The organism is Acinetobacter sp. BHS4 (assembly GCF_018454425.1).
In the GTDB taxonomy this organism is placed as follows: domain Bacteria; phylum Pseudomonadota; class Gammaproteobacteria; order Pseudomonadales; family Moraxellaceae; genus Acinetobacter; species Acinetobacter pittii.
This window is the reverse complement of the sequence record NZ_CP075323.1, coordinates 173,014-288,356: the sequence shown is the minus strand read 5'-3', so window position 1 is coordinate 288,356 and position 115,343 is coordinate 173,014. Positions and strand designations below refer to the sequence as shown.

General features: G+C 38.4%; 106 protein-coding genes, 2 tRNA genes and 1 pseudogene (2 of these 109 only partly in view). 49 read left to right on the top strand and 60 right to left on the bottom strand.

The features are described from left to right. Both KIP84_RS01345 and KIP84_RS01340 read right to left on the bottom strand, forming a co-directional pair. Nucleotides 1-536, bottom strand: the 5' end (the start) of a protein-coding gene (locus KIP84_RS01345) for an ABC transporter ATP-binding protein (protein ID WP_213689190.1). Its footprint begins 1,156 nt before the window's first position; 536 of the gene's 1,692 nt are visible here — the first part of the coding sequence; it begins with the start codon at nt 534-536; its stop codon lies off the left edge, out of view. A gap of 206 nt (nt 537-742) precedes the next feature. Then, complete coding sequence (locus KIP84_RS01340) at nt 743-1,294, bottom strand: XRE family transcriptional regulator (protein ID WP_213689189.1); 552 nt, start codon at nt 1,292-1,294, stop codon at nt 743-745. A 97-nt stretch (nt 1,295-1,391) separates the two neighbouring features. Between KIP84_RS01340 and KIP84_RS01335 the strand changes: the two genes are divergently transcribed. Further along, entirely contained in the window at nt 1,392-2,294 is a 903-nt protein-coding gene (locus tag KIP84_RS01335) for a DMT family transporter (RefSeq protein WP_213689188.1), read from the top strand. Between the two features lie 36 nt (nt 2,295-2,330). Here KIP84_RS01335 and KIP84_RS01330 read toward each other — a convergent pair whose 3' ends face one another. Genes KIP84_RS01330 through KIP84_RS01315 form a run of 4 tightly spaced genes read right to left on the bottom strand, consistent with a single transcriptional unit; the run spans nt 2,331 to nt 4,661 of the window. Then, nucleotides 2,331-2,636: an antibiotic biosynthesis monooxygenase gene (locus KIP84_RS01330; RefSeq protein ID WP_174756457.1), complete on the bottom strand. Its 306-nt coding sequence runs from the start codon at nt 2,634-2,636 to the stop codon at nt 2,331-2,333. A 3-nt stretch (nt 2,637-2,639) separates the two neighbouring features. Then, complete coding sequence (locus KIP84_RS01325; protein ID WP_005300857.1) at nt 2,640-3,032, bottom strand: membrane protein; 393 nt, start codon at nt 3,030-3,032, stop codon at nt 2,640-2,642. 36 nt (nt 3,033-3,068) lie between these two features. Then, nucleotides 3,069-3,698, bottom strand: a complete 630-nt coding sequence (locus KIP84_RS01320; RefSeq protein WP_069141278.1) for a DUF1294 domain-containing protein — start codon at nt 3,696-3,698, stop codon at nt 3,069-3,071. Nucleotides 3,699-3,710: 12 nt separating this feature from the next. After that, nucleotides 3,711-4,661, bottom strand: coding sequence for a homoserine kinase (locus KIP84_RS01315; protein ID WP_086264765.1), 951 nt, complete (start codon nt 4,659-4,661; stop codon nt 3,711-3,713). A 112-nt stretch (nt 4,662-4,773) separates the two neighbouring features. Between KIP84_RS01315 and hisF the strand changes: the two genes are divergently transcribed. Then, complete coding sequence (hisF, locus tag KIP84_RS01310) at nt 4,774-5,532, top strand: imidazole glycerol phosphate synthase subunit HisF (RefSeq protein WP_000880078.1); 759 nt, start codon at nt 4,774-4,776, stop codon at nt 5,530-5,532. Between the two features lie 41 nt (nt 5,533-5,573). Here the strand turns inward: hisF and KIP84_RS01305 are convergent, their stop codons facing one another. Next, nucleotides 5,574-6,212, bottom strand: a complete 639-nt coding sequence (locus KIP84_RS01305; RefSeq protein ID WP_078224948.1) for a hypothetical protein — start codon at nt 6,210-6,212, stop codon at nt 5,574-5,576. 110 nt (nt 6,213-6,322) lie between these two features. On the opposite strand from KIP84_RS01305, the gene KIP84_RS01300 reads away from it, so the two are divergent. The 3 genes and pseudogenes from KIP84_RS01300 (at nt 6,323) to KIP84_RS01290 (ending at nt 8,353) form a co-directional block, all read left to right on the top strand. Then, nucleotides 6,323-7,327 carry an AraC family transcriptional regulator gene (locus KIP84_RS01300; RefSeq protein WP_213689187.1) on the top strand — a complete coding sequence of 335 codons (1,005 nt, stop codon included), beginning with the start codon at nt 6,323-6,325 and terminating at the stop codon, nt 7,325-7,327. A 132-nt stretch (nt 7,328-7,459) separates the two neighbouring features. Beyond that, entirely contained in the window at nt 7,460-8,149 is a 690-nt protein-coding gene (aqpZ, locus tag KIP84_RS01295) for an aquaporin Z (RefSeq protein WP_032053308.1), read from the top strand. Nucleotides 8,150-8,190: 41 nt separating this feature from the next. Continuing rightward, a pseudogene (locus KIP84_RS01290) lies at nt 8,191-8,353 on the top strand (hypothetical protein). Between the two features lie 10 nt (nt 8,354-8,363). Here KIP84_RS01290 and KIP84_RS01285 read toward each other — a convergent pair. From KIP84_RS01285 to KIP84_RS01275, 3 genes are all read right to left on the bottom strand, one after another. Next, nucleotides 8,364-8,606, bottom strand: a complete 243-nt coding sequence (locus KIP84_RS01285; RefSeq protein WP_000476055.1) for a hypothetical protein — start codon at nt 8,604-8,606, stop codon at nt 8,364-8,366. Between the two features lie 45 nt (nt 8,607-8,651). Then, nucleotides 8,652-9,251 carry a LysE family translocator gene (locus tag KIP84_RS01280; RefSeq protein WP_031949549.1) on the bottom strand — a complete coding sequence of 200 codons (600 nt, stop codon included), beginning with the start codon at nt 9,249-9,251 and terminating at the stop codon, nt 8,652-8,654. 98 nt (nt 9,252-9,349) lie between these two features. Continuing rightward, nucleotides 9,350-10,429, bottom strand: a complete 1,080-nt coding sequence (locus tag KIP84_RS01275; protein WP_033848976.1) for a DNA/RNA non-specific endonuclease — start codon at nt 10,427-10,429, stop codon at nt 9,350-9,352. Nucleotides 10,430-10,684: 255 nt separating this feature from the next. Between KIP84_RS01275 and KIP84_RS01270 the strand changes: the two genes are divergently transcribed. Further along, the gene (locus tag KIP84_RS01270) at nt 10,685-11,128 is read left to right on the top strand and encodes a hypothetical protein (protein WP_213689186.1); all 444 of its coding nucleotides are present in this window, start codon (nt 10,685-10,687) and stop codon (nt 11,126-11,128) included. A 55-nt stretch (nt 11,129-11,183) separates the two neighbouring features. On the opposite strand, the gene KIP84_RS01265 is transcribed toward KIP84_RS01270, so the two are convergent. Then, nucleotides 11,184-13,061 carry a potassium transporter Kup gene (locus KIP84_RS01265; RefSeq protein ID WP_199977076.1) on the bottom strand — a complete coding sequence of 626 codons (1,878 nt, stop codon included), beginning with the start codon at nt 13,059-13,061 and terminating at the stop codon, nt 11,184-11,186. A gap of 118 nt (nt 13,062-13,179) precedes the next feature. Between KIP84_RS01265 and KIP84_RS01260 the strand changes: the two genes are divergently transcribed. The 4 genes from KIP84_RS01260 to KIP84_RS01245 all read left to right on the top strand — a co-directional run bounded on the left by KIP84_RS01260 (nt 13,180) and on the right by KIP84_RS01245 (nt 16,174). Further along, nucleotides 13,180-13,269: transfer RNA gene (locus tag KIP84_RS01260), tRNA-Ser, on the top strand. Nucleotides 13,270-13,405: 136 nt separating this feature from the next. Continuing rightward, complete coding sequence (locus KIP84_RS01255; RefSeq protein ID WP_213689185.1) at nt 13,406-14,218, top strand: AraC family transcriptional regulator; 813 nt, start codon at nt 13,406-13,408, stop codon at nt 14,216-14,218. A 90-nt stretch (nt 14,219-14,308) separates the two neighbouring features. Continuing rightward, the gene (gene elbB / locus KIP84_RS01250) at nt 14,309-14,971 is read left to right on the top strand and encodes an isoprenoid biosynthesis glyoxalase ElbB (RefSeq protein WP_199113448.1); all 663 of its coding nucleotides are present in this window, start codon (nt 14,309-14,311) and stop codon (nt 14,969-14,971) included. A gap of 435 nt (nt 14,972-15,406) precedes the next feature. Further along, on the top strand, nt 15,407-16,174 hold the full coding sequence (locus KIP84_RS01245) for a hypothetical protein (protein WP_199113446.1): 768 nt from the start codon (nt 15,407-15,409) through the stop codon (nt 16,172-16,174). Between the two features lie 155 nt (nt 16,175-16,329). Here KIP84_RS01245 and KIP84_RS01240 read toward each other — a convergent pair whose 3' ends face one another. The 3 genes from KIP84_RS01240 to KIP84_RS01230 all read right to left on the bottom strand — a co-directional run bounded on the left by KIP84_RS01240 (nt 16,330) and on the right by KIP84_RS01230 (nt 18,284). Then, complete coding sequence (locus KIP84_RS01240; protein WP_199113444.1) at nt 16,330-16,671, bottom strand: DHCW motif cupin fold protein; 342 nt, start codon at nt 16,669-16,671, stop codon at nt 16,330-16,332. Between the two features lie 133 nt (nt 16,672-16,804). Continuing rightward, entirely contained in the window at nt 16,805-17,584 is a 780-nt protein-coding gene (locus KIP84_RS01235) for a hypothetical protein (RefSeq protein ID WP_199113442.1), read from the bottom strand. A gap of 142 nt (nt 17,585-17,726) precedes the next feature. Further along, nucleotides 17,727-18,284, bottom strand: coding sequence for an NAD(P)H-dependent oxidoreductase (locus tag KIP84_RS01230; protein WP_199113441.1), 558 nt, complete (start codon nt 18,282-18,284; stop codon nt 17,727-17,729). 116 nt (nt 18,285-18,400) lie between these two features. On the opposite strand from KIP84_RS01230, the gene KIP84_RS01225 reads away from it, so the two are divergent. Both KIP84_RS01225 and KIP84_RS01220 read left to right on the top strand, forming a co-directional pair. Then, nucleotides 18,401-18,736, top strand: coding sequence for a helix-turn-helix domain-containing protein (locus tag KIP84_RS01225; RefSeq protein WP_213689184.1), 336 nt, complete (start codon nt 18,401-18,403; stop codon nt 18,734-18,736). Nucleotides 18,737-18,763: 27 nt separating this feature from the next. Beyond that, entirely contained in the window at nt 18,764-18,982 is a 219-nt protein-coding gene (locus KIP84_RS01220; RefSeq protein ID WP_213689183.1) for a DUF6500 family protein, read from the top strand. 81 nt (nt 18,983-19,063) lie between these two features. On the opposite strand, the gene KIP84_RS01215 is transcribed toward KIP84_RS01220, so the two are convergent. Further along, a complete protein-coding gene (locus KIP84_RS01215; RefSeq protein WP_125267746.1) occupies nt 19,064-20,548 on the bottom strand; it encodes an AAA family ATPase in 1,485 nt (494 codons plus the stop codon). Between the two features lie 521 nt (nt 20,549-21,069). Beyond that, on the bottom strand, nt 21,070-21,621 hold the full coding sequence (locus KIP84_RS01210; RefSeq protein ID WP_213689182.1) for a TetR/AcrR family transcriptional regulator: 552 nt from the start codon (nt 21,619-21,621) through the stop codon (nt 21,070-21,072). 761 nt (nt 21,622-22,382) lie between these two features. Between KIP84_RS01210 and KIP84_RS01205 the strand changes: the two genes are divergently transcribed. Further along, nucleotides 22,383-23,285 (top strand): response regulator transcription factor, encoded by a 903-nt coding sequence (locus KIP84_RS01205; RefSeq protein ID WP_000447716.1) that lies wholly within the window; start codon nt 22,383-22,385, stop codon nt 23,283-23,285. A gap of 111 nt (nt 23,286-23,396) precedes the next feature. Further along, complete coding sequence (locus KIP84_RS01200; RefSeq protein ID WP_213689181.1) at nt 23,397-24,398, top strand: aldo/keto reductase; 1,002 nt, start codon at nt 23,397-23,399, stop codon at nt 24,396-24,398. A 46-nt stretch (nt 24,399-24,444) separates the two neighbouring features. Here the strand turns inward: KIP84_RS01200 and KIP84_RS01195 are convergent, their stop codons facing one another. Beyond that, nucleotides 24,445-24,837 (bottom strand): hypothetical protein, encoded by a 393-nt coding sequence (locus KIP84_RS01195; protein ID WP_057068914.1) that lies wholly within the window; start codon nt 24,835-24,837, stop codon nt 24,445-24,447. Between the two features lie 19 nt (nt 24,838-24,856). Continuing rightward, nucleotides 24,857-25,600 carry a hypothetical protein gene (locus KIP84_RS01190; protein WP_213689180.1) on the bottom strand — a complete coding sequence of 248 codons (744 nt, stop codon included), beginning with the start codon at nt 25,598-25,600 and terminating at the stop codon, nt 24,857-24,859. 227 nt (nt 25,601-25,827) lie between these two features. Between KIP84_RS01190 and KIP84_RS01185 the strand changes: the two genes are divergently transcribed. After that, nucleotides 25,828-26,715: a DMT family transporter gene (locus KIP84_RS01185; protein ID WP_213689179.1), complete on the top strand. Its 888-nt coding sequence runs from the start codon at nt 25,828-25,830 to the stop codon at nt 26,713-26,715. Here KIP84_RS01185 and KIP84_RS01180 read toward each other — a convergent pair. Continuing rightward, entirely contained in the window at nt 26,712-27,632 is a 921-nt protein-coding gene (locus tag KIP84_RS01180; protein WP_213689178.1) for a LysR family transcriptional regulator, read from the bottom strand. The genes KIP84_RS01185 and KIP84_RS01180 overlap by 4 nt on opposite strands. A 137-nt stretch (nt 27,633-27,769) precedes the next feature. Between KIP84_RS01180 and KIP84_RS01175 the strand changes: the two genes are divergently transcribed. Continuing rightward, nucleotides 27,770-29,014 carry an MFS transporter gene (locus KIP84_RS01175; RefSeq protein ID WP_213689177.1) on the top strand — a complete coding sequence of 415 codons (1,245 nt, stop codon included), beginning with the start codon at nt 27,770-27,772 and terminating at the stop codon, nt 29,012-29,014. A gap of 124 nt (nt 29,015-29,138) precedes the next feature. After that, nucleotides 29,139-29,214, top strand: a tRNA-Thr gene (locus KIP84_RS01170). A 492-nt stretch (nt 29,215-29,706) separates the two neighbouring features. Here the strand turns inward: KIP84_RS01170 and KIP84_RS01165 are convergent. Beyond that, nucleotides 29,707-36,573 (bottom strand): Ig-like domain-containing protein, encoded by a 6,867-nt coding sequence (locus KIP84_RS01165; RefSeq protein WP_213689176.1) that lies wholly within the window; start codon nt 36,571-36,573, stop codon nt 29,707-29,709. Between the two features lie 788 nt (nt 36,574-37,361). Between KIP84_RS01165 and KIP84_RS01160 the strand changes: the two genes are divergently transcribed. Then, entirely contained in the window at nt 37,362-37,520 is a 159-nt protein-coding gene (locus KIP84_RS01160; protein WP_005134555.1) for a hypothetical protein, read from the top strand. Between the two features lie 16 nt (nt 37,521-37,536). Continuing rightward, entirely contained in the window at nt 37,537-37,764 is a 228-nt protein-coding gene (locus KIP84_RS01155; protein WP_017402813.1) for a helix-turn-helix transcriptional regulator, read from the top strand. Nucleotides 37,765-37,794: 30 nt separating this feature from the next. On the opposite strand, the gene KIP84_RS01150 is transcribed toward KIP84_RS01155, so the two are convergent. Beyond that, nucleotides 37,795-38,049: a helix-turn-helix transcriptional regulator gene (locus KIP84_RS01150; protein WP_017402814.1), complete on the bottom strand. Its 255-nt coding sequence runs from the start codon at nt 38,047-38,049 to the stop codon at nt 37,795-37,797. A gap of 118 nt (nt 38,050-38,167) precedes the next feature. On the opposite strand from KIP84_RS01150, the gene KIP84_RS01145 reads away from it, so the two are divergent. The 6 genes from KIP84_RS01145 to KIP84_RS01120 all read left to right on the top strand — a co-directional run bounded on the left by KIP84_RS01145 (nt 38,168) and on the right by KIP84_RS01120 (nt 40,877). Next, nucleotides 38,168-38,707 (top strand): hypothetical protein, encoded by a 540-nt coding sequence (locus KIP84_RS01145; protein ID WP_104080813.1) that lies wholly within the window; start codon nt 38,168-38,170, stop codon nt 38,705-38,707. 62 nt (nt 38,708-38,769) lie between these two features. Beyond that, complete coding sequence (locus KIP84_RS01140; protein WP_020753523.1) at nt 38,770-39,096, top strand: hypothetical protein; 327 nt, start codon at nt 38,770-38,772, stop codon at nt 39,094-39,096. Nucleotides 39,097-39,152: 56 nt separating this feature from the next. Beyond that, nucleotides 39,153-39,602 (top strand): hypothetical protein, encoded by a 450-nt coding sequence (locus KIP84_RS01135; RefSeq protein WP_020753524.1) that lies wholly within the window; start codon nt 39,153-39,155, stop codon nt 39,600-39,602. 77 nt (nt 39,603-39,679) lie between these two features. Further along, nucleotides 39,680-40,210: a hypothetical protein gene (locus tag KIP84_RS01130; protein WP_020753525.1), complete on the top strand. Its 531-nt coding sequence runs from the start codon at nt 39,680-39,682 to the stop codon at nt 40,208-40,210. Beyond that, nucleotides 40,197-40,538 carry a hypothetical protein gene (locus KIP84_RS01125; protein WP_020753526.1) on the top strand — a complete coding sequence of 114 codons (342 nt, stop codon included), beginning with the start codon at nt 40,197-40,199 and terminating at the stop codon, nt 40,536-40,538. Before KIP84_RS01130 ends, KIP84_RS01125 begins: the two co-directional genes overlap by 14 nt. Nucleotides 40,539-40,598: 60 nt before the next feature. Beyond that, nucleotides 40,599-40,877, top strand: coding sequence for a type I restriction endonuclease subunit M (locus tag KIP84_RS01120; RefSeq protein ID WP_213689175.1), 279 nt, complete (start codon nt 40,599-40,601; stop codon nt 40,875-40,877). A gap of 123 nt (nt 40,878-41,000) precedes the next feature. Here the strand turns inward: KIP84_RS01120 and KIP84_RS01115 are convergent, their stop codons facing one another. Next, nucleotides 41,001-41,447 carry a hypothetical protein gene (locus tag KIP84_RS01115; protein ID WP_213689174.1) on the bottom strand — a complete coding sequence of 149 codons (447 nt, stop codon included), beginning with the start codon at nt 41,445-41,447 and terminating at the stop codon, nt 41,001-41,003. Nucleotides 41,448-41,736: 289 nt separating this feature from the next. Here KIP84_RS01115 and KIP84_RS01110 point away from each other — a divergent pair, with 289 nt between their 5' ends. From KIP84_RS01110 to KIP84_RS01100, 3 genes are all read left to right on the top strand, one after another. After that, nucleotides 41,737-42,423, top strand: a complete 687-nt coding sequence (locus KIP84_RS01110) for a hypothetical protein (RefSeq protein WP_213689173.1) — start codon at nt 41,737-41,739, stop codon at nt 42,421-42,423. A gap of 213 nt (nt 42,424-42,636) precedes the next feature. Then, nucleotides 42,637-43,833, top strand: a complete 1,197-nt coding sequence (locus KIP84_RS01105) for a site-specific integrase (protein WP_213689172.1) — start codon at nt 42,637-42,639, stop codon at nt 43,831-43,833. Nucleotides 43,834-43,903: 70 nt separating this feature from the next. Then, nucleotides 43,904-46,024 (top strand): DEAD/DEAH box helicase, encoded by a 2,121-nt coding sequence (locus KIP84_RS01100; protein ID WP_213689171.1) that lies wholly within the window; start codon nt 43,904-43,906, stop codon nt 46,022-46,024. Between the two features lie 87 nt (nt 46,025-46,111). On the opposite strand, the gene KIP84_RS01095 is transcribed toward KIP84_RS01100, so the two are convergent. Then, nucleotides 46,112-47,206 carry a DUF2235 domain-containing protein gene (locus tag KIP84_RS01095; protein WP_213689170.1) on the bottom strand — a complete coding sequence of 365 codons (1,095 nt, stop codon included), beginning with the start codon at nt 47,204-47,206 and terminating at the stop codon, nt 46,112-46,114. Between the two features lie 292 nt (nt 47,207-47,498). Next, nucleotides 47,499-47,900: a hypothetical protein gene (locus tag KIP84_RS01090; RefSeq protein WP_150967275.1), complete on the bottom strand. Its 402-nt coding sequence runs from the start codon at nt 47,898-47,900 to the stop codon at nt 47,499-47,501. 178 nt (nt 47,901-48,078) lie between these two features. Between KIP84_RS01090 and KIP84_RS01085 the strand changes: the two genes are divergently transcribed. Together KIP84_RS01085 and KIP84_RS01080 are read left to right on the top strand one after the other, a co-directional pair. Next, a complete protein-coding gene (locus tag KIP84_RS01085) occupies nt 48,079-48,570 on the top strand; it encodes a YfbU family protein (protein WP_150967273.1) in 492 nt (163 codons plus the stop codon). Between the two features lie 285 nt (nt 48,571-48,855). Continuing rightward, entirely contained in the window at nt 48,856-50,145 is a 1,290-nt protein-coding gene (locus tag KIP84_RS01080) for an SEFIR domain-containing protein (RefSeq protein WP_213689169.1), read from the top strand. Nucleotides 50,146-50,422: 277 nt separating this feature from the next. Here KIP84_RS01080 and KIP84_RS01075 read toward each other — a convergent pair whose 3' ends face one another. The 6 genes from KIP84_RS01075 to KIP84_RS01050 all read right to left on the bottom strand — a co-directional run bounded on the left by KIP84_RS01075 (nt 50,423) and on the right by KIP84_RS01050 (nt 57,745). Beyond that, nucleotides 50,423-51,166 carry a hypothetical protein gene (locus KIP84_RS01075; RefSeq protein WP_150967269.1) on the bottom strand — a complete coding sequence of 248 codons (744 nt, stop codon included), beginning with the start codon at nt 51,164-51,166 and terminating at the stop codon, nt 50,423-50,425. Beyond that, nucleotides 51,159-52,397: an AAA family ATPase gene (locus tag KIP84_RS01070; RefSeq protein WP_213689168.1), complete on the bottom strand. Its 1,239-nt coding sequence runs from the start codon at nt 52,395-52,397 to the stop codon at nt 51,159-51,161. The genes KIP84_RS01075 and KIP84_RS01070 overlap by 8 nt, the downstream gene beginning before the upstream one ends. 1,473 nt (nt 52,398-53,870) lie before the next feature. Further along, the gene (locus KIP84_RS01065) at nt 53,871-54,293 is read right to left on the bottom strand and encodes a GFA family protein (RefSeq protein WP_005066916.1); all 423 of its coding nucleotides are present in this window, start codon (nt 54,291-54,293) and stop codon (nt 53,871-53,873) included. An 8-nt stretch (nt 54,294-54,301) separates the two neighbouring features. Continuing rightward, nucleotides 54,302-55,129: a class I SAM-dependent methyltransferase gene (locus tag KIP84_RS01060; protein ID WP_032057187.1), complete on the bottom strand. Its 828-nt coding sequence runs from the start codon at nt 55,127-55,129 to the stop codon at nt 54,302-54,304. Between the two features lie 4 nt (nt 55,130-55,133). Further along, entirely contained in the window at nt 55,134-56,432 is a 1,299-nt protein-coding gene (locus KIP84_RS01055) for an FAD-dependent oxidoreductase (protein WP_044423929.1), read from the bottom strand. A 440-nt stretch (nt 56,433-56,872) separates the two neighbouring features. Then, a complete protein-coding gene (locus tag KIP84_RS01050) occupies nt 56,873-57,745 on the bottom strand; it encodes a pirin family protein (protein WP_213689167.1) in 873 nt (290 codons plus the stop codon). A 277-nt stretch (nt 57,746-58,022) separates the two neighbouring features. Between KIP84_RS01050 and ycaC the strand changes: the two genes are divergently transcribed. Next, on the top strand, nt 58,023-58,649 hold the full coding sequence (gene ycaC / locus KIP84_RS01045; protein ID WP_002052204.1) for an isochorismate family cysteine hydrolase YcaC: 627 nt from the start codon (nt 58,023-58,025) through the stop codon (nt 58,647-58,649). A 6-nt stretch (nt 58,650-58,655) separates the two neighbouring features. Further along, the gene (locus KIP84_RS01040; RefSeq protein WP_213689166.1) at nt 58,656-59,645 is read left to right on the top strand and encodes a LysR substrate-binding domain-containing protein; all 990 of its coding nucleotides are present in this window, start codon (nt 58,656-58,658) and stop codon (nt 59,643-59,645) included. 102 nt (nt 59,646-59,747) lie between these two features. On the opposite strand, the gene KIP84_RS01035 is transcribed toward KIP84_RS01040, so the two are convergent. After that, nucleotides 59,748-61,196 (bottom strand): NAD-dependent succinate-semialdehyde dehydrogenase, encoded by a 1,449-nt coding sequence (locus tag KIP84_RS01035; protein WP_069030029.1) that lies wholly within the window; start codon nt 61,194-61,196, stop codon nt 59,748-59,750. Next, the gene (gabT, locus tag KIP84_RS01030; protein WP_004705036.1) at nt 61,193-62,485 is read right to left on the bottom strand and encodes a 4-aminobutyrate--2-oxoglutarate transaminase; all 1,293 of its coding nucleotides are present in this window, start codon (nt 62,483-62,485) and stop codon (nt 61,193-61,195) included. Before gabT ends, KIP84_RS01035 begins: the two co-directional genes overlap by 4 nt. A 156-nt stretch (nt 62,486-62,641) precedes the next feature. Between gabT and KIP84_RS01025 the strand changes: the two genes are divergently transcribed. After that, nucleotides 62,642-64,141 carry a PLP-dependent aminotransferase family protein gene (locus tag KIP84_RS01025; protein ID WP_199964055.1) on the top strand — a complete coding sequence of 500 codons (1,500 nt, stop codon included), beginning with the start codon at nt 62,642-62,644 and terminating at the stop codon, nt 64,139-64,141. A gap of 65 nt (nt 64,142-64,206) precedes the next feature. Here KIP84_RS01025 and KIP84_RS01020 read toward each other — a convergent pair whose 3' ends face one another. Then, complete coding sequence (locus KIP84_RS01020) at nt 64,207-65,649, bottom strand: amino acid permease (protein WP_213689165.1); 1,443 nt, start codon at nt 65,647-65,649, stop codon at nt 64,207-64,209. Between the two features lie 305 nt (nt 65,650-65,954). Beyond that, complete coding sequence (locus KIP84_RS01015; protein ID WP_002117406.1) at nt 65,955-66,503, bottom strand: XRE family transcriptional regulator; 549 nt, start codon at nt 66,501-66,503, stop codon at nt 65,955-65,957. Nucleotides 66,504-66,571: 68 nt separating this feature from the next. Between KIP84_RS01015 and KIP84_RS01010 the strand changes: the two genes are divergently transcribed. Both KIP84_RS01010 and KIP84_RS01005 read left to right on the top strand, forming a co-directional pair. Further along, a complete protein-coding gene (locus tag KIP84_RS01010; protein ID WP_063097714.1) occupies nt 66,572-67,267 on the top strand; it encodes an AzlC family ABC transporter permease in 696 nt (231 codons plus the stop codon). After that, nucleotides 67,264-67,587 carry an AzlD domain-containing protein gene (locus KIP84_RS01005; RefSeq protein ID WP_213689164.1) on the top strand — a complete coding sequence of 108 codons (324 nt, stop codon included), beginning with the start codon at nt 67,264-67,266 and terminating at the stop codon, nt 67,585-67,587. The genes KIP84_RS01010 and KIP84_RS01005 overlap by 4 nt, the downstream gene beginning before the upstream one ends. A 40-nt stretch (nt 67,588-67,627) precedes the next feature. Here KIP84_RS01005 and ssb read toward each other — a convergent pair whose 3' ends face one another. The 3 genes from ssb to KIP84_RS00990 all read right to left on the bottom strand — a co-directional run bounded on the left by ssb (nt 67,628) and on the right by KIP84_RS00990 (nt 70,860). Then, complete coding sequence (ssb, locus tag KIP84_RS01000; RefSeq protein WP_005066890.1) at nt 67,628-68,215, bottom strand: single-stranded DNA-binding protein; 588 nt, start codon at nt 68,213-68,215, stop codon at nt 67,628-67,630. 51 nt (nt 68,216-68,266) lie between these two features. Then, nucleotides 68,267-69,631, bottom strand: a complete 1,365-nt coding sequence (locus KIP84_RS00995; RefSeq protein WP_005078603.1) for an MFS transporter — start codon at nt 69,629-69,631, stop codon at nt 68,267-68,269. Between the two features lie 146 nt (nt 69,632-69,777). Beyond that, on the bottom strand, nt 69,778-70,860 hold the full coding sequence (locus tag KIP84_RS00990; RefSeq protein WP_108009816.1) for a DUF475 domain-containing protein: 1,083 nt from the start codon (nt 70,858-70,860) through the stop codon (nt 69,778-69,780). A gap of 263 nt (nt 70,861-71,123) precedes the next feature. On the opposite strand from KIP84_RS00990, the gene tenA reads away from it, so the two are divergent. The 3 genes from tenA (at nt 71,124) to KIP84_RS00975 (ending at nt 73,145) form a co-directional block, all read left to right on the top strand. Next, nucleotides 71,124-71,798 carry a thiaminase II gene (gene tenA / locus KIP84_RS00985; RefSeq protein ID WP_046811776.1) on the top strand — a complete coding sequence of 225 codons (675 nt, stop codon included), beginning with the start codon at nt 71,124-71,126 and terminating at the stop codon, nt 71,796-71,798. A gap of 65 nt (nt 71,799-71,863) precedes the next feature. After that, nucleotides 71,864-72,235: a MerR family transcriptional regulator gene (locus KIP84_RS00980; RefSeq protein WP_005300704.1), complete on the top strand. Its 372-nt coding sequence runs from the start codon at nt 71,864-71,866 to the stop codon at nt 72,233-72,235. A 103-nt stretch (nt 72,236-72,338) separates the two neighbouring features. Then, nucleotides 72,339-73,145 carry an SDR family oxidoreductase gene (locus KIP84_RS00975; RefSeq protein WP_213689163.1) on the top strand — a complete coding sequence of 269 codons (807 nt, stop codon included), beginning with the start codon at nt 72,339-72,341 and terminating at the stop codon, nt 73,143-73,145. Between the two features lie 42 nt (nt 73,146-73,187). Here the strand turns inward: KIP84_RS00975 and KIP84_RS00970 are convergent, their stop codons facing one another. From KIP84_RS00970 to KIP84_RS00955, 4 genes are all read right to left on the bottom strand, one after another. Further along, the gene (locus KIP84_RS00970) at nt 73,188-73,529 is read right to left on the bottom strand and encodes a GlpM family protein (RefSeq protein WP_213689162.1); all 342 of its coding nucleotides are present in this window, start codon (nt 73,527-73,529) and stop codon (nt 73,188-73,190) included. A 52-nt stretch (nt 73,530-73,581) separates the two neighbouring features. After that, the gene (locus KIP84_RS00965) at nt 73,582-73,935 is read right to left on the bottom strand and encodes a DUF1304 domain-containing protein (RefSeq protein ID WP_213689161.1); all 354 of its coding nucleotides are present in this window, start codon (nt 73,933-73,935) and stop codon (nt 73,582-73,584) included. Between the two features lie 65 nt (nt 73,936-74,000). Beyond that, nucleotides 74,001-74,978 carry a zinc-binding dehydrogenase gene (locus KIP84_RS00960; RefSeq protein WP_213689160.1) on the bottom strand — a complete coding sequence of 326 codons (978 nt, stop codon included), beginning with the start codon at nt 74,976-74,978 and terminating at the stop codon, nt 74,001-74,003. Between the two features lie 3 nt (nt 74,979-74,981). Next, on the bottom strand, nt 74,982-75,584 hold the full coding sequence (locus KIP84_RS00955; protein WP_005804456.1) for a TetR/AcrR family transcriptional regulator: 603 nt from the start codon (nt 75,582-75,584) through the stop codon (nt 74,982-74,984). Between the two features lie 296 nt (nt 75,585-75,880). On the opposite strand from KIP84_RS00955, the gene uvrA reads away from it, so the two are divergent. After that, complete coding sequence (gene uvrA, locus KIP84_RS00950; protein ID WP_213689159.1) at nt 75,881-78,715, top strand: excinuclease ABC subunit UvrA; 2,835 nt, start codon at nt 75,881-75,883, stop codon at nt 78,713-78,715. Between the two features lie 31 nt (nt 78,716-78,746). Here the strand turns inward: uvrA and KIP84_RS00945 are convergent, their stop codons facing one another. Continuing rightward, entirely contained in the window at nt 78,747-80,456 is a 1,710-nt protein-coding gene (locus KIP84_RS00945) for a GGDEF domain-containing protein (protein ID WP_213689158.1), read from the bottom strand. A gap of 1,002 nt (nt 80,457-81,458) precedes the next feature. Between KIP84_RS00945 and omp33-36 the strand changes: the two genes are divergently transcribed. Beyond that, nucleotides 81,459-82,364 carry a porin Omp33-36 gene (gene omp33-36, locus KIP84_RS00940; protein ID WP_213689157.1) on the top strand — a complete coding sequence of 302 codons (906 nt, stop codon included), beginning with the start codon at nt 81,459-81,461 and terminating at the stop codon, nt 82,362-82,364. A 60-nt stretch (nt 82,365-82,424) separates the two neighbouring features. Here omp33-36 and betT read toward each other — a convergent pair whose 3' ends face one another. From betT to KIP84_RS00920, 4 genes are all read right to left on the bottom strand, one after another. Further along, nucleotides 82,425-84,392: a choline BCCT transporter BetT gene (betT, locus tag KIP84_RS00935; RefSeq protein WP_213689156.1), complete on the bottom strand. Its 1,968-nt coding sequence runs from the start codon at nt 84,390-84,392 to the stop codon at nt 82,425-82,427. Between the two features lie 166 nt (nt 84,393-84,558). Next, nucleotides 84,559-85,251, bottom strand: a complete 693-nt coding sequence (locus tag KIP84_RS00930; RefSeq protein ID WP_213689155.1) for an ion channel — start codon at nt 85,249-85,251, stop codon at nt 84,559-84,561. A gap of 172 nt (nt 85,252-85,423) precedes the next feature. Continuing rightward, nucleotides 85,424-87,139 carry a cation acetate symporter gene (locus tag KIP84_RS00925; RefSeq protein WP_005078627.1) on the bottom strand — a complete coding sequence of 572 codons (1,716 nt, stop codon included), beginning with the start codon at nt 87,137-87,139 and terminating at the stop codon, nt 85,424-85,426. Nucleotide 87,140: 1 nt separating this feature from the next. Then, nucleotides 87,141-87,473 carry a DUF485 domain-containing protein gene (locus tag KIP84_RS00920; RefSeq protein WP_000372818.1) on the bottom strand — a complete coding sequence of 111 codons (333 nt, stop codon included), beginning with the start codon at nt 87,471-87,473 and terminating at the stop codon, nt 87,141-87,143. A 181-nt stretch (nt 87,474-87,654) separates the two neighbouring features. On the opposite strand from KIP84_RS00920, the gene KIP84_RS00915 reads away from it, so the two are divergent. Then, nucleotides 87,655-91,152, top strand: coding sequence for a PAS domain-containing hybrid sensor histidine kinase/response regulator (locus KIP84_RS00915; RefSeq protein ID WP_213689154.1), 3,498 nt, complete (start codon nt 87,655-87,657; stop codon nt 91,150-91,152). Nucleotides 91,153-91,541: 389 nt separating this feature from the next. Beyond that, the gene (locus KIP84_RS00910; RefSeq protein WP_032006609.1) at nt 91,542-92,309 is read left to right on the top strand and encodes a hypothetical protein; all 768 of its coding nucleotides are present in this window, start codon (nt 91,542-91,544) and stop codon (nt 92,307-92,309) included. A 43-nt stretch (nt 92,310-92,352) separates the two neighbouring features. Here KIP84_RS00910 and KIP84_RS00905 read toward each other — a convergent pair whose 3' ends face one another. Next, nucleotides 92,353-93,003 (bottom strand): response regulator transcription factor, encoded by a 651-nt coding sequence (locus tag KIP84_RS00905; protein ID WP_002122041.1) that lies wholly within the window; start codon nt 93,001-93,003, stop codon nt 92,353-92,355. 376 nt (nt 93,004-93,379) lie between these two features. Here KIP84_RS00905 and msuE point away from each other — a divergent pair, with 376 nt between their 5' ends. Together msuE and sfnG are read left to right on the top strand one after the other, a co-directional pair. Next, nucleotides 93,380-94,117 carry an FMN reductase gene (gene msuE, locus KIP84_RS00900; RefSeq protein WP_005066848.1) on the top strand — a complete coding sequence of 246 codons (738 nt, stop codon included), beginning with the start codon at nt 93,380-93,382 and terminating at the stop codon, nt 94,115-94,117. Between the two features lie 44 nt (nt 94,118-94,161). Next, nucleotides 94,162-95,274 (top strand): dimethylsulfone monooxygenase SfnG, encoded by a 1,113-nt coding sequence (sfnG, locus tag KIP84_RS00895; protein WP_213689153.1) that lies wholly within the window; start codon nt 94,162-94,164, stop codon nt 95,272-95,274. 94 nt (nt 95,275-95,368) lie between these two features. Here sfnG and KIP84_RS00890 read toward each other — a convergent pair whose 3' ends face one another. Next, the gene (locus tag KIP84_RS00890; RefSeq protein ID WP_014207916.1) at nt 95,369-95,782 is read right to left on the bottom strand and encodes a winged helix-turn-helix transcriptional regulator; all 414 of its coding nucleotides are present in this window, start codon (nt 95,780-95,782) and stop codon (nt 95,369-95,371) included. Between the two features lie 105 nt (nt 95,783-95,887). Here KIP84_RS00890 and KIP84_RS00885 point away from each other — a divergent pair, with 105 nt between their 5' ends. After that, nucleotides 95,888-96,430 carry a cysteine hydrolase family protein gene (locus KIP84_RS00885; protein ID WP_119685235.1) on the top strand — a complete coding sequence of 181 codons (543 nt, stop codon included), beginning with the start codon at nt 95,888-95,890 and terminating at the stop codon, nt 96,428-96,430. 41 nt (nt 96,431-96,471) lie between these two features. Here the strand turns inward: KIP84_RS00885 and acs are convergent, their stop codons facing one another. Beyond that, nucleotides 96,472-98,421 carry an acetate--CoA ligase gene (acs, locus tag KIP84_RS00880; RefSeq protein ID WP_002121838.1) on the bottom strand — a complete coding sequence of 650 codons (1,950 nt, stop codon included), beginning with the start codon at nt 98,419-98,421 and terminating at the stop codon, nt 96,472-96,474. A gap of 294 nt (nt 98,422-98,715) precedes the next feature. Between acs and KIP84_RS00875 the strand changes: the two genes are divergently transcribed. Together KIP84_RS00875 and KIP84_RS00870 are read left to right on the top strand one after the other, a co-directional pair. Further along, nucleotides 98,716-99,291, top strand: coding sequence for a DUF805 domain-containing protein (locus KIP84_RS00875; RefSeq protein WP_213689152.1), 576 nt, complete (start codon nt 98,716-98,718; stop codon nt 99,289-99,291). 113 nt (nt 99,292-99,404) lie between these two features. Further along, nucleotides 99,405-100,385, top strand: a complete 981-nt coding sequence (locus tag KIP84_RS00870) for a mechanosensitive ion channel family protein (RefSeq protein ID WP_002121934.1) — start codon at nt 99,405-99,407, stop codon at nt 100,383-100,385. On the opposite strand, the gene KIP84_RS00865 is transcribed toward KIP84_RS00870, so the two are convergent. The 5 genes from KIP84_RS00865 to prfB all read right to left on the bottom strand — a co-directional run bounded on the left by KIP84_RS00865 (nt 100,365) and on the right by prfB (nt 105,224). After that, the gene (locus tag KIP84_RS00865) at nt 100,365-101,072 is read right to left on the bottom strand and encodes a 16S rRNA (uracil(1498)-N(3))-methyltransferase (protein WP_213689151.1); all 708 of its coding nucleotides are present in this window, start codon (nt 101,070-101,072) and stop codon (nt 100,365-100,367) included. The genes KIP84_RS00870 and KIP84_RS00865 overlap by 21 nt on opposite strands. Next, the gene (locus KIP84_RS00860; protein WP_213689150.1) at nt 101,069-102,361 is read right to left on the bottom strand and encodes a 3-deoxy-D-manno-octulosonic acid transferase; all 1,293 of its coding nucleotides are present in this window, start codon (nt 102,359-102,361) and stop codon (nt 101,069-101,071) included. The genes KIP84_RS00865 and KIP84_RS00860 overlap by 4 nt, the downstream gene beginning before the upstream one ends. A 156-nt stretch (nt 102,362-102,517) precedes the next feature. Beyond that, nucleotides 102,518-103,576, bottom strand: coding sequence for an alkene reductase (locus KIP84_RS00855; protein ID WP_213689149.1), 1,059 nt, complete (start codon nt 103,574-103,576; stop codon nt 102,518-102,520). A gap of 28 nt (nt 103,577-103,604) precedes the next feature. Further along, nucleotides 103,605-103,907 carry a helix-turn-helix transcriptional regulator gene (locus KIP84_RS00850; protein ID WP_002121891.1) on the bottom strand — a complete coding sequence of 101 codons (303 nt, stop codon included), beginning with the start codon at nt 103,905-103,907 and terminating at the stop codon, nt 103,605-103,607. 221 nt (nt 103,908-104,128) lie between these two features. After that, nucleotides 104,129-105,224 (bottom strand): peptide chain release factor 2 gene (gene prfB / locus KIP84_RS00845; RefSeq protein WP_099475557.1). Its coding sequence is split into 2 segments (ribosomal slippage): nt 104,129-105,151 and nt 105,153-105,224, totalling 1,095 coding nucleotides; the frame shifts between segments, so codons are not numbered across the junction. A 392-nt stretch (nt 105,225-105,616) separates the two neighbouring features. On the opposite strand from prfB, the gene KIP84_RS00840 reads away from it, so the two are divergent. Beyond that, on the top strand, nt 105,617-106,384 hold the full coding sequence (locus KIP84_RS00840; RefSeq protein WP_002121889.1) for a putative porin: 768 nt from the start codon (nt 105,617-105,619) through the stop codon (nt 106,382-106,384). 46 nt (nt 106,385-106,430) lie between these two features. Here the strand turns inward: KIP84_RS00840 and recJ are convergent, their stop codons facing one another. From recJ to KIP84_RS00815, 5 genes are all read right to left on the bottom strand, one after another. Then, nucleotides 106,431-108,131: a single-stranded-DNA-specific exonuclease RecJ gene (recJ, locus tag KIP84_RS00835; protein WP_213689148.1), complete on the bottom strand. Its 1,701-nt coding sequence runs from the start codon at nt 108,129-108,131 to the stop codon at nt 106,431-106,433. Next, nucleotides 108,132-108,788: a pyridoxamine 5'-phosphate oxidase gene (gene pdxH, locus KIP84_RS00830; protein WP_213689147.1), complete on the bottom strand. Its 657-nt coding sequence runs from the start codon at nt 108,786-108,788 to the stop codon at nt 108,132-108,134. Between the two features lie 10 nt (nt 108,789-108,798). Beyond that, entirely contained in the window at nt 108,799-110,136 is a 1,338-nt protein-coding gene (glmM, locus tag KIP84_RS00825; protein ID WP_032004989.1) for a phosphoglucosamine mutase, read from the bottom strand. Between the two features lie 149 nt (nt 110,137-110,285). Beyond that, entirely contained in the window at nt 110,286-111,752 is a 1,467-nt protein-coding gene (gene guaB / locus KIP84_RS00820) for an IMP dehydrogenase (protein WP_002121951.1), read from the bottom strand. Between the two features lie 195 nt (nt 111,753-111,947). Further along, on the bottom strand, nt 111,948-112,745 hold the full coding sequence (locus tag KIP84_RS00815; RefSeq protein WP_213689146.1) for an MBL fold metallo-hydrolase: 798 nt from the start codon (nt 112,743-112,745) through the stop codon (nt 111,948-111,950). Nucleotides 112,746-112,973: 228 nt separating this feature from the next. Between KIP84_RS00815 and KIP84_RS00810 the strand changes: the two genes are divergently transcribed. After that, nucleotides 112,974-115,112 (top strand): TonB-dependent siderophore receptor, encoded by a 2,139-nt coding sequence (locus KIP84_RS00810; RefSeq protein ID WP_213689145.1) that lies wholly within the window; start codon nt 112,974-112,976, stop codon nt 115,110-115,112. 61 nt (nt 115,113-115,173) lie between these two features. On the opposite strand, the gene KIP84_RS00805 is transcribed toward KIP84_RS00810, so the two are convergent. After that, nucleotides 115,174-115,343, bottom strand: partial view of a TMEM165/GDT1 family protein gene (locus KIP84_RS00805; RefSeq protein WP_005804434.1) — the end only. It continues 406 nt past the right edge of the window; only the last 170 of its 576 coding nucleotides appear in the window; its start codon lies off the right edge, out of view; it ends in the stop codon at nt 115,174-115,176.

The window sequence follows — 115,343 nt, the reverse complement described above, 5'->3', positions numbered from 1 at the left end:
ACTAGGCTAATGGTCGTAAATAGAACTGCAAAAATCATCGCCAATTGAAAAATAATTGGCCCCAAATGAAGAAGTAACGTTAAATTAATCTCACCAAAAGCAGAACTTCCTCTTGCGAGATCACTGATTACTGTTCCAGATTCAATTTGATCTTGTTCATCTTTTTTAAGATTTAAATAATTTTTTAGTCCCGCAAAGATTAATGCACTTTTGAAATCAACCATCAAATAAGCACTAAAAATATTTTTCGTCCAATTACATAACTCATTCGCTAACCATGCTGCCGCATATGCGAGTACGATTAGATATAAGAAATTAAATGGAAGTCGAATATCTAGTGAAAAGTTATATGCCTGTGCAGAGTAATCAATAATAATTTTTAATAGGTATGGCAATAATGTCGTAAAGAATGCTGTAAACATCACTAATAAAAACATGAGAAACATACTACCTTTCTGTTTCTTATAATTTTCTTTAGAAACCTGCCATAAAAATTTATAGTTTTGAATATCTTGTGAACTTAATAAGAACTTCATTTCTGTATCTTTTTTCTATTAAAACGAGTTAAAAATAATTTCATTACACACGAAATATCATAACTTGCCTTATTTATTCTTATTCGTATTTTTTGTTTAAATTGAATTCATAGGTTTTTAAGATAGGTCATATACCTCATATATGCCTTCAATAAACTGCATAAATTTTAAAAACATATATTTTATTAAAAAGCTTAAATTCCAAATCAATACACCACATTACGAGTAAATTTAAGCACTTGGTTACCACTATTGATATAGGTATAAGTAACAGAACTTTCAAAAATAAAAGATGAACCAGCAGATATTATTTTTTTACTGTCTGTAAATTGTATGGTCAATTCACCTTCTAGTACGTAAATAATTTCCTGCCATCCATCTGCATCTGCTTCCGCAACGTAAGACTCCCCTACAGCCAAGGACCATATCCAAAGTTCAACTTGGGAACGGGATGGAACTGAAGCGAGTAAGGTTGCTTTACTTTCTTCATCTTCACCCTGCCAAGCGAGTGCGTTTACTACAGCATGTTCTTTATGCTCAGGTGCACTCACAATCGTTTTAAAATCGACACCCAGCACTGCTGCAATCGAATCGAGTTTGGCCAAACTAATATTGACCTGCCCTGTTTCCAAAGCAGCAATGGTACGTCTACTGACTCCGGCCTGATCTGCCAAATCTTGCTGGCTCAAATCTCGCTCATCTCTTAATAAACGAATATTTGTGCCTACGTGCTGTAAAACGGTACTCGACTGGCTCATAGAATGGATCAATAAGAAAATTTGAGCAATATATTGCACAAAACAAAAGAATAGCGCAATATGTGCAGTATATTGCACAATTAATATTAATTTGAGTATGTCGCCAATTTCTCTGAGTTCAAGCAAAGCCCCACAGTTAGCACTCATTTTGATTACGATCATTTGGGGTGGAACATTTCTTACTGTGCAGTATGCACTGAATTTTTCATCGCCTATGTTTTTTGTAGGTTGCCGTTTTGCTGTCGCGGCTCTTACTTTGCTTGTTATTTCATTAAAAAGTATGAAAGGTGTTACGTTAAAAGACTTAGGTGCGGGTTGTGCGATTGGACTTGTAATTGCGGCAGGCTATGGCACCCAGACCATTGGCTTACAAACCATTCCAAGTAGTGAATCCGCTTTTTTAACAGCGCTTTATGTACCACTTGTTCCTATTTTAATGTGGCTCATCTTTAGAAAAACTCCACACATCATGACTTGGATAGGAGCAGCTCTGGCTTTTGCTGGTCTTGTTTTATTGACGGGTAATGGCTTTAAGCAAATTTCCTTAAGTTTTGGGCAGCTTTTAACAGTACTCGGCGCCTTTGCGATTGCTTTAGAAATTATTTTTATTAGCTACTTTGCCGGAAAGGTAAATTTACGCCGCGTCACCATTATTCAACTTGGTGTGGCGTCTCTACTTTCTTTCGCCATCATGCCTATGGTAGGTGAACATACGATTCCTGCATTTTCATGGCCGCTAGTACTCATTGCTGTTGCATTAGGTTTAGCGAGTGCACTTATTCAATTTGTTATGAACTGGGCTCAACGTGTGGTTGATCCTTCACGTGCTGCAATTATCTATGCAGGCGAACCCGTTTGGGCAGGCATTATTGGCAGAATTGCAGGGGAGCGTTTACCATTGATTGCCCTTTTTGGGGGTGCGTTAGTGGTCTTAGGTGTTTTAATCAGTGAGTTAAAAATTAAACTACCAATTAAAAAAAATAAAAGTATTCAAGAATAAAAAAAGAGAGCTTAATGCTCTCTTTTTTACTATCTATTATTTTTTCTTCAATAACGTATACGGTTGGTAGTACTCAACCGTCGGCATTGGGTCATAAAATGGATGGAGCAAAGTCTTCCATTCCTGATAAGCCTCAGACTTTCTAAACCCTTCTGTATGGTTTTCAATTTCATCCCAGAAAATCATTAAAATATAATGATGGGGATCTTTTGCATGCTTAATCAATTGGACAGCATTAAAGCCTTCCATTGGATAAACAATATGTTTAGCCTGCTCGAATGCTTTAAGAAATGCTTCACTTTGCCCAGACTTTATACTCAGATGCACATGTTCAATAATCATGATTTATTGATACATCGGACGGTTATCATTTAACGCAATCAATCCACGAATTGCACGATATACAATCCAAATCCATGCAGCACCAATTACACCCACACAGAATACGGTCGATGAAATGGCAACGCCTGCAAATAGGTCAGTATTTTCGCCCGTAAAGAACAAGAAAATAAACGGCAAAAAGGCAATAATATTCCAAGCGAGATACCACCAGAATGTTCTGATTTGCCATGTAAAGTGGCTCGCAAAAATCGAGCCTTGTACATCAGAACGTTTTACGTAGTTAATAATTAAAGCAATAACCGCAAGTAAGCCGCCTGTAAAAATGGCAACAATATAAAGTACATATAAAATAAGTGTTAAAGTACGATTTGGATCTTGGTCGATAGAACTATTCATTTTTATACCTCTCAAGTTTAATAAAACGATTTACTTTTATGAGCCACGCAATACATTTAAGGGAGAAATTAGCCACAAAATCAAAAGTAAATGAAAGAATATGGTACAAAAATAAATCTTACGAAAGGGTTGTTTTTGTGTTTTATGTCTCAGTTTTTGTTGTGCCCACCATGCAGCTGGCCAACCTCCTAGAAAGCTAACAATGTGCAATGTTTGTTCAGGTACACGGCGATTACCTAATTGTGCGGCTTCTTTGTCTTGTGAATAAAGCCAATAACTCAACACATTCATCATTAAGACGAACAATAAAGTATAAGCTGGCAGAACATGAATAAAACTCATAATGCCCATTAAAACGAAATAAAACACAATCCCCATTTGCATTACAGACAACGGGCTGGCTTGAAATGAAGATTCTGCTTTTGCAGTTTTTGAAGCTTTCCGAGTTTGAGATGCCTTTAAATAAGTGACCTGCTGAGCACGAAAACGGCCTCTTTCGTCGAGAATCACCCGATATTCCAGTGCACAGCCAATAATTGGCCGAGGTCCGGGGCGTGCAAAATCTTTGATATGCAAAAAGACTCGCTCTTTTTCAGCATCATCTGGCTGAATAAAGCCATATCCTTTTTCGTCGAACCATTCGACTAAACGCCCCTGATCTCGCATCTTCATTCCCTTTTATGCTTTTACATGGCTTAAACGATCTTGCATCATTGCTCGCATTTCTTGCGGGTCTTTTTGCAAAATGTCATCACCGGTACGTCCTTCTTCTTTATTTTTTTGAGCAACTTGCAAACGCATTGACCAAAAACGGCATGCTGCCATTGCCAAGAATACATCTAAACATGCTAGCTCATCTGTTGTAAGCGCACGAACTTTTTGGTATGCCGCTAAGTAAGCTGCGACTTTGTCTGAGTTTAAGTGTGCTGCTGGATATTCGGTACAAAAATCATTGATAGTAATCGCAATATCAAATAGCAGTTCATCTTGATTTAACTCATAAAAATCTAGGATACCTTGTAATTGCTCACCTTCAAACAAGGTATTGTCACGGAACAAATCAGAGTGAATAAAACCTGTTGGTCGATTTGAATACTGCGCTGTTTTCGCATTAAAAGCTTGATAGACCTGCTCAAGTAAAGTTTGATCATCTTGAGTCATGCTTGGTTTCAGCTGTTCTGCAACGCCTGTCCAATATTGATGATCACGGCGATATTCACGTTCAAGTGGAAAATCTTGTAAAGCCACATGCAGTTTCGCCTGTGCATCTGCAATCGCTGCAACTTGCGCTACTGTGGTTTGCATGGGATGGTGACCCATTAAACGTGGTGCAATCTGTGCAGGCTTGTCTGCAATCACATGAACCGCTTGTCCGCTATGTTTTAACGGCACTGCAACAGGTACATCATGAGTCCCTAATTGTTCAAGTACAGGAATAAGTTCGCCCGCCCCTTGTGCATCTAACTCTTCAAACACGGTGAGTACATATTGTTTGCGGTTTACATCAACCAGAAAATAATTGGTGTTTTGAATACCTCCCTGAATTGGGTTCAGCTCCAACACCTCTAATCCATAAGGTGCAGCAAAGGTGCGAACTTCATCTAAACTCAACGGGGTATAAACCGACATGGAAAACCTGCAAAAAACATCTGTGAAGTTTGATAGAATACCTCTTCCCTCCATGAAGGTGTAGCGCCTGTGTAGGAACTTTCACCAACGGCGATTATTTTTGGAAAAAGCTATGCTTGCTAAACGTATTATTCCTTGCCTAGACGTTGATAACGGACGCGTAGTTAAAGGCGTTCAATTCCTCGATATTCGTGATGCTGGCGACCCTGTTGAAGTGGCACGTCGCTATAACGAACAAGGTGCAGACGAAATTACTTTCTTAGACATTACCGCTACACATCATGGACGCGATACCACTTACCGTACTGTTGAGCGTATGGCTGAGACTGTATTTGTGCCATTAACTGTCGGTGGTGGTGTACGTAAGGTTGAAGATATTCGTGCGTTATTAAATGCAGGTGCAGATAAAGTGAGTATTAACTCAGCTGCTGTATTTAATCCGGAGTTTGTTCAAGAAGCTTCACAGCACTTTGGCGCGCAATGTATTGTAGTTGCAATTGATGCCAAAAAAACTGGCGACAACAAATGGGAAATCTTTACTCACGGTGGTCGTAAACCAACGGGTATTGATGCCATTGAATGGGCTGTAAAAATGGCTGACTACGGTGCGGGTGAGTTACTAATTACCAGTATGGACGCCGACGGTACTAAAGCGGGTTATGACATTGCGTTAATGCGTGCCATTAATGACCGCGTTACCATTCCAACGATCGCTTCAGGTGGTGTGGGCAACTTACAACACCTTGCAGATGGAATTTTACAAGGTGGTGCCGATGCAGTATTGGCGGCAAGTATTTTCCACTTTGGTCAATATACGATTCCAGAAGCTAAACAATATTTAGCTGAACAAGGCATCGAAATGCGTTTGTAAGCTTATTTATATTTAAAGGGGCAATATGCCCCTTTATTTTTTTATGCAGCGCCATCTACCGCATTTATGTCACTAACCAGTTGAGGCTTTTCTTTTTTCTCGACCCATTTTGCAGGAAAAATTTTTTCTATAGCTTGAGACAGTGGTCTAGCAAGCGCAGTAGGTAACCGTATACCCAAAGGGTTTTGTTCTTTTAAATCTGCTGATGACACCACACGTGTTCCCATCACATAGTCAAACCAAGGTTTGGTCACACACCAATTGGCGTCTTGATTAGAGTTCATATGGTGGTCGTAATGCCATGGAATTTTACGCTTTGCCCAGTCAGGCTCTAAATGTGCACGGCGATGAATATAATAATAATTTCCAGCACTATACCAAGCTGCGAGTGCCATACCTTTTGAAAAAGGGTAAAAAATTGCACTTGAAACGGTTGCCACTACAGCAAGCGAAATTAACTCATTTTTAGTTCGCCAGTTACCAACGCCTTCCACATAGCAATCATCATGAAATTGTTGTTTGCGAACTTCACGATGGTGTGCCCAATGAGATTCCATGCTTTTTGGTACTGGGCTATAACGTGGTTTTCCAGCACGGTGTACACCATGTAAAATATATTTGTGCGCTACCCATTCAAATGCATTCGCAACTGCAATTCCTGCAATAAAGCCTTTTAACATCACCTAACTCCTTTTTTCTTTTTATTCAGCATATAAAATTCGTTATGCTAGGTATTGACCAGAATTTATGGTTTCATTGACAAATCACGACAAGAAAGAGGTGGTTAGGGATGCCACAACTAAAAAATTATACAGGCTCAGTGTATGGAGGACTGGGGCATCTTTTAAAAGCTTATTGCGAAGCCAATGAATTAGCTATTCCAGAACAATTAGAACAAATTCAAAATCTGGAACGATTTGACTATGTGGTTTGGCGTGACCTATTAGAAGTGATTTATAAACTAGACCCGAAGCCGGGTTTAGGGCTCGAAATTGCCAAATATGTACAACCCAAACACTTAGGGATTATTGCTTATCTCGCGCTCTCTTGCGATAACTTAGGTGAAGCCTTAATTCGCTATCATGATTTTCACCGTCTGATTTATGACGGCAGCCCTTTAGTGGTTGAGCTACAGGGGCGGTATGGTTCTATTCGCTGGGAAGCGACCGAGCTACACCCTACCCAGCTTACCGATGAAATCGCGATTGCGTTGGTGATTCAGTTCTTGCGTCTTTTTATGTCTCATGAAGATGTACAGTTACATGAAGTGCATTTTTTAAATGCTGCTCCTAAAAATATCAGAGTCTATGAACAATACTTTCAATGTCCCGTTCGTTTTAGCCAGCCCCGTACAGAGTTACTCATTCCAATTACAGAAATTCATAAGCCACTTAGCAGCGCTGACCACACGTTACAGCAACTATTGGTTCAGCAAGCACAAGCGCTGTTAGAGCAATTACCAAATTCAACCCAACTTGATCAGCGTTTACAGCATTCAATTTTGACTGGGCTGCAAAAGAATCAATATCAAATTGAACATATTGCTGCTCAATTAGGCCTATCAGTTCGACAACTCCAACGACACTTACAACAACAAGACACCACCTTTCAGGAACGCGTTCAGCAAGTGCGCTTTATGCTCGCAACCGAGTATTTAAAAGATCCGCATTTAAGCTTACAAGAGATCGCACTTTTACTTTGTTATTCAGAACAAAGTGCGTTTCAAAGAGCATTTAAACATTGGACCAATCAAACACCCCAGCAATGGAGGGATCAATTTTTAGACAAAGAATAACCAACCAAAACTTACAAATCTTTTCTTGATTAAAACAACACTGAAAACAAAAATTTCATATAGTCACATGCTTAATTTTTTGTGACATATTTCACACTAATTAAAAAATACATCAATAGATGAGTAATCACAATGAATAAATATTTTGCTGAATTTCTAGGTACGTTTTGGCTAGTCTTTGGTGGTTGTGGTAGCGCAGTATTAGCCGCAGCTTTCCCTGAACTTGGTATTGGCTTTGCAGGTGTAGCCCTTGCCTTTGGTTTAACCGTACTCACAGGTGCTTATGCTCTAGGGCATATCTCAGGTGGACATTTTAATCCCGCGGTAAGTGTTGGCCTTTGGGTCGGTGGCCGCTTTGATGTTAAAGATTTAATTCCCTATATCATTGCTCAAGTGGTCGGTGCAACTGCTGCTGCATTTGTTCTCTATATTATTGCTCAAGGCCAAGCAGGCTTTAGTGGTGTTGGTGGTTTTGCTTCAAATGGTTTTGGAGATTTATCACCAAACAAGTTTGGCTTAAGTTCAGCTTTCATTATTGAAGTAGTACTTACAGCTTTCTTCTTAATCATTATTTTAGGTGCAACCGATCGCCGCGCGCCTGCTGGCTTCGCTCCTATTGCGATTGGTTTAGGCTTAACACTCATTCACTTAATCAGTATTCCGGTGACGAACACTTCGGTAAACCCTGCACGTAGTACAGGTGTTGCGTTCTTTGCTGAAACGGCTGCGTTAAGTCAATTGTGGTTGTTCTGGGTGGCACCGATTTTAGGGGCTGTGATTGGTGCGATTATTTATAAGGTAGTTGCTGGGGATAAGGATTAACTCTTCTTAGACTCAATTTACTATCGCGGAGGGTGACATGGATGTCACCTGTTGAGCAGGGGTACATGGATGTACCCTCTGATCAACAAAGCCTTTTGTTTACTTTTGGGCTTTCAAAAGTAAGATGTCTATACACACTCAATAAAATTTAACGTGGTATTAAAGACTGTATTGCAACATGACCATGCTAAACATCACGCATAGCATGCATAAATTATAAAAACGGATTATTAATTTCTTGTTCAGCTGGACGTTCAATTTTCTCAGGTAATTCTTCTTTTTCCAAAGCTGCAACTACATCGTTTAAAAAGCTCTGTAAAGCCTTTGCCTGTTCTAACCCGACTTTGTCTTTGGTAATTTGCAAATTGCCATAAATACTGACGCAATCGACATCATTTTCTAATGTTAAATCTTCAATTGATGAAGACTCTGTACCCTTTTCAAATGGCTTAAACATATGTGTTGTCTCGTTGTTATATATTCACAGTGTAATACGATCAATTTAAAAAAAATCGATCAAAATTAAAAGTGCCGATAAAATTAAGAAAGCGCCCATTAAGATATTAAAATATTTCAAACGGTTGCCCTGATTGAGCACCACTGAAAATTTATCACCACATAGTCCCCAAAAGAACAAACACGCGTAGCACGTGAAAAAATAAATAACGATAAAGATCGGCAACGACTCTGGGTTTTCAATGCTAGTAAACATGGTAATGCCTGACACACAAGCCAACCACGCTTTAGGATTGAGCCACTGTAACAAGAAACCATCTTTAAAATTAGGAATAATAATTTGCTCTACAGGAGCACTTGAAATGGAAATATTGGCGGCAGCAAGAATAATTTTTATGCCTATATAACAAACAAAGAGCGTTCCGCAAACTGCGAGAACTTTTAGCACAACAGGAAACTGAGTTAATAAACTCTGAAGACCAAATGCCATAAAAATTAAAAGTAAGGTAAAACCAATCGTGGCCCCTGAAATATAGGGAATCGATCTTTTTAAACCATGATTTAAACTGGTCGATAAAATAACAGTATTGACTGGGCCTGGGGTAATAGACATTGCAAATGAAAAAAGAAACATCGAGGCAAACATTGTTATTGTCCTTATTAAAATAGAATCCATAGACAGATCTGTCTATGGATTCTATTTTAAACAATTACGATGTTGCAATAACAATCAAAAAAAGCTGCTTATTTCATTATTTGCAAGAAGTAGTTCACCAATGCTTCAACCAGTTGCTTCACAATAGCTTGGCGTGTTTCTTCGTCAATCGTTGGAACTTTTGCTTCCATCGGTTCTGTAGAGCCACTTTTTTGCTTTTTAAACTGGTCTTGTAACGCTTGAATTTGTTCGGCATTTAAGTCTTGTTCACACTGACTTTCACCATCCCAGTGTAAATAGTCTAACTTTTGATTTGCCTTAACTTGACTCGCTGTTAAAGGTAGGCGATAGACATTACGCTTTTGTTGCTCGGTTAATTGCGGGAATAGGTTAACGCCTAAGCGCTCCTCAAGGTAGCAAACACTCACGACTTTTACTTGTAGAGAGTTATTGTTAGGTGCGTAATAAGCCCCGATCGCGCCAGTTTTTGGCATATAGACCGCTTTATAAACTGCGGTTGGTACAATCACGCCCTGCCCAATCGTCTTAAGACGTTTACCTTCAAAAACAGGGCCTGTCACCACATAAACATCTTGTTTTTGTTTAGTGGCAATAGCACGGGTCGCTTCTTCGAGCTTACGCCAGACTTCTTGGTTATTTTTAGGTGCTTGCGGCACCATATTGCTGAGCGAGAAACTATCAGATTGGGATTCTTTATTTGACATATCACCATTAGGTGCCATATGCCCACGGTCATAGCCTGAACCGCGATAGTCACTTAACAGTGCCCGATGCTTTTGAGGAACACGCGTTTCTTCATGGAAGTTATCTTCACGTTTAATTTTGACACTTAAACGTTCTGCATCTAAATGCTCGGCCGACCATAATGGTGTTTTAGAAATGCCTGAATAGAGGACATTAAAACCGTTAAAGCACAGTGGATAACTGTCTTTTTTTAAGCTTTCTTTATTTAAAGCAGGCGGAACTTCTCGATAAAACTGGTTAAGACAAGTCGAATTAGTACTTAAAGGCGAAAACCACTGCGAAATCTTTTCACTACCGAAAGCAATTGCAAAGCTTCCGGCTGCAATACAAGCAAGAATAATCTTGCCAAAATGCTCACTTAGAGAGAATGAATTTTTACCTTTACTGCGTTTTTTACTTGCCATGTTTCTATCAATACTACTGTCCAGACGCAGCTTAACAATCCTGCTTTTTTAAGTATATCTCTTATCTTTCATATGGTTAAAACATGGTCATCTTTTTTGTAACTCTATTTGCCCTTACGTAACAATCTGTTGGAATTATGAGAGGCTTTGGCTATTGAATTACGTCAATTGCGTATCTTTCGTTGAAATGCACTTATGGCTTATGACATGGTTAGCTCCACAAATTTGGATAAAAATATAATCGGAGTCCACTTAATGATCCATTCAAAGATTATTGGTATTGGCGTAATCACAGGATTGTGTAGTATGGCAGCATTAGCTGAGCCAGCAGTCCAGCCAGGAGATACTTTAGAAAGTTTGTCTAAAGTGAAAGTTACTACCACTGTAAATGGCCAACCTGGTTCTATTAGCGATTTAGTCAATAGCGGACAAGTACAGCAAGTTTCTGCTGCACCAACAAATGCAGCGCCTACAGGTGCTCCTATTCCGGCAGATGTTCCACCGGCACCTCCAGCAGGTGGTGAAATGGCGCCACCAGCAGCACCAACTGATGCAGTACCACCTGCACCAAATCAAGCGCCTCCAGCGCCACAAGATCCAAACACACCACCGCCTCCGGCAGCTCCAACTCAGTCGGCAGATCCGATGGCAAAAGATGGTGCTTTACCAGCAGATGCACCAATGCAACAAGCTCAATAATCAGAGCCATAAAAAAAACCAAGACATCTGTCTTGGTTTTTTATTACATCAATTTTTATATTTCGATTTGACTACCTAACTCAACCACGCGGTTGGTTGGAATTTGGTAGAAGTCACTCACCGGACTGGTATTACGCTGCATAGAGATAAAGAGTTTTTCTCTCCATGGAGACATACCATCGCCCACCGAATGCACAATACGATCACGGGAAATGAAGAAGCTGATGTGCATCAAGTCATACTCAAGACCGAGCTGTTCATAGGCTTGCATCAATGCTTTTGGTACATTCATTTCATCTTTAAAACCGTAGAAGATTTTAATACGGAAGAAATGTTCAGCTAATGTTTCTGTCGTAATACGCTCTTCAGGTTCAACATAAGGCACATCTTCAATCACTACAGTGACCAAGATATTACGCTGATGTAGCACCTTGTTATGCTTGATGTTATGCAGCATGGCATGTGGCACAACGTTTGGCGTACCCGTCATAAATACTGCATCACCCGGCACCCAGTGCACGCTATTACCAATACTTTTCACAAACAAATCGAGCGACAATGTATCGTGTTCAAGTTTGGCAAAAGTAAGCTCACGACCACGTTTCCATGTCATTAAAATGGTCACGGCAATCGCACCAATGAGTAGTGGCACCCAACCGCCCGACAAGATTTTAAGTGAAGTTGCACCGACCAATACCGACTCTAAAATAAAGAACGGAATAATCAGGATCAGCACTTTTGGCAGGCTCCACTTCCAAGCGGAATAGATAAACACCGCAACCAAAATCGTGTCACACAGCATGGTTAAGGTCACAGCTAAACCATATGCACTTGCAAGGTTAGAACTGCTTTTGAAAATTAAGATTAGGATAATAATTGCGATTAAAAGTAACCAGTTTAAGAAAGGAATATAAATCTGACCTTCTTCAGACTCAGACGTATGTTTAATACTTAAACGTGGTAAATAACCCAATTGAATCGCTTGGCGCGCAAGAGAAAAGACCCCAGAAATTACAGCTTGAGAAGCAATTACCGTTGCCATGGTCGCCATAATAATCATTGGGTAAAGTGCCCATTGCGGCACCAATAAATAGAACGGGTTTTCAATTGCCGCTGGATCTCTGAGCAATAATGCGCCCTGTCCTGCGTAGTTTAAAACCAAGCATGGCAACACCACAAAGAACCATGCCATACGGATTGGTACTGGTCCGAAGTGGCCCATATCCGCATAAAGTGCTTCACCACCAGTTACCGTTAACACCACAGCGCCCATAATGAAAAAGGTCATTACTGGATGATGATAGATAAACTGAATGGCCCAGTGTGGACTGAACATACCTAACACCACAGGGGTCTGAATAACACTGTGAAGGCCTAATAATCCTAAAGATAAAAACCACACCATGGTGATCGGGCCAAAAAACTTACCGACAAAGGCCGTACCGTGTTTTTGCACCAAAAACAAAGAAATGATAATGGTAATCGCAATCGGCATGATGAACGGGTCAAACACATCGGTGGCAATAGACAAGCCTTCAACGGCTGACAATACCGAAATGGCTGGGGTAATAATACCGTCACCAAAAAACAGCGATGCACCGATAAAACCAATGGCAATCATGTAGATTTTTTTGTTGTCGGCAATTTTGGCTTTACGTAAGTTCAATGCGAGTAAGGCCATGATCCCGCCTTCGCCGTTGTTGTCTGCACGCATGACAATCGCGACATACTTGATGCTGATGATCAGCATTAAGCACCAAAAAATAATAGATAAAATTCCTAATACGTTTTCAGGCTGAATTCCCAACCCATGCGCTGCATGGAAGGACTCTTTCAAGGCATAGAGCGGACTTGTTCCGATGTCTCCAAAGACCACTCCAAGAGCTGCCAAAGCCGTGGCAGGCAAGGTCGCTTTTTTGGCCGTATTTTGCATTGTGTAATTAAACCAATATGATTTTTAGCGCAATCTTATCACCTCTATTATTTTTTTTCTGTAATGCTCGTCTTAAATCTTGGCAGGACTCGTTTTTTTAGTTACTATCGCACGCCTTGGTGAGGTGTCCGAGTGGCTGAAGGAGCACGCCTGGAAAGTGTGTATACGTTTGCGCGTATCGAGGGTTCGAATCCCTCTCTCACCGCCAGAATTCAAATTTAAAGAAGCTTAAACTTAATCGGTTTAGGCTTTTTTATTGGCTCAAACATTAAAAATAGCCAAAAAAATATTGATAATTTTTATATCCATCACAACGCCTAAATTTTATTAAGCACTTAAATTCAATGAAGAATCTTATTTCTTTAGCTAAAAAAAGCCTGCTCGAGCATAGCAACTTAAACCTGTCTTTTGCGGTCTATTCAGCTTACCAAGAGCAAAAAATCACAAACGTTCCGAATTCTAAACCCTTACTCATAATTGTATTAAGTGGATACAAAGAACTTGGAAAAACTGAAAATATTAAGTGTGATGCTGGTTCTTTTATTTTTTTAGCCAACAGCTCCAGCATTGATATGCGTAATATTCCTGATCAAGAAGAATATTTCGCTCTTCTTATCGAGTTTGATTTTGAAGATTTTAACGATCTTCCTCAAAGCTCGGGTACTTCTCAGAACTATGTTCAAGGCCAGCTTAATTCTCTTTTAGAAAGTGCCCTACATCAGTTTATAGACTTCTCTTTAGTTGCCCCTCCTTCTGCATTTAAATTTAGAAAAAGAGAACTTCTAGAACTTATTTATTATTCGGGCTATACCGACATCTCTAAACTCAACATGAATACAAGCTTGAGCGAAAAAGTTCAGGCTTTTATTTCTGATCATTTATCTACAGAACTCACCGCTGAATTTATCGCTGCTCAACTTTTTATGAGCTCATCAACGCTAAGAAGAAAACTGAAAAGTGAAGGAAACAGCATTCAAGACATTCGAAATAGAGTAAGGCTGGGACACGGATTACACTTACTTCAAACCACCAATGACAGCATTGGAAATATTGCTTTTGAATGTGGCTATCAATCTCAATCCCGATTTACTGAACAATTTAAAGACTTGTTTGGGATTACCCCACGTGAGCTACGCAAAACCAAAATGCTCACTTAGGGCGAATATATGGCAAATCTGCGTATAAAAAACTTTTAGAAGAAAACTTAAGATCTTTTGCACATTTAAAAAAGGTTCTTAAGCAAGCAAATGAAAAAAGTAGCAGTAATTTTATCGGGTTGTGGTTATTTAGATGGTTCTGAAATTAGAGAATCTGTTTTAACCCTATTAGCCTTAGATACAGCCAATATTGAATATCAAATTTTTGCACCCGATGAGCCTTTGTTTCATGTCATTGACCATGTAAGCGGTGAAATAAACCTGACTGAGCGAAGAAATGTTTTACAAGAAGCGGCAAGAATTGCCCGAGGTAAAATTTCACTACTTCATAAACTCGATGCAAATGAATTTGATGGTCTTATTTTACCGGGTGGCTTTGGTGTCGCAAAAAACTTATCAACTTTTGCATTTAAAGGCGCAGAGGCACGTGTACATGGTACGGTAGCTTCAATTTTAAAAGCGTTTCATCAGAGCAAAAAACCGATTGGCGCAATTTGTATTTCGCCTGCACTCTTGGCGCTTACATTTGGAGAGTTACACCCAACTATTACTTTAGGCTCTGACATTAACATGGCTAAGGAAATTGAAAAAACGGGTTCAATTCACCATGCCTGTCCAACCTCAAGCTGTGTGGTCGATCAACAAAACTTATTTGTTACCACCCCTGCCTATATGGATGATCAAGCTAACTTAAAAGATATCTATGCAGGTATTATAAGCTTGGTGAATGCCATGACAGCTTTAGCAAATTAAAGTGTTTGATCAGGGATAGAGATTGCTATCCCTCATTTAATTATGTTCTTTAATAAATCACCTACCTACTGGGGATAGGCCTTCACAGTGGTGTAGAAAACCAACTGAAAAGAAGTCTCAGCGCTTACTATCGAATAAATTCAAGCGATCAAACTATAAATTAGTAAATACTAAGAAGCATTTTCCCCTTTCAATTCTAAGACTATTGGTCTTTGTTTTATTAATGTTATAGCCTAAAAGTTAGTAATAATATGTGAATGTTACCGTATTAAAGTTAATTATAATATGTGACTGCTGAATTACTTTTGAGATGGATTTAATACTTAATCTGTTTTGAGTATTTTACTCTATGTCAAATTGCTAAAAAGCAACACAACTATCTTGTGCTATTAAAAAATCAACAACTAATTACTACTTTATAAAAAAGGTGCCATTATGGGTTATCTGCGTAAAAAAAGTTTCATGTTCTTTCTTGATGCTGACGCTCCAGTAGCGAATAAAACGTTAAGCAAAAATGAAATTGAAGAGATTGAGTTAAAACATAACGAAAATAAGAAGCAAAGGATTGAAAATCTGATCACATCCTATGCACAAGATCTTGGACAAACAAATGAGGAACGACTTCGAAAAGTAGCGAATACTGTAAAGGAATTAGATAATAATACAAATGTGCTCCATGAATACATTCGTCGAACCTTCCGAGCTCCGAGTGAAATGCCTTGGCGCACATTCTGCCATGAAGTTCACAAAATCGCGCACTCGCAAGCCGAGTTACCAGATAACAGCTATAAACCTAGACACTCTACTGGAGATACTGTCCGTTTCAGACAAGATGGATATCTGGGTGTCAACGTTCAACCGGAAGGTACCAGTTATGATGCCGAAAAGCGCGAATATTATGATAACGGTGAAAGAAATCCTGCTTTGTGGGTAACCGTAGATGAGGGATGGGAAAAAGACGGTAACTGGGGAGGTTATCTTCAGATCAGTTGTGTCACACAGAATAATAAATACATAGACTCTAGTAACGGATGGGTATTACCGGTGTCTTCTAAGGCTGATAAGGTTACATTTTACGATATGGGTAACTACTACGAGATCTGGCAGAAAGATCGTGAGTCAGGGCGCCCACTGACAGTAGAAGGTAATATCTTACGATTCGTATCCGGAGCCACTCCAGCGAAGTGGAACATTGTTGATTAAATTTGGGACTGATTTAACCTGAATATCTGATGTAATTCAGATGCTTAATAGGACCCGGTGGCATTAACCTTACCGGGTTTTCTGAATAAATGAGTGCACTATTGCAATATATTTAAGCCTCTATCCCTCTATTTAATTGTGTTCTTTGTATAAATCTAATCAACAATAAGTAACTTCGCACCATTCAAGCTAAAAGACTGATGTGGCTCTGAATTGTCTCCGACTTGATAACTCATACCTGAAGTTAAAGTAAATGTTCGCCCGTCTTTCAACCTACTTTCTAACTCACCTTCTAGGCAAAATAATATGTGCCCTTTTTCACACCAATGGTCTGCCAAATAATTTGCTGAATACTCGACAAGCCTTACTCTTATTTTGTTCCCTTCTTCACCAAAATATTGGGTTTTCCAATAAGCTTTTCCTGTTTCACCGCTATATTCAGAAACTTCTATTTCTTCCCAGTTTGTAATTTGAAATGGAAAAGGCGCGATATTCATAGTTTTTCCAAAGATGCATTATTGTATTTTCAACTTATAGACAAAATTGGTTTTTGCAAACGATTTAAAAGTCTATTTCTTAAGGTCCACTGCCTAACTCAGAAAGAAGTCCATTAAACTTCCCTAATCAGCCTTAATCCAAATCGAACACTTCTAATGACTCTACATAAGGCAAAATAAGATATTCATGATGAGATAAATGCTGTTCTAGCTGGTTATGCGTTGTTTGATTGAATTGATAAAAGTTGCTCAACTCATTAAGCAATTGAGACGTTTTATTTGCATCAAATTTTGGTGTTTTCATAAAGAATAATAAGCTTGCCCCTAATCCCACATACTCTAAGCCATAGTTTTGATCTAAATGCTCAATCAAGCTAAAAGACTCAAAAGGATTCAAATCACAACTAAAATATCCATTGAGGCATGCTGCAAATTTTTGAGTTTCAGTTGGACTATTGACTAACTTTACTTGAATAACGGCATCTAAAATTTTGTCGGGTTCAGCATTGATCTGTAGCAGAGTTGCTTGATCTTCATCGCTATAGTTAAGTTTTTTAGGCAAGTTATTAAAGTTTATATAATTTTCTGGCTTCAATAATTGTTCAATATGATATTGAAGCTCTAAAGGTCGAGTATTTTCCCAACTTGCTGCACTGTCATCTTCAACGAATTCTGTAGTATCAAAATAAAGTCCATCCCCCATTGAAGCATGCATGGAGGTGTATTCACATTGCCCAATATCTTCTAAAAGTAATAATACTTTTTTAGGTAAATGCTTCTGCTTAATTTCTGAATATAAGTTAACGACATCGTTCCATGAGTTTATTTCACTGATTGTTGCGTAGCATATTAATTCATGAGCATCGTCAGTTATAAGGGAGTTTTCTTTTTCTTTAATATCAAGAATAGTCATAAATTTTTAAATTTAATCTATATTTAGTGGACATTTATATCATAAATAAATTGTATATTTAACTTAAAACCTTAATGTAACTTTTTAAAAAATCTTCTATATAAGAAGCCCAAACTCTCAAGTTTAGGCCTCCTTTTTAAGCTTACTCAGACAACGCTAATAACTTCTGAACATACTGAACCGCATTATCCGCTATGTCTTGGTGTGTCGGAACATCGTCATCTTCTGATGGATTTGTGTCTAAACCATAAAATGCATGAAGTGGTTGGTAGTCCGCGCCCACATATAAAGCCGTTAGCTTAAATGGAATAAAAATCTGCTCTAAAGAAAGGTTATATCCACCATACTCTGAATAAACTTTTTCTTGCACACCTGCAGACAAAGCCAACATAAACTTTTTATTTTTAAGCTTATCGCCTGTTGAACCATACCCCCAACCATAAGTCACAACTTCATCAATCCATTGTTTCAAAAGCGGTGGACAGTTAAACCAATACACTGGAAATTGAAATACTAAATTTTCGTGTTCTTCTACCAGTGCTTGCTCTTTGGCAACATCAATTACGCCATCTGGGTAGGCTTGATAAATTTGGTGAACTGTAAATTGGTCTGGGTATTTTTCTAATTCCTCTACCCATCTTTTATTTACAACAGACTGGTCTATGTGGGGATGGGTAACAATCACTAATGTCTTTTTCATTATGGAAACACGCTTATCGGAAAGTTGATAAATCGATTATAGAAGTGTGCTTTCCTAAATATAAGTACGGTAATTTATGTTATATACTATACTAAAAGATAGTGTAGATTTTAAAAATGGATGAATGCGTACCATCAAATACTTCATTAGAAGATACGGGTTTTGGCTACACCCTTTCTTTGATTAATGGCAAATATAAAATGATTATTATGTATTGGCTATATGAAAAAAATGTCATGCGTTTTAATGAGATGCAACGCTGTATTGGCAACATTTCATTTAGAACACTCAGTAATACACTTAAAGAATTGGAAAGAGATGGGCTGATTACTCGCAAGGAATATCCTCAAATTCCGCCAAAGGTTGAGTATCGACTTTCAGAAAAAGGGCAATCTTTAATTCCTTTGTTAGATATGATGTGCCAATGGGGCGAGCACAATAAGCCGTCTTAGTTTTATAGACTTGAAGTGATACTAAATATGAGAAGTGAATTAAAAGAAATTTTTATTAAGGGATGCGACGATAAAATTGAAAAGAAGGGAGACAATGTCGGTCTATCTTTTTATGCTTTTTTTAAAAATAAGAACGATAACCCTGAGTTACTGATGGAAGCAGCGCATTGGTGGATTATGGAGCATAAGCTAGATCACTTCGAAAAAGCTGTGAAGATTAAACAATTGGTTTTGAGTGAAAGCTAAAAATAGAATTATTTAAAAGGCTTAAATTTAAGTAAATTAAGCCTTTTTATTAATAATAAATTCAATTTAAATATAAAGTATTTATAAAGATTCATCTTCCCTAAAATAATGATTATCTTTTAAAACTCTAATCATTTCACCAATAGATTGGGATAAATCATCTGGTGTGTAACGATTACTTTTCATACTAGAATTTTCAGGATGATGTATATGATTTCGGATAAAAGTCATTAAAGTTACAGATGTATTTGATAGTATCTCTCCTTTTGATTCTTTAATCCAAATCTTACATTTGGGACAATTTTGGCTTTCTAACCATGCATCAAAATCTTTTTCTTTATAATTCTCTGATTTTTCTTGTAAATATCCATATAGTTCATTGTGTAAATCAACAGTAGGTAAATTGTAAGCTTTATAATTAATTTCTCCCCATGTTGGACTCCACGGGAAGAAGTAGTCCATGTTTGCCTTTGTAATAGTATTTTTATGATTTTCCTTTTTAAATATAAAAATCCCAACCTTATCAAGATATTGAGAATTTAAGAAATATGGTGAGTGAGTAGTAACGAAAACTTGTCGATATGTAGCTAGTTCCAAAAGAGCATCGAATAATTTTATTTGGCCCATAGGATGTAAACATATTTCTGGTTCATCTATAAATAAGTAGAATGGTCTAGAGGTTTGTTTTTCTGGATCAAATGCAACTTCTTCCGCATAAATCTGAAGTAACGCTAAAGCAACTGATCGCTGCATACCATTACCCTTTTCATCCATTTTGACCGGTATGCCATCATCAATAAGTATAGATGAGCCTTTAAAAAATGATTCTATTTTAGGTGTATCGAACTGGAAATTTAAAGAAGCATTACCAAATTGATTTGAAAAAATAGAATTAAGTTTATTTTCGATAACTGAAATTTTTTGTCTTAACTCTGATGACTGTGAATTAAAAACCTCATTGAATTTTTTTTCAAACTCAATAAATTCTTCTGTTTTTGCATGTTCTGATGCTATTTCTTTTAAAAGAGTTCCACATAAAGTGGATGCACCAAAAGCAGCCTCATCACTAGGGTTTGTATCAGCCCAAATAAAGTTGGTTTCAAAAAGTTTTCTTATTGTTCCATCAAGCCCCCCTGTATTAATAAATGAATTGTTATCTCTATTCCATGTTTTCAAAGTTTTTATTTCAGATGTAGATCGAGATATTTTAAAATAATCTTTTCCTTGGTCACACTGATAAATTACCTGCTTAAAGGGAACTAATTTATTAGGTTGAGCAAATGTATCAATAACTTTAACTATGGCGCCAGTAAATTCTAATTCAACAATTGCTTCCGCTGCCAAGTTTCCACATGCACTTTTATGGCGAATTACTTCTAGATCTTTTTTTGTACTATTTCTAATAAAATCAATAGCCTCTAATACAGTTGATTTTCCACTGTTATTTTCTCCAATAAAAATATTAAGACCACTACCTTTTTCACCATTTGGGGTATTAAAAGGTAGGTAATTTTTCTCATCAGAGAATCCTTTAAAATTTGTAATTTTAAGGCTATTTATATGCATGAATCCCCCATAATTTTTTTTTAAACAAGTATTTAAAAATATATATGGATAAAGTATATTCAGCAATGGAATCTCTCTAAATCTTTCCCATGAACAAGCAAGGGCTGTTAATGGGTGTTAGTTCCCACAACTAACGTAATTAGATAGGGAGTATGAGCATGACTAAAAAATTAGTCGATGTACGCGCATATAAACGCTATCGTTTAGGTGCTTGGGAGCATGTTTGTAAACACAAACGCTCTTATCCTAAACGTTAAAGTTTATATATAGAGAGATTCCTTTAATTTTTTAGAATAAGAAAATAAATATATTTTAAATTAATAAAAAAACCATGCATTTTATCAAGGCAAGTATAGTCGACACGCTATGGTCAATCGCATGTTATAATTCGCTAAGCGAATTATAACATGCGATTGACCATATTAAAAATTACATTAAAATCAAAAACTTAAATAAAAAATTTATTGATTTACCATTTCTAAAATATAAAGACCAAATCTTTTAGTTTGATTCTTCCCCCCTCAAACCCGACTTAGAAAATAATCAATCAAATATTCCCTTTCATCAGTTTGATTTGAGCTTAAAAGCTGCACCATTGCTCCATCGACCACAAACAAAAACATATGCGCATCTTCAACTGTAGCGGCAGGTTTTACGGTTAAAAGTAGTTTGTGAATTTCCTGAATAAGCCAGTTTCGATAATCAACCACCACTTTATAAGCCGACGGATAATGCTTTTCTATTTCAAAAATTGCTTTAAAAGGCAAACGATAAAGCCCGTCTGAGTCAGCATGTAAAAAGAAAATTCTCTTGAGTTTATCGAACACCATCAGTTCACGGTATGAATAGATCGTGGAAAATACCTCTTCTTTTAAAGCGTCTGTTTGAAAAGTTAAGCTCATCTGAATGAGTCTTTCTTTTGAGTGGAAGTAGTTGTAAAAGGTGGCTTTGGGAATTTGAGAGTCAGCAATAATTCGGTCTACCCCGACTTTGTGAAACCCAAATTGGTTAAATAAATCTTTTGCCGTGTGGAGCACTCGCAATGCTCTAAATGAAGCTTCTAAATTTTTCATGTATATCGCTTAAAATAATTTTTTGTTGTAAATAAAAGAGATAGAAATGCCATCGCTCTTAAATTGAGCGCTAAATACAGGCGTGCAAAAGCAGCACAAAAATGGTGTGCTCGCCTATCTCTGGTTTTATTGTTGCTATGATTTTTTAGTCGTAATGACCTATGGCTTAAGACCTAGAGTCGGTTAAATCGTTTTAAAGACCAGTTGGGTATAGAGTCAAAGATTTTGGCGAAGGTTGCCAATGAGTGAGATGAAATAGTACGCATGTGCGGACTCCTTGTGTGTAAAGGAGTTCTACCCGATCACTGTCAAATGATGGTGGTAGAACGAGAGAAGGTTGACAGACTGACACACAAGAATCAGCACGCACAAGGCGTCCCTCCCTCGCCCTACCGCTACGAAGGGGGACGAACGAGTTCGCCACCAAAAAGAGAACTTTTTGATGTCTTGTGTGTTATATCGATCTGTCAAAATCGACTGGCAATGTAGGCCAGCAGGCAAAGGATAATCCGCGTGTTTTTGAGTGTCAATGTGATATTGGCTATTCATTTATAAAGATTATTTTTATTTTTCATTGGCATAGTGCTTTAAGAATATATTTTCTTAAAGTTTAGTTTTTCTGGTCACTTCATTGTTAATTTATCATTCATTTTCAAAACGGTTTAAATGTATTGATTGATCAGGCTATAAATAAAAGCTACAGTAAATAAAGTTTGAATTTTATAACTTTAAATAAATTGATAATGCATGCAGGCAAAGACATGGAAACCATACATGATTTTTATCGCCGCTTTTCTTTAACCAGAGATAGCGATTACTCGGTTCCATCGACTTCGTTTGGACATTTTAACGTGTTCCAACGCGATGCCTGCTCATTTCTGACGCCTTATAGCCGCCGCGATTATTATAAAATTTCACTGGTTTTAGGTACAGGTGAACTTCACTATGCTAACCGCTGGATACGAGTCGACCGCCCTGCTTTACTGTTTTCAAACCCAATGGTTCCCTACGCTTGGGAAATTAATTCGCCTGAACAAGCAGGCTGGTTTTGCCTATTTACCGAAGAGTTTGTAAACCAAGAATCAAGACAAAGCTTTTTAAAAGACTCGCCACTGTTTAAAGTCGACGGCGACCCGCTATATTTTTTAAACGACCAGCAAGTTGAAGAAATTTCATTTATTTTCAAAAAGATGATGAATGAAATAAATTCAGACTACATTCATAAATACAACGTTTTAAGAAATTATTTGCATCTGATTGTGCATGAAGCCATGAAAATGCAACCGACCCAACAGTTTGAAAAACATAGTAATGCTTCGGTGCGCATTTGCCATTTGTTCTTTGAATTATTAGAGCGCCAGTTCCCAATCGACTCGCCACATTTTCAGCTTAAACTCAAAACTGCAAATGACTTTGCCTATGGCTTGTCAGTGCATGTGAACCATTTAAACCGCGCTGTAAAAGAAGCCACAGGTAAAACCACCTCTGAGCATATTAGCTCGCGTATTACGCAAGAAGCCAAAGCGCTGCTACAGCACACCAGTTGGAATATTTCTGAAATTGCGTATAGCTTAGGCTTTGAATATTCAGCGTATTTCACCAATTTCTTTAAGAAAAATACGGGCTTTTCACCTAAAAAGTTCCGTGAAGACTGCGTAGCCTAAAAACAGATTGTTTGAATTTTATAATTATTGGTTTGAATGTTATACGTCAGTTTGAGCCAAAGCATTTTATAGTTTTTCTACTCAAGTGATTTTGCAAAAAGAGTGTGAAAAATGAAATATAGAACTTTAGGACAAACAGGCGAAAAAGTATCAGCACTTGGTTTAGGTTGCATGGGAATGAGCTTTGCCTATGGTGCCTCAGATGACACACAAAGCATTGCCACTCTAGAAAAGGCATTAGACCTCGGCATTAACTTTTGGGACACTGCCGACATGTACGGCAACGGCGCAAACGAAGTTTTACTCTCAAAAGTTTTAGAAAAACATCGCGACAAAGTATTTTTGGCGACCAAATTTGGCTTCCGCTATAAAGAAGATAACCTTAACCCACAAAACTCTTTAGAGTCTTATATCGACGGCTCTCCTGAGTGGATTAAAGTTGCGGTCGAAAACAGTTTAAGACGTTTAAATACAGACGTGATTGATTTGTATTATGCGCACCGCATTGACCCGAATGTTCCAGTTGAAGACACCATTGGCGCAATGGCTGACTTAGTCCAACAAGGTAAAGTTCGCTATTTAGGACTCAGTGAAGCTTCGGCTGAGACCATTCGCAAAGCACATGCGATTCATCCGATTGCAGCGGTTCAACATGAATATTCGCTACTTACCCGTGAGTTTGAGCAAACCCATTTGCAAACCATTCGTGAGTTAGGTATTAGCCTTGTGCCGTATTCACCGCTGTCACGTGGTTTAATTACCAATACGCTTGATGTGGGCAACCTAGACGAAAACGATTTCCGTCGTCAGTTACCACGTTATCAAGGTGATAACTGGAAAAATAACCAAAGCTTGGCGCAAGCATTTAGCGAGTTTGCCCAAAGCAAAAACGCGACAGCAGCTCAACTGGCTTTGGCTTGGATTTTGGCGCAAGGTGACGACATTATTCCAATTCCGGGTACGCGTAAAATCGAACGTCTTGTGGAAAATGCGGCTGCTGTAGACCTTCATTTAACAGCAGCAGATTTGGCAGAAATTGAAGCGATTATCGCGAGATATCCAAACATGGGCGCACGCTATAACGCTCAGCAACTTGCTGCGGTGAATCACTAAAATATAGGCCATAAAAAAGTCCGACTCCGTGTCGGACTTTTTTAATTTAGTCTTTGCTATATGTGCCTTGCTGGCGTCCACCTTCCCAGATCGCATCTAAGGATTTATCCGAAATCGTTAGGCTTTCAGGGAAAATGCTTAAACCCTTTTTAAATTTAGAGTCTGGTTTTAAACCAATACAGCCCCCGTTTTTCCACCATGTGCCTTCGGCATATTGGTCTAAAGCACCCACAGCGAGCATCCATTGAAACTTGCCGTCTGGCTGGAGTAAAAGTTCTGAACCAACTTCCATCACGCCATTTAAATAATAGTGCCCACTCCACGTCTCATCGGATTTTTGGAATTTCACTTCCTTACAGGTGCTGGTTGGCTCTGCATAAATGTGAGCAGAAAAAATAACCGTCGAAAGAAGTAGTAAAGGCGCAAATATATTTTTCATTATTGTGTTCCTATCGTTTTTATTTTCCAGACTCAACTTTTAAATACGTTCCATCGGCATAAACGTTATGTCCAAAGCCACAGCCCGACTCGCCTTCGCTTTGTTTAACTTGAATATAATTTCCTAATTTCGCGTTAGATTTAAAATCGAGCTGAATGCGGCAGTCTTCATTTTTATAAACCGTTTGCTTTTTATTAGTCGGCATTTTGGTGTCGAACTCACCCATGTTTGGGCCATAGATCAAGCTTCTAAGTCCCATATATAAACCGGCATAGCTGATTGCATATTGGCCCTGTTTACGACTTACCGTGATGTGATCCCACTCCCCAAAACCGGAGTAACGGACATATTCACCTGATAGGTCATTTGATGCTTTAGGGGCAGGTAACAGTTTAAGATTAAACTGGCTAGATTTTGATTTTTCATCGAGCATAAACCACGATCTTGCCCAGAGTGGTTGACCCAATTTAGCATAGGCTAAGCCCACATTATTGTTGGCAACTTCAATATCTCGGTCGGTAAATTTAACTGTGGTTTCGTCTGCATTGGCTTTACAAAATGCTGTCCAAGAGGCTTGGTTCTGGAAATTTTCGAGCGCTTTTTTATATTGTTTTTGGTCGTAGTTTTTCTTACCTAAGCTCGCGTATTGCTTCACTTTATTACAGCTTTGTTGTAATTCTTGTTCAAAAGAAAACTCTGCATGCGTGACCGCCAAAGCCGAAAGTGTGAGAACCGCGCAACCTGAAATAATCGATTTAATCATTTTTAAAATTCTTTAATAATTAACTAATTATATAATATGAGCTGGCGCTATAAATCACAATTATTTGAAACAAAAGTCTATTAGAAGAGTTTATGTTTTTATAAAAATAGTTAAATCCATACAAAATAAATTTTTGAAAATATTGAACTTAACTGGTTACTTTAATTGAATATTCAACCAAAAAATAATGTAGACTGCATGCGTAAAAATTAGGAAAAATTATAAGAGTGAATAATTTAATTATTGGAACCCTATTTGCACTGTGTGCAGCAGCTTTAAATGCATCTATTGGTGTAATTAGTAAATTACTCATGCACAGTGGTTTAAACCCGCAAGACATTGCCTTTTTAAAAACCATTATCGCCTTTTTCTTTTTAAGTATGTTTTTATTTAAAGTGCCTGACAGCCAAAAGGTTGCATTTATTAGCAACACGCCAAGTAAACTCAGCGTTTTTGCTCAAATTGCCATATGTGCTTTTTTAGGAATTTTCTCGCTATTCTTTTTTGAGACCATTGCCTATAACCATGGTGCTGCGGCCAATGTGGTGGTGGTACTCATGGCTTCGGCTGCCATCTCTGCCCTATTTTTTGGGAGGTTCATTTTAAAAGAAAGCATCTATATTCATTCGCTTATTGGAACATTATTAGCGGTTGCTGGGATTAGTATTATTTCGTGGAAAGGTGAAAATAGCCTTTTAATGCTGATTAATGCTTCTATTGCCGGTACGGGTTATGGCTTATTTTCGGTTTTAGTGAAAAAGTTCAAATTAAACGGCGGCCTGTTTCTGACTAAATACTTACTACTGTTTGGTAGTGTTTATCTTGCAGTTCCGTTTTTAATAAACTTGCATAGCATTACTTTTAATAGTGACATCATTTTAGGTTTGATTGGTTTAGCTGTTCTACCAACCATACTCGGCTTTTTCTGTACCACTAAAGCGTTGTCTTATATGAGTGCCGCAAAGGTACAAGTGACCGAGCTTTCAGAACCTATTTTTGCAGCGCTTATGGCTTGGGTTTTCATTCATGAACAGCCGACTTTATCGTTTTTATATGGCGCGATTTTTATTATTTCAGGCATCGTTTTAATTAATAAAGCGCCAAAATCAAACTAGCCGATTTCATCTATTTCGTTGGCGTGGTGACAAGCGACTTGCACCACACTGGCAAAGTTAATCGCCATTTGTGAAGGGGCATGTTTCTTATAAGCAAGCCCTAAACCCACCGTAGGAACAGGCGCTTTCAAAGAGCGATAAGCCACACCCTGTATTTGCAATTGTTTGGTAGACTCGGGAACCAAAGACACCCCCAAATTTGCAGACACTAACGATAAAATCGACACAATTTGCGGAGCATTTTGTCCAATTTTCGGTTCAAAGCCACGCTCATGGCAGGCTTGTTTAATCGCATCAAAAAGCCCTGCACTAATGGATGGTGGCGAGACAATAAAATCAAGCTCTCGTAGTGCCGTTAAATCAATTTCTGGTGATGCATCATCGAGTTGAAAAGACTCGGAAGGCAAAGCCGCAATGAGTGGTTCTGCTAATAATTCTTGAATAATTAAACTATCTGGAATATTTCGTGGTGAACGAATAATCGCGACATCTAAGCGATCTTCAAGCAACAAATCGATGAGCAGTAAAGTGTTGGCTTCTTCAAGTTTTAAATTCACTTTCGGATATTGCTGCTGAAAATAACGAACGCATTTAGGAATTAAAGGGTTCAACATTGAAGTGCCTGTAAAACCTAGCCGTAATTGGCCCACTTCGCCATTTGCCACTTGTTTAACTAAGCTCGCCGCATCTTCTACACGCTGCTGTACAGGCTGAATGGCATTTAAAAAGGCAAGCCCTGCTTCGGTCAGCTCCACCCCATGAGGCGAACGAATAAATAAATCTGCACCTAGCTCTTCTTCTAAGTCTCGTATTTGCATGCTTAAAGGCGGCTGGCTCATGTTTAAACGTTGCGCAGCTTTGGTAAAGTTTTTTTCTTCTGCTACCGCTAAAAAGTAGCGTATATGCCTGAGTTCCATTGCTATATATAAAACATATTATGATCCATTGTTAAATATATTAGAAAAATACCTCTCAAATTGCTAATTTTAATTTATCGAATTTTCTCGATGCAGCATGCCTTTAGGCACTGCTCTTTTTCTGTCATGGTCATGATATGAACTCTTCATCTACACCCAGGACCTTAAACACTGAGGCAACGTCTGTTCTTTCCCGTGAGTGGATTCACAAAGGGACTAAAGCCTATAAACACGCAGGATTTGCTTTATTCCTGGTAGGTTTTGCTAGTTTCTCTCTGATTTATTGTGTACAGCCACTCCTGCCCGCATTTAGCCAAAGTTTCCGGATTAGCCCTGCGAGTAGCTCTTTAGCGCTGTCATTAACGACTGCCTTTTTGGCGATTTCGATTGTGCTATCAAGCGCGTTTTCACAAGCGATTGGCCGTCGTGGTGTAATCTTTACGTCCATGCTGTGTGCAGCAGTTCTTAATATTGTCTCAATGTTTACCCCAAACTGGCACAGTTTACTGATGGCACGCGCGTTAGAAGGTTTATTGCTCGGTGGTGTTCCCGCAGTGACGATGGCTTGGATTGCCGAAGAAATTGCACCTGAGCACCTAGGTAAAACTATGGGTTTATATATTGCAGGTACGGCTTTTGGTGGCATGATGGGCCGTGTCGGCATGGGTATTTTGGTTGAATATTTTTCGTGGCGCACCGCCTTAGGCTTACTTGGAGCAATCTGTTTTGTTTGCTCAATTGCCTTTTTAAAATTACTTCCCGCATCGCGTAATTTTGTGCAGAAAAAAGGGCTGAATTTAGGCTTTCACATGCAAATGTGGCGCGCTCATTTAACCAATACAAAACTATTACGTCTGTTTGCCATTGGGTTCTTGCTCACTAGTGTGTTTGTGACCTTGTTTAACTATGCCACTTTCCGTTTAAGTGGAGCGCCTTATTCACTCAGTCAGACACAAATTAGCCTTATTTTCTTGTCGTATAGCTTTGGTATGGTGTCTTCATCATTGGCAGGTAGCTTAGCCGATCGCTTTAGCAAAAAAACCATGATGATGAGCGGCTTTGCCTTAATGATTGTAGGGAGTCTCATGACCCTGCTCAGCTCTCTTTTTGGCATTATTATTGGCATCGCATTTATTACTACAGGCTTCTTTATTACCCACTCACTTACGAGTAGTTCTGTGGGTGCCGAAAGCAAACAAGCTAAAGCTCATGCCAGTTCGCTTTACTTGCTGTTTTACTATATGGGTTCAAGTATCGTCGGCTCGGCAGGTGGTTGGTTCTGGTTACACGGTGGCTGGAGTGCGATTGTCGGTTTAACCGTGTTCTTGTCTTTAATTGGAATATTTTTAGCGATTTATACATCACATGCCAAAGCGCATTAATGTAGTAAAACCTTAACTTTTTTAGGCTAAACCCAATGAGCATTTAAAAATCATATGAAAAAATTTAAATGCTCATTTTTTGGCTTGTATTTTTTTTAAGAAACTGTAAAATTCACTCCACATCGCCGGCATAGCTCAGTTGGTAGAGCAACTGACTTGTAATCAGTAGGTCCACAGTTCGAATCCGTGTGCCGGCACCATCATTAAACCTCATGAATATTTGATTTATGGGGTTTTTTGTTGCCTGTAGGTTTTGTACAGTGCTAGCCCAACGGACTATTTAACGGTCCATTTGATCGATAGTCTGTTGGTCCAAATAGATCATTGGGCCTACTCTTTTTCCTTATCCAACATGTTCCCCATATCGTTTCCAGCTCTTTGGCCTTCCATGCGAATTGCGATGTCGATATACCAACTTTCATAGTTGCTATCGCAGCACAGAGCAGAACGCATGGAAAACTTAAGACGTTAGGGGAATTCTAAAAGTTCCTTGCATTTCCTGTTTCGGGCTGGACATCTAAGGGGAGTGCCTGATGGTTGTGGGGAATTTCCAAGTATAAAAATCATTAATATTGGATATGCTATTAAAATCTATAGATAGCAGCCTCGTCACTAGAAACAAAGCTGCCTTTCCTCTAATAAAGATCCGATAAATCTAAGTCAATTTACTATTTGACTTGCGGTAAAATAAGTTAATGAATAAATACATTTGATGCGATCAAATCATTTAATGAACTATGATTATCTACAAGCAAAATCAATTCTTGAGAATTATACATAGAGTGACTTGAACCATCCCTATCAACAGAAACAATTAATCCAGACTGAGTATCTTGTACAGATACATAGCCTTGAAGATTTCCACTGTCATTTATGAGTAATTGAGATAAATCAATTTTATCTTGCTCAGCAAGATTAAAATCCGTCCACTCACTCTTAGCATTTCCGCCTAAATTATCTATATTATCAAGAACATTGAAAATCAACGTATCTGCGCCAGCATCTAAATTATAAGAGTAAGTTTGATCTGCTATAATTGTCTCAATTACATCATTACCAGTTGTACCAAGCACAGTTTTGGCAATATGTTGCTCAATTTGAGCTTTATCCCAAACAGTTTCATCATCAAATACAATAGAAGATAAATTATCCTTACCAAAACGTATTGTTGATGCTGAATCATTGAATGATATTATGATTAGTGAATCCGACTGCTTAAGTGAAATATCACTAGAAAGCACTGATTTTAAATGAAGAATATTTTCTTCATTTGTATTATCTAAAATATGAATATAACTTGATGTACCAAGTAATGTTTTATCTACAATATAAATATCATTACCTGCTTGACCCAATAAAGCCGTATACGCATTTGAATTACCACCATAAACCAACGTATCACTACCAGCCCCACCATATAGATAGTCCGAACCTGTATTAGAAATTAACGTATCATCTCCATCACCACCATACAGATAATCATCCTGTACACCACCTTGTATCGTATCATTACCATCTAGACCATAAATTATGGAATAATTAGCATCTGCCAGTAAATGATCATCTCCATCTGTACCTAATAATCTACCGATAATATTGGCTTCAATTTGTGCTTTATTCCAAACTGTTCCATCGTCAAACACAATTGAGGATAATTGTCCCTCACCAAAATGTATGGTGGCAGTTAAATCATTAAATGTAATAATTCTATCCGCACTAGCTTGTTTTAAGATAATTTCATCAGCTGAAACTGATTTCAAATAAAGTGTATTTTGTTCATTTGTATTATCTAAGATATGAATATAACTTGATGAACCAAGTAATGTTTTATCTACAATATAAGTATCATTACCTGCTTGACCTAGTAAAGCCGTATAGCCATTTGAATTACCACCATAAATCAACGTATCACTACCAGACTCACCATATAGATAGTCCGAACCTGTATTAGAAATTAACGTATCATCTCCGTTCCCGCCATATAGATAATCATTTCCAGTAGATCCTTTAATAATTTGAGTAAATGTAGGGTCTGTTGGTTTGTAAGTTCCTGATACAGTATTAATTATAGTGGTTAGTGGTTGAGAACTATTCCCAGCTTGATCTGTAGCAGTTACCCTATATTCTACATTTAACCAATCGAATTTTTCCTCAATATTTACGTGAACCCAAGCCCCATCAATTTTTTGCTCAACAGCATAACTATCACTTGGCGCATTAAAAATAATTTTATCTGTACTAGCATCGTAATTAAACAAATTAGCCAATATAGGTGCCGTAGTATCAGGTGCATTTATATTAATTGAACTTTCATTACCTTTAGCATCCGCAGCAATTACTTTTAATAATTCACCATCTTCATAAACTGTATTCAAAATTACATTGTAATACCCGGATGCATCAGCTATTGCCGAACCGATTACATCACCTGCAGTATTTTTAACAATTATTGTGGTATTTGCTTCAGTTGTACCTTGTACTGATTGCCCTTCAGCCCATCCACCTTGAATAGTTGGTTGATGCAAAATTGGTGGCGTACTATCTGGTGCAATAACCTCTTTCGCTTCAGTTTTATTATCCGATTGATCTGCTGCCGTTACGCTTAAGCTTTCACCATTTAAGTAAGCTTTATCAAGAGTAATAGAATAATTTCCTGCCTCATCTGCATTAGCTGTGCCTACAACTTTTGTTTCGTAATGGTCTACTTCTAAAATAGTTTTTGGCACTTCTTGCGTTACATTTACATTTATAACGGGGACCATTGAACTAGAATAATTTACTGTCAAAGTATAGGTTCCAGGCGGTAATACCGAACCTTTTGCTAAATCAATACTGTAATTGCCGTCTCCAACTTGGGAAATACTACCATTTAGACTTGTATTTAAACTCGCACTAGAAAGAGTTGAACTATAACTACCAGAAAGTGAATTAGTCGAAGAACTCAAATTTAAAGAAACATGTGCATTTGTGCCTGTAACTTCGAAAGAATATGTTTTCGATAAAGAATTTGACTGTACTGTCTCACTCAAAACAGATTGGGTTTCTAAAACAGTGACTTCTTTATAAATAGCAGTTATTTGTTCTACTGTCACTCTTGCACCTACTTCAGTCGTACCTGTAACCACTTTACCTGCAGCATCTATAATTGCAGTTAAACTTGATGGTGCCGTGGTGTCGGGTGCATTAACTGTTTTTGGTGCGGTAGCATTACCAGATTGATCTGATGCTGTAGCACTTAAGCTTTCGCCATTTAAGTAAGCTTTGTCTAGGGTAACTGAATATTTACCTGTGGCATCAGCAGTACCTGTACCGATTATAGTTCCTGCAGTATTTTTAATTGTTACAACAGCATTCGCTTCAGTTACACCTGTAACCACTTTACCTGATGAATCAATCGTTGCAGTTAAACCTGTTGGTGCCGTGGTGTCGGGTGCATTAACTGTTTTTGGTGCGGTAGCATTACCAGATTGATCTGATGCTGTAGCACTTAAGCTTTCTCCATTTAAATAAGCTTTATCTAGGGTAATCGAGTATTTACCTGTGGCATCTGCGGTAGCCGTACCAACTACGGTTCCTGCAGTATTTTTAATCGTTACAACAGCATTGGCTTCAGTTACACCTGTAACCACTTTACCTGATGAATCAATCGTTGTAGTTAAACTTGAAGGTGCAGTGGTGTCGGGTGCATTAACTGTTTTTGGTGCGGTAGCATTACCAGATTTGTCCGCAGCCGTTGCACTTAAAGTTTCACCATTTAGATAAGCCTTATCTAGGGTAATCGAGTATTTACCTGTAGCATCAGCTGTAGCTGTACCGATTAGGGTTCCCGCAGCATTCTTAACTGTTACAACAGCATTTGCTTCAGTCGTACCTGTAACCGCTTTACCTGATGAATCAATCGTTGCAGTTAAGCTTGAAGGTGCAGTGGTATCTGGAGCATTAACTGTTTTTGGTACTGTGATATTACCTGCTTTATCTGCCGCTGTTGCATTTAAGCTTTCGCCATTTAAGTAAGCTTTGTCTAGGGTAATTGAATATTTACCTGTGGCATCAGCAGTACCTGTACCGATTATGGTTCCTGCAGTATTCTTAACTGTTACAACAGCATTCGCTTCAGTCGTACCTGTAACCACTTTACCTGATGAATCAATCGTTGCAGTTAAGCTTGAAGGTGCCGTGGTATCCGGCGCATCAACTGTTTTTGCTATTGTGGTATTACCCGATTTGTCTGCCGCCGTTGCACTTAAAGTTTCGCCATTTAGATAAGCTTTATCTAGGGTAATTGAATATTTACCTGTGGCATCAGCTGTAGCTGTACCGACTACGGTTCCTGCAGCATTCTTAACTGTTACAACAGCATTTGCTTCAGTTACACCTGTAACCACTTTACCTGCTGTATCAATCGTTGCAATCAAACTTGAAGGTGCTGTAGTGTCTGGTGCAACAATGGTTTTTGGTGCTGTGGTATTACTCGATTTGTCCGCAGCCGTTGCACTTAAGCTTTCACCATTTAGATAAGCTTTATCTAGGGTAATCGAGTATTTACCTGTGGCATCAGCTGTAGCTGTACCGACTACGGTTCCTGCAGCATTCTTAACGGTTACAACAGCATTCGCTTCAGTTACACCTGTAACCACTTTACCTGCAGCATCTATAGTGGCAGTCAAACTTGAAGGTGCCGTAGTGTCTGGAGCATTAACTGTTTTTGGTGCTGTGATATTACCTGCTTTATCTGCAGCCGTTGCACTTAAGCTTTCGCCATTTAGATAAGCTTTATCTAGGGTAATCGAGTATTTACCTGTGGCATCAGCTGTAGCTGTACCGACTACGGTTCCTGCAGCATTCTTAACGGTTACAACAGCATTCGCTTCAGTTACACCTGTAACCACTTTACCTGCAGCATCAATCGTTGCAGTTAAGCTTGAAGGTGCTGTGGTATCTGGCGCAACAATAGTTTTTGGTGCGGTAGCATTACCTAATTTATCTGCTGCAGTAGCACTTAAGCTATCACCATTTAGATAAGCTTTATCTAGGGTAATTGCATATTTACCTGTAGCATCAGCTGTAGCTGTACCGACTACGGTTCCTGCAGCATTCTTAACGGTTACAACAGCATTCGCTTCAGTTACACCTGCAACCACTTTACCTGCAGCATCTATAGTGGCAGTCAAACTTGAAGGTGCCGTAGTGTCCGGTGCAACTATTGTTTTTGGTACGGTAGTATTACCTGATTTATCTGCCGCTGTTGCACTTAAGCTTTCACCATTTAGATAAGCTTTATCTAGGGTAATCGAGTATTTACCTGTGGCATCAGCTGTAGCTGTACCAACTACGGTTCCTGCAGTATTTTTAATCGTTACAACAGCATTGGCTTCAGTTACACCTGTAACCACTTTACCTGCAGCATCAATCGTTGCAGTTAAGCTTGAAGGTGCTGTGGTATCTGGCGCAACAATAGTTTTTGGTGCGGTAGCATTACCTAATTTATCTGCTGCAGTAGCACTTAAGCTTTCACCATTTAGATAAGCTTTATCTAGGGTAATTGCATATTTACCTGTAGCATCAGCTGTAGCTGTACCAACTACAGTTCCTGTAGCATTCTTAACGGTTACAACAGCATTCGCTTCGGTTACACCTGCAACCATTTTACCTGTTGTGTCGATAGTTGCAGTCAGACTTGAAGGTGCAGTGGTGTCCGGTGCAACTATTGTTTTTGGTACGGTAGTATTACCTGATTTATCTGCCGCTGTTGCACTTAAGCTTTCACCATTTAGATAAGCTTTATCTAGGGTAATTGAATATTTACCTGTAGCATCAGCTGTAGCTGTACCAACTACAGTTCCTGCAGCATTCTTAACGGTTACAACAGCACCCACCTCAGTCGTACCTGTAACCACTTTACCTGCAGCATCAATCGTTGCAGTTAAGCTTGAAGGTGCTGTGGTATCTGGCGCAACAATAGTTTTTGGTGCGGTAGCATTACCTAATTTATCTGCTGCAGTAGCACTTAAGCTTTCACCATTTAGATAAGCTTTATCTAGGGTAATTGCATATTTACCTGTAGCATCAGCTGTAGCTGTACCAACTACAGTTCCTGTAGCATTCTTAACGGTTACAACAGCATTCGCTTCGGTTACACCTGCAACCATTTTACCTGTTGTGTCGATAGTTGCAGTCAGACTTGAAGGTGCAGTGGTGTCCGGTGCAACTATTGTTTTTGGTGCTGTAGTATTACCCGCTTTATCTGATGCTGTAGCACTTAGGCTTTCGCCATTTAGATAAGCCTTATCTAAGGTAATTGAATATTTACCTGTAGCATCAGCTGTAGCTGTACCAACTACAGTTCCTGTAGCATTCTTAACGGTTACAACAGCATTCGCTTCAGTTATACCTGTAACCACTTTACCTGTTGTGTCGATAGTTATAGTCAGACTTGAAGGTGCAGTGGTGTCGGGTGCAACTATTGTTTTTGGTACTGTAGCATTACCCGCTTTATCTGATGCTGTTGCACTTAAGCTTTCTCCATTCAAGTAAGCTTTATCTAGGATAATCGAGTATTTACCTGTGGCATCAGCTGTAGCTGTACCGACTACGGTTCCCGCCGTATTTTTTATTGTTACTGCTGCATTAGCTTCAGTTACACCTGTAACCGCTTTACCCGCAGAATCAATAATCGCTGTTAAACCTATTGGCGCAGTTTTATCGTCAGCCAAAATTGTTTGAATCGTTGATTTATTACCAGCTAAATCTTCAGCAGAAATAGTAAGCTTTTCACCATTTAAATAAGCTTTATCTAGTATGACTGTATATTTTCCATCACTATCAGACTTTGAAGTTCCAATAATTTTTCCAGATGAATCTTTGACGGTGACAGTTGAATTAGCCTCTGTCAAACCTGTAATAGTTTTACCGTTAGAAGAAATAGCATGTGTTAAAGTAGGAGCTGTAATATCAGAAGCGATAAGTTCTTGTTTAACAGTACTATTACCAGCAGTATCTTGAGCAGAAACTTTTAGTATTTCACCATTAATATAGGCTTTATCCAAATTAATTAAATATGTCCCATCTGCTCCGGCTTTGGCAGAACCGATTACTTTTCCAGCCGAATTTTCAACTATAACAGTTGCTCCAGCTTCTGTTAAACCACTTACCGTTTTACCATCTTTAGACAATATTTTAGTTAAACTTGCTGGAGGAGTTTGATCAGAAGGTGCTGAACCATCACTACCACCACTACCTGATGCTGCTACCGCAATACCACCAAGTGCGATCGCAGCACCACCCCATAACATTGCTTGTGAATCCAATAAACTCTTTTCTTTTAAAACTTCTTCTTTTTCAACTTCCTCATCAGCTTCAGAATTATTTTCTACTTGCTGACTAGAAACTTGCTCCACTGGTTGAGTATTAGGAGTAACGCTATAGGACTCAGCTTGAATTATCTCACCACTTTTAAGAGTGATTTCAAAACCATTTCCCGTATCTCTTACACTTTTAATATTGCTTGCATCTAACGTAAATTTTTGACCATTTTTAATAAAAGTAAGTATGTTTTGCATTTTTGTAAATAATCCAAAAAAATAAACAAAAATCTACCACAAAAACATAAGAATAATTACACAATAATTAAAAATTAATTATTCTACTAACTAGTTCACACTTTTATTATAAATTTTATCTAAAAAAATCTTCAAGACTATAAGTCTAGAGGCCATTTTAAGGTTTCAACTACTTTACTTGTTCAACATTTTTAGGATGTGTCGCATAGACATCAAATTGCTTGTATAAGGCTCATATTTACCAATAAATTCATCCAGAGTTTTATTAAAAAAAAACATCTAAATTTTTAATTTAACTTTAAATATCTTCTATAAAAAAAAACCCATACCTTGGGGAAGTTATGGGCTATAAACTGATAACTATTTCTAATATTTTCAAAAAAACCTAATGCCATTCAATATATTTTAACTTATTTTCAAAATCAAGAAATATTTTCACTTAAAATAACCAAACACTATTTCCCTCTCAATATAAAATTTCTAAAAACCAATTTTATTCTTAATTATTATAGCAATGGCTATTCACCTAAATTTATTAAAAAAATGCTCTTATCCACTTTAAGTTTTCTAAACTCTATTTAAAATCATGTATAGACAGCTTACATCAAAGAACAGAAGATACTATCTACACAACCTATTTGTACTTGTCTCAATTACTGATCCTCAATCAGATATATGCTTAGAGTCAATTATATTTCTTAGTTATCTTCCATAAAAATAATAATGCCTGTATTTGTCTTGAATTTGCATAGATATTATCTACATGGTCTATTAACCAAGGAGTGACCATGAAGAAATACTTTCCTGAGCTTGATACAGTTTCCGATCTTCTTGCATCAATTCCTCATCCACAAATCCAGTCCATTGCACATGCTATTCGTATCTGCAATGACCAAGATACGCATGTTCTCACTAAACTACATGCTGTAGTTGGAGTTATGATCTAAGTACATGGAGATGAAAATGAAAGCTTTGAAAGAGTGGCTCAAACAGCAACGCGAATTCAATGATCTAACTCAACAGCAATTAGCTCATAGGCTGGGCAAACCTTTGCAATACATTGAAGATGTGGAACATGGTGATTATCGCTTGGAGGTCATTGAATTTATTTATTATTGCCAAGCCTTGAATATTGACCCTCATCAGGGTATTCGCTTAATTGATCTTGATCCTCAAGAGCAAAACAAGTAAATCTCTTCTTAATAGTTATTATGATCCATATCAATTTTTTGATGCTGGAATCGCTTGCCTAATCTGCTCTAACCCCTCCTCTGGGGTAATTCCAAGTATACGGCAATACCAAACATACTCGACAACATCTAACCGACGCTCGCCTTGTTCAACCTTTTGAACATACGAGTGTGGTTTACCCATGCGTTCAGCTAATGCTCGCATAGTGAGGTGTTGTTCTTCCCGCATTTGCTTCAACCACTTAGTTAAAGCCTGCATTTCAGGGGTATTGATACTTGCTGTCATGTACCTATTATCGATACAATATATTTTGTACCCAATATAGATACATTTAATATGTAACTAATCCTGAATTCAGAACTAAATCTTCACTTTCTAACGAGAAAATATAAGGTGCATAAAGATGGGGTTTTCAAATCTACTTAGCTCTGCACTGACTGCAGTGGCTACATTCTCTGGTAATCCAGATGTTCAACAAGTTGCTAATTCCGCTAATGAATTGGTGGTTTCTTATCAATCTCAGCAACAACAGGAAATGGCTCAACGAATCATGAGTTCACCTGACGGTATAATCCCCGTATCTGAAAAAGGTAAAACTGTATGGCGGGCTTTGAAATACAACGCTGACGGAGAAATTACTGGCTTTGCTGACTTTAATACTAAGGAAGAATATTTAGTGTTAAAGCAGCAGGAACTTCGCGCTCAACAAGCATTGGAACAGCAAAGGAAAGCTGAACAAGCTACCCAACGTCAGTATTCAGCTCAAACCAAACGTGCAGGTGATGTCTCAATTGCTGATATTGATGCGTATGGACAAATGCTTGGCACCATGCAACAGGCTTCTATGGGTGCTTTAAGAAACTGCTCTCAATATGTTGAAAGCTCGCCCCCTTGGAATGCTTGCGTACAGCGTGAGGTACAAAAGGTTGAACAGCGCCGATAATGTATCGGAATTGATATCAACTCAAAGGACTTACTTTCATTCATCTATCAGGAAGAACAATCATGAAAACCATAAAAATGGTTCAGCTACTGACTTGTGGCTTACTTAGTTTATTGATGTGCTCTGTAGCAACGGCGAAAACTGAAAAAATCACCTTGAAACAACCCATTGATTTTGGTGAAGAAGCAGTCGTATTCTATACCACTAAAGGTGAAGTCACCCTCAATCTGTATGCACTTCCCGTAAAGGTTGCAGAACAGCTTAAACCCTTTAAAAAAGGTCAATGTCTGGAAATTCAGTCAAAATATGGTTTCTTTCACGACACGGGAGATGGTCAATACATTCAAAGTATTCGACCATGCAAACGTACTCCCTCTAAAGTAAGTTAACCTACACGAATAGATGAGGGAGACTCCCTCATCTAAAATTCTTTTCTGGAATAACAATGAAAAATATATTACTTGTTTCATTACTCACTTTTGCTGGCTTTGCCCACGCGACACCGAATGTATGGCAATCAAGCTATGCTCAAGGTTTTATTGAATATTCGATTCAAGATACTAAGGGTAATACACTTTGGGTAGCCTGTAATGAAGGTGCAGGTGATGATTATGATCATTCTGCAAATCTACAAACAAAGAAAAATCGGTATGAAAATACTGACTCTAAATACCCATTATCCTTCCTATTGGACGGAAAAACTTCTGTTGCTCCTGCGGGTTCAACCAAATGGCGCAATGGAGCTAATGCTTGGTATGATTTTTCTCATGGTATTGCCAAAGCCAAGAAAATTGATGTCTTCGTGAATAATAAGAAGATAACAACTTTTACGCCTAATCCTCACAGTATTAAAGCTGTAGCGAAAGACATAGCATCATGTGATGCAATGTTTTAACCAAACCCATTATCAATTTATCAATCCCGATGATCTTTAAAGGTCATCGGGATTTTTTATTTCTAAGGAATTTCAACATGCAACAACGCGTATTCGATAAGGTTAATCAAACCCTCATCAAAACCTTTATTTGCAATAAGCTTTCGGAACGCTCTAAAGGCCAATTGCATTACCAACTTTGGCAAGACAATGATGATTTATCTCTTGGTATTGCTTTGAGCCACAATGAATCATCTGGTGGATTTAGTTCTGAACTCATCAAGGTAGATGACATCCTCAAAACGATCAAAGAATTATTGCAGTCTGGGAAACCTTTCCATGCAACTGCCTTGAAGGACTTATTCATAGGAAAATCAGTTAATAACTATAGTTTCTTGGGTGCTGCTTTAGTTGATCAACAGGTCATTCGCTTACACCCCCAAACAGCCCGTTTACTGGAAGTGATAGAGGAATATGAACTATGGCCTCTTCGCCTTGAAGAAATGGTAGGTAAAACTGATATTCAAGAGAATATAGTGACTAAGATTCCTGCCAAACGTGGTCCAAAACCTAAGAATCAATCTATCGAATCCGAAGTTGGGGAAGAAACGCATGATGAAGTGCATTAAGACCAAAGATGATTTATCACATCTAGAGAATGAAGCGATTAAGGACAGTATTTCCAATCACATTCTGACTTTAGAGCAACAGTACAATGAGCCTTATCAAGCCACCCTACATGGGTGGTTTATTATTTGTGAAGATGAATCTGATTTATCTGAACCGCTTGCCAATCTGACCTTTAGTCTGAGCGATAAGCTTCACTTAGGTGAAGTGGAATATGTCGAAAAGAAAGAGAATTGGTATGAGGTTTATGTATTGCTTAATGATAATGAAGGCATATTAATCTATGTTCCGAATGACATATTCAACAATCATTCTTTGACAGCGATCTAAAGCTATTTACAGCACCCTCTCCTACAAAACCTCTTTCTAACTTTTATCTAAGGCTATTTTATGACAAGGCATATCTTATTCGCTTTGGGAAAAGTCGTGACTACTAAAAATGCAGTAGAGTTCATGACTCAAAAATGCATTACTCCTTTCGATTTACTTCATCGACATCAACATGGCGACTGGGGTAATTTAAATGAACCTGACCTTGAAGCAAATGAACAGGCTTTGATTGAGGATCTCCGGATTCTCTCAAGCTACAATTTTGACAAGGAGAAAATTTGGGTTATCACTGAAACAGATAGGACATTAACAACGATTCTATTACCTAGTGATTACTAACAGAACCGTAGATAGACCTTAAAGCTTTAATAGCTTAAGGTCTTTTTTTTATTAAGGCACATCAATCAAACACGAATGAATTTTAAGAATAAACAGGCAAACGTTTTAGCAGTCCGAAGACCTTTATTTCTTCATTTTGCCTTGGTTGTTTTCAGATTGTCTTTTTACCGTATAAAACCCTATAAATTTATTTTTGCTTTTATAAATAACTCTTTTATATTTCTTTTTATTCGGCTTATGTTTATCTCTAAATTCCTTAAAATAAGCATTAAACGTTGAACGAGATATTCCATTAATCTTAAGTACTTTTTCATATAAATCTTTTGAAGACCTAAAACCTTCATTTTTTAATAACTCAATCATAAATTCAGCAAACTTTTTTTGTGGAATTAACCTCTGCCTCTTATTTTGTAAAGGTATACCATTCTCTTTGTTCGCTCTAAATTTCTTTATATAGTTGTAAGCAGTTTTTCTAGATAACTCAGGAAAAAATGCTCGTAATCTTTGTGCACTAGTTTCCTTTTCTTCTAGATAACGTTCAGACAAGAATTTCTCAATTTCTTTTTTCATTAGAATACACTTACATAAAATTACAAAACCATAGGTACATTTATTTCTTCACTAAAAATTGGAAGAGGACCAATTTTTGATGGTGAGTTATTAGGCTTAAACCCCCTATTATAAGCCTTTGTATTGATATTTAAAATTACAATAATTACTTATAAATTTCAATTAATTATAAACATATAAACCCAATTATAGGTAAAAAACTATATTTGTTATAGTGGCCCAACTTGAGCATTTAATGAAGAATTTATTTCTTAGCTCATGCCACTAATCCATTTAAAGGAATACTACTATGTACCGCATTCCACAAGCTAAAACCCCCCTTAAACTTTGTATAAGCGAACATACAAAAAATACTTTAGTCAAAAACTTTATAGAGGAAAATCAATCTGTATTTCAGATCACATCTTATTATTCAGAATTTGACAAAATTGACGGAAATGGAGAAGTCGACGAATACTTAAAAAAATTATCATCTGCTACAAAAGAAGGAGAAAATAAAACCTTTTCTTTTTCTACTCTTAAGGCTACGTGTAATATCTCTTATGATAAATCTTCTCTAGAAGAAACTCTATTTACTAACTTTTTATTATCACAAATTATGTCCGCTTTAGCAGATTGTCTAGTTTGTTACTTGAGAGATGAAAAATACCGTAAACTAATAACAGAATTTCAGTGGAAGGAAAAAATTTGGAGAAATATAGAAGGTGAACATTTTAACCCTATGTGTGTAAATGATTTATCTAAAAGAACTGCTAACTCAGATCCTTCTACATTGATTTTTCTTCTATGCCCTATTACAGATTCTGACCCAACGGGAGGATTCGGTTTATATTTATTAGATGAAAATGATCAATTGATATTTAAAACTATCTATAAATTTTTCGATTTACCGAATGCTCCTACCGATGCTTTCCGTTTAAATGTACCAAAGACCTTAGACAAATTTTTTGATACATCAAGATACTTTTTTAAGTAGTAATTTTACAACGCCTTAACTACCCCTCAGCGCACTTTTTCTGTAAGTAATGAATACTTGGTCTTACGATCAGGAGCTAGTGCGCTTTATTTTTGCCTAATTGAACAATCAAGATCGCTAAAAAAGCTTTAAATAAAAAAGTTAAGCCTTGGTTTTTTAAATATTTTTTAAACAAATATTATTTTTTTGGCACATCAATAGAAGGACCAAAAAATGGTAAAGTTTTTAGAGAAAAATACTCAGCTCAATCAATTTGAATCGGGTAAAGAATTCGATATTCGCAAGTATCGTCCAGACCTAAAAGTGATTGGATTACGCTTTGTGGTTACTGCACAACATGTACGTACTCTAGCTCGTTTAACCTTTCAAGGTAAGAAAGCCTCAAAAAGCTTAGGTACATTTTCTCATGCTGATTTTGATCAAAACTTAGAGAAACTGATCTCTCAAATGCAGGGATTTCATCAACGAATCGCTCAAGGCCTAGCGCCATTCGAAGATGAGGTAAAACCTGCAAATACATTACGTGAGTTTGCTTTAACGATCTATATGCCCAGTGCTGAGATGCGTAAAAAGTCTTATAAGGATGATGAGGCAAAATTACGGATGCATATTTTGCCAGCCTTTGGAGATTATTCGTTTCAGGATATCAATGCTGGAATGCTCAATAAGCTATTGACCGAACTTCGCTCAAAAGGCTTAACGAATGCCTCGATCAATCGGGTTCGGGCACTGCTCTCTGTCATGTTCAACATGGCAATTAATCATGACTTGATACAGGTTAATCCTGTAAGCAAGGTATCCAAGTTTAAAGAAAACAATCAAATTGAGCGTTATCTCAATACTCAAGAGATCAAGCGTTTAATGGAGGTGTTGAATGCACCGCATCAGCATGGCATAGACAACTTGATTATTGTCGCTATCGTCAAGTTTTTACTGCTTACAGGAGTACGTAAGCGTGAAGCAATGGACATGAAGTGGACTGATGTTGATCTCACTACAGGGGTTTGGCTTTTAGGTGAAAACAAGTCTGGAAAGGCTCGACGCATTACTTTGAATCAGGATGCACTAGCGATACTGCATTCATTATCACGGCAGCATGTATTTATTTTTGCGAACCCGATGACAGGTCAACCGTTTAACGATATGCGAAAGACCTTTCAACGTATCATGAAAGCTGCCTCAATTCGGAATATCCGAATCCATGACTTAAGACATAACTTTGCCAGTTTGGCCGTGAACAGTGGCCAAAGCCTATATGTCGTACAACATTTATTGGGTCATGCATCACCACAGACTACCCAACGCTATGCACATTTACAGTCCAGCACATTGAAACAAGCATCAGAGGATGTAGCTGCTGCCATTCGTGCTCAATGTAGTCAAACCACACCAACGGCGAATGTCGCTTAGTTAAACCCCTTCTCCCTTATTTTAAATTTTGAATGGATATGCCCTTACAGGCATATCCAGAGGATTTTTTATGTCAAATTTACCTAAACCAATAGAATTTCATCTTAATTCTAAGCAGTTTATTGCTGATGAAATCCCAGCACTACTACATGGAAATACTTTAATTGTTGGAGGTACTGGAACAGGCAAAAGCTCCTATGTATTAGAAACCTTATCAGAGTCGAAGCAAGTTATTCTCTTATGCCCTTTAGTCGCACAGGTAAAACAGCTAGAAGAGCTATATCAAAGTGATCGGTTCGTTTTTATTCATGGTAAGAAAAATATACCTAAAGATGAAATTAAGTCGATTACCAAAAAACATTTGGTAATGACCTACGATCAATTTTCTAAATTCGCTCCTCACTTATCAAAGGATGCTGTCATCGTCGTAGATGAAGCTCAAAAACTATATGCTGTAGGCTACTATAGGGAACAGGCTATTCAATCCATTCTGCATATCATTCAATCTCAAAAATTTGATCATGTACTCTTTTTAACGGCTACATTAACCAAGTATCTTTTTGAAAAATTAGATATTCAAATCAGTCACTTTTATAGTTTTTCAAAAATATCTAATAATAAAAGAAGTATCAGGATTATTAATCCTCAAACGGCAGAACCTCTCTCATGGATATGGGAAGTACAAAAACGTTTAGAAAAAAATCGCAAACAAAATGTGAAAAAGGTAGTCATTGCACGTATTAATGACATCAAGTTAGCCAATCAAGTCAAAGAGATGTATGAGCAAAAAGGATATAAAACCCAGCTGATTAATCGTGAGCAGATTACTAGTCATAGCTGTATGGATTTATTGAGTCTTGAGCGTATTAACACTGAATTTGATGTAGTTATTTGTACTTCTATATTAGATGAGGCAATTAACCTAAAAAATAGCAATGATGAGGTCGATAGTGTCCATATTATTGGCAACAATGCTCATCCAGAAGAAATTGTGCAATTCATTGGGCGATTACGGACAGCAACACCACCTGTATATATTCACTTACCCAGCCCAATTGATGATTATGAAACTAATTGCGAGAGGCTATTTGCAAAATATAGAAAATCGAATAAAAGTAATTATATGGGACTGATTGCTTTTTTACATGGCATAGAACTTTCATTAGATAAAGAAAAGTTCAAAGAATTTTCGGATATTATTAATACTAAAATTGATAAAACCCAAATCATGAATGGTCTTACAACCGACCTCATCGAATGTAAAGGGTTTTGGTCAGATAACAATATCATCAGGCACAATACAGCAAGTATCGTGGCTCGCTTCTATCGATTAGATATTCAGCAATGCTATAGCAATCTCAATTATCTTAAATATCGGCTATTACAGCTTTTACCAAATGGAACAGTCAAGATCATCAGTTCAGATGGAGTAATTCCTGAAGCAATAAGGAATGCTTTTGAACAGAGTGAGAAAACGTTGAAAGATCGTCGTGAAGAAGGTATTCCAAAAGTTATAGGTCTATTTTTTGAGTGCCTAAGAACTACTAAAGGCTTTAAAAATCTAAGAGAAAAAATAGAGGATTCAATCTTTGATGACGACAGTATTTACTATGAGATACAAGAGGAGCCTATCTATAAAGGTATTTTTGATGAAGCCATGATTCTTTCAGAAAAGTTAGATAATCTAAAAGATGTACAAGAAAGCCTTGTAGCAAATAGAACAAATCAGGTTATTAAGATAGCTCATGAATATGAAAATAATCCTATAGTCCTCAGCGTCATCCAACACTTACGAAAAGCTTTTGATCGAAAAGATTTTAGAAATAAAACTCATAGCTATTATGATATTACGCAGCTAATGAATACAGCACTTCAAAGACTTGCTAACACAAAGCCTATTCTTGAAACACTAAGAAAGTATCCGTCTCAGTACATTGAAGTTTTTGATGATGATTCGATCCTTTTCCAAGACGGGAAATCTATCAATTTTCTTAAGAAGTATTGTCACGTAAAGATTTTTAATGACAAGAAACATTACAAGCATAAGAAAATTAAATTCTTAAACCTAACAGCGTTTGGCTATAGCTTTTATGATGTTTCAGTTAGGCAGAAAAAATTCATTACGATTAACAATATAAGGTATAACGCTCGTACAGGTTATGAGGATGAATTATTAGATGATAGTGATTAATCTTATGAAAAATGGCACCGAATGTGCCATTTCTTCTCTATCTATCAGCTCAAATAATTAAGAATTATATTGAGTTGTGGGAAAAAATTATGAAAAATCTATACCTTTACTCTTCAAATACTCTAATAAGGCTCTTGGTTTATATTTAGGATCTAACCATTTAAGCTTAATGAGTCCTTTCATCATAGGTAATACATCATCATGTATAAACTCATTACGGATAATTGACTTATCATTATCTTTTTCTCCAATCACTCGATCTCTGGCCTTAAATTTATAATGGAGTGCTTTATAAGTCTCATCTCTTACCATTAAATCACTATCCATATTAATTTTACTCACTTTGAGATCATCAAATTTCAGTCCAGCAGTTTTAGCATTATCTATCATCCATTTTAGTGTTCTATTTGAAAGCCCTTCCTCAATATATCCGCCTCCAATGTTTGCATGTGCTCCTATGAACCAGCATTGTTTTAATACTTGGTTATCATTTTCTAAATCAGCAGGCCGTTCCCATAAACATGGTTGAAAAAGCCATCTGCGCTCACAGATAGCTATAGCTTGATATGCATGCTCAACGATAGAGGATAAGGTTGTATCATGGAATTTACTGTATTTACTAATCAGTAAGTTAGGTAAAACTGGATTACCCAAAGCTCCAACAGTATCCCATACACCAATAAACTTTATTTTAGTCCGATCTTCAAATGAATATTTTTTTCGGAAATCTTTAGCAATTTCGCTATCAGGATGATTTTCATCATCTCTGTTTCTATACATATCATAGGCTTCTTTAATCTTAGGATTAAATTCATTTCCATGTTTTATAGCATATTCTTTTTTAAGAATACCTACTTGTCGAATTAATCCACCTAAACTACGTACAGCAAAGGCTCCCCTACTAAAGCCAAACAAAAATATCTCATCACCTAAATGATAATTTGATATCAACCATTCATATGCTTCAAGTATTCTTTCAGTAGTACCAGTTCCAGAATAACCTTCAAACCAATTAACCCACGGGTACTTTGATGTTCCAACACCCTCTAAATATTTAACAATCTGATTGTTACCGTCATCAATAATAAGTTTTGATATTTTACAAACATTCGTATCCTTCCTTGTATCCTCCCCATTTGGTTTATTCCATGTCCCATCAATGCATATAATAATTTTTTTCATAATTCTTCTCTCATAATGAAGTTATTGTAATTCCATTATTTATTATATTTTTTTATATGGAAATTGTTTTTACTGATCTAACATACTGATTTCAATTTATTAAATTTATATATTACAAAAAATAAAAGTGATGATAAAAATATTCTATAAGGATAAATAGTCCCCAAAGAAATTTTAGGTCTATGGATATATTTCTATTCAAATATTCTTATTAATTATCAGCTTTTGACTATTACTTATGTCAGGCCATCTGTATCGTGATGACCGTGACTTTCCTAGACTACTATAAAGCTTACTCCTCTTTGACCGTCAACCCCGATCTTCTTAAATATTCATCTAATCGATTACCATGGCTACCATTAATAATAGATGCAAACTGATACTCTAAGAATGGTACTTGCCTTGTGGTCAAATCAGGAAGAGGTAAGGTCGCACGATAGCCATCAACATCAACAAACATTTTTTCATATACAGGAGATTGACCATAATAGACTGTGAAAAATACTCTTGTTGCATTTCGGTCTGGATGATCTACTGCCCAAGGTTCATTAAATGATGTATTACGTTCATCTCGACTACGGACAATTCTTAGATTAACATCATTTTTATATGTAAATACCCCTAAACTATCAAAGTACAACCACTCAAAAGAATTACCTTCTCTTAAAATATTTAAGATATCCTGATATTTCATAATAGTTCCTAATTTATTAAATTGAATATTGGATATGAGATTGAAATTTTTTATTTAAAGGAGACTATAAAACTTTCATAAATACTAATTGTAACCAAATAATTTTTATAAATTTATCTTGATTTATGTACCTATCATACCAATAAATATAGTTCATGACATATTATAAGGTAAAAACATGGAAATTGAATTAACAGATAAAGAGCGCTTATTCTTAGCAAATCAATATGAAATTTTAGGTACATTAAAAGATGATGATGTCTTACTGAGATTATCAGACCAACTTAGAAATGGCCACAAATGGCTATATGATCAAACTTTCGAATCTTTATATCCAAATTTAGAGGATGAACAAGCAGATCTAGTCGTTGATATTCTAGATCTCTACGATACTATTCATCATAGTTATGAACGGCTAATTGATAAATCTGGTATCTCTCAACAAGATACAAGATTTGGAGGATTTGATGGGAATAGTGAATATCAGCTGATCGGTTTCGTGGATGCATTGAAAAAAGATGATCGTTTTGTTGATATCATTGAGCAAGGTATTCGAAACTCTCACTCTAGAAAAGCTCACATATATAAAATGATGATTGAACGTTGGAAGACCTTAGGGCAACCATATGAATTATCAAAAGAACAAATTATAGAAATCCTTGGTAAATAATCTCAATAGTAGTTGTTTCTAGAGTTCTCATTAAGCTTTTGACCTTTATTCTTTGCTTCTATGATTATATGTCAGGTCATCGATTGGATGGACCTGACCTTTTCCCGATATCCATGCATCTTGCTAGTCTATTCTAGTGATGTTTATTATTCGCGTTGTTAGTGATAGAAGAAAAAGATAATGAGAAATAGCACTAGAAATTTTATCTCTTTGAAAAGTTGAGTTTTCTTTTCTATTTTTTTCCTTTATTCTCAAGTTAACCTTTCACTTATTTCTTTTTCAGTAATGACCCCACCTAAAGTCTTTATTAGTTATGCCCATGCAGATAAAAAACTAGCAGATGATATTTTAGAGTTTTCTAACTATCTTCGTTTTAGAGGTATTGATGCTGAAATTGATCAATATGAAGAGGCTCCTCCCCAAGGTTGGCCTTTATGGATGGCTTCACAAATAGATCAGGCTGATTTCGTTTTAATTCTAGGAACTCAAACCTATTATGAAAGAAGTAAAGAGTTTGTACAAGATCCTAAAAGTGGATTAGGTTCAAAATGGGAAACATTACATATTCTTCAAAAAGTTTATGAAAATGCCTTTAATAATACTAAATATATTCCCATATATTTTGGAAAAGAAAATAGTGAATATATATTAGATTCATTGAAACCCTATACTCACTACGATATAAGCAACCCTAATTTAAAAGAAAAGTTAGTCAAAAGATTATTGGGACAAAGTGCTTCAATTAGGCCAGAACTAGGACAACAACCCAATAATATTGAAGATAATTTACCTCTTCAACCTCGATCACGAAAAAATCTTTTCATTACTAATTTGATCAATTTAGAACTCTGGGATAAGGCACATTGGTGCGGAGTAGCATTTAGTTTTGGTTACGATGAAAATAAAGAAGAATTTGCTATAATTGGTTTAGGTTTCAGGAAACCTAAAATAGGAAAACAAATCTTTGACGAATTAAATAAAAATCTTGGCAATAATGATATTAAAAACCATATAAGGCTTACTATTATAAGAGATATAGATCCTTTAAATCCTTTTCACTATAAAATGCTTATAGGTCCTAATGAGGAGTATCTAAATGAAATGTCTGCCAGAATTAAGTCTCAAGAACCTAGTATAGACTTAAGCGATGAATCAACAGTCTTCATGGGAATAAATAGGGTTTTAGAGTTACATCCTAAAAATGGCGATAATGTTAAAAAGTTTATAGAAGTGTTCAATGAAAAAAAATTTTTTTATTTGACTAATATGAAAGAAAAATTGGATTTAAACACGAACCCTTCTTTATATTCTTCGCAATTAAAACTTGATATACCTGAGGAACATATTGACTTAGAAAATGCAATTATAAAAAAAGATATAAATATTAAAACATTAAGCGAACTAAAAGCAGAGAATCCTAAAAGCCTTGATCATGCGGCTTTACATACTATTGATACTCGTAAACTTAGAAAAAAACTAATCACTTTTAAGAGCTTGAAGGAAAAGAAATCTGTCGAGAAAAGGAAACGTAAAGCAAAAGAGGTAAAAAAAACAAAGAAACAAAAAAAGAAATAGGATAGGTCTTATTTATTTTCTTAAAATTAGAAAGCTAAAATGTTTTAAAATTATATAAAAGTCCAAAGTTTCTGTAGTTATGTGAAAGTTTTTGACTGCCATAAAACTATAACTGAAGACACTTATTCTAGCTTCTCTGGCAAGGAAGAAGTTATCTCCACTATGTAAAAGATCAAAGCCCAGTCTAATAAGATTGGGCTTAAAATCCATCAAATAAAGATTTTAATTAAATAAAAATCACTATTACTTGATATATTTTAATTTTATAAATTATTCCCTAATCTTTTAAAGAATTACTTATTAACTCCTTTGCTGCATGATAAGATTCACTTGATAAAATAAAACTTTTACAAAAAAAAGAATATTTAGACTTTCTATTCATAAGCCCCTCTAATCTTTCAATTGATTCAATGATTTTATTTAATTGATTTTTTTTTGTAGTAGCCGTTTCCTTAAGGCTATATACTTTTAAAGCTTCAGATAAGTCATCTTCGTACTGACAAAATTGAACTAATAACTCAGAATATGGACGATAAAGCCTAGTACCTTGAAGACCGCATACTTCTATTGTTCTCACCCCTATTTCATCCTTTCCAATTATCCTCATAAAGCTAACGGCTAAATGTTCTTCTGGGTTATTAATATAAGGATTAATAATAACTTTTTCTTTTGTGTCATGCGCATCTTTTGCACTATTGCATTTACGACAGCAAGGTAAAAGATTTTCCCATAAAAAAGTTTCATGAGGGTAAGAAGATTTAGGATGAAAATGTTCAACCTCTATATTTCCATTATCTTCTGGAAAACCTTCACAAAAGGCACATTTCCGATAAGCACTTTCAAAAAGAATATCTTTAATATCTTGATGGCGATAATGTTTTATAGCTGCATTTTTTAGTTTTAGAGGGATTTTTTCATAAGTTCCATACTCCTTAACTAATTCCAATAAATTATTAGTCCATTCTTCCGCCTTATCTTGTAAAATTTGAGGTACATTGGTAGGTCTTTCTAGTTTAATCATTGACTAACTCCAGTGAAGCAAGCCGAATCTCTAATACCTGTACAATAGTGTCATTAGAATGCGCGATATCTTTTAATCTTTGAATTAAGCCTATTAATTCAGCTTTATTCCGTTGCTCGTATGCATCTAATGCCTGATTAACTAATTGCTCATAATCTTTGTTATTTAAGCTTTTAACACCCATAACATCTTCTAAAATCTGATCAGTATTCCAACCAGAATAACGCTTACTACTTGGAGTAAACTCATACTCCATTACATCATTTGTTCTAGTCATAACTATAACCTCACCTTCTTTTGCAGAAGAAAGTAAATGAGGTGAGTGTGTTGTTACGATAAATTGTAAGTTTTGAAAAATAGCTTCTAAACCGTCCCTAATACTAAACTGCCATTCAGGATGCAAATGTAGATCTAACTCATCTATTAAAACAGTTCCAACAGCTTTTTGGATATCTTTATGACCTATAGGGTTAGTCGCTTCAATCCACTCAATAATATTTGCAATAATAGAAAATATTGCTTGAAACCCCGCAGAAAGCTCCTCTAAATAACATTCTTGACCATAAAGTGAAAAAATTGGTTCAAGATCCCTTTCGGTTCTTATGTACTTAAAGTCACTATCAAAAGGAGCAAGCTTTGGAAGATTTTCCATTAAAACATTCCAATTTAATTTCTCTTCTACAGCCCACTCTTTGTCAATAAAAAAATATCTATTAATAAACCATTGCTTCACATTACTACTATTGCTTTCTAGACTATGACTCCGATATTTCTGAACAGACTGCTGTACGTCCTCCTCCCTACGAGCCCCTTCTATTCTCTGATAATCTATTGATCGTTTAGTCCCCAGAAATAAAGGCATAATTTCATTATTATTAGGAGTAATTATTGAATAGTTTTTATCTACTCCACTAACATCCACCTCAGGTGTTGTCCAATTATCCAAACTATTTTGACGATAAGTATTTCTGCTATTAAATGAATTTTTTCCTAGTCCCGAGAAAATTATTTTATCTTCCATTTCTATCTGAACATAGAAACTTGTATTGTTATTTAATCGACTAGAACTCCAATCATAAGATAGACAATGATGGATACCTGTAAGTATCCCACTTTTACCACATCCATTTGGGCCTGTAATGAAGTTAAAATTTTTTCCAAAAGTCATAGATATTTTTGAGAACTGTCTAAAATTTTCGGCATGAAATGCTCTTAGATAATAATTAATCATTCAATTTCCAAGAAAATAAAATTTTTATAGGAGAAACCTATATTTTTTAAAATATTATATTGAAGTTCTACTTACAAGCTTTTTAAAAAGCAACTATTAGGTGAAAAAGTTGAATCTATAAACTTACAGAATAGTTCATAAGGTGGATCACTTGATAAATAATAATCTATTTATAATAGTATTCCTTTTTCATTTGTATTCTCTGATCGTAGAGAATTCAAACATCAATCGCTCGGAGAGCAGAGAATACAAATGCGGAAAATATTTTCCGCATTAGAAATATCAAAATTCCTTTGAAAATTATGAAAAAATAGTAAAATTTAGGGGGAGAAATTCATATAAAAGAAAAAATAAATCACGTACTCCTCATTTTACTCCTCCCTATCTACAAAAATTTGATCAAGTTGAACTCACTGTATTTCTATTTGAAGGTAAAAAACAAAACAACGGTACTAGCTTATCTTCAGCAATAGCTCTACGCTTTAATCAAGGTCCACTACGGTATTCTGTGGAATGCATTATTTTTCTTCAATTTTCTGTTTACGGTCTATCAACTCTAAGTCGGAAAAGATATGGTCTGGTGATGGTCTATCATTAGTTATGCCTATTATTTTTCTTCTACTTAGCCATTATCGATTTACAAGAAATTTTGGTATCCACCAACCTACTCCTTTAATTTTCAACGTCTTAGTAACAGTACCACGGTCTCCTTGAATCCATTGAGCTTCTTATCAACTAATACACTCAATACATTGTTTTTATTATAAAAAATATAGTAACTTGCTCGTACTTGTAATCAGTAGGTCCACAGTTCGAATCCGTGTGCCGGCACCATCATTAAACCTCATGAATATTTGATTTATGGGGTTTTTTGTTGTCTGTAGGTTTTGGAATAGACCTTTTGACTGTGCCGCCTTAGGTGGTAAAGAAATTCGTTAATAAGAAATGAAAAAAGCCCAACATCCTGTTGGGCTTTTTTCGTATTTCGTTACTAGATACACTTCCTGTAATACCTCACGTCCTGATGCTTAAACTTATTATTGTTGTTTTACGTTTCGGAACTTCCTGTTCCTGATGAGTTCATCATAGGCAATTCATCACGTCATAAAAAGACGCCAATTTCCCGAATGTATGTACGAAAAAGCGTACATGGTTCTTTTAAATTTAAAACTTGATTTACTATCATTGAAATAAAAATATGAATTTATAAACAAGTTCTGTTCGTCAATTAAATAAGAAGACGATATAATGAGATTATTACTTTATTTCTAAAATAAATTTAAAATAACAAGGAACGAGATGTTTACTTTGCCATCAAATATTTTTCAGCCCTTAGCGCTCATACTCGCCTGCCTTATTTTCATTGTAAGTAAAATGCCGCAGCTAAAATATAGAAAAACTATATTATTTCTAGCTATTGGTAGCCTTACTTTAGTGATTATTTTAGGGATATTTGGCTTTTTTAATTAAGCTTTATTTCTTGCTCTTCTCTATCATTTTTTCAAAATGTTTAAGGTTTGGGTTCAACGTATCCCATGCATAGGCTTGGCTCACAAACACCTCTGCTCTAGGCTGATAGAGACTCGGGTCATCCAAAGTACCTGCACGTATTGAAATCATTTCAGGCGCAATTTCAGGTAAGCCAAAAAGCTGAGAACCACACGTCGGGCAAAACGCTCTTTTAATAGCTCGGCCAGAAGATCCCAAAGTCTCAAAATATTTCAGCTCACCACTTACTTTCAATTCAGATTGGTGAAAAAAAGCAATTGGTGCATATGCCGAACCTGTGGCCTTTTGGCAATCCCGACAGTGGCAATTAAAGCTATAACGTGGTTCTGCTTCACTTTGGTAGCTCACAGCTCCACATAAACACGATCCTTGATATTTGGCTGACATAGCTCATCCTATTTTTTTATTGCTGTGATTTGAATATAACGTACATATCCATTTTGGTAGAGTTGTTGGCATAACTTTGCAGTCATTTGAATTTTAAAATTTGCCAATCCTCGGCTTTGCTTTTGTCCTTGTTGATTTTGAATATATTGCGAAAAACCGAGTAACACTTGCTCAGATAAATCTTCAATTTGAATATCGACAAAACCTTGTTGTTCCAAGGTAGTTCTCAGCATTTTTTCATTTGGCACAGCATCCCAAGCGACATTTGCTGCTTTGAGTAAATAACGATGCTTTTGTTCTTGTAGAGCGGTCATGTTTTGACATGAATCGGCACGCATTAGATAGTGAAAACCTAATCGTCCTTTTGAATTTAAAACTGGAGCGATGGAATCTAGAAATGAATTTAAATTGCTGTGATAAGCGGCATCAATACACATCACCACATCGAAGCATTGTTTAAATTCAAATTGTTTTAAATTTAAAAATGAACCACAAAAAATCTGGCTTATTTCGGGAATAAGTTTTTGAATTTTATGAACACATTGGGCTTGTAAGTCAACTGCACTGAGGCTTTTAGGCTGATAATGCTGTAACCAGTGCAACAAACTTGCACCCTGTCCGCATCCTAAATCTAAGAGATAATCTTTTGAATTTAAATTGACAGCTTGTGCCAAATGGTCAGCCAATTGGCAACAAGCTTCACGGTAGTTTTGAGTGTTTTTCCAAAAACCCAAATTTGTCCAAGCAAGCTCTTGATCATCCCCTAAACTTGATGCATCAATTGCATATTTATGAGGAATAAATCGAGAGAGAGCTGCTCGAACTTTTGTTTTCACAATTTTAGTAGCCGAGTTCTGGGGCAACTTCCACCTTAGGTTTTAAGCCTACAAATGGTAAAGGTGCACCTAAAATTTCAGCAATATGCATGGCAGAAGTAACTGCTGACTCTAAAATTGGCAAGCCATCGCACGACCATGAACCACAGTAGAATACTTTACGGTTTGGGTCTAAATGACGTTGTTGCAATTCTTTGTTTAAAGCAACTGTTTGTGAGTCTACAACCGCACGCGTTAAAGTCACTTTTGAAATAACTTTTTTAGGGTCGATATCAACCACTGGACGCCAAGTCTGGAATACAGGATTTTTACCTACGAGTGTTGGTTCAACCGCATTCATCCAAACTGTAAATTGCTGACGCGTAAACTTACGGTCCATCATGTAGCTCAGCACTGACCAGTCCTTACGGCGTGGTGGCATAACGGTCGCATCGGTATGAATCACAAGATCACCTTGTTCAAAGCGGAATTGCTTAAGCAAGTTCATATCTTCTGCAAACTGTTCAGGGTTTAAAAACTCATCAATTTTAGACGTTGGCGTTGCAACAATTACTCGATCAAATAAGTTCTGTTCACCTTGGCTGTTTTCAACCAGTACTTTTTCGCCTTGTTGCTCAACTTTCTTAATTGCCGATCCGCTATGGATATCGATGCCTTTAATCAAGCTATCTACAAATGCTGGTGTGCCACCTTTCATGCGCAACAACATGTCGCCATCAGTTAAGTGACGTAAAAACTCAAGTAAGTTTTTTGCAGGCCAATCGCCAATTGTTTTTGGATTACACGTACAAATTGTATAAAGTACCGGCATGACCACACCATGCCAGAATACTTCCTCAATATCGTTCTGATTAATAAATTCAGCGAGGGTAATATCTTGATTTTTAGATTTGAAAAACTGGTGAATCGCAGTTTTTAATTGCAACATCCCTTTCACAAGACGCCAGCCATATTGCTGAATGCCTTTACGGTTATTAATAATCGGGAAATTACCAATACGGCTACGAGATGTCGTTAACCATGTTTCCGTACGATCTTCGAATAACCAGCTACATGACATATAAGTACGAACTGGGAAAGTTTTAATGCCTAAATGAGCAGCAAGGCTGAGTGTATTTTTCCATAAGTGAGGATTCATCACACGTAGCGGTGCATCAATAATTCCACCATCGAACTCAATGCTATGGCTATCCATTCCCCGGCCAGGAAGTGCTTCAAATATCGTGATCGTATGCCCTGCATCTTTCAGAATTCTTGCTGCCGCAAGCCCTGCCATTCCACTGCCAATAATTGCGATATTCAAAATGATGTCCCATTTTTCGAGAATTTTTTTGATTATCACTCATACCCCAAAAAAACACCGTATTAAAAACTACCAGATTTTTATTTTTTGCATCAATTTATATAGAAAATATTTAGCTGCTAAGCAGATCAAGTTTTTATATTTTTTTACAAAATCAGAGAAGCCGATAAAACCTTATATTTTTTGAAAATTTAAAAAAAATCTTTTAAATAAAATAAGATAATTTAACTATTTTTATATCATTTGTTTTACAAGAATCTTTTTTTAATATATTATTAAGTCATAATAATGAGAAGCAAATCACATAAAACAATGCCGCAACAACAATGAAAACCATCATAAAAACAGAATCTTTACAGCGAAAAAGCCCGCTATTCACACTTGATAGCGGGCTTTTTATTACTTTGTTTTTAGAGGTTATTCAAATGCAATTCGGCAATTTATGCTTCTTGCATGATTGAACCGAATTTTCCACGATTAAAATCATTAATCGCTTCCATAATCTCAGCTTTGGTATTCATGACGAATGGACCATAACCTTCGATTGGTTCATTGAGTGGTTGTCCAGTCAACACTAAGAATTTAGTGTCTTCTTCTGCATTTAAACTAAACTCAACACCCTCACGAGATAAAATCGCAACGGTTTTACCTTCCAGACGATTTGCATCATTAACCACAACCGCGCCATCTAATATTACAACAAGCGTGGTGTGACCTTCAGGTACATAGAGGGTATGTTTTTGGGCTTTAACCAATTTACCGTCCCATACATTTAATGGACTAAATGTAGTTGCAGCACCTTTTGCATCTGCATATTCACCTGCAATTACGCGCAAATGACTACCTTGTTCGTCTAGTGCAATGTCTGGAATATCTTTAGCTTCAATCGCTTGGTATTTTCCAGGCGTCATTTTTGAATGAGCAGGTAAATTTACCCACAATTGTACCATTTCAAACAGACCACCATGCTCTGCAAATTCAGGAGAATGGAACTCTTCATGCAACACGCCTGCACCCGCAGTCATCCATTGCACATCACCAGTTTTAATGGTTCCGCCGCCGCCGCTTGAATCTTTATGAGTTACTTCACCTTGGTAGGCGATGGTCACTGTCTCAAAGCCACGGTGAGGATGTGAACCTACACCTTGCTGTTCAGTTGTTGGCGAGAATGTATAAGGCGCTGCATAATCGAGTAGCAAAAATGGGCTTAGGGTTTGGCCTAAACGGTCATAAGAGAATAGGTTATATACAGGGAAACCATCACCCACCCAATGCATGTGGTTATTTTGATATGCACCAAGAAATTTCTTCATCTGATCTCTCCTATATATGTAGGATTTTCTTGAACTGGTATTGATTTTACGCCTCAATAATTGCAGTTTATAGATCAGGATTAGCAACACATTATTTCATCTATGAGACAATCATAGAATTTAATGTGCTCTTTTTAAGATCGTCCTATTTTTAAAATTCTTAATCCTATTTTTTAGACTTAATCACGACATAAAACTCAACTAGCATAATTTTAGGCAATAACGACCTACTCAATAATTTTTGATTATTTATTTTGATAACACGAGGACATAAAAAATGGCTCAAGATTACGTGCGTTTAGACAAGGATAATGCTGCGGTTCTTTTAGTTGACCATCAAGCAGGTTTACTTTCTTTAGTTCGAGATATCGACCCAGATAAATTTAAAAACAATGTATTAGCACTTGCTGATGCTGCTAAATATTTTAATTTACCAACTATTCTTACCACTAGTTTTGAAAACGGTCCAAATGGTCCTTTAGTTCCAGAATTAAAAGAACTTTTCCCAGATGCACCTTTTATTCCACGTCCTGGTCAAATTAACGCTTGGGACAATGAAGACTTCGTAAAAGCTGTCAAAGCGACAGGTAAAAAACAACTGATTATTGCAGGGGTAGTGACTGAGGTTTGTGTGGCATTCCCAGCTTTATCTGCACTCGCAGAAGGTTTTGAAGTGTTTGTGATTACAGATGCTTCTGGTACTTTCAACGAATTAACGCGTGATGCTGCTTGGGACCGTATGTCAAAAGCAGGTGCTCAGCTGATGACTTGGTTTGGTATGGCGTGTGAGTTACACCGCGACTGGCGTAATGATGTGGAAGGTCTAGGTGCACTCTTCTCAAATCATATTCCTGATTATCGCAACCTGATGACCAGCTATAGCTTTAATACCTCACAAAAATAAGTTCTATTGCCAAGATTAGAGTGCCTTAAGCGCTCTAATCTTAAATTTAAATGGATTGATCGGACATTGATAAGCTCTTTTGATGATTTTTATTATTTTTATTTGGTCGTAAAACACGGCGGTTTTAGTGCGGCTAGTGAAGCCGAAAATATTAGTAAATCTAAGCTCAGCCGACGCATTATTGACCTTGAAAATAAATTTAATGTCAGCCTGATTCAAAGAACAACCCGCCATTTTAAAGTGACCGATCTAGGCCAAGAGTTCTATGAAGAATGCTGCAAAGTCATTGCTCAAGTTGAATGTGCAGAAAACGTTTTGTTAAAGCAAAAAAGTGAACCTCAAGGGTTAGTAAAAGTAAGCTGCCCACCTTTAATGATGCATTTTCAAATTAGAAAAATTTTAAATCAGTTTTTAAAAACCTATCCAAAAGTTGAGATTGCTCTTGAGTTGACCAGCCGTCGGGTAGATATTTTGCATGATGATATCGATCTCGCGATTCGGACCAATTTTGAACCAAATGAAGATTCAAATTTAATTGTTCGTGATGTGATTAAAACCGATCACTGTCTAGTGGCTTCGCCTGAATTACTGCAAGGCCGTATTATTGAGCATTATTCAGAATTACAGGACTTTCCAAGTATTAGCTTAGGTACTCAAAAACAAAACCCTATTTGGCATTTATGCAATATTCGTAACGGCGAATCGGTTGATGTGCCTTATCAACCACGAATCAAAAGTAATGACTTGGCAGGTGTCTACTATGCTGTGATGGACGGTTTAGGCATTGCCGACCTTCCCTTTTTAACTGTTGAATCGGAAATTCGTAAAGGCACACTTGTTCATATTCTTCCTGACTGGAAGTCAAATATTGGCATGCTTCAACTGGTTTATGTGTCTAGAAAAGGCCAACGCCTTGTGGTCGAAAAACTCATTGAAACACTGATTGATGAACTTAGGCGTTTACCCGAAAGCCATGAAGGATATCTGCCAACTTAAATAAAAACCGGTCATGAATGGGCATGACCGGTTTTTTGTGAAACATCACATACAGCATAACTGTATGTTTTCGTTAAGAACAAAACGAACTCGCTTTATTCCTTACTCAGATAAGTCTACGCAAAGGTATTTCATCTCGACATATTCTTCGATGCCGAATTTTGAACCTTCACGGCCTAGACCTGATTGTTTTACGCCACCAAACGGAGCAACTTCATTTGAAATTGCACCTGTGTTAATGCCGACCATACCGTACTCAAGTGCTTCACCCACACGCCATTGACGCGCTGTACTTTGAGTAAATAAATAAGCAGCTAAACCGAACTCGGTATCGTTCGCCATTGCCACTGCTTCATCTTCAGTTTTAAAGCGGAATAGCGGTGCAAGCGGACCAAAAGTTTCTTCTTTAGACACTTTCATGTCTTGCGTTACGCCAGTTAACACAGTCGGTTCAAAGAATGTACCGCCAAGTGCTGAACGCTGACCACCAATACGAATTGTCGCGCCTTTCTCAGTTGCATCTGCAATATGAGACTGAACTTTTGCAATCGCATCTTCATCAATTAAAGGCCCTTGAGTTGAACCTTCTTGACGGCCATCGCCAACTTTAAGCTTAGACACAGCTTCAACCAAACGGTCTGCCAAAGCATCGTAAATGCCATCTTGAACATAAATACGGTTAGCGCAAACACAAGTCTGACCACTGTTGCGATATTTACTTGCCATAATGCCCTGAACAGCTTGTTCAAGGTTAGCATCGTCAAATACCACAACTGGTGCATTACCACCGAGTTCAAGTGAAAGCTTTTTAATGGTTGGCGCACATTGTTGCATCAAAATACGACCAACTTGGGTTGAACCTGTGAAGCTTAACTTACGAACAATATCGCTTTCGCATAGGGTTTTGCCGACTTCAACCGCATCACCACTAATGTTAATTAAAACATCTGCTGGTAAACCTGCCTGTAACGCCAATACTTCAAGTGCATAGGCAGTTAACGGCGTTTGCTCTGCTGGTTTAACCAACATTGAACAACCCGCAGCAATCGCTGGACCTGCTTTACGCGTAATCATGGCAGCAGGGAAGTTCCACGGCGTAATTGCAGCAGTAACACCAATTGCTTGTTTAATCACGAGCAGACGTTGGTTTGGCAACGTAGGTGTTAAAACTTCACCATCAATACGACGCGCTTGCTCGGCAAACCAGCGAATAAATGATGCTGCATAACCAATTTCACCACGTGCTTCTGCCAATGGTTTACCTTGTTCAGCCGTTAAAATCTGTGCCAGATTTTCTTTGTGCTCTAGCATGAGGTTGTACCATGCCAATAGCACATCAGCACGCGCCAAGGCAGTTTGCTTTTTCCAAGCAGCTTGCGCTTTTGCCGAACGGTTAATTGCGGCTTCAACCCCTGCACGGTCATAGGTTTTCACCCATGCCAAAGTTTCACCCGTAGCAGCATCATTCACCTCGATATAGTCATTTGATGCAGGTGCTTCTAATGAAATATCAGGATGTTTTAATAAATACTGCAAATTATTTTGAATCATGCAGATTGCTCCATTGCTTTTGCACTACCTGCTTTTAGAGTTGCAAAACCTTGTTTCAAGATATCAAGACCTTGGCGGAATTGTTCAGCAGGAATGGTTAATGGATATAAGAAACGAATTACATTACCGTATTTACCACAAGTAAGAAGTAACAACCCGTTTTCCATTGCATAGTTTTGTACAACTTTTGCTTGTTCAGCCGTTTCAAGCTCTACTGCAACCATTGAACCTAAAGCACGAATATCAGTTACGACGTCGCCTGTTGCTTGTTGAATATCTTTAAGGGTAGCAACCAACTCTGCACCTAATTCATTTGCACGGTCGCATAAGTTTTCTTCTTCAATCGCATCAATTACCGCGTGCGCAGCTGCAACCGCAATCGGGCTACCTGCGTATGTACCGCCTAGACCACCTGGGTTTGGTGCATCCATCACTTCTGCACGGCCTACAACACCCGAAATAGGGAAACCGCCACCTAAGCTTTTCGCCATCGTGATAAGGTCTGCTTTAGTCTCGTAATAGTTCATTGCAAACAATTTACCAGTACGCGCAAAACCAGATTGAACTTCGTCAGCCACAAGTAAAATGCCGTGCTTATCGCAAATTGCGCGTAAACGTTTTAAGAACTCAGCTGGTACCACATTGAAACCGCCTTCACCTTGTACTGGCTCAAGTACAATTGCTGCAACATCATGCGGTGCAATATCTTCACTGAAAATATCTTCAACGCTTTCGATCGCTGCATCTACTGAAATACCTTTAGCAGGTACAGGGTAACGTGCGTGGAATACACCCGCTGGCATTACACCGAAATCACGTTTGTAAGGTGCGGTTTTACCTGTCATTGCCATAGTCATAAATGAACGACCGTGGAAACCGTTACCAAAAGTAATAATGCCGTGACGACCTGTATAAGAGCGAGCAATCTTCACCGCATTTTCAACTGCTTCTGCACCTGTTGTGAAAAACGCTGACTTCGCAGGACCAGCAATTGGCGCACGCTCATTAATACGTTCAGCCAAAGCCACATAGCTTTCATAAGGTGTTACTTGATAGGCAGTGTGCGTAAATTTAGTAAGTTGTTCAGTTACTGCTGCAATCACTTTAGGGTGGCGATGGCCCGTATTTAAAACCGCGATACCACCAGCAAAGTCGATAAATTGGTTGCCTTCCTTGTCCCAAAGCGTGGCATTTTCAGCTTTTTCCGCATACCACTGACACATCACGCCTACACCACGTGGAGTTGCTTGCTGTTTACGTGCGTTAAGTGCAGAATGTTGATTATCCATTTGATTCCCTCATATTTTCATCATCAGTTGCAGCTTTGGTTTTTTGCATCCTGTGCTTAATTTTCAGGGTGCTTTACAACGACTGCCTATGCATGTAATTTCGCTCGTCTGATGCCAACTGACGAGAGCCACTTTTTAACTGTAGGAGAGAGCCAATTGCGTAGTTTACTTGGAGATCATTTGCTGCAACGACTCCAACAGGACACTGAAGGGAAACTACATCAACGCCTTTTCCGTTGCCTGCGTGGTGCGATTATTGATGGAGTCATCCAGCCCAAGACTCGTCTACCTGCGTCACGCGACTTAGCCAGTGAAATTCATGTTTCAAGAAATACAGTGCTTAGTGCCTATGAACAGCTACAAGCTGAAGGCTACTTAGAAGCACGGACAGGACATGGCACATGGGTTGCCGAAAAATTACCAGAGAGTTTTTTAAATACACAGAACAAGAAAAAAGTGGTTTCTAGCCCGAAAGTTCAAAGCTCTTATGCGCTGTCACAGCGTGGTTCTAACTTATTAGGCTATGCAGCAGCATCGCCACACCAATGGGGTGCTTTTGTGCCGGGAGCACCCGATGTGACCGAGTTCCCACATCATATTTTTAGTCGTATTCAAGCACGCTTAAGCCGCGAACCCGATATTAATCGCCTGATTTATAGCAATGCAGGTGGATGTATAGAGCTTCGAAGTGCGTTGGCAGATTACTTGCGTGTTGCACGTTCAGTTCAGTGCGATGCAGACCAGATTATTATTACCGAAGGCATTCACCAAGCTATTGATTTAGTCTCGCGTGCGCTCAGTGATATGGGTGATAAAATCTGGATTGAAGATCCTGCTTATTGGGGAATGCGTAATACGTTACGAATTAATGGCCTTGATATTCAACCAATGCCTGTCGATGCTGAAGGCATTATTCCTGAGGAAAATCCGGCCAAGCCTCCTAAACTCATTTTTGTCACGCCTTCACACCAATATCCGCTTGGCTCTCATTTAAGCCTAAACCGCCGACGTAAACTGATTGAGATTGCACGTCAGCATAATAGCTGGATTGTAGAAGATGACTATGACAGTGAGTTCCGTTTCTCGGGTCAGCCTTATCCCTCTTTACAAGGTTTAGAAAATGATGCGCCTGTGCTGTACATGGGCACGTTTAGTAAAACTATTTATCCATCCTTAAGAATTGGATATCTAGTGGTGCCTAAGCCGTTATTTTCACCATTACGCATTGTAGCAGCCGAGCTTTATCGTGGTGGACACTTGCTTGAGCAAAAAGCCCTCGCTGAATTTATTCGTGAAGGCCATTATGAAGCGCATATTCGCCGTATGCGCCTACTCTATGGCAAGCGCCGCGACTACTTGGTGAGCTTAATTCAACGTTATCTTGGTCCCGAATTTATTCATGAATATGATGAAGCGGCAGGGTTACATCTGGTTTTAAAACTACCGAACTCTTGCGATGATGTCGCGATTGCAGCCACAGCGCTTGAACGTGGTGTCAAAGTTCGTCCTCTTTCACAGTACTACATGCAGTCGCATGCACATGCAGAGCGCGGGCTGTTGATGGGCTTTGCCTGTGTAAATGAAAAAGATATGGTGATGGCTTTTGGCGTCTTGCTCCAATGCTTACGTGAAGCAGGCGTACCTACGCTAAATTAACTTTCACCTGTTATTAAAACAAATAAAAAAGAGCCTGTTTGTAAGGCTCTTTTTTATTTAAAAATTTAAACTAACTTTTCTTCATGACTATGAGTTAAATGGGTCGCTCGACGATCTTTACCCCAACCTAGCTTTTCAGACAACAAACCGAAGAACACAATAATCCCGAACAGCGCTGTGGTGTAAATCACTTCTTTAAAATAGGTGCCTTCAATCAACATGGTAAGAATTGCACCAATAATTGCAAAGATCACCACATAAGTTAGATAAGGAAACATCCACATTTTAAAGTCGATTTTCACGCCTTCAGCTTCTAACTTTTTACGCATACGAAGCTGAGAATAAGCAATAGTCAGATATACATAGAGTGTGGCTGCACCTGTTGTTAGCATGAAAAAGTCATAAACATTCATACTCTCGGTTGCAGTTAAAACTACCGCAATTACAGAGAAGAAACATGACACAATCACACCCACCCAAGGACTGCTTTTACTGTTTACAGAGCCCAAACTTTTCGGTGCATCACCACGTTTAGCTAAAGAGAACAACATACGTGAACACGTATAAAGTGCTGAGTTAAAACAGCTACATACCGAGGTTAGAACTACAAAGTTTACGATATGGCGTGCGCCTGGAATACCAAGTGCAGACAGAGTTACGCTATAGGTTCCCCAAGTTGAATCTTTCAAAAGTTCATTGTTGTGGGGAATTAAACATACCGCCACAAACATTGAACCAACGTAGAATAAAATAATTCGCCAAACCACCGAGTTTGATGCTTTACGAATTTCTTTCGATGGGTTTGCCGACTCTGCTGCCGCTACCGTAACAATTTCAGCACCAATGTAGGCAAACATGACCCCAAGCAAGGCTGTGATAACGGATGAGCCGCCATTTGGCATAAAGCCTTGAGAGGTTAAATTACTAATACCAGAAGCAGCCGGATTACCCCAAGGCCACAAATGCATGATCGCTAAACTACCAATCACAAGAAAAATAACAATCGCGATGACTTTGATGAGGGCAAACCAAAACTCAAATTCACCATAGTTTTTCACGTTTTGTAAATTAACGACAACCAGTGCGCCAATCACCACGACCATATAGACCCAGATCGGTATAAACGGGAACCAATTGTTTAGAATTTTACCTGCCACATAGGCTTCCCACCCCATGAGCATGGCCAGAGTACACCAGTACAACCAACCAATTGAAAACCCTGCCCAACGGCCAATCGCACGGTCAGCATAAGTTGAAAAAGAGCCACTATCAGGGTTTAAAACGGCCATCTCGCCTAACATACGCATGATGAACCAAACAAGTAGACCACCTAAAGCGTAAGTTAAGAAAACTACAGGTCCAGTATTGTAAATAATACTGCCTGAGCCGACGAATAGAGAACCACCAATAACCCCTGCAATCGAGATCATGGTCAGGTGGCGTGATTTGAGTCCATGTTTTAAACTTTGGGAGTGATTGGCTTCAGAACCATTTTGATGAGCTGCCATATCATTTTCCTTAATATATGGAGGATATCGGCTAGTCTCGGAAATCCTCCGAAGCCAAAAAATATCCCCTAAAAATTTAGCCGTTCTGCCCAATTCCTAAATCAGAAAATTCACTGAGCTTATCCGGCGCTTCCGTATGCATACTTCCAATAGCTTTAATTTGTCGTTTCGACACTCAAGAAACGAGAGCCATTTTTGTAATAAAAGAGAGAGCCAATTGCAAAATTTATACGCAAAATTGGCCCTTTTTGTAGGGGATGCTGGTAAATGGCTTTTAGTTTTTATTTTAATCAGATTGAAATTCTTTAGTTTTGTTCAGAAATTAATAATGCCTTTGTGCCTGTTTCCAACGCTCTAAATATATGTTTCTGGTCAGCTGGATAACAAATATAATCTCCAACACCAAGCTCAACAGCTTCATCAATTAAGCCCACCAAAGCTTTACCTTCAACCACAATAATATGCTCCACAGAACCAACTGGATGCGGCTCTGAAAGACGGTCTTCGCCTGGTTCAACAATTAGTAAATAAACATCTCGGCGCGCATGTGGCGGACAAGTCGCTAACAAAATTGCTTTGTAGTTGGCAATCTCAGAACTCACTGTTGGCCCATCGCCACAGCGAATCACTTGCACCTGATTACTCGGCTCTTCCATCAACCTTGCAAATGGAATATTGAGCGCAACACAAAGTGCCCATAAGGTTTCAATGCTAGGGTTACCTTGCCCTGCCTCTAATTGTGACAATGTAGATTTAGCAACACCTGCACGACGAGCAACCTCTGCCAATGAAAGCCCTGCTCTTTGACGTTCACGCGTTAAACCTTTGGCAATAATTTCAATTGGCTGAGACATTCACCACATCCGTTCTATAAAAAAAACGATCGTTCGTTTTGACAAAACAATCAGACTTATTCATTATAATGGAAAATCGTTCGTTATATCATGCTATGTCCACATACTCTCTGATTAAAAAACTTAGTAAAGACACTACCCGTTCGATTTTCTTTGTGTGTCTAGCGACGAGTGTCGTTGGTATGTCTTTAGGTTCACTCGCTGCAAGTTATGGCTTAGCGCTCTGGATCCCGCTTTGTCTATCCGTGTTTGTGCTCGCAGGAACTGCTGAATTTATCTTTATTGGCTTCTTGGCTGTAGGTGGTAGCCCAATTGCAGCTGCGATTGCAGGACTACTCGTCAATTTAAGACATCTACCTTTTGGTATCGCGGTCAATGAACTAATCCGTGGCAAATATTCTCGATATTTCGGGGCTCATATCATGAACGATGAAAGCGTTTTGTTTGGCATGGCACAGCCCGATTTTGAAACAAAAAAAGCCGCTTACTGGTTATGTGGTATATGCATTATGCTGAGTTGGCCACTGGGTGTAACGGTGGGTTATTTTATTGGAAGTGCTATTCCAGACCCTAAAACATTCGGCTTAGATGCCATTTTCCCCGCGATTTTAATTGCACTTACTTTTAATGCTTTAAAGAATAAAACCACTCGAAAAGCTGTATTTGCCGGATCAACTTTAGCGCTGATCACCACACCTTTTTTGGCCTCAGGACTTCCAATTCTGATTTCACTTTTTGGCTTGATATTTGGTAGAAAGAAATGAGTCAACAATTACTAATTATTTTAGGTATAGGCTTGCTAGCACTTGGAACGTATGGGATTCGTTTCGCTGGTTTTCACTTGGGTGCCAAGTTCTCTTTTTCTGAAAAATACCAAGTTTTACTCTCAAACGGTGCGACTGTTTTGCTCTGTGCGATTGCAGTGACGACAACATTTTTTGAAGGTCAACATTTCGCAGGTTTTGCACGAATATTTGGCGTTGGCTTAGCACTGTTCTTGGTTTGGAAAAAAGTACCGCTGTTATTAGTGATTTGCTTGGCAGCTGCCGGCACGTCACTTATACGTTTGCTTGGAATTGAGTAATAAAAAAGGCGAGATAAACTCGCCTTTTTTGAAACTTTGATTAGAACGGTAAATCGTCGTCTAAATCAGCTGGTGCAGAAGCTGGTTGTTGCGGAGCTTTAGGCGCAAAACCACCAGCTTGAGGGTTGCTTCCACCATTACCGAAACCACCTTGGTTACCATAACCACCGCTGTTTTGGCCATAGCCACCACCTTGGTTGTTATTGTTTTGATAACCATTACCACCTTGTTGAGGTGCGTTAAAACGTGGTTGATTAAAATCATTACCACCAGCGAAACCTTGTTCACCTTGTTGACGAGCATCTAACATTTGCATCTGGTCGCCACGGATTTCTGTAGTGTAACGCTCTTGGCCATTTTGGTCTGTCCACTGACGTGTACGTAGTGAACCTTCAATATAAACCTTAGAACCTTTACGCAAGAACTGCTGAGCAATTTCCCCTAAACGGTTATGCAAAACAATACGGTGCCATTCTGTTTGTTCTTTACGTTCACCGGTATTTTTATCAGTCCAAGCTTCACTTGTCGCGATTGAAAATTGGGTCAACGAGCCCCCATTTGGAAAAGTTTTTGTTTCAGGATCACGACCCAAAGTACCAACCAAAATAACCTTATTTACACCACGCATTAGCTGTCTTCATCCTATACATTTCTATGTTTTACTTTATAAGAGTTATGCTTAAATGGCTACCTCTTTACCGAACAACTGCGTTAAATCACGTCGCGCAGCATCATCTAGAGACTGTTTATCGACTTTAATATAAGCAACTTGCTGATCAGGCATCACCACAACTTCTTCGATACCACGAATTGCCAATAGCTGTGTGGTCCACTCATTCACCTGTTGCACTTGCGGCAATGGCAACACAATCGATGACAAATACCGCGGCTGAGCTAAACCAAAACTAATTAGCAACCATATTATAGCAATCCCTGCTAAGACACTCCATCCAATCGCAGTATTATGTAACATCAATAATTGACCACCTAGTGTGCCACCAAAAAAAGCGCCTAAAAACTGACTACTGGCATTTACACCCATAGCCGTTGCTTTTGACTGGATTGGAGCAGACTTCGACAACCAAGAAGGCAATAAAGCCTCCATCACATTAAATGCAATAAAGAAAATTCCTAGGCCAGCAAGCAAAACATATTTTGACTGATAACCAAATATGAGCAGCAGCAAACCTGCAATAATGCCTGTAATTGCTGTTAAGAAAATCCCGCGCATTTTGCGATATTTTTCAGCAATGATGATGCTTGGAAATGCAAAGAACAGGCTAATGACTAACAGCGGCAAATACACCAAACCATGACTTGCTAAAGGAATATGTGCAAACTCGATGAGCTGTGAAGGCACATAAATAAACATGGCGGTCAGTAATAAATGCAGTGCAAAAACCGAAACGTGTAATCGGTTTAAATCACCCATTTGAATGACTTGCTTAAGCTGTGCCATGTAGCCTTGCTGATAATTACGATGATGGCGAGTGACTTTAGGCACAAGCAATAACATCGCAATCGCAATCAAGCCCATAATGGTTGTCACAAAGAACAAACCAGAAATGCCGACAAGGCTTGTGAGCCAAGGCCCAAGGCTAAAAGCGACCACAAAAGACAGACCAATACTCATGCCCATGGCAGCCATGGCCTTAGTACGCTGCTCTTCACGTGTCACATCGGCTAAAAGCGCCATCACGACCGCTGAAACTGCACCAGCACCAGCAATAGCACGGCCAATAATTACGCCATAAATCGTGTCAGATAAACCAGCAATTGCACCACCAATCGCAAACAGTAATAGGCCAAAGACCACAAGCGGTTTACGACTAAAACGGTCTGCCAGTAAGCTAAATGGAATTTGCAAAATCGCCTGACTTAAGCCGTAGACACCTACAGCCAAACCAATGAGTGCTGGAGTCGCATATTGATATGACTGCCCAACTACAGAAAAGACAGGAATAATCATGAACAAGCCCAACATGCGTAGTGCAAAAATACTACTTAAGGCAAAAGTTGAGCGACGTTCCAAAGCATTCATCATATCAATACACGTTATCAAACTAGGTAAATTATAAGCCGATTCGTTTCTAAAAATACGGAACACCTTATTTAAAATAACGATTTGGGCTTAAAAAAATAAAGAGGCGTTTAGCCTCTTCATTCTATCGAACTTTACTGAAAATTAGCTTAAGGCGATTGTTGCTCGCGCTTTGAATATTGAATTGAAGCAATAACCGCCCAAACAATAAACGCTACACCAATTAAACCAGTAACAACTTCAGGTACATGTACGCCTGTACCACTTGCAATCATAATGAATGCTAAAGCACCGATCGCATAATGCGCGCCATGTTCCAAGAACACATAAGCGTCTAGCGTGCCTTTTTCTACAAGGTAAACTGTCATTGAACGGACAAAAATAGCACCGATTGCAAGACCCAGCATAATCACGACAACGTCGCTAGTAATTGCAAAAGCACCGATTACACCATCAAAACTGAATGATGCATCTAACACTTCAAGATATAAGAAACCACCTAAACCTGCTTTCACCACACCAGAGGCTGCACCCGAGCCATCTTGTAATACAGCATTACCATTTTCATCAATTTCAGGCTCACCACCTAACAAATGACTTAATACTTCAACGCCAATATAAACCACAATGCCCCAAATACCAGCCATGGTGACTGCTAAACGTTGGTGGTCATCTACGTAACCTGCCATCACAATGAGAGCAATCAAAGCAATAAACACAGACATTGCCGGTACGCTTGCTAAACTAGAAAGTTTAGTTTCAAGCCATCTAAACCAATGGGTTTCTTTTTCATCATCGAAGAAGAAGTTTAAGAACACCAATAATAAGAATGTTCCACCAAAAGCCGAAATTTCAGCGTGGTGTGCCATTAAACGTTCAGAATAAGTTTTCGGATCATTAAGTGCCAATTTAGCTACTTCAATAACACCCATATCTGCAGTCACTGCAACAATTACAACAGGGAAAACTAAACGCATACCAAAAACGGCGATTAAAATACCTACCGTTAAAAAGATCATTTTCCAGAACGGGTCCCAATTACGTAGAACCGATGCATTTACGACAGCGTTGTCAAAAGATAAAGAGACTTCCATTACAGCTAAAATGGCTGTAATGGTTAAAGCTTTAAGCATGGTAGACACGCCCGCTTCAGGTCCATGGGTAAAACCCCAATACGCGGATAGTGCTAAACACACCACCGTAAAAAATATCGAAAATCGGAAATGCTTCATGGATCAGACCTATACCAAGAATAAATTTAATCTTTCTTAAAAAACCGCCGCTATTATATCGATAATTAACCACAAAACGATGTTGTTTTGTGCCGTTATTCCCGTTACTTTATCTCTCTGTTTAATAAAGAAATTTATAATGTTTAATTAATTCTTTAATCGTATTAAATATTTTCTTTCGATATATCTATAATTATTATTTTTGTATTTTAAAATTGATTTAAAATCTGGTTCAGCTGTCTTAATTTAAATGGAATGTTTTTATGCTTTTTTCTCAAGAACTTTGGCAACGTAATTTAAATTTATATCAGAAAATTCTAGACCTGCCTTTTAATCAGGAACTTGCTAACGGTACTTTAGATAAAGAAGCTTTTTGTCATTATGTTATTCAAGATGCTCAATATTTAGTGGCCTATGGTCGTGTGCTTGCTGTTGCAGCAGCAAAGGCCTTTGAGGCTGACGATATTATGCAATTTTCAGATGCAGCTAAAATTGCGATTGTGGTGGAGCGTAGTTTGCATGATGACTTCATGAAAAACTTTGGTGTCACCAAAGAAGAATTTAAAAATACGCCGTTGACCTTGGCAGGCCATCATTACACTTCATTTTTAACAGCAACTGCTTGGTCTGAGAGCTACCCTATCGTACTTGCAGCATTGTTACCTTGCTTCTGGATTTATGCCGAAGTTGGCAAAGATATTGTAAATAAATCAATTCCAAATAACCCTTACCAAGCATGGATTGATACCTACGCAGGTGAAGAGTTCCATACAGCGGTTCGTAATGTGATTGCGACGGTAGATAAAGTTGCCGCACGTTGTGATGCAGATACTTTAGAAAAAATGCATGCCGCGTACACCATGGGTGCAAAACTTGAGTGGTTATTTTGGGATAGCGCCTACCACCAAAGACAATGGCTAGGTTTAGACCATATTTAAAACTTCAAAAGAATCGGTCAGATCGTTCAAGACGCTGACCATTTTTAATAAAATGCGAGATAAATATGTATATCGGCGAATTAGCATCTTTAACTGGAGCCACTCCTAAAGCCATTCGGCATTATGAGAAATTAGGCTTACTACCAGTCGCAAAAAGAAGAGGCAATTATCGTATTTATGAAGAGATTGATGTTAAATCCGTTAAGATGATCCGCCTTGCACAAGCTGTTGGATTTAGCCTTGCCGAGCTTTATGACTTGTCCGCTTTAAAATATAAAAATAATCGCTTTCCTGTAGAAATTGCACAGCAGCTTATTCAAAAAAAGAATCAACAAATTATTGAGCAAAAAAAAGCGTTAAACCGTTTACAAGAAGATTTAAAAGAACTGGAAGATGAGATTATTCAGACTTATATTACCAATAAGATTTCTGCCTAAAACAGCTGGTTAAAATCTGCAAATAGCTTTTAAAATGAGTGCTTGACTCTGCCCTTAGGGACAAGGTTTATCGTAATGACTTCTTTTATTACGGACCAATAAAATGAGTGCTCATCTTTCAATATTTAAAAATTCAACAGCATTAATTACAGGCGCATCTTCAGGAATAGGCAAAGCCTATGCTCAAGAATTTGCATCTTTAGGAATTCATTTAATTTTAACAGCACGCTCTGAACAGAAACTAAATGATTTAGCCGATGAACTCAGAAAAAAATATAACGTGAATGTTGAGGTGATCGTTTTAGATTTAGCTCAACCCAATTCAGCTCAAAGCTTATTTGATGAAGTACAAGCTAGAAAATTAACGGTAGATATTTTAATTAACAACGCAGGATTTGGAAAATGGACTAAATTTTTAGATCAATCTGTATCTACCTATCAAGAAATGATCACGCTTAATATCAGCAGCGTAACGTCTTTATGTTATTTATTTTTGCCCCATATGCTTGCGAACAAAAAAGGCATCATGATTAATATTTCATCGACAGGCGCGTTCCAGCCGTTACCCTATATTGCCGTTTATGGTGCAAGTAAATCTTTTGTATTGCAGTTTACTGAAGCGCTTGCAGGAGAATATAGCTCTTCAGGTGTTAAATTTCTGGCAGTTTGTCCGGGCAATACCGAAACCAATTTTACTCAGGTGGCAAATGCCGATACGAGTGGTATGAAAAGCTCTACAGTTGAGGACGTTGTGTCTGCAACAGTTAGAGCATTAGATAAGAATAAAGCAACAGTTGTGGTGGGATATAGCAACTATTTGACATCTCAATTGCCTCGAATTCTTTCTCGCCAAAAGATGATTAATTTAGTTGAAGGTATACTCAAAACCCGTGTTATTGAGCACTCATAAAAATGCTTCAATTTAAAAGATTAAGGGATTTCTCTTAATCTTTTAATGCTGAAACAGCTGCCAGCCATAAATTAAGCCTGCCGCAGCAACCACCCAAAATAAGGTTGCCAATCCTAGACAAGACCACATCGACATTCGTGTTGCCAGCACATAAACAACAACTAAATAAATGGCATAAGGAATAAGTGACCATACACCAAACAGAGCCGTTTTTTGTAATGCCTCCGCCCCTTTTTGCTGATAAACAATCACGTGAGCAATCAAAGCAAAGGTAGGAAAAAGTGGGACTAAACCTGCAATATAAAATGCCTTACTTTTCGATAAAATCGAAATAATGAGGACAACCCCAGCCCCCAACATACACTTTAAAAATAACGCCCACATGCGCTGATCCTATCTGGTCATTTCCATTTCAAAACGCTGTATTTTGCGCTTTTTAAAGAAAATTAACAGCGATTAAAGCAATCAATGCTGGAACTGCCTGAATATAAATAATCTTTTTACTGGCAGTCAGACCACCATAGATACCTGCAATGAGTACACAGCCTAAAAAGAAGTTGGCAATTGATGTCGCAAAAGGTGCATCAGCCAATAAAGACCAGAATAAACCCGCCGCTAAAAAGCCATTATAAAGACCTTGGTTCTGTGCCATCACTTTGGTGAGTTTTGCTTTTTCGGCATTATTTCCAAAGGCTTTCATGCCATAAGGCTTGTCCCACAAAAACATTTCTAACACTAAAATATAGACATGTAATATTGCGATAAGCGCAATTAAAATTTGTCCGATCATACAATTTTCCTTTTTATTTTAAAGATATGAAAAAAGATCAGTCTCTCGACTGATCTTTTAATGTGTTACGGTTTTAACAACACTTTGCCTTGACGAGCACCTTGCGTTGCTCTTTGAGCGGCAGTTTTAATCTCATCAAAACTAAATACACCTTCTACAGGCAGAATTAATTTTTTCTGAGTCGCTAGTGTTAGCAGCTCAACGATCAGTTCCTTTTTACGAGCTGCTGGCATTTCTTTGTTAACTACACTCGCCCAGAAACCTTTTACTGTCGCTTGTTTAAAAATCAAATCACCCGATGAAATCTGCATGGTTTCGCCAGTCATACTACCGAACGAAACGAGCAAGCTATTTTCACTGAGTAAATTCAGCATTTCGCCACTTGCGGTTCCTCCAATCGAGTCCACACCAGCAATAAGAGGTTGGTCGCCGTGAATCTGTTTAACTTGCTCTTTCCAGTTAGGCTGATCAGTCGCAACAACATGTTGAATACCTAATGCTTGCATTTCAGCAATTGCATCAGTACGACGAACCAGATTAATCACAGGTAAACCACGAGCCTGCGCAATCATCGCAACTGTTTTTCCTACTGCACCGTTCGCTGTGTTTTGAATGAGCCATTGACCTGGTTGAACATTAACAAAATCTAAAAGCATCAAGGCACTAATTGGCATACCAATGAGCTGTGCTGCTGTTTCATCATCAATTTCATTATTGAGTGGAATAATGCCTTGCGCTGGTGCAATAAAGTACTCAGCCCAACTGCCATGCACAGCTGCCACTGCAATACGCTGCCCTACCTGCACATGAGTAACTCCTTCGCCCAACGCATCTACAATACCAACGCCTTCACTACCACCAATCGCAGGTAAAGTTGGCTTGTAACCATAGCTTCCGCGTACTGTCCATACATCATGATTATGAATTGGAGACATGATGGTTTTAATACGCACTTCGCCTGCTTTTGGTTCTGGCTTTGGCATATCCGCCTGCTCTAAAACGTCTACAGGTTCGCCAAAATTACCATGGATAATACTTCGCATGCTTTATTCCTCTATCGGTTTTATGAGTTGTTGGGTCGTTTCTAAAGCTAGATGTAGATGTGCTTTGTCTTGCGACAATTTTGTGAGTAAAGCAGCACCTAACCATAACTGATACATGACTTGCGCAGTTTTTAAAGGCTCAATATGTTTTGGAATTGATCCTTCTTGTTGCCCTTCTTTGAGTAGCAAAGCCAAACGTTGCGTTAGTTTGTGCACGCCATCATTGAGAATTTGACGCATGTCTTCTGACAAGTCAGAAACCTCTGCCGCCAACTTCACAATCAGACAGTTTTCAGCCCAACTACCGTTTACAGGATCATCAATCCATGCCTGCCATAAGGCCATTAAACGAGCATGGGCACTTTGCTCACTGCGTTGCCAAAGTTGTTCCATACGAACTTTATAATCAGCCATATATTGCTCGAGCAATGCACAGCCAAATGCCTCTTTCGAAGCAAAGTAGTGATAGAACGAACCTTTGGGTACGTCACAAGCCTTTAAGATTTCTTGCAAACCAACACCGACAAAACCTTTACGTAGTACCAGCTCAAAGCTCGTATCTAAAATGTGTTGTCGCGTGGTTTCACTTTTATTTAATCGTTTCATGCACACATCATAAACAACTATTAGACCAGTCGTCTAGTAAAGTTATGTTGCTGGTTAAAATTTGGTTAGAGTAGAAATCTGAAGTAAGGAATGTTAAAAATACAATCTGCTTATTTAAACAAATTTTGTCGATTGTCGTTTAACCGTCACAATTTGTCGCTTTAAATCATTTTGTACCACTTGAACAATTTTAAATCGTTATCATATATAGGGTCTGTTGTTTATAACCAGTCACACCTCTCTGTGACTGAGCAATCAACACCTAAATTTTCATCAATACATAATTGAGATGTTTTATGAGCCAAAGTCATATCCGTATTCGAGGCGCACGTACCCATAATTTAAAAAATGTGTCTCTCGATATTCCACGCGACAAATTTGTGGTAATTACGGGGTTATCAGGTTCAGGAAAATCTTCTCTTGCCTTCGATACCCTGTACGCCGAAGGACAACGCCGTTACGTCGAATCACTTTCAGCGTATGCCCGTCAGTTTTTATCGCAAATGGAAAAGCCTGAAGTTGACTCGATTGAAGGTTTATCACCAGCGATTGCCATTGAGCAAAAATCTACCAGTCATAACCCACGTTCAACCGTTGGTACGATTACCGAAATTTATGACTATTTGCGTTTGCTTTATGCACGTGTCGGCACCCCTTACTGCCCTGAACACGACTTGCCAATGGTTGCGCAAACTGTTTCTGAAATGGTCGATGCAGTAAAAACCCTTGAGGAAGGCACAGCACTCATGTTGCTTGCCCCTGTCGTTCGTGAGCGTAAAGGTGAATACAGTAACTTGTTCGAGCAGCTACAAGGTCAAGGTTTTGTTCGTGCCCGTGTGGATGGTGAAATCATTGATATTGATACGCCACCAGAACTCGACAAAAAGAAAAAACATACCATTGAAGTCGTTGTTGACCGCTTCAAAGTACGTGAAGACTTAGGTAACCGTATTGCAGAATCATTTGAAACCGCACTACGTTTAGGTGGCGATATTGCAGTTTTATCATGGATGAATGGTGAACATCCTGATCGTGTTTTTTCTGCAAAACACTCATGTCCAAAATGTGATCGCGCTGTCGCAGAGCTTGAGCCACGTTTGTTTTCATTTAACAACCCATTTGGTGCCTGCCCTGTTTGTGATGGTTTAGGTACCCGTAGTCATTTTAGCTCTGAAAAGCTGATTCCAAATCCTGACCTTGCGATTAGTGAAGGTGCGATCCGTGGATGGGATCGTCAGCGTCCATATTATTATTCCATGCTGCAAAAAGTTGCCGACCATTTTGGTTTAAAACTTGATACGCCTTGGAACCAGCTAGATAAAGATACTCAAAAGAAATTCTTACAAGGTACAGGTAAAGAAAAAGTCGATTTAAGCTATATCGACGAACGTGGCCGTAAACATACTCGCGTACAACCGTTTGAGGGAATCTTGCCTCATCTTGAGCGCCGTTATCGTGAAACTGAAAGTAACTATGTACGAGATGATTTAGCTCAATATCTCTCTAATGCAGCGTGTGATGCATGTGATGGTTCACGTCTTAATGAAATTTCACGTCATGTTCGTGTGAAAGACAAAACTATTGCTGACATTACCCGCATGTCGATTGGTGACGCTGAAAGCTACTATCAGGGCTTAAACCTTGAAGGTGCTAAAGGTGAAATCGCAGATAAAATCTTTAAAGAGATTCGAGAGCGTTTACATTTCTTGGTGAGTGTTGGACTGAATTATTTAAGTCTGGCTCGCTCTGCAGAAACCTTATCTGGTGGTGAAGCACAGCGTATCCGTTTAGCCTCACAAATTGGTGCAGGTTTAATGGGCGTCATGTATGTGCTCGATGAACCATCAATTGGTCTACATCAACGCGATAACGACCGTTTATTACAAACCCTGATTCGCTTACGTGATTTAGGCAACACGGTATTGGTTGTTGAACACGATGAAGATGCAATCCGTGCTGCTGACCATATTATTGATATCGGTCCAGGTGCTGGTGTACACGGCGGTGTGATTATTGCTGAAGGTACTTATGATGAGTTGGCTAAACATGCCGACTCTCTTACAGGACAGTATCTTTCTGGCAAACTCAAAATTGAAGTGCCAAAAAAACGTACTGAATCACCACGTCCAGATGAAGTCATCAAGCTTTCAGGTGCAGCAGGTCATAACTTAAAAAATGTCGATTTAACGATTCCGCTCGGCATTATGACCTGCGTAACCGGGGTTTCAGGTTCGGGTAAATCGACGTTGATTAACCGCACATTACTTCCATTAGCAGCGACACAGCTCAATGGTGCAACGACTTTAACAGCCGAGAAGTTTGACTCAATTGATGGGCTTCAACATCTAGATAAAGTTGTTGATATTGACCAAAGCCCGATTGGACGTACCCCACGTTCTAACCCAGCGACTTATACAGGGTTATTTACGCCAATCCGTGAGTTATTTGCTCAAACCCCAGAGGCAAAAGCACGTGGTTATAGTGCTGGTCGTTTCTCGTTTAACGTGAAAGGCGGACGCTGTGAAGCCTGTGAAGGCGACGGCATGATTAAAGTCGCAATGCACTTCTTACCAGACATGTATGTGCCATGCGATGCGTGTCATGGCAAACGTTATAACCGTGAAACGCTTGAAGTCGGCTATAAAGGCAAAAACATTTCTGATGTTTTAGAAATGACTGTTGAAGATGCTGCTGAGTTCTTTAGTGCCATTCCAGTCATCCACCGCCGCTTAGAAACCTTAACTCAGGTGGGCTTAGGCTATATTCGTTTAGGTCAAGCTGCTACCACTCTCTCTGGTGGTGAGGCACAACGTGTAAAACTCGCACGTGAGTTAGCAAAACGAGATACGGGTAAAACTTTATATATCTTGGATGAACCAACAACAGGTCTACATTTCCATGATATTGCCAAATTACTCGACATTTTGCATGAGCTACGTAACAAGGGTAATACCATTGTGGTAATTGAACATAACCTAGATGTGATTAAAACAGCCGACTGGGTTGTGGACTTAGGCCCTGAAGGTGGTTCGGGCGGTGGTATGATCATTGCCGAAGGTACACCTGAACAAGTGGCTGAGGTTGAGATTTCTCATACTGGACGCTTCTTAAAACCGATGTTGAAACAATAAAATAAAAAGCCGGAAATTATTTCCGGCTTTTTTACCCCTCAACTGCATTCCGACCTCGGGCTTTAGCTCTTAATAGCGAACGGTCAGCTTTCTCTAAAAGCTCTATCCAACTCGCCGCGCCTATGGCAAAACCAATACTGACAGAAACATGCAATTTTTCATCTGAACCAGATAAATCAATCTCTTCTAAAGAAATTGCAATACGAATTTTCTCTGCTAAAAGGCGAGCATCTATAAATTGTACCTGTTCTAATAATATTAAAAACTCATCTCCCCCATAACGAACAATTAAATCCGAACTTCGAATATTTTGCTTTAATTGCTCGGCAATACTGACAATGACGCGATCACCTACAATATGCCCATATTGGTCGTTCACCTGTTTAAAACGATCAATATCAATAATCATTAAACAGGTTTGCGTAAATTTTTGAGGATAACTTTCAACAATTTTTAAATATTCAGATAAAGCTAAACGATTGGAGACTCCAGTGAGTGGATCAGTATTGGCAATATTCTTTAACTGAAATTCAAAAGCGTCGCGTTGTTGCAACATACGTTGTAATCGGTCAATTGCTTCAAATAGAGAAAAAAATTCACCTTTGGTGGCGACATTCATCTCATCTTTACAATGATCAGAACTATGCGATAAATCTAAAATTAAAGTTCTCGCTTTAATTAAAGGCGAAAATACTCGTCTTTGCGCATATATCAAGGTAAGTAATGCAGTAGCTAATGAAATTAAAGAAATAAATAAAGTTAAAAAGAAACCATTTCGAGCAATCGCATTTTCTTGAGCGGCAATGACTACACTTTCATCAAGAATATAACTTTGCAAATCAACCACAGTAGTAAATTTATCAACGATTGCTTCCGTTAATTGGGTACCATTTAAATAATATGGCTTCCCCTTTTGGCTTTCTTCTAATAGCTTTTCTACAATCGGTATACCCTGATCTATAAATTCGGATTTCACTCGGGAATATAACCGACGATATTCTGGAGTTTTTGCCTGTTCAGGCTGCAAGGTATCGACCAAAATCCACAAATATCTAGCTTGATGCTGAGTTTGTAGCGAACGAGCACGATTATTACTTGGAATTTCTTCATTAAAACTTAGAGGGGCAATAATATTAGATGCCATACGCCCAGCCTGATCACGCATATCAGTCAGAACGATAATGAGTGTAAAGTAATTAGAAATACGGCTATCTTTACTTTTTAACTGCAACATTAGTTTTTGCAGTATTTCCCTACAATTATCCCATGCGCCAAACATCCCTAAAATGGCATTATCCAGTTGAACAGAAGTTCTGGCTGCATACGGAGTTTCACCGTAATAATCAACGACACGTCGAGCTTGTCTAAGATTTTCTTTGAAGCTAGTTTGCAGCTCATTTGCTAAGGAGACATAGCCTGCTTGTTTTAAGATAAGAATGCTTGTATCAATTTGCTCATCAACAATTAAACGAAATTTTTTTAATTCTTGCTGATTTTTTACCAAATCATGAGGACCACTCGACATCATTTTATTGGCAGGAGCACGTTCTTTAGAAACTTTATAGGCAATATCGGCAACTGCTCTTAAACTTTTTATTTCAGCTAGAGCTTGTCTAGTTTTTATATAATCCTGATAGCTTCCCACAATAAGAGGTACTGCCATGAATAATAAAGATAAAATAATAACCAGCATAAAAAAGAACAGTCGATTACTAATATGCTCTGAACGTAATCCTGACATTTCTAGCTGGTACTCCGTAAATGCCCTGCCATTTTTAATACGATATAAATTAGGCTTAAATCCATCCTAGCATTTTAATAACTAAAATTTCATCATTAGACCCTTCATTTCTCTTTTAATAATTATACGATTCCTACATTTTAGTAAGCTTAAATAATAAAATGAATCGAAAAATTGAATGATTTTATAAAAAACCTTACTTTAAAAATCAAAGTTTTTTTACTTATGATAATAAAGTATTTACTTGCCTCTTAAACATTTCTCCCCTCACACAAAATCCAGCTTTAAAATGGGTTCTTTTTATACAAAGCAAAAGATGAATTTTCATGTAATTTTTTTTAATAAATGTTAATGTTTTCTTATAGATAAAAAAAAGCTCAACCTTGGGGAAAGTTGAGCTCATAAAGTCTGATGTGATAACACATCGTATCTAGAAAAGTACTTCTAACCAAAAATATGTTAGGCAGTAAACTTTGTAATTGAATTATGTGACTTATCTCTAATTTCGTAAAGTAGATTTAATTGATCAAAATCAATTTATTAATCGTTTTTTCAACTTAAAACCCTATTTTTTTTGATTTATTAACTTATATAATAATCTAAAATAGATAAATTATTTAGATAAACTTATCAAAATAGTGATAACTATTACTCAAAACATATAAAAATTAGAACAAGAATAATATTTAAATGATTATTTATCGAACAGATCAACAAATTAATTAACGTTAAATCCGATCAACGTGATCATTTTTTCCAATTATAAATGTAATTATTTTGAAACTATTTAATGCCAAATCCTTATGAAACTTAAGGTTTAGCTATTTGTTAATGTTCATTTTTTTATCAGGTTGACATAATATACTTCGATTGATTGTTTTTTAATCATTTTTAACATAAGTATCAAATTTCATTAACATTACCTTTTATCTATTATTGACTTCATAAATTGTTACAATACAATGACCTCAGCTTTATCTCTTGTTAATGCTGGAAATGATTATGAAAAAACTTGGTTTAGCCACTGCTGTATTATTAGCCATGACCGGTGCTCATGCTTATCAATTTGAAGTTCAAGGTCAATCTGAATATGTTGACACAACTGCAAATGATAAAAACTTCACTGGTGACGTTGCTGGTACATACTATTTAAAAAATGTTGATACCACTAAAGGTCCTTTAGCTGAAGCAGCTTTCTTGAACCAAGCTTCTAACGTATCTGTAGGTTACAGCTACCAACAGTATGACCAAGGCAACGTAAACTACCACGTTGGTACTTACGGTGTTAAAGGTAAGGCTTATGTTCCTACTCCTTACCTTCCTGTATATGCTAGCGCAACTTACAACCACACTGATGTTGATGGTAAAAACAACTTCTCTAAAGATGACAACGGCGACCGTTATGCATTAGAAGTTGGTGCTATGTTGTTACCTAACTTCTTGATGACTGTTGGTTATACAAGCGTTGCTAACCAATTCGCTTTAGATAACTTCGGTATCATCAGCAACGGTATCTACACTGCTGCGAACCAAACTGCTGCGATTCAAAACGACCAAGATGCTGTTACAGCACGTGCTAAATATGTAGGTCCAATCGATGGAACTAACATGGCAATTGGTTTTGAAGCTGCTGGTGCTTTCGGTCAAGAAAACCAATACGGTTTGAAAACTGACCTTTACTTAACTCCTAAGTTAAGTGTTGGTGCATCTTTCGTGGGTAACGATGGTGTAGCTGACATCAAAGGTAATGACCTTGGTGAATTCCGTCAAGCTTGGGGTGGTAACGTAAACTACTTCATTACTCCAGCTTTAGCAGTTGGTGCATCGTACATGAAAGCTGATGTTAAAAATGCTTCTACTAGCTACGATACACAAACTATCGGCTTAAATACTAAATTCCGTTTCTAATTTAATTTAGAAATCGAATTAAAAAAGGACTCATTTGAGTCCTTTTTTTACAGCTAAATATTAACTTCGTACAATATTTAAGAAATATAAATGACGTTCATACTGATCAATAATGTCTTGAATTAAATCTTCTTGGGTCCAATCCATCACATCATAGTTCTGCCCACCCTCTCTTAAAAATACTTCGGCTTGGAAATATTGCCCATCTTCGGCTTCAGTACGTCCAATTAAAAAACTTGGTGGCACTGTTTCACGTGAAACAACTTTATAAATAAAATTAATTTCATTGTGATGATCGACTCGAAGCTGCATCCCATCCTCAAGTTGAGTAATTGAAACTTCTAAATGACGGCGTCTAAATTCATGTTTGATATTTTCAAACGCACGAGCCACTTGTTTTTCGATATATTCCCTTACCTCTTCTTCACTATGAGGATAGTGCATGATTAAACCTAGCCGCTGTTGCCAGCTTCTTGGATTATGAATAGCACGTGGCGTAATGCGCGCTTCCTGAATGGCTTGCATTTTCGTGACATCAAGATGCAATGCTTTTATTAATCCCCAACTCATTAACAGCATAACCACTGTAAACGGCAATGCACTCATAATGATTGAAGATTGAAGCGCAGCCAAACCGCCGACTAACAATAAAATAATGGCGAGTACAGCCATCAGTACTGTCCAGAACAAACGTTGCCAAGTAGGTGAGTTGTCGGTTTTTGATGTTAAGTAATCTGTTACCAATGCTCCAGAGTCAGCAGAAGTCACAAAGAATAAAACCACTAAAACAGTAGCCAAAATATTCATGAAACCTGACCACGGTAAGTGTCCTAAAAACTCAAATAGAGCTACTGATGAGTCTTGCTGAACAGCCTGAATGAGAGTGGTTTGATGTTCATGGATAATGCTAAATAATGCAGCGTTTCCTAAAAAGCCCATCCAGATAATGGTAAAGCCTGTCGGAATGAGGAGAACCCCTACAATAAATTCTCGAATGGTACGACCACGTGAAACCCTTGCGATAAACATACCCACAAATGGCGACCAAGAAATCCACCAAGCCCAATATAAAATTGTCCAACCACCAATCCATCCATTCGGCTGATAAGCGTATAAATTGAATGTCATGGTAAAAAGGTTAGAGATATATTGCCCAGTGTTTTGAATAGTAGTCTGGAGTAAATAAATACTAGGACCAGCGATAAAAACAAAAACTAATAATATTAAGGCTAAGACTAAGTTTAGCTCTGATAAGCGTTTCACCCCTTTATCTAGACCTAAAAAGACCGATAAAGAAGCTAAAATGCTCACAAAAATAATGAGTAATACTTGAATATGGGTGCTTTGCTCGACACCGAACAAATAATGTAAACCAGAGTTAATCTGGGTAACGCCAAACCCGAGAGAAGTTGCTACACCAAATACCGTACCAATGGTCGCGAATATATCGATGCTGTCGCCCCAAGGCCCATAAATCTTCTTACCAATGAGTGGATAAAGGGCTGAACGGGTCTTTAACGGTAAATTATGTCGATAAGCAAAATAAGCCAATGCCAATCCGACCACTGCGTAAATAGCCCAAGCATGCAGGCCCCAGTGGAAGAAGGTCACCCTTAATGCTTGCTGTGCTGCTTCAATAGTCTGAGCATCTCCACTTGGTGGATTAACATAATGCATGACAGGTTCGGCAACTCCGAAGAACATGAGACCGATACCCATCCCTGCTGTAAACAGCATGGCAAACCAAGACCCATTATTATATTCAGGCTGACTATGGTCAGGTCCTAATTTAATTCGACCTATTGATGAACAGGCGATATAAATCAATAAAATGAGAAAGAAGGCTACAGATAAAACATAAAACCAGCTAAATGAATCGGTGATCCATTGTTTTAATTGCTGTGTTAGAAGTTCAAAAGAACTCGGGGCGATCACAACAACTGCCAAGAACAAAGCAATGATAATGACCGTACCAAAAAATACGTTAGGATTAACGTTTGCGAACCAACCTGGTTGTTTGGAAGGCATAACTCCTCCATGTTATTTTAATGAAAAGTGACAGGCATAAAGCCAATAAAGACATTCACAGAATGAACAAAGTTAAATCTTTCAATAGAGAAAGCCGATAATACTTTAAATAAACTTAAATAATATTGCAGTTACAAAGGTGTAAAAAATTAAAACACCTTCTCCTTTATTTGTCAGGATCCTTCTTTGTTGGATGGGCAATGTACTGTAGAGCAATTAAACGTGTGACAATCAAAGCAAGATACATCACACCACAAAACATTTGTAGCATGGCTAAAACGCGTGCTGGTGGACTAAGCGGCATTAAATCAGATAAGCCTGTTGCTGACTGTAAGCTAAAGCTCAGGAACAATAGATCTAACCAAGTCTGCAAATGATGAATATTGTTTGGATTTTGGAAGCTCGCAGGAATCAATAGCTGACAAATGTTGTAGAGGAATGCAAAGCCCCAAGCAAGCAAAGTAAAAACCGCGGCGGCTGCAAATAATTCATCTCTTGTTAAATATCGATCAGCAAACATATAACGAAATAAACCGTAAGCAGCCGAAAAGTAAGCTAGCGCTTCACAACTATGAGCAAATATTTGGATCGTTAAATTGTTATAGCCTAATAAAATAAAGACTGAGGATATAATCGCTCCACTGACAAAAGTTAATCCCAGAAAAGTAAACATTGGGGTTTGGCGAATGACCTTGGCAATAATAAGTAAGGCAAGCACTCCTAAAGCCCACGTTAGGGTCCGGTAAAATACATCATGAAAAGTTAGCATGGCCAAAATGAGTAGAATAAATTGCACAAGCAGCAACCATGCAGAAGGTAGCAGTCGGAAGCTCGCCCAGAAGTCCATAATAGATCGCATTTAATTATTTTCCTTTTTCATTATGTTTTGAATTATAAGAAATCATACTGTACAAAAAATAGGACAAACAAGTTGTTCTTTATTAAAGAGCTTCTTTCACTTTAAGTTATACGATCAACAAAAAAAGCCCCGCAGGGCTTTTAATGAGATAGATATTTAATCCAGTTTGATTTTAGTGGTCTGAGGCACCAGAAGCACCGATACCTGTCATTGAACGAACGTATTGAGCATCGAATGCCGCACGCTCTTTTTTAGCACGTGCAGAGTTGTCAGTCACCGAGAAGAACCAACAGCAAAGGAATGACAATGGCATCGCAAATAACGCAGGACCATTGAATGGGTTAACTGGTGTATCAGAGATTTTTAAAGTATCTACCCAAACCGCTTTAGACAGCACAATAAGGACTACCGCTGTTACAAGACCAACCACACCACCGATAACTGCACCACGAGTAGTTAAACCTTTCCAGAACATTGATAGAACAAGAATTGGGAAGTTTGCACAACATGCCACAGAGAATGCTAAGCCCACCATGAATGCTACGTTTTGTTTTTCAAACAAGATACCCAAAATCATGGCAAAGATTGCTAAACCAAGTGTCGCAATTTTTGACATACGAAGTTCTGAAGCTGGAGTCGTTTGACCTTTCTTGAATACGTTAGCGTATAAGTCATGTGAGATTGCAGATGCACCTGAAAGTGTTAAACCAGCAACAACAGCAAGAATCGTTGCGAACGCTACTGCTGAAATGAAGCCCATGAATAAGTCACCGCCTAAAGCGTCACTTAAATGCACGGCTGCCATGTTGTTACCACCAACAAGTTCAAGCTTGCCTGATACTGCCATTTTTGCAACATCAAGGAATTGAGGGTTGTTTGATACGAAAAGGATCGCACCGAATCCAATAATGAAAGTTAGAAGATAGAAGTAACCAATGAAACCTGTCGCAACCACAACCGATTTACGCGCTTCTTTTGCATCTTTTACAGTGAAGAAACGCATAAGAATATGTGGAAGACCCGCTGTACCAAACATGAGTGCCAAGCCAAGAGACAATGCATCAATCGGGTTTGCGGCAAGTTTACCCGGACCCATAATTTTTGCAGCTTCTTCAAAGCTTACGCTGTGAACTTTACTGAATACCTCAATTGATTGAGTGAACATATTGCTGAAGCTGAAACCAACCGCTTTCATCACCATGAATGCCATGAAAGTCGCACCACTGAGCAACATGACCGCTTTAATGATCTGTACCCATGTCGTTGCCAACATGCCACCAAAAATTACATATGCCATCATTAATAGACCAACGATGACAACAGCGATGTTATAGTTCAAACCAAATAGTAATTTGATGAGCTGCCCCGCTCCTACCATTTGAGCGATCAAGTAGAATGCTACAACAACAAGCGAGCTCAAGGCAGCTAAGGTACGGACCGGTTTTTCTTCAAGACGGAATGACACTACATCTGAAAGGTTGTATTTACCGAGGTTACGTAAACGCTCTGCAACCAAGAATAAAACGATTGGCCAACCTACCATAAACCCAAGAGAATAAAGTAAGCCATCAAAACCCGAACTAAACACCATCGCGGAAATACCAAGGAAAGATGCTGCTGACATATAGTCACCGGCAATTGCCAATCCGTTTTGGAACCCGCTGATTCCACCCCCTGCGGTATAGAAATCTTGTGCTGATTGAGTTTGTTTTGCAGCCCACTTAGTAATAAACAAAGTGAAACCAACAAAGATGACAAACATGATGATAGCGTGCCAGTTAGTGGCTTGTTGCTCTGCTTCACCTAAGTCAGGGCTTGCCATAGCAACAGTTGAATATAGCGATGCTGCTGCCAATAAGGCTTTCGCTTTTAATGAATTCCATTTCATATTAGTGTAATCCTTTCTCATGCGTGATGGCTTCAACTTCCTTCAACGCTTCTTCACTCAACTGGTCAAGGGTATTGTTTGCGATATAGGAATACACGCCACACAGTAGGAAAGATAAAACAATAATTCCTAAGCCTAGTGGAATACCCCATGTCGTTACACCACCACTAAATGAACTCATTAAAAATTCTTTGTTGTAGCCAACAAGTAGCATAAAGCCCACATAAAGCACTAACATAATGATTGTGAGCGTCCAGCTTAATGCACTTTTTTTCTTGACCATCTTTTGAAACTTTGGATTGCGTAGAATCTGTTCTACTTGGCTTTGATCCATAACCAAACTCCTTGCCTGTGCCCAACCTTGGTCACTTTTTTAATAGTAGTTTCTCATTATTAAAATTAGCAAAATAACGTGTAATTCGTAACTTAGACTTTGGTCGTTAAAATTTAATCAATTTATAGCTTTGTTTCTGCTTGCGGTATGATAGGCGCAAGGTTTTAATCATGTAGGTCATATGAACAGCTGGCTGATTATTGGGGTACTCACTCTTTATATAGCACTCTTATTCATTTGTGCTTTTTTTGGCGAGAAGCATGCTAGTCGCCTGAGTACACGTGGCCGGATGTTCTTGTTTAGTTTGACCTTAGGTGTTTACTGTTCATCTTGGACATTTTATGGTGCAACCGGAGCTGCCGTCCGAGAAGGCGTCATTTTCTTACCTATTTATTTAGGTCCACTGTTATTTGTCTGGTTTGGTTACGATATCTGGCGACGTTTAGGCCGAGTACGTCAGCACCACGCGATTTCCTCAATTGCCGACTTTGTTGCTGCACGTTATGGCAAAAGCGGTGTATTGGCATCGCTGGTTACGATCTTGGCAGTTATTGCGATTATTCCCTACCTGGCCCTACAGTTACGTGCAATTGCCTTAAGTACATCAGTCATATTGGAGCAAAATGCTCATATTCATACGACTACCAATAGCGTTTTGCTTTTAACTAGTGTCCTTGCGATCTTGGCCATGATTTTTGGTACAAGGCAGATCGCGAATACCGAACAGCATGGCGGCCTCATGTTAGCCGTTGCATTTGAATCTTTTGTAAAATTATTCGCCCTAATCTGTGTCGCTTTATTTTTTATTTTTGAAGCACCCGCGAACTTAGTACAAGTCTCAGCCGACGTAAACCAAACCTTTCAAGAAGTTCAATTATTTGGGGTGCCTGAAACCTTCTGGATTCAGACATTATTGGCAGGTCTGGCAATAATCTGTTTACCCCGCCAGTTTCATGTGGCTGTTGTCGAATTACGCGATGAAAAGCACATTCGCGGTGCACGTAAATGGTTTGCGGCTTATCTCATTTTAACGATTTTAGCTATTATCCCGATTGCAAGCTGGGCTTTGCATGCAGCGCCAAAATTCCTAACTGTGCCTGATGTGGCAGTACTCTCATTACCATTGAGTTATAACCAAGAGTGGTTAGCCCTACTGGCCTTTTTAGGTGGGTTCTCTGCATCAACAGGCATGTTACTGGTTTCATCTGTTGCCCTGTCTATCATGCTCAGTAATGACTTGATTATGCCTGCCCTATGGCGCTTCAAGTTGCTTTCACGACATGACAAACATCTACCTAAAGTTCTTAAATTTAGCCGTCGTATTAGTATTGTCGCGGTGATGCTACTTGGCTTTTTATTCTTCCATTTCTTTAATGATATTAACCAGCTTTCAGTATTTGGTTTATTAGCGTTTAGTGCGGTTGCTCAATTTGCTCCTGCACTGATTGGGGGATTGTATTGGCGAGGCGGAAGTCGCCAAGGCGTTTATGCAGGTCTTATTGTTGGATTTTTAATGTGGAGTTATACCTTACTATTTCCAACCATCTTACGTAGTTTGCCGGAAGCCTATCAAGAAACAGCCCAAAGTATTTTGCTTTTTGGTCCTTTGGGAATTAATGCATTACGTCCAGAATCACTTTTTGGCTTTGAGTCATTTGCACCTTTAACCCACGGCGTTATTTGGTCTCTCGGTTTGAATATTGTTTTATATATTTGGATTTCTAAACTTTACCGTCCAAGTGTGGCAGAACAAATTCAGGCAGAAAGCTTTTTCTACTATGAAACTAAACCTCTGCCATCACCGCATACCTCTACCGATTTAACTTATTTACCGCACGATGCTGCACGTTTAAAAGTAGGCGATTTATTTGCCCTTGCTAAAAGAATTACGGGTGAGCAACCCACAACACAAGCGTTCGAGAACTTTTGCGAGCAAAATCATCTCACGCTCAACCCCAATAGTATCGCCAATGGCATGTGGTGGCGATTCACCGAGCAATATCTAGCTGGCATTATCGGCGCAGCCTCTGCCCGTACTTTGCTCACTACAGCAATGATCAATAATGGTCTGGCATTAGGCCAAGTCGCCAATATTTTAGACCAAGCCTCGCAATGGCAACGTTTCAATCAAAACTTGCTGATGACCATGATTGACCACATGACTCAAGGGGTAAGTGTGGTTGATAAAAACATGTGTTTAGTCGCATGGAACAACCAATATTTAAAACTATTTGGCTATCCAAAAGATTTAGTCTATGTGGGTTGTCCAATTGCCGATCTGATTCGTTATAACGCTGAACGCGGCGAATGCGGCCCCGGTTCAGTCGAAGAGCATGTTCGTAAACGTTTGCACTGGATGAAAGTCGGAAGTGCGCATGAATTTGAACGAATCCGTAAAGACGGACGCGTTATTCAAATGCGCGGAAATCCTATTTCAGGTGGTGGATTTGTAACTACCTTCGCCGACATTACGGCTTTCCGTGCGAATGAGGCAATACTTGAAGCCCGCGTAAAAGACCGAACCCAACAACTTGCCGATGCCTTAACCGAGCAACAGCTTGCACGTGAACAAGCCGATATGGCCAATATGTCAAAAAGCCGATTTATTGCTGCGGCAAGTCATGACTTATTACAACCAATGCACGCTGCCCGTCTGTTTAGTACTGTTCTTGAACAAAGCATTGCGACCGAAGATGACCGTCAAACTCTACAGCAACTTGACCGTGCTCTATATGGTGCAGAAAGCATGCTCTCTGCTCTACTCGATATTGCGCGTTTGGAAGGCGGTACCATACAGCCAAAAAGACAGCCTTATCCTCTGCACGATTTATTAAGCGACCTCGAACTACAGTTTAAATCGATTGCTGCACAGCGAAATATTTCATTAAAAGTTCATGATGTATCATTCTGGATTGACACAGATCCACAGTGGATACGACGTATTATCCAAAACTTTGTAAGTAATGCTTTGCGTTATACAGCCAAAGGCCGAGTGATTGTGGGGGTATTACGCTCAGCTCAAAAACCTGGACACATTCGAATTGGTGTTTGGGATACAGGTCCCGGAATTGCTGAAGAACAACGTATTAAACTATTTCAAGAATTCGAACGCTGTGGGCATTTATCACCTTGGGGTGAGCAAGGTCTCGGTTTAGGTCTCGCGATTGTGCAGCGTATGACGGGTTTACTGAATTATCCAGTCCATGTCTACTCACAACTTGATAAAGGCTCCTGCTTTATGATTGAGGTTCCGGTGGTAGAAGCTCCAAAAGTGATAACCCCAACCGTACAAGCAGTGCCTTTAAAAACTAAGGCTTACCGAATTTTATGTTTAGACAATGATGAAACAATTCTTGAGGGCATGAGTAGCTTATTAGGTCGATGGGGTTACGAAGTTTTTAAAGCCACTGAACCAGAACAAGCATTTGAGATTATTCAAAAAGAGAATATTCAAGTCTGGCTTATCGATCAGCATTTAAATAATAACCAACTCGGTGTCGATTTTATTTTGCAAAATCGTCAACATGATGTTCCGGTTGCTCTGATTACAGCCGACTCTCATCCTGAGTTACCTCAACAATTGAAAGAACTGAATATTGTTTTACTCAAAAAACCGCTTAAGCCAGCCTCTCTAAGAGCATGGTTATCGGGACTTAAAATTGCCAGTGAGGTAGATTAAATATTTTCTCTCCCAAACCTTTTAATAAGTTTAGGAGGAATTTTTGGCAAAAATTATTGGCCTAATTTAAGCCAATAGGCAGAACTGCTCAAAAAGTCTACTTTTGTTGATTAAATAATTGGCCAAACTTTCCAATAGTCCTTTTTCTATGGCAAAGCTCACCTTTTTTGTAAGTGAACACTTGTACACTTAGTTACAATTTCATAAGCTACTGTTTTTTAAAATTATAATTAGCACAAAATAACTATATACGACTTTAGTCGTATTCTACTTGCATTCTTCATGACACATAAATATTCAAAACCTATTTATTAAATGTACAGTCATTTTTATAACCCATTTCCATATTAAGCACCCCTGCTCACGAATTAATGCAAAGGACAATTGCCATGAATATTTCTGATAACAGCCCACAAGGCCAACTTTCGTCTCAACAGTTTTATCGTCAATACAGTGCTAATGCTTTACTTCCTGAACTAGATTGGCAAAGTATTTTCCCCCACAGCAAGCTCAATGAAGCAAACATTAAAGCATTAAATACAATTTATCAGTGTGCCGTCCCGCTGGCACTTAATGTATTTCATGATCTAAATTTTGATGTATTTGCACCTGCGGCTTATCATCCGCAAGGTTTAGGTTTATTTGATAAATTGGCACAACAAGAAGAAAATTTCTTAAAAGTTCTTAGCGCTGAAAGTGAAAATCTTGATCATGACACACGTCATCAAATCTGGAGCATGCTACTCCGTGGCGGTGCTGTACTCGTTTTCAAAGCTTGGCTTGGTCATGTCAAACTTGGCGAGAATCAGTTAGATATGACTCAGTTTGATGAATTATCTGACTTACTCTTTATTAAAACGCACCCCGATCAACTTGCTGAACGACTACATGTTGATGAAAAAGCAAAACTCGACCATATCTTCTTAATGTACGGCAATGACATTTTCCTTGATCGCTTTAACAGCCTAGAAACAGCTGCACTTTTTGTAGATTTAGGCGTTTATGACGCAGCCTTCTTAAGCTTACGTGATGACCGCGTGGCTGAATATTTAAAAATGAAAGGCTATGTGACTCAAGAACAAATTGATGATTTGCAATGTGCGCTTAACCCTTTGTACTGCGACAGCCTAACACCAAAGCAAGATTGCCTTGCTTAAGTGGCACACATAAAAAAGACCTCAATCGAGGTCTTTTTTCTTTTTAGATTTTCTTATCTTCAATATTGAGTGCGCTAATCGCCAATACGGCTTGTGTACGGTTTTGTACACCTAATTTTCTAAAGATAGCCGTTACGTGAGCTTTAATCGTTGCTTCTGAAACATCTAGCTCGTATGCAATCTGCTTATTTAACAAACCTTCCGCAACCATCATCAAAACACGGAATTGTTGAGGTGTTAATGATTGAATACGTTCAGCTAAAGCAGTTTCATCTGCTGCTCTTGGGTCAAGGTTAAGATTAGATGGCAAATTAGGTGGTAACCAGATATCACCTTCTAAGACTTGACGAATCGCTTCGCCAATATGGCTTGGATGAGCCGACTTAGGAATATAACCCATAGCGCCATGAGCAATCGCACGTTGAATGATTGAAGTTTCTTCATGTGCAGAAACAACAATAATCGGAATAGATGGATACTGTGCTCTTACATAAACCAGAGCCGAAAAGCCTGAAGCACCGGGTAGATTTAAATCGAGTAATACTAGATCAGGTTCTGCCCCATTTTCCAAACGCTCATAAAACTCATCAACCGAGGCTGTTTCATGAATTTGTGCCTGTGGCAGGCTATAACGTACTGCTTGAATTAAAGCATGACGAAACAAAGGATGATCATCAACGATTAAAATATTCATAAGCGATTAAAGTAATCTTGAGCATAAGTATGGCCTATTGTAACCCTACTATTTAGATGAAAGATACGTTCATCTTATCCATTTTTATGCAAAATGTTGATAAATGCAGAACTTAGCCAAGATTTTGAGATGTTTTTTAACTTTTAATCAAAATTAATCTGTTTTTTATATAAGCTTCCTTTTTATTATAAAAAATATATCACCTATAATTATATAAAATAAAAACAGCAACTTAATAGAAAAACAAAGTATAAAAATCCACTATTTATCTTTTATATTTAAAACTGATAAGGTTGACCAATTTCGTTATTTTACAGTTTACCGTCGTTGTTGATTAATAAGTCCAATCTCTTGTTTTAGGCTTAGGAACCAAATTATGACTGGTATCACATCACCAAAACCTTTAAATATCGTTGCTGTTTCTGGTGGATTAAATACCCCATCTAAAACGGAAAGTCTGGTTCAAGCCATTCTTGATGAATTATCAGAAGCAATCGATATTAAAGTTCACTTTATTAAATTAAGCGAAATCGGGCCTCTATTAGGCGGCGCATTTTATCGCAACCAACTTCCACAGCGTGTGCAAGATGACCTTGCAGCAGTTGAAGCAGCAGATGCTTTAATTGTAGGTACACCCGTTTACCGTGCTTCTTTTACAGGTCTTTTCAAACATTTCTTCGATTTTGTTGAACAGACTGCTTTAGTCGATGTGCCTGTACTTTTAGCAGCATCGGGCGGTAGTGATCGTCATGCACTCGTACTTGAACATCAACTACGTCCATTATTCAGTTTCTTCCAAGCACAAACTTTACCAATTGGCGTATATGCGACCGATCGTGACTTTACTCCTGAATATACGGTAAAAAGCGAGCAATTATCAGATCGTATTACGTTAGCAGTGGCACGCGCATTACCAATTTTAGAATGGGCGCCAGCGAAAGGTAAACGTGCTGAAGTGGTTAAATCTAAATCACAGCAAGCAAATCAAGAGCTTGGTATTAACAAGCAAATTGAACAAGAAGAAGTATTACCTTCAGCGGCTGTACCAGACCTTGATGCGGCAGAATCTCGTTTGCATCACAAGTCTGGCAAATCATTAACGCATGTTGCTTAAGCGCAATATCGCTAAATAAAAAGAACGAATGGGGAGAGCGAACCATGACGCAATTACAACAACCAATTAAATTTGCTTATTGGGTACCAAACGTAAGCGGTGGCCTTGTAGTGAGTAACATCGAACAGCGTACAGACTGGAGTTATGACTACAATATTCGACTTGCACAGGCTGCCGAAAACAATGGTTTTGAATATGCGCTCACCCAAATTCGTTTTACGGCTGGGTACGGGGCAGAAAACCAACATGAATCGGTAAGTTTCAGTCATGCATTACTAGCAAAAACTGAGAAACTTAAAGTCATTGCGGCTATTCTGCCCGGCCCTTGGAAACCGGCACTTGCCGCTAAACAACTTGCAACGATTGATTATTTAACTCAAGGCCGTATTGCGATTAACGTAGTGAGTGGCTGGTTCAGAGGTGAGTTTGATGCCATTGGTGAAGAGTGGCCAGAGCATGATGAACGTTATGTTCGCTCCGAAGAATTTATTCGTACACTAAAAGGAATCTGGACCACCGATAACTATAGTTTCGATGGTAAATATTACCAATTTCAGAATTACACACTTAAACCAAAACCTCTGCAAAAGCCTTATATCGAAGTTTTTCAAGGCGGTAGCTCACGTGCTGCACGTGACATGGCTTCTCGCGTGTCTGACTGTTATTTCACCAACGGCAATACTGTGGAAGAAATTCAAAAACAAGTCGAAGATATTCGTACTAAAGCAAAAGCCAATAACCATCATGTCAAAATTGGGGTAAATGCTTTCATTATTGCCCGAGATACCGAAGAAGAAGCAAAAGCGGTACTTCAAGAAATTATTGATAAAGCCAACACTGAAGCGGTAAATACGTTTGGAGATGCTACACGTGAAGCAGGTGCTGCTTCACCAGAGCAACAAGGTAACTGGGCAAAATCAACTTTTGAAGACTTAGTGCAATACAACGATGGCTTTAAAACCAATTTAATTGGTACGCCGCAGCAAATTGCAGAGCGTATTGTGGCACTCAAAAATGTAGGTGTTGATTTGATTCTTTCCGGATTTTTACACTTTATTGAAGAGGTGGAATATTTCGGAGAAAAAGTTCTGCCGCTCGTTCGTCAGTTAGAACTTCAACAGGAAAAGGAGGTAGAAATCCAAGCTAAATCAGCCTAAAAAACCCCAGTTAAAACAGCGCAAGATAATAAAAACAATAAATTAAAAATAAAGAATTTATTGGCTCCAAGACTCGGCTTGGAGCCTTTATTTTTTAAGATTTTTCGACTTCTCGAATCACAGTTTCAACTGAGTAACGGCACCATTTTGAAAGTTTTTCGATAAATTCATTTAAGGCAGCGGGTTCAAAATGGCTGACAATCATATAGCAAGCATTGCCCATGACTTTAAAGCATTCATCGATTTGTTCATATTGCTTAACCAAATTTTCAATTTCTTCAAATGCGCGTTGTTCATTTAAATGCAAGTGAATAAATTGTTTATGCGAATATTGAACAGCAATGGTGTAGTTTTTGATAACACCTGCATCCATTAACTGAGCAATTCGAGCACCCACCGCCTGTCCTGTTCGATGGACGCGCTGCCCAATGTCTTTATTTGTCAGACGAGAATCTTGTTTGAGTAATGCAATAATTTTTAGATCAATCGGGTCTAATTCAATATTCATTTTTCATGGTGAAAGAAAACTGGCGGTAATGCTTTCATCTGACTATAGCCAATTTTTCAAGCAGAGAATAATCTTGTTTTATCTCATATCAACAAGAGTGACCTCATGAAACAAGCTCTATTAGTTATCGATGTACAAAATGATTATTTTAAAAATGGCAAAATGGAATTGGTTGGACCAGAGCAAGCGCTCGATAAAATAAAGCAGCTTGAACAATATTTTAACGAGAAAAACTTGCCCATCATTTATGTGCAGCATATTAACCCGCCACAAGCGAGTTTCTTCCAAGAAAATACAGATGGGGTTTTACTTCACCCTGAACTCAGTGCTGGCAGTGATTCATTAATCGTGACAAAGCATTATCCAAACAGTTTTTTAGAAACCAATTTAGATGAACTTTTAAAAACACATCAAATTGAACAACTCGTGATTACAGGCATGATGACTCATATGTGTATTGATTCAGGGACTCGTGCAGCCAAAGAACTTGGCTATCAACCTATCTTAATTGCAGATGCAACCGCAACTCGCGATTTAAGCTATGCTGGGAAGACTACAAAAGCAGAGGACGTACAAACTGCTTTTTTAACTGCGCTGAGTACATTTGCAAATGTACAAAATACTGCTGACTTTTTATCAAACTCTTAATAAAACTTAATAAAAAAGCCCCATTTGGGGCTTTTTTTAAATTAGTTTTGCTTATCAGGATAAACCGTTGCAATTAACTGATCTACCACAGCAGGCTCAGCTAAGGTTGAAGTATCACCCAAACTATCTAATTCATTCGCTGCAATTTTTCTTAAAATACGGCGCATGATTTTACCCGAACGGGTTTTCGGTAATGCTGGTGCCCAATGCAGCGCATCTGGCGAAGCTACTGGCCCTAGTACTTTACGAACCCAGTTAATTAACTCTTTACGCAGCTCTTCCGACTCTGGAACGCCCGCTTGTAAGGTCACGAAAGTACAAATACCTTGCCCTTTAATATCATGCGGCATGCCCACCACTGCTGCTTCTGCGACTGATTCATGCGAAACAAGAGCACTTTCAATTTCAGCAGTACCCAAACGATGACCTGAAACGTTTAAGACGTCGTCAACACGACCTGTGATCCAGTAATAGCCATCTTCATCACGGCGAGCACCATCACCTGTAAAATAAGTATTTTTAAATGTCGAGAAATAAGCTTCAATAAAGCGGTCTGGATCACCCCAAATGGTACGCATCTGGCCTGGCCATGAATCTTTAATCACAAGATTACCTTCAACCGCACCTTCTAGCTCATTACCTTCACCATCCACAATGGCTGGCTGAACACCAAATAATGGGCGAGTTGCCGAACCTGGTTTTAAAGCTGTTGCCCCCGGCAATGGCGCAATCAAAATACCCCCTGTTTCAGTTTGCCACCATGTATCGACAATTGGACAGCGACCTTCACCCACGACATTGTAGTACCAGTTCCAAGCCTCAGGGTTAATTGGTTCACCAACCGAACCAAGTAAACGCAGGCTGCTACGGTTACTTTCACGTACAAACGAATCACCTTCTCGCATCATGGCGCGAATCGCGGTTGGGGCCGTATATAAAATAGAGACTTTATGTTTATCGACTACATGACCAAGACGTGCCCATGTTGGATACTGAGGGACACCCTCAAACATTAAGGTCGTAGTTCCATTTGCAAGTGGGCCATAGATCAGATAACTATGCCCTGTAATCCAACCGATATCAGCTGTACACCAATACACATCATCTTGTTTTAAATCAAATACCTCTTTAAAGGTACTGGTTACATAAACTAAGTAACCGCCTGTCGTATGCAACACACCTTTGGGTTTACCTGTCGAGCCCGATGTATAAAGAATAAATAAAGGGTCTTCTGCCTTCATTGGTTCTGGAGGACAGTTTGCATCAACCTCCATAATAATGAGGTGATACCACAAATCACGGCCCGGCTTCATTTCAATTGGGTTTGCATTACGGTAAACCACAATCACATTTTCAACACACTCAGTACCTGGCAATGCTAAAGCCAAATCAACATTTTCTTTAAGTGGTAATAGTTTTCCGGCACGTAGACTTGAGTCTGCGGTAATCACGAGTTTAGCTTGGCTGTCTTCAATACGACTTGCTAAAGAATCTGGCGAGAACCCACCAAATACCACACAGTGAACAGCACCAATACGGGCACAGGCCAACATGGCAATTGCAGCCTCAGTCACCATTGGCATATACAGTACAACGCGGTCACCTTTACCAATGCCATATTTCTTTAAAACGTTGGCAAAGCGGCAAACTTCATCGTGTAGTTCTTTATAAGAAACGATTTTATGACGAGAAGGATGGTCCCCTTCCCAAATAATTGCAGGTTTATGTGGATGTTCTTTAAGATGCCTGTCTAGGCAGTTTGCTGACACGTTCAACTCACCATCAGCAAACCATTCAATCTTGAAATTGTCTTTGTCAAAACTAGTATTTTTAACTTGGGTAAATGGCTTTATCCAATCGACAATTTTAGCTTGCTCTGCCCAGAATTCATCTGGGTTCTCGATAGAGTGTTGATAACGTTTAAAGTAGTCTGCTTCAACAGTACGAGCTGTTTTTTTAAATTCCTCTGGTACTGGATAGATCTCATTCATACGCAACTTCCTTGATCTTGTGCATCCCATCTCGAGACTGTGGCTATTATTTTACTGGATCTTATTTGCATGCCTTTGCAGTATGATGACTCTTTCAAAGCCTAGACAATGCGACTTTGGTCATATATTAACCACTTACTCAAGCATACGAAATTATGAACATTTTTATAAAATTAAGTTGATTTAAAACATTTGTCTATAGCTTTTACTTTTATAATTTTTTCAATATTTGATGGTTTTGATCATCAACAAAGATTATTTTGTCTCTCATATGCAACCTAGGAATAAAATAATATGTTTGCCCAAACAACTTCCTCACGCCCACCACAGCTGCCTTTAAAAGATAGCCCTTTTTCAATTCATGGCCGTTTTAACCGTATGAGTTATTTAGGTGGATATGGACTGATTTATTTAGTCACAATCGTGGGTTATTTTATTCTGGCCTCCTTTCTTGGCAGTTTTCAGCTTTCAAGTAATTTATTTAATTTTGAGTTTTATAGCTCTCTTTCTGGCCTCAGTGCTTTGGTGGTATGGGCTTTTTGGCTATTCCTGATTTATTTAAATGCTGTTCTCGTCGTGCGACGTTTGCATGATCTAAATAAAAGTGGTTGGATGGGATTACTACTATTCATTCCAGTTGTTCAGTTCTTTTTTATGATTTATTTACTGCTTGCCTCAGGTACGGCAGGTCCAAATCAATATGGTCCTTCTCGACCATCAACGTTCATAGAAAAGTTAATGGCTTGGTTTATTTTATTCGCTATTTTAATTAGCCTTATTTCTACCGCAGGCTTTTTTTACTACTTCTCTGGTACCGATACTATTCAAACCCCGTCACAAATCTTACAAAAAGGAACGGAATACTTTTAATTAAAAAACACTTTATTATTCAGATGAACTCATTATAGTAGGCGCACATTTTATCTCCTACTATGATGAAAGCCGATCATCGCTTTCATAATTTTTTAAAATAGAGACTTGTCGTGGCTGATGAACAAAAATCCTTAACGGATGTTGCAAAAAATACAGGCGAACTTTTGCAAGAAGCAGGTACTAAAACCACTCAAACGGTTTTAGCCCATACCGAAAAGTATCATGATGCCTATACCACTATTGATAAAATCGTGGATAGCTTCTGGGAACGTGTGCCTTATATTTGTATTGCGATTATCGTTTTTATTATTTTTTGGCTACTTACCAAATTATTTAAGTTCTTTGTTCGTAAAACCTTAGAAAATCGCTCTTATACGCGCCAAAACCTAGTGTTGGTTCTAAACCGGGTAGGAAGTACGACAATTTTATTTTTTGGATTCTTAATTGCACTTGTCATCATGATCCCAGGTTTTACACCAGGACAACTTATGAGCGCGTTAGGGATCGGTTCGGTCGCAATTGGTTTCGCATTTAAAGATATTTTCCAAAACTTGCTTTCAGGTATTTTGATTTTATTGAGCGAACCCTTCCGTATTGGCGATTCAATCGTGGTCAATTCACTTGAAGGAACTGTTGAAGATATCCAAATTCGTGCAACATTCTTACGTTCACCAGATGGCCGTCGTATTGTTATTCCAAATGCCACTGTTTATACGAGCGCTTTAACTGTAAATACGGCTTATCAGCAACGACGTTGTGAGTTTGTAGTCGGCATTGGATATGACGACGATGAACAAAAAGCTAAACAGATTATTTTAGATATTCTTAATAATGACCGAAATGTACTCAGTCAACCAGCTTTCTCGGTTAATGTTACAGCTTTGGCAGATTTCTCGGTTAACCTGACTGTCCGTTGGTGGGTTGATACTACTGAAACTGATATGTCCTCATCTACAAGCACAATTCAAGCTCAAGTAAAACAAGCTTTTAATGAGAACGGAATTAATATTCCTTACCCAATTCAGGAATTAAAAATGGCTTCAAATCAGCCACTTTTAAACCCAGAAGCATCAACTAAAGAGACGACCTAAAATATAAGAAATAGACGTTTCAGTTCTTAAAATACGGTTGCCTAAGCTCACAGCTTGGCAGCCGTTTTTTGTGAGCAAATCAACTTCATAGGGAATAAAGCCGCCTTCGGGTCCAACGACTACACTGCACGCATGCGGAATATTAACTGGCATGCTCTGCTCGGCATATGGATGAGCCACATAGGCGGGACTTTCCTTTGAAATTAAGTTTGGTAGAACATCTTCAACAAAAGGTTTAAAGCGTTTATATAATTGAATTTCAGGAACAATGGTGTCGCCTGCTTGCTCAAGCCCTAAAGTCACATAGTTATCAAGTTGTTGCAAAAATGGAGTTTGCCAATAGCTTTTATCTACCCGATAACTATGAATCAAACTAATTCTTTCAACACCTAGAGTCACACTATCCATAATTAAACGGCGTAAAACTTTGGGCCTTGGTAACGCTACGATTAAATGTACTGGAAGTTTTGCAGGTACTGCTTCATCACGAATAGGCCGTATACAAACTTCATGCTCATTCATCGAAACAATTTCAGTGGTATAACGTGCGCCATTACGAACACCAACTTTTAGATTTTGGCCAACCGTAATATCAAGATGTTCATGTAAATGCTGTAATTGGCGCTTTGAACGGATTGACCATAAATCTGACTGAACATCGTCAGATTCTAGTAAAACGATATTCATAGTTTTTCGGCCAAATACCGGTTAATTACACCAATATGCTTTTGTAATGAACCTTGGTTACGCTGCAAGACTTTATGCGCCTGCTCAACCACTTGTTGAGCCTGATCAGGTTCAGCTAAACATGCCATCCAGATTGCTACGACTTGCTCAGCATCTTGGGCAATGAGTACCCCATTTTCATCAATGAATTCATCAACGATGGTTTGGAAATTAAAGTAACGAGGTCCTATTACGGTCGGTACATTTAAAACCATAGGCTCTAAAATATTATGCCCACCACCCGGTTCATTAAGTGATCCCCCCACAAAACACACCTGACTTAAGGCATACCATAGCCAAAGCTCACCCATACTATCAGCTAGATAAACCTGTGTACTGGCGTGAATACTATGATTCATACTTCTACGATGAGTAATTAAATCTAGGTTTTGGCAAATTTCAAATACTTCATCAAAACGTTCAGGATGTCGAGGCACAACAATACAAACTAAATCTGGATCTGACTTGAGATAAGGTGCAAGTGCCTGCAAAATTTGTTGTTCTTCTGGCGCATGTGTACTGGCAATTGTTAGGACTTTACGCTGCCCCAAATACCATTGTTGTTGTAATTGCTCAGCCTGATTTATAAAAGCCTCTGGCGCATGGATATCAAACTTAATATTTCCAACTACCTGACTTTTTTGTTGATCTAAACCAAGTTCTACATAACGTTGTCGAGTCGCATTATCTTGTGCCAGCACCCAGTCAATTTGTTTCAGCATTCCTGCAGTTAGCCTTGAAACGCGGCTGTAACCTTTTGCTGATTTTTCTGATAATCGCGCATTTAATAATAAACAGGGAACCTGTTGTAGCTTGGCTTGATCAATTAAATTTGGCCAAAGCTCGGTCTCAACCAATGCTAAAAGCTTTGGCTGATATAACTCAAAAAATTGTTTTAAAAGATGCTTTTGATCAACAGGCAAATAAACTGCTTGAAATAAATCTAAATACGGCGCTTTTAAAAATAATGATTTAGCACGCGCCTGCCCAGTCTTTGTTGTATTCGTAACTAATACAGGTTGACCGAGTTTAAGATAATGCTCGATTAAAGGCTGTGCAGCATTGGTTTCCCCGACTGAAACAGCATGAAACCAGATCGCTTTTACATTCTTCGGTGCTTCAAACGGCCCAAATCTTTCAAGACATTCCTGATTATATAATTCCTGGCTTTCTGCACGTCTTTTTATCCGCCATTGGTAAAAAGGTTTTAATAAATGGAGTGCGGTGTTGTACCAAAAAGGGGTCGCCAAGCGGTTTGCCTCAAATAGTCAAAGTTTAAAACTGGGGAAAATATAACATAGATAGAAAAAATGGCAGAGTTTCGATACCTAAACTCTACCATTACAAGAAAAGCGATTTATTGAGCCCATAAATTAAAGAGGTCAGTAAATCATCTGTTCAAAAAATTACGAAGCTTCTAGTGCTGGATAGTCTGTATAACCTTCAGCACCTTTAGCATATAAAGTTGTTGCTTGAAGTTCATTTAATGGCAAGTCTTTTTCTAAACGCTGTAAAAGATCTGGGTTAGCAATATATGCTTTACCAAAAGATACAGCATCTGCCTGACCTTCACGCAAGATACGTTTTGCTGATTCTGGTGTTAGGTTCTCATTGGCAATCCATACACCATTAAATTTTTCGCGAAGTTTAGGACTAATACTATCAGCAGCTTCATATTCACGAGAGAAAATGAAAGCAACATTACGTTGGTTAAGTTGTTCAACTACATAACCAAAAGTTGCTAATGGGTTTTCATCTCCCATATCGTGTGAATCACCACGCGGTGCAATATGAACACCTACTCGGCCAGCGCCCCACACTTCAATAAATGCATCAACGACTTCTAATAATAAACGTGCACGGTTCTCAACAGGACCACCGTATTCGTCATCACGTTGGTTGGTATTACTTTGAAGGAACTGGTCAATTAAGTAACCGTTCGCTGCGTGTAATTCAACACCATCAAAACCTGCTGCTTTAGCCAGTTCTGCTGAATGTTTGTATTGAGCAATAACTTCTTGAATCTCTTCAATTGAAAGTGCACGCGGTGTTACATAAGGACGTTTAGGACGTAATAAACTCACTTCACCCGCAGGTTGAATTGCACTTGGTGCAACAGGAATATCACCGTCTAAAAGTTCAGGATGCGAAATACGGCCTACATGCCAAAGTTGAGCGACAATTTTTGAACCTTGAGCATGAACTGCCTCAATAATTTTATTCCAAGCTTGTGCCTGCTCTTGTGACCATAATCCTGGGGTGTCTGCGTAACCCACAGTTTTTGAACCAATCACTGTTGCTTCAGTCAAAATTAGACCAGCATTTGCACGTTGTTGATAGTATTCAACCATTAAATCATTAGGCACTCGGCTTTCACCACTACGCGCACGCGTTAATGGAGCCATTACCAATCGATTTTTGATTTCAAAATCACCAACCGTTAAAGAAGTATTGAGTTCAGCCATAATCGCCTCGACTTACACTTTTAATAATTTAAAGTGTTTGTTTTAAATGTTCGATATATTGCTGAATCAAAGCTTCGTTACGTGAAAAATAAGACCATTGACCATATTTTTGGACCTGAATAAGCCCCGCCTGCTGTAATACAGACAAATGATTAGACATCGTAGACTGAGCTACTTTACCCAAACGTTCAATATGACCTGCACAAACACCCTTCTCAAAACTACCACCACATTCTTCCACCGGTAAATAATGTGCAGGTTCTTTTAACCATTGCAAAATTTGCCGACGTAGAGGGTTGGAAAGGGCTTTGCTAATTGCATCAATATCCATAGGCTCAACACGTCTTTTAAACGAACAAAGCTTTGTTCAGCATTTCGAAAACATAATATCGCATTTTTTCGATATTCATATCTATTTTTTTCGATATTCATATCGCATTTTTTCGATTAACATTCGAAGGCTGAACTGCTTTGCCGTTTTAATCGCTAAAAATCCAAGAGTTCTACATATTCATAGATGAACTGTATTTAAACTAAAAGTTCAGCAGACTCTTATAAACCTTGTTTTAAACTCGCTTCGATAAAACGATCAAGGTCACCATCAAGAACAGCACCTGTATTAGAGTTTTCAACCCCCGTACGTAAATCTTTAATACGAGAATCATCTAATACATATGAACGAATTTGGCTTCCCCAACCAATATCAGACTTCGAGTCTTCTAGAGCTTGAGCTGCTTCATTACGTTTTTGCATTTCTAATTCATATAAACGCGCACGTAACTGTTTCCATGCATGGTCACGGTTAGCATGTTGCGAACGCTGGTTCTGACATGCCACCACAATACCTGTTGGGATGTGGGTCAAACGTACAGCCGAGTCGGTTTTGTTAATATGCTGACCACCTGCACCAGACGCACGGTAAGTATCGGTACGAACATCAGAAGGATTGATATCAATTTCAATATTGTCATCAACTTCTGGTGAAATAAATACCGCAGAGAATGAAGTGTGACGACGGTTGCCACTGTCAAATGGTGATTTACGAACTAAACGGTGTACACCTGACTCTGTGCGTAACCAACCGTAGGCATATTCACCTTCAACACGAATCGTTGCTGATTTAATACCAGCTACGTCACCATCAGACACTTCCATAAGTTCTGCTTTAAAGCCATGACGTTCAATCCAGCGCATATACATACGTAAAAGCATAGACGCCCAATCTTGTGCTTCTGTACCACCTGAACCTGATTGAATCTCTACATAGCAAGGATTCGGGTCCATCGGGTTACTAAACATACGACGGAATTCAAGTTTAGCCAGTTCATCTTCGGCAGCACCAAGCTCCGACTGAACATCTTCAAGCAGGCTTTCATCGTCGGCTTCTACAGCCAAATCTAACATCGCTTTTGCATCTTCAAGCTGTGTAGATAAGCCATCCAATACATTAATAACGTTTTCTAATTCGCCCTTTTCTTTCGCCATCGCCTGAGCGCGGCTTTGATCATTCCAGATCGCAGGGTCTTCTAACTCACGTAAAACTTCTTCTAAACGTTCTTTTTTCAGATCGTAGTCAAAGATACCCCCGTAGTGTTTGGCTACGATCAGTTAAGTCTTTCAATTGGTTTAGATAAGGATTAATTTCCACGCGAGTGTTCCCATAAGAGCAGATAAACAGTCAATTATTTTAGCATAGCTGCGGTTATCTACGAACCCGCTTTGTATTTCTCATCATATTTCATCAATTTGATTTATAAATTTTCTTCAGTTCAATTTAAGATTAATTGGTAACATCCTCATACAAAATTGGGTACTTTTACAGCATTTTTTATGATCTACACAAAATATCCTCAATTTTAATAAAATAAAACATTATGTTTTTATATTTTAAAATCAATAGCTTAAATTAAATTAGTTTACATAAATATCACACGGTTACAGTACGGTTACTTGCGCAAGATTGACGACAAAGCTTTTTCGTCTAGACTAAAAGTTGTAACAAAACATTTATAAAATCGCTTTTTAGAGGGGAGAGATTCCATGAAAAAACTAGCAATTGCATCAGCTCTTTTATCTGCACTCGCAGTGAGTGGCGCAGCAAACGCTTACCAAGCTGAAGTTGGTGGTTCTTACAATTATCTTGATCCAGACAACGGTAGCAGCGTAAGTAAATTCGGTGTTGACGGGACTTATTACTTTAATCCTGTTCAAACTCGTAACGCTCCACTTGCTGAAGCAGCTTTCTTAAGCCGTGCAAGTAACGTTAACGCCCTTATCAACTATGGCGATAACAGCGGTACAAAAGATACTCAGTATGGCGTAGGTGTTGAATATTACGTTCCTAACTCAGATTTCTACCTTAGCGGTGATGTAGGTCGAAATGAGCGTGAAATTGATAACACTAATTACGACCAAAAAGTAACTACTTATGCAGCTGAAGTAGGTTATTTACCAGCTCCAGGTTTATTACTTGCTCTAGGTGTTAAAGGCTACGACGAAAAAGACGGTAAAGACGGCGCTGATCCAACAGTTCGTGCTAAATACGTAACTCAAGTAGGTCAACATGACGTAAACCTTGAAGCGTTCGGTGCATTCGGTGACCTAGACGAATATAAAGTTCGTGGTGACTACTACATCGACAAAACTTTAAGTGTTGGTGCTGATTACTACAACAACGACTTAACTGATAAAGATGAATTTGGTATCAATGCTAAAAAATTCTTAAATCAGCAAGTAAGTGTTGAAGGCCGTGTTGGATTTGGTGATAACGACAACACTTATGGTGTTCGTGCAGCATACCGCTTCTAATCAAGCCTAAAGTCATAAAAAAATCCGCTCAATTGAGCGGATTTTTTTATTGGTTTAAATGTACGATGCGTAATTGTAAATTCACATTACCATTAAATGCATTACGATCTATTTCATAGACCAAATGTACATGATCACGCATTGGGTCAAACTCAAAACGACCCACTGCATTAAAAGCAATTGCATCAAAACTGTATTGGTCGAGTGCCAACTTAAGTTTCAAATGCGTTTCTTTAAGCCAGCGATAATCAACAACTTTAAAATGCCCCTCAAACTGAGGAAAAGGGAATTTTTGTCCCCAAGGCCCCAACTGTTCTATCCAATCTAATGTATTTAGTTGCAAAGCCGAAGCAGGGAGTTCTCCATCCGTCCATAGCGTTGCTTGAAACAAAGATTCTTCCATTGCTGCAATGCAATTGGTAAATGCTGTTTTAAAAGCTTCGAAGTTTTCTTTACGTATGGTTAAACCTGCTGCTGCTGCATGACCACCAAAATGGCTCACCAATTCTGGATGTTGTTCAGCAACCTGTTCAATCGTATCTCGAATATGCACCCCATCAATTGAACGTGCAGACCCTTTTATATGAATACCATCTTCATCAGGTGCAAACACAATAGTGGGACGATGAAACTGCTCTTTTAAACGCCCCGCTACAATTCCAATCACACCTTGATGCCAGTTTTCTTCGAAGAGTATAAGAGCTGGAGGAACGTCTTCCTTTGAGAGCTGCAAGCTATCTAAAGCAGACAAGGCTTGTTGCTTCATCTCCCCTTCGATTTGACGGCGCTCTATATTTAATTGATTTAACTGTCTCGCGATTGGATAGGCAGATTCCATAGTGTCAGCTAATAAACATTCAATGCCTATACGCATGCTCTCCATGCGTCCAGCAGCGTTAATACGCGGACCTAAAACAAAACCTAAATCTTGTGCACGCAAAGAAGACGCCTCACGGCCAGCAATATCTAGCAACGCCAATATTCCGACTCGGCATTGATGTTGTTGAATACGTTTTACGCCCGCATCAACCAAAATACGGTTGTTATAATCTAGAACAGCAACATCCGCATACGTTCCCAAAGCAACCAAGTCTAGATATTGAGTGACTTTACTTGTACTTTTGTTTTGCTTGTTACGTAAGCTTGCTAAATTGGCCAGTACATAAAATGCAACTCCAACACCTGCAAGCGCCTTACTTGGGAACTCACAACCTAACTGATTTGGGTTTACAACGGCTTCTGCAAGCGGTGTTTCTTTAGTGGTTAAATGGTGATCTGTAATAACCACTTGCATGCCCAGTGCATGTGCCGCATCAACACCAGCATGGCTGGAAATCCCATTATCGACAGTAATTAATAAATCGGGTTGATAAGTTTGATGTGCAAGCTCTGCAATTGCAGGGGTTAGTCCATAACCGTATTTAAATCGGTCTGGAACCAAATAGTCAACTTGTGCTCCCATATCGCGAAGCACCAATACCATTAAAGCTGTACTGGTTGCGCCATCGGCATCGTAATCACCGACAATAACAATTTTTTTCTGCTCATCAATGGCGTGATCTATTAATGCCACAGCAGTTTCTAATCCCTTGAGCTGTGGAGCTAATAAATTCTTAAGCTTTAATTCTAATTCCTGTTCAGATTGTACCCCACGCCTTGCCAAAATTTCGGCAATAAACGGAGGCACGCCCTGAAACTGTTCAGGGCGTGTCAATAAAGGTCTTTGTTTGATTTGTATTTTTGTCATTTAAGGCATCAGTCGGTGCAACGTCCATTGACCGTCGATTTTTTCATAACTCAAGCGGTCATGTAAACGATTTGGTCGTCCTTGCCAGAATTCATAATAATCTGGCTGCAAACGATAACCTCCCCAGAACTCTGGCTTATCAAGCACTTCACGACTTGTAACTTGCTGTTGTAGGTCTTGAAAACGTTGCTGTAACAGCTCTCGGCTTTCAATCTTACCACTTTGCGGAGTACTGATATGCGCTGCAATCTGGCTATCACGTGGTCGTTTACGATAGTAATCTGTAGATTCTTGCTCAGCAATTTTGACTACATGACCACCAACTCGCACCTGACGCTCTAGACTTGGCCAGTAAAATAATAATTCGGCATATGGGTTTTCTGCCAAATCGATACCTTTTTGACTGTCGTAGTTAGTATAAAAATCATACCCAGCTTCTGTAGCCCCACGTAACAAAACTGTTCGAACATGAGGTCTGCCATTCGCGCTTGCTGTCGCTAATGACATTGCATAGGGTTCATGCAAATTGGCTGCTAGAACATGGTTAAACCAACCAAGAAACTGCTGATGAGGATTAGATTCAACTTGCCCCTCATGCAATTCTCCTTGCTCGTAGCTTAAGCGTAATTCACTTAAATCTTTAATGACATCACTCATGTCATGCACCTTATGCGACTTGTGCTTGTGAACGAACTGAATCTGCTAAATGCTGAGCTAAAGCATTCACTTCTTGCTCATCATCACCTTCGACCATAACACGAATTACAGGCTCTGTTCCTGACTTACGAATCAAGATTCGTCCACGTCCTTTGAGCTGTGCTTCTGCTTTATCAAACTCGGCAACCAATGCAGGAATAGAATACGGATCAAGCATTTGTTCTAAACGTACATTCACAAGAATTTGCGGGAATAATTTAAAGTCTTGAACCAGTTCATGAAGAGCCTTATTTTGCTCGACCATCACGGTTAAAACTTGAAGTGCTGCAATAATCGCATCACCTGTCGTACTCTTGTCTAAAGTTAGAATATGGCCAGATGGTTCCCCACCAGTAACCCAACCATTTTCTTCTAGGGCTTGTAATACATAACGGTCACCAACCTTAGCACGAACAAAACCAACATTCGCTTTTTCAAGTGCGACTTCGAGTGCCATGTTACTCATGACAGTACCCACTACGCCTGCTGGCTTATTTTGAGCCTGAGTCGCTAAAATATATAAGATATGGTCACCATCAATTAAGTTACCAAACTTATCCACCATCACGACACGGTCAGCATCACCATCAAAGGCAATCCCTAAATCTGCTTCGTGCTCAACTACAGCTTTTTGTAGTTTTTCAGGATGTGTTGAACCACAACCTTCATTAATATTTAGGCCATCTGGCTCATTATATAAAGCAACAACTTTTGCCCCTAACTCACGGAAAACTGAAGGGCCAACGCTATACGCCGCACCATGAGCACAGTCCAACACAATCTTTAAATTATTTAAGTCAAAGTGGTAGGGGAAAGTAGATTTACAAAATTCGATATAGCGACCATTCGCGTCATTTACACGAACACTTTTACCTAAGTTTGCCGTGTCCTCAATAAACAAATCTTTTTCTAATTCGAGGTTAATTTCTTCTTGTAGAGCATCTGGTAATTTTTTACCTTCGCTTGAGAAAAATTTAATACCATTATCAAAATATGGGTTATGTGATGCAGAAATCACGATACCTGCATGCGCATGTAAAGCACGAGTAAGGTGCGCAATTGCTGGGGTCGGTAATGGGCCAAGCAAATGAACATATACGCCAGCAGCGTTTAACCCCGCCTGCAAAGCAGACTCTAAAATATAACCAGATAAACGAGTGTCTTTTCCTAATACAACAAGTGGCTTATTTTTTGGACTCGTTCGTTTTAATACCTTCCCTGCAGCAAAACCGAGTTTTAAAGCAAACTCTGGGGTAATAGGCATTTGCCCAAATTTTCCACGAATACCATCCGTTCCAAAATAACTCATAGCTTATCTCATTTTTACGCCACTTCAGCCGTGGCTTACTTCATATATGGCAATTCCGCCATATCTCTTTTCGTCAGATTTACTTTACACCAAAAACAAAAAGCCGTCAGTGTAATGACGGCTTTCTTCATTGTTTTGGTTACGAAAATCTAACCAACACGATAGTTTGGAGCTTCTTTAGTAATCGTTACATCATGAACATGTGACTCAGACATGCCTGCTGAAGTAATTTTCACAAATTTCGCATTTTGGCGAAGATCTTCAATCACAGCTGAACCTGTATAACCCATCGATGAACGTAAACCACCCATCATTTGATGAACGATGTTACCCATTGGGCCTTTATATGGAACACGGCCTTCGATTCCTTCTGGTACTAACTTCTCAGCACCCGCTTTTGAATCTTGGAAATAACGGTCAGCAGAACCAGTTGCTCCCGCCATTGCACCTAATGAACCCATACCACGATATGCTTTGTAGTAACGACCTTGGAAAAACTCAACTTCGCCCGGCGCTTCTTCAGTACCCGCAAGTAATGAACCAACCATGATCGTACTTGCACCCGCACCGATCGCTTTTGCCATATCGCCAGAGAAGCGGATACCGCCATCTGCAATTAAAGGAATTTGATCTTTTAGTGCACTAGCAACGCTGTCAATCGCAGAAATTTGTGGCATACCGATACCAGCCACAATACGTGTTGTACAGATAGAACCAGGGCCAATACCTACTTTTACAGCATCTGCACCTGCATCTAATAATGCTAATGCAGCATCACCAGTTGCAATGTTGCCACCAATCACTTGTACTTGAGGGAAGTTTTGTTTCACCCAACGTACACGTTCAATTACACCAGCAGAGTGGCCATGCGCTGTATCAACAACAATTACGTCAACACCAGCTTCAACCAATGCTTCCACACGACTTGGTGTATCAGCACCAGTACCTACCGCAGCACCAACACGTAAACGACCAAGATCATCTTTACAACTGTTTGGATAGCTCTCAGCTTTGCGGAAGTCAGTTACTGTAATTAAGCCTTTAAGTTCGTTGCTCTCACCAACAACCAAGACTTTTTCAATACGGTGTTTTTGCAATAATGCTTGAATATTTTCTTTAGACTCGCCTTCACGTACAGTGACTAAACGATCTTGACCTGTCATGATGTTGCTAACAGGTTGTTCTAAATTGGTTTCAAAACGCGTATCACGGCCTGTCACAATACCAACAACCTTGCCGTCTTTAACAACAGGTACACCACTAATGTTATTAGCGCTGGTAATTGCGATGAGTTCACGTACTGTAGTTTCAGGCGTTACAGTGATTGGATCTTTCACCATACCCGCTTCGAATTTTTTCACACGGCGTACTTCTGCAGCTTGAGCAGCAATATCCATGTTTTTGTGCAAAATCCCGATACCACCATTTTGTGACATCGCAATCGCCATACGTGACTCAGTCACTGTATCCATTGCCGCTGAAACTAATGGGATATTTAAATGAATGCCGCGAGTTAAACGTGTCTTTAAAGAGACATCTTTTGGGAGAACAGTAGAGTAGGCAGGAAGTAATAAGACATCATCGAAGGTTAGCGCTTCTTGAACGATGGTCAGCATAACAATCTCACTGGTAAATTCCGTGAGCTATTATAAACAAATTTCAATGCAATTTTCATATTATCTTTGCCTTTTTCAGCAATAGATATAGAGCTTCTCCAAATAATTCCCACTTATTATCGTTTTAACGTTATTTTTTAATCGAGGTTTTTTGCAACCCAGAATTTTATCTGGGTTGATCATTAGACATAATATTTAGGTAGGGCAGCTAAAAATTTGCTCAGTCATTAAATCTACGCCGCATGGCAAGGTCTCAATCCAGTCCAAAAACTGGTTAATCATTTCTTTACCAATAAATGGACTACCATGCTGAGGCACAATCATCTCAATATCCATCTGGCGCACCATGTTGACCCACAAACGGATAACTTTATTGGAACACATATAGCGTTGGTGAAAAGCCTTCATTTTCATGACGTGCGTATCGAAATCTTTTAAAGGCTGATTAGCATCTTCAACAATCGAGGCACCCATATCGCCAGAAAATAAAATTTTGGCAACGGGATCATAAAACTGAAAATTACCGACCGAATGTAGAAAATGTGCTGGAACCATGACAAGCTTTGATTCACCTAATTGAATCACTTGACCACAATCTGGCAGCTCAATAAGACGGTCTTCCCAATTTCCTTTCATCCGCTCACTCATAAATGATGAATTTAAGTGAGGTAAAAATCGCGCCCATAATTTAGAGGCAACCACTTTAGCATCGGTATAAACCAGCCAGCGTGGCATTGAAGTAATAATGTCCGGATCTTGATGAGAGGCCATCACATAGTCCAGATTTTTCAAACGTGTATATTTATTTAATTCCATCGTTAATGGAACGTAGGTCAAATCGCCACCTGGGTCGATTACAGCAGCGCGTTCATGATCAATAATTAAAAATTGATTGGCTTGGATGCCTTCCCCTTTAACCAAGCTGGTAAAACTAATACATTTATGTACGCCATTATCAAATAATATCTGCGATGTTGTTTTTTCAAACCCCATACAATTCCCCAAAAAAACTTTAAATATTAGATATTTTTTATATCCATACTAAAATAAAGGGATTCAGTAACTCTTGCAATAAACTACTTTATTTTTCTAATAATATTTTAAAATTGATTTTGCTTTTCTTATTTTATAAATGAATCATAATGTTATTTAAAATTATCCCACAATAAATTAAAATAATTCTCATTATCAAATTTACTTTTTGTGCTGCTTAGGCCTCCCATGAATCAACCCTTCCGTTTTTCAACATCAAAAACATTGTTAACAGTTGCTATTTTTACTTCGATGACAGCAAGTCACGCTGAAGAAATAACAGAACAACAAAATTCGACCAATGTTCTCCCCACGATTTCTATTCAAGCGCAAAAAGAAAGCACTTCACCTTACGTCGCAACGAAAGCAAACTCTGCCTTAAAATCAGATGCACCTTTATTTAAAACTGCTCAGTCGGTTTCGGTAGTAACCCGCGAACAGCTCGACCAAAAACAAGCAAGAACTTTAGCAGATGCCCTTGAAGGTGTCGCAGGCGTAGAAGCTGGGAAACTTGGTCGTCGCGGTTGGGATGATTTCATTATCCGTGGGCAAACTTCTTCTGATCAAATTTTTATAGATGGTTTACGCCAAGCTCAGCAAAACACCTTTGTTGCCGCAGAAATATCAGGCATGGATCAGGTACAGATTTTAAAGGGCCCAGCTTCAGTTAATTTTGGATTAGTACAACCAGGCGGTATGGTCAATTTAGTGACTAAACGCCCTCAAGCCGAAAGCTTTGCTCGGGCTACTATGACTTATGGCAGCTACAACCTTAAAGAAGGAACGTTCGATTTAAACTATAGTCCTAATAATAGTGAAAAAGGTGCTTTTCGTTTAAATGGCCGTATCTCGGATCAAGATGACCCAACAGATTATGTATATTTTAAAAATTACTACATCTCCCCCTCTTATAACTTTGACTTAGGGGATAACACTGATCTTTCTGTCATCGCTAGCTATCAGCACCGCGAATATATTCGACAGCAAGGTTTGCCTGTAATTGGCACATTAAAAGACAATCCAAATGGAAGTTTATCTAAAGACTTATTTATTGGTGAACCAAGTTACGGAGCTTATGATGCTGATGTATTCCGTACAGGTTATAACTTTAGGCATGCTTTCAATAATGGTTGGGAGTTTAAGCAAAACTTTGCAATTCAAAAAACAGAAATGATTGGCCCTGCTGTATTTTATAATGGTTGGACCGATAAGAATTATACAACACTTAAACGACAAGCTCGCTATCAGGATGTCAGTAACCTAAGTTTCTCAATCGATAATAGTGCTAAAAAGACCTTTCAGATTGCAGATATGGCACATCAAATAACGATCGGACTTGATGGCCTGCAAGATAAGAATGATTATCTGAATAATCGCTGTACTGCCACAAATTTAAATCTATATTCACCGGAATATGGGACTACCGTTACTTGTCCAGAGAAAGTCACAAATCATGATATTAACCGTTTAAAGTATATGGGGTTATATTTACGTGACCGTATTCAGATCAATGATCAAGTGATTTTAAATCTCGCAGGTCGTCAAGATTGGGCTCAAACACAAACCGTAGATTTAGTTAAAAATACCAATACAAAAAAATCAGAAGAGGCTTTTACGGGTAATGCCTCATTGTTATATACAATTAATGATGTAGTTGCACCTTATGTCAGCTATGCCACCTCGTTCTTCCCAACTAGCGGCTCAGACTCTGCCGGAAATACTTTTGATCCTGAAAAAGGTAAACAAGTTGAGGTTGGGATGAAACTACAAAGTCCTGATCAGCGGATACAAGGTAGCATTGCCTGGTATGACCTAAAACGTCAAAATGTTTTAGTCAATGATCCAACAACTACTAATACTACTTTCAAAATACAGCGCGGTGAGCAGTTAACTCGCGGTATTGAGACTGAGTTAAATGCAGATGTATTAGATGGCTTAAAACTTACGGCAACTTATACTTACACCGCAGATGCAAAAATTAGTAAAGATGCAAACGCGAGCAATGTAGGAAAAGCACTTGACAATATTCCTGAGCATGCTTACAGCCTGTCGGCTCGTTATAAATTTGATCCTGCCTCAAAACTTGGTTGGTATATCGGCGGTGGATTCCGAGGTGAAACCTATAAAACTATGGATAAGTTAGATGTCCATATTCCAGGCTATACCGTATTTGATACAGAAGCTGGCTATGATGCAGGACATTGGGGTGCTCAACTTGCGATCCGTAATCTATTCGATAAAGATTATTATGCAGGCGCCTTAAATGAAAATATGGTGACTTTAGGTAATCCACGTCAAATTAACTTTACCGTGAAATTTAACTATTAAAATTACCTATAAAAAAACGCACTCGATTCGAGTGCGTTTTTTTTTGGCAGCTTAAAATGTGTTAGAAGAAATAATGCTGTACCAAAGTAGAGATACCTACAATTAAGAAAATAGCAGCACCAATTTTATGAATGAGCGAGATAGATAAACGTTCAGCCAATTTATTACCAATAAATACAGCAGGTGCATTAGCAATCATCATTCCTAAGGTTGTACCTAACATCACCCAGA

What these genes read in the sequence shown, in the direction of transcription:
- KIP84_RS01015 (WP_002117406.1), bottom strand. Translation starts at nt 66,503, where the DNA reads ATGTCTCAGCCAATTGAAATTATTGCCAAAGGTTTAACGCGTGAACGT.
- KIP84_RS00905 (WP_002122041.1), bottom strand. Translation starts at nt 93,003, where the DNA reads ATGAATATTTTAATCGTTGATGATCATCCTTTGTTTCGTCATGCTTTA.
- KIP84_RS01210 (WP_213689182.1), bottom strand. Translation starts at nt 21,621, where the DNA reads ATGAAAAATTTAGAAGCTTCATTTAGAGCATTGCGAGTGCTCCACACG.
- KIP84_RS01105 (WP_213689172.1), top strand. Translation starts at nt 42,637, where the DNA reads ATGGTAAAGTTTTTAGAGAAAAATACTCAGCTCAATCAATTTGAATCG.
- KIP84_RS01050 (WP_213689167.1), bottom strand. Translation starts at nt 57,745, where the DNA reads ATGAAGAAATTTCTTGGTGCATATCAAAATAACCACATGCATTGGGTG.
- KIP84_RS01315 (WP_086264765.1), bottom strand. Translation starts at nt 4,661, where the DNA reads ATGTCGGTTTATACCCCGTTGAGTTTAGATGAAGTTCGCACCTTTGCT.
- KIP84_RS01125 (WP_020753526.1), top strand. Translation starts at nt 40,197, where the DNA reads ATGAAGTGCATTAAGACCAAAGATGATTTATCACATCTAGAGAATGAA.
- KIP84_RS01280 (WP_031949549.1), bottom strand. Translation starts at nt 9,251, where the DNA reads ATGTTTGCCTCGATGTTTCTTTTTTCATTTGCAATGTCTATTACCCCA.
- KIP84_RS01240 (WP_199113444.1), bottom strand. Translation starts at nt 16,671, where the DNA reads ATGAATATCGCGCCTTTTCCATTTCAAATTACAAACTGGGAAGAAATA.
- KIP84_RS01340 (WP_213689189.1), bottom strand. Translation starts at nt 1,294, where the DNA reads ATGAGCCAGTCGAGTACCGTTTTACAGCACGTAGGCACAAATATTCGT.
- KIP84_RS01075 (WP_150967269.1), bottom strand. Translation starts at nt 51,166, where the DNA reads ATGATTAAACTAGAAAGACCTACCAATGTACCTCAAATTTTACAAGAT.
- KIP84_RS01085 (WP_150967273.1), top strand. Translation starts at nt 48,079, where the DNA reads ATGGAAATTGAATTAACAGATAAAGAGCGCTTATTCTTAGCAAATCAA.
- gabT (WP_004705036.1), bottom strand. Translation starts at nt 62,485, where the DNA reads ATGGATAATCAACATTCTGCACTTAACGCACGTAAACAGCAAGCAACT.
- KIP84_RS00990 (WP_108009816.1), bottom strand. Translation starts at nt 70,860, where the DNA reads ATGAAGCATTTCCGATTTTCGATATTTTTTACGGTGGTGTGTTTAGCA.
- KIP84_RS01325 (WP_005300857.1), bottom strand. Translation starts at nt 3,032, where the DNA reads ATGAATAGTTCTATCGACCAAGATCCAAATCGTACTTTAACACTTATT.
- KIP84_RS00915 (WP_213689154.1), top strand. Translation starts at nt 87,655, where the DNA reads ATGAACAGCTGGCTGATTATTGGGGTACTCACTCTTTATATAGCACTC.
- KIP84_RS01080 (WP_213689169.1), top strand. Translation starts at nt 48,856, where the DNA reads ATGACCCCACCTAAAGTCTTTATTAGTTATGCCCATGCAGATAAAAAA.
- sfnG (WP_213689153.1), top strand. Translation starts at nt 94,162, where the DNA reads ATGACGCAATTACAACAACCAATTAAATTTGCTTATTGGGTACCAAAC.
- ycaC (WP_002052204.1), top strand. Translation starts at nt 58,023, where the DNA reads ATGGCTCAAGATTACGTGCGTTTAGACAAGGATAATGCTGCGGTTCTT.
- hisF (WP_000880078.1), top strand. Translation starts at nt 4,774, where the DNA reads ATGCTTGCTAAACGTATTATTCCTTGCCTAGACGTTGATAACGGACGC.
- acs (WP_002121838.1), bottom strand. Translation starts at nt 98,421, where the DNA reads ATGAATGAGATCTATCCAGTACCAGAGGAATTTAAAAAAACAGCTCGT.
- KIP84_RS00965 (WP_213689161.1), bottom strand. Translation starts at nt 73,935, where the DNA reads ATGATCGGACAAATTTTAATTGCGCTTATCGCAATATTACATGTCTAT.
- KIP84_RS00975 (WP_213689163.1), top strand. Translation starts at nt 72,339, where the DNA reads ATGAGTGCTCATCTTTCAATATTTAAAAATTCAACAGCATTAATTACA.
- KIP84_RS00995 (WP_005078603.1), bottom strand. Translation starts at nt 69,631, where the DNA reads ATGATGAATGCTTTGGAACGTCGCTCAACTTTTGCCTTAAGTAGTATT.
- KIP84_RS00920 (WP_000372818.1), bottom strand. Translation starts at nt 87,473, where the DNA reads ATGGATCAAAGCCAAGTAGAACAGATTCTACGCAATCCAAAGTTTCAA.
- KIP84_RS01140 (WP_020753523.1), top strand. Translation starts at nt 38,770, where the DNA reads ATGAAAACCATAAAAATGGTTCAGCTACTGACTTGTGGCTTACTTAGT.
- KIP84_RS01065 (WP_005066916.1), bottom strand. Translation starts at nt 54,293, where the DNA reads ATGTCAGCCAAATATCAAGGATCGTGTTTATGTGGAGCTGTGAGCTAC.
- KIP84_RS00925 (WP_005078627.1), bottom strand. Translation starts at nt 87,139, where the DNA reads ATGAAATGGAATTCATTAAAAGCGAAAGCCTTATTGGCAGCAGCATCG.
- KIP84_RS01035 (WP_069030029.1), bottom strand. Translation starts at nt 61,196, where the DNA reads ATGATTCAAAATAATTTGCAGTATTTATTAAAACATCCTGATATTTCA.
- KIP84_RS01150 (WP_017402814.1), bottom strand. Translation starts at nt 38,049, where the DNA reads ATGACAGCAAGTATCAATACCCCTGAAATGCAGGCTTTAACTAAGTGG.
- KIP84_RS00955 (WP_005804456.1), bottom strand. Translation starts at nt 75,584, where the DNA reads ATGAAACGATTAAATAAAAGTGAAACCACGCGACAACACATTTTAGAT.
- KIP84_RS01070 (WP_213689168.1), bottom strand. Translation starts at nt 52,397, where the DNA reads ATGATTAATTATTATCTAAGAGCATTTCATGCCGAAAATTTTAGACAG.
- KIP84_RS01115 (WP_213689174.1), bottom strand. Translation starts at nt 41,447, where the DNA reads ATGAAAAAAGAAATTGAGAAATTCTTGTCTGAACGTTATCTAGAAGAA.
- KIP84_RS01200 (WP_213689181.1), top strand. Translation starts at nt 23,397, where the DNA reads ATGAAATATAGAACTTTAGGACAAACAGGCGAAAAAGTATCAGCACTT.
- KIP84_RS00945 (WP_213689158.1), bottom strand. Translation starts at nt 80,456, where the DNA reads ATGTCAGGATTACGTTCAGAGCATATTAGTAATCGACTGTTCTTTTTT.
- KIP84_RS01190 (WP_213689180.1), bottom strand. Translation starts at nt 25,600, where the DNA reads ATGATTAAATCGATTATTTCAGGTTGCGCGGTTCTCACACTTTCGGCT.
- KIP84_RS00855 (WP_213689149.1), bottom strand. Translation starts at nt 103,576, where the DNA reads ATGGCTGAACTCAATACTTCTTTAACGGTTGGTGATTTTGAAATCAAA.
- KIP84_RS00930 (WP_213689155.1), bottom strand. Translation starts at nt 85,251, where the DNA reads ATGCGATCTATTATGGACTTCTGGGCGAGCTTCCGACTGCTACCTTCT.
- KIP84_RS01010 (WP_063097714.1), top strand. Translation starts at nt 66,572, where the DNA reads ATGGAAAATCGTTCGTTATATCATGCTATGTCCACATACTCTCTGATT.
- KIP84_RS01330 (WP_174756457.1), bottom strand. Translation starts at nt 2,636, where the DNA reads ATGATTATTGAACATGTGCATCTGAGTATAAAGTCTGGGCAAAGTGAA.
- KIP84_RS01285 (WP_000476055.1), bottom strand. Translation starts at nt 8,606, where the DNA reads ATGTTTAAGCCATTTGAAAAGGGTACAGAGTCTTCATCAATTGAAGAT.
- KIP84_RS01300 (WP_213689187.1), top strand. Translation starts at nt 6,323, where the DNA reads ATGCCACAACTAAAAAATTATACAGGCTCAGTGTATGGAGGACTGGGG.
- tenA (WP_046811776.1), top strand. Translation starts at nt 71,124, where the DNA reads ATGCTTTTTTCTCAAGAACTTTGGCAACGTAATTTAAATTTATATCAG.
- msuE (WP_005066848.1), top strand. Translation starts at nt 93,380, where the DNA reads ATGACTGGTATCACATCACCAAAACCTTTAAATATCGTTGCTGTTTCT.
- KIP84_RS01005 (WP_213689164.1), top strand. Translation starts at nt 67,264, where the DNA reads ATGAGTCAACAATTACTAATTATTTTAGGTATAGGCTTGCTAGCACTT.
- KIP84_RS00815 (WP_213689146.1), bottom strand. Translation starts at nt 112,745, where the DNA reads ATGGGGTTTGAAAAAACAACATCGCAGATATTATTTGATAATGGCGTA.
- guaB (WP_002121951.1), bottom strand. Translation starts at nt 111,752, where the DNA reads ATGCTGACCATCGTTCAAGAAGCGCTAACCTTCGATGATGTCTTATTA.
- KIP84_RS00885 (WP_119685235.1), top strand. Translation starts at nt 95,888, where the DNA reads ATGAAACAAGCTCTATTAGTTATCGATGTACAAAATGATTATTTTAAA.
- pdxH (WP_213689147.1), bottom strand. Translation starts at nt 108,788, where the DNA reads ATGAGTGATGTCATTAAAGATTTAAGTGAATTACGCTTAAGCTACGAG.
- KIP84_RS01180 (WP_213689178.1), bottom strand. Translation starts at nt 27,632, where the DNA reads ATGGAACTCAGGCATATACGCTACTTTTTAGCGGTAGCAGAAGAAAAA.
- KIP84_RS01225 (WP_213689184.1), top strand. Translation starts at nt 18,401, where the DNA reads ATGGATGAATGCGTACCATCAAATACTTCATTAGAAGATACGGGTTTT.
- KIP84_RS01175 (WP_213689177.1), top strand. Translation starts at nt 27,770, where the DNA reads ATGAACTCTTCATCTACACCCAGGACCTTAAACACTGAGGCAACGTCT.
- KIP84_RS01245 (WP_199113446.1), top strand. Translation starts at nt 15,407, where the DNA reads ATGGGTTATCTGCGTAAAAAAAGTTTCATGTTCTTTCTTGATGCTGAC.
- KIP84_RS00960 (WP_213689160.1), bottom strand. Translation starts at nt 74,978, where the DNA reads ATGCGAAGTATTATCCATGGTAATTTTGGCGAACCTGTAGACGTTTTA.
- KIP84_RS01235 (WP_199113442.1), bottom strand. Translation starts at nt 17,584, where the DNA reads ATGACTATTCTTGATATTAAAGAAAAAGAAAACTCCCTTATAACTGAC.
- KIP84_RS01195 (WP_057068914.1), bottom strand. Translation starts at nt 24,837, where the DNA reads ATGAAAAATATATTTGCGCCTTTACTACTTCTTTCGACGGTTATTTTT.
- KIP84_RS01130 (WP_020753525.1), top strand. Translation starts at nt 39,680, where the DNA reads ATGCAACAACGCGTATTCGATAAGGTTAATCAAACCCTCATCAAAACC.
- KIP84_RS01320 (WP_069141278.1), bottom strand. Translation starts at nt 3,698, where the DNA reads ATGCGAGATCAGGGGCGTTTAGTCGAATGGTTCGACGAAAAAGGATAT.
- KIP84_RS00970 (WP_213689162.1), bottom strand. Translation starts at nt 73,529, where the DNA reads ATGTGGGCGTTATTTTTAAAGTGTATGTTGGGGGCTGGGGTTGTCCTC.
- uvrA (WP_213689159.1), top strand. Translation starts at nt 75,881, where the DNA reads ATGAGCCAAAGTCATATCCGTATTCGAGGCGCACGTACCCATAATTTA.
- KIP84_RS01145 (WP_104080813.1), top strand. Translation starts at nt 38,168, where the DNA reads ATGGGGTTTTCAAATCTACTTAGCTCTGCACTGACTGCAGTGGCTACA.
- KIP84_RS01155 (WP_017402813.1), top strand. Translation starts at nt 37,537, where the DNA reads ATGAAAGCTTTGAAAGAGTGGCTCAAACAGCAACGCGAATTCAATGAT.
- KIP84_RS00980 (WP_005300704.1), top strand. Translation starts at nt 71,864, where the DNA reads ATGTATATCGGCGAATTAGCATCTTTAACTGGAGCCACTCCTAAAGCC.
- KIP84_RS01255 (WP_213689185.1), top strand. Translation starts at nt 13,406, where the DNA reads ATGAAGAATCTTATTTCTTTAGCTAAAAAAAGCCTGCTCGAGCATAGC.
- KIP84_RS01205 (WP_000447716.1), top strand. Translation starts at nt 22,383, where the DNA reads ATGGAAACCATACATGATTTTTATCGCCGCTTTTCTTTAACCAGAGAT.
- KIP84_RS01270 (WP_213689186.1), top strand. Translation starts at nt 10,685, where the DNA reads ATGATCCATTCAAAGATTATTGGTATTGGCGTAATCACAGGATTGTGT.
- KIP84_RS00890 (WP_014207916.1), bottom strand. Translation starts at nt 95,782, where the DNA reads ATGAATATTGAATTAGACCCGATTGATCTAAAAATTATTGCATTACTC.
- KIP84_RS01090 (WP_150967275.1), bottom strand. Translation starts at nt 47,900, where the DNA reads ATGAAATATCAGGATATCTTAAATATTTTAAGAGAAGGTAATTCTTTT.
- elbB (WP_199113448.1), top strand. Translation starts at nt 14,309, where the DNA reads ATGAAAAAAGTAGCAGTAATTTTATCGGGTTGTGGTTATTTAGATGGT.
- KIP84_RS01165 (WP_213689176.1), bottom strand. Translation starts at nt 36,573, where the DNA reads ATGCAAAACATACTTACTTTTATTAAAAATGGTCAAAAATTTACGTTA.
- KIP84_RS01215 (WP_125267746.1), bottom strand. Translation starts at nt 20,548, where the DNA reads ATGCATATAAATAGCCTTAAAATTACAAATTTTAAAGGATTCTCTGAT.
- omp33-36 (WP_213689157.1), top strand. Translation starts at nt 81,459, where the DNA reads ATGAAAAAACTTGGTTTAGCCACTGCTGTATTATTAGCCATGACCGGT.
- KIP84_RS00865 (WP_213689151.1), bottom strand. Translation starts at nt 101,072, where the DNA reads ATGAATATCGTTTTACTAGAATCTGACGATGTTCAGTCAGATTTATGG.
- KIP84_RS01305 (WP_078224948.1), bottom strand. Translation starts at nt 6,212, where the DNA reads ATGTTAAAAGGCTTTATTGCAGGAATTGCAGTTGCGAATGCATTTGAA.
- KIP84_RS01335 (WP_213689188.1), top strand. Translation starts at nt 1,392, where the DNA reads ATGTCGCCAATTTCTCTGAGTTCAAGCAAAGCCCCACAGTTAGCACTC.
- KIP84_RS01135 (WP_020753524.1), top strand. Translation starts at nt 39,153, where the DNA reads ATGAAAAATATATTACTTGTTTCATTACTCACTTTTGCTGGCTTTGCC.
- KIP84_RS01265 (WP_199977076.1), bottom strand. Translation starts at nt 13,061, where the DNA reads ATGCAAAATACGGCCAAAAAAGCGACCTTGCCTGCCACGGCTTTGGCA.
- KIP84_RS01100 (WP_213689171.1), top strand. Translation starts at nt 43,904, where the DNA reads ATGTCAAATTTACCTAAACCAATAGAATTTCATCTTAATTCTAAGCAG.
- KIP84_RS01110 (WP_213689173.1), top strand. Translation starts at nt 41,737, where the DNA reads ATGTACCGCATTCCACAAGCTAAAACCCCCCTTAAACTTTGTATAAGC.
- KIP84_RS00910 (WP_032006609.1), top strand. Translation starts at nt 91,542, where the DNA reads ATGAATATTTCTGATAACAGCCCACAAGGCCAACTTTCGTCTCAACAG.
- recJ (WP_213689148.1), bottom strand. Translation starts at nt 108,131, where the DNA reads ATGACAAAAATACAAATCAAACAAAGACCTTTATTGACACGCCCTGAA.
- KIP84_RS01120 (WP_213689175.1), top strand. Translation starts at nt 40,599, where the DNA reads ATGACAAGGCATATCTTATTCGCTTTGGGAAAAGTCGTGACTACTAAA.
- KIP84_RS00850 (WP_002121891.1), bottom strand. Translation starts at nt 103,907, where the DNA reads ATGGATATTGATGCAATTAGCAAAGCCCTTTCCAACCCTCTACGTCGG.
- betT (WP_213689156.1), bottom strand. Translation starts at nt 84,392, where the DNA reads ATGCCTTCCAAACAACCAGGTTGGTTCGCAAACGTTAATCCTAACGTA.
- ssb (WP_005066890.1), bottom strand. Translation starts at nt 68,215, where the DNA reads ATGCGTGGTGTAAATAAGGTTATTTTGGTTGGTACTTTGGGTCGTGAT.
- KIP84_RS00840 (WP_002121889.1), top strand. Translation starts at nt 105,617, where the DNA reads ATGAAAAAACTAGCAATTGCATCAGCTCTTTTATCTGCACTCGCAGTG.
- KIP84_RS01220 (WP_213689183.1), top strand. Translation starts at nt 18,764, where the DNA reads ATGAGAAGTGAATTAAAAGAAATTTTTATTAAGGGATGCGACGATAAA.
- glmM (WP_032004989.1), bottom strand. Translation starts at nt 110,136, where the DNA reads ATGAGTTATTTTGGAACGGATGGTATTCGTGGAAAATTTGGGCAAATG.
- KIP84_RS01160 (WP_005134555.1), top strand. Translation starts at nt 37,362, where the DNA reads ATGAAGAAATACTTTCCTGAGCTTGATACAGTTTCCGATCTTCTTGCA.
- KIP84_RS01230 (WP_199113441.1), bottom strand. Translation starts at nt 18,284, where the DNA reads ATGAAAAAGACATTAGTGATTGTTACCCATCCCCACATAGACCAGTCT.
- aqpZ (WP_032053308.1), top strand. Translation starts at nt 7,460, where the DNA reads ATGAATAAATATTTTGCTGAATTTCTAGGTACGTTTTGGCTAGTCTTT.
- KIP84_RS01275 (WP_033848976.1), bottom strand. Translation starts at nt 10,429, where the DNA reads ATGGCAAGTAAAAAACGCAGTAAAGGTAAAAATTCATTCTCTCTAAGT.
- KIP84_RS01020 (WP_213689165.1), bottom strand. Translation starts at nt 65,649, where the DNA reads ATGGCAGCTCATCAAAATGGTTCTGAAGCCAATCACTCCCAAAGTTTA.
- KIP84_RS00810 (WP_213689145.1), top strand. Translation starts at nt 112,974, where the DNA reads ATGAATCAACCCTTCCGTTTTTCAACATCAAAAACATTGTTAACAGTT.
- KIP84_RS00875 (WP_213689152.1), top strand. Translation starts at nt 98,716, where the DNA reads ATGTTTGCCCAAACAACTTCCTCACGCCCACCACAGCTGCCTTTAAAA.
- KIP84_RS01095 (WP_213689170.1), bottom strand. Translation starts at nt 47,206, where the DNA reads ATGAAAAAAATTATTATATGCATTGATGGGACATGGAATAAACCAAAT.